Origin of the sequence: Erwinia aeris (assembly GCF_041224955.1) — a bacterium.
GTDB classification, from domain to species: Bacteria; Pseudomonadota; Gammaproteobacteria; order Enterobacterales; family Enterobacteriaceae; genus Erwinia; species Erwinia aeris.
Genome location: NZ_JBGFFX010000001.1, coordinates 223,603 through 337,902, shown reverse-complemented (window position 1 = coordinate 337,902; position 114,300 = coordinate 223,603). Strand labels below are relative to the sequence as shown.

Genomic DNA, 114,300 nt, shown 5'->3' with positions numbered 1-114,300 from the left:
TAATTTATTAAACGCTGAAGCGGTTTTTCCTATTTCATCAGCGTGGCTGTCGTCAGCCTGGCGAGTAAGGTCTAACGTGTTGCTGACTTCCAGCATTGTCTCTTCTATATTCAGAAGGCTTCTTCTGATATTCAGAATGGTTTTTATGGCAAAAAAGCTGAGCAGCACAATCACCAAAAGAACCGCAGTTGACATCATCCAGATTGTTTTTGAATAGATTTCTCTATTGATTTTTTTTAGCTCATTGCCAATCTGGATATTAAGTTCAATCTGCTTATTCAAATCTGATGCTAATTTTCTGCCTGCAGCACCTATACCTGATTCACCCTGAAGCAAGGCCAGCGTTACGCTCTCATTTTGCGCGCGGGAAGCGTTAAGGAACGCCGGTAAGTCAGCCCGTACTGCGTCGATGTCACGGTAGATCTGCTCTGTCATACTACGATCTTCAGCACTGGAGATATCATTAGCCATGTAATAATCAGTCAGCTTTTTCAATTCATCCAGCGTGTCGTCGATATGGCGTTCAGCGGCAGGCAGCTTTGTATCATCGGTAAGCGCCTGGTGCTTGTATAAGGCCAGGCCCAAAGCGCTGGAAGCGCTAATGGATTTGTTAAGATCCTTAATGCTGGGGATAGCATTATTCTGCACATATTCGAAGCGGGATTGAAAACCCGATATAATTGAGAATGATACCGCTGCCAGCGTGCATAAAGCCAGCGCCAACAGGGTAAACGTCAGGAACAAACGCTGCGTAATATTCATACCTACCTCAAACCTGATAATTTAATAAGCCCTAAGAAGACCTTTTGTCCCCAGGGTAGGGTTATCGGTATGCCATTGAAAAAAATTAGCCCTTGTATCAAGTTTAAATTTTTTTTCGTGCAGGGCAATACAACCTATTATTAATATTGATTTTATTACTTAAGTTACATTTGTTCACGTAATACTGACGTGCAAAGGATCCGTATTGTGCTATCGGCTTTTTATCGTTTTGGTCACCCGGCCCTTTTAATCTTCAGCCTGTAAGCCAAAACTCACTGTATGTGTTAATTAATTTAGCAAGTTATGTTTCATGTTTTAAGGATAAATCATCTGGACGCCCCTGTTTCTGGCGCCGTAACAGCCATTCCTGGCGCGGTCAGTATTAAACACGCCGATAAAAACCGCCCGGAGGCGGCTTAGCTTTTCAGCACTATTTAACCGTGAATAACAAAAAGGGATTTGCAATGTGGGCAGAGCAATGCCTGCTCTCGAGAAATTTTTGCAACTGAATGCTTAGAGCTTTTTCCGCATATAGGGCATTTGGCGTCAGCGTTTATTCTGGCGATACGGTCCATCATCTGAGCGAAAAAGGACATGGTATTTGGCCTTGTGAGAAGTGAGCCTGATTATACCATCCCTGCGCAAATTTTACTCAACTAACCTGCATTTTCGATCTGGATTAGGCTGCCGCACTTTAACGCCTGGCTTTCTCTGTGGGGAAACCTTGATCATTTGACTGTCTCAATAGTTGAACCGTGCGAATTCATCACGTAGACCTTGTCTCCCGGATAGATGTATTGATACAGCGTTCCATCCGCTTCTTTAAGGCCAGGCATTTTCACGCTATCCACCTCGCTGATAAGCACAGCTACAGCGTCCCCGACCAGTACGCCATCCCTTTCACTGATCATAATGGCCTCTTGCTGTAAGACTTTGCTTTTCTCTTCATTTTCATAGATAGCAGGCATTACCTCAGCAAAATCGGGATTGGGATGCTCTTTGGTCAGCGTCAGAACATAGCCGAAGGTTTCCGAACCGCGTCTTGCAATAGTGATATTGTTCACCTCACAGATATGCGTCACACCCCCGATGATACTTTTAACGGTCAGCATAGTGTTCTCCTTCTTCCGGACGTAAAAAAGCCCCGCGTTGGCGAGGCTCAGGTTGTTTGCGCACCTTATTCCAATAACGGACAGACAACGCTCAAAACGTTATCTCTTACGCTGATCCCCCTATAATACCCTTTATATAAAAAGGTTAATAAAGCGCAGGCGTAAAAAAAGGCCACCCAGGGTGACCTTCAGAACAAGTACTGGACCGCCGTCAGGGATTCGAACCCCAAACCTTCAGCTCCGTGGCTGATGCTCTCTCCAGGTGAGCTAACGGCGGTTTAATCCTGATGCCGGTTACGTTCCGGTAACCTGATGCCAGTTGCGTTCCGGTAACCTGATTCCGGTTACGTTCCGGTAAAATCGTTAGCGCAGCTTGTTCACCCGTCTCCCTGAGGAGAAGCAGGGTTGATACGTCCCTCGCGCAGGAGCATGTTCTGGTAGTGTAGTACACCGCAGACAGAAAAAAGGCCCTGCCTGAGCAGAGCCTGAAATTTGGTGCGCCTGTTTATCATCACTGATTAAGGGTCAGTCCGTCGGTCGGGCGGCGCATTGGCGACTACCTGATTAAGCATAGTTATGGTTCAGCAAATAGCAAATTAAGAGCCGATGGCCAGGCGCTGTGGTTCAGGCGAGATGACCAACCGCCGTGCCGGTAACAGCTGTTTAAAGTGGCCTGATGGCGGCACTTATGCTGCTAAACCTCTCTCCATACTTTGGCTCGCACGGCGGTATTGGCAGCATTTCAGGGTAAACATCCCTTAATAAGATTCGTCTCAGAACAAAATTTAACCACCGGGATGTGATTCGGATCACTTTATGGTCTGCGTATTACTTTAGGGTGGTGAGGCAAAACAGAGTTAACTTCGTTTTTTTGCCCGCGGCTCCCTGCGGGCTTTTTTTATATAAATAATCCTGAATAACGCCTTACCTGTCCGTGTCAGCACAGAGATGAGCATGATATAGCTGCTATTTTTACCAAAAGCGCGCACGGTTCAGGTTTAATAGGTGCTGATAAAAGCGCTAATATTTTCTATAGAGAGGTTACACTGAAAGCGAGCCAGAAAGCAGATAGTTAATTTAAAGCGAGGACAGATATTATAATAACCGTATTCAGTGGCACGAGGCCTTAACTATCCGTGTGCGATAAGATGGTTTCAGAATACAAGGTTTTTAGTGCCACTGTAAAATATAGAAAAGCTCATTAATTTCACCGCCTTTGTCTTTATTCCTTCACGGCGGCTAAGCCTTTAAAATTGATACCGGCACTGATATCCAGCTGCCTATTGAAGCGTGAACCACGGCGCGGTACACCGCCTCCGGTAAGGTTTTGCCCACGGAGGGCGCTCTTTCGTCCAGATAAGCGATAAACATCTGTTTATGGCCGCCGCTGCTCAGGAATATATTCAGATTGCTTATCAGATATCCAGCCTTGTCCCACGTCGTAGCCGCGCCTTTCGGCCAGGCGCCGCCTATAGCTTTAAGCACGGCCCATTCCAGGGCTTTGCCTTCCAGTTCGTCGGTTTGAACGGTTTCAGTCTGCATTATATTCCCCGTAAGCCTGCCTTGCCTGGCAGAAAAGCGTTAGCTGCTAAATTGTTGCCAGTTATTCCATACTTCGGTAACAAATGCACCCTGATAATGCTTCTGTCGCTTATATTCAGAATCAGGCCATGCCTGGCCGCCGCTCTTTATTATTAATACCCTAAGGACAAAGCAGACTATTCTTATTTATTGACATCCCGGCTTATATTCAGAATTGGCCCCGGTGTTAATTACCGCTGTAATAAATATCAAGCCAGCATCGTCTTTTAGTGACGCCGTCACCTGCCTGCCGGTCCCGGTCACGACCGGCAGGCAGAATTGCTCAGCCGTAATGCCGCTTTTTGCGTTGCCTTCAGCCTTTTAGCAATGAATCCCGCCGCCTGTGCGCTGGCTCTTGCGACCTGCTCTGCTGAAGCCACGCGAGGGGAGCCGCAGTCAAACGGCGGCGCAGGATCGTATTCCATCTGCAGCTGGATAGCCTGAGCGATTTCGTCGCCGTAGAGCGCGGCCACCACGCTAAGCGCAAAATCGATGCCGGAAGTCACGCCAGCGCCGGTAATAAGATTACCATCCCGCACTACGCGCTCGCCTACCGGCTCGGCACCCAGTAACGCCAGCTGCGACAGCGATCCCCAGTGGCAGGTCGCTTTGCGTCCCTGTAAAAGCCCGGCGGCGCCCAACACCAGCGAGCCGGTACAAACGGAGGTAAGCAAATTAACCTCTGCGCTTTTGCGGCGGATAAATGCCAACGTATCGTTGTCTTCCATCAGCGCGATCTGCCCTGGGCCGCCGGGCACGCAAAGGACATCCAGTTTTGGGCAAGCCTCAAAGGTTGTGGAAGGCAGGATCGCCATGCCGCGATCGGACACTACCGGTTCCCGCGTTTTCCAGATGAGATGCACCTGCGCGCCAGGCGCACGGGCAAAAACTTCAAAAGGGCCGGTAAGATCGAGCTGGGTTAAATCGGGGTAAAGCAAAAGGCCAATGGCAAGGGTTTGGGCAGACATGCTTTTCTCCTGAAAAAATGAAGTCCGTTTTTCGCATATTCACAGACAGGCGGCAAGCGTAAAAAAGCCGTCTTATACGGCGCACGCCCTTTCTCGCGATCTGAATTTTCTCCACCTGTTCCAAAAGAAGGATATAAACGAAGCGGCAAATCTGGAACCATGCAGATATAAAATTATCGGCAAAAGCGAAAATGAAGCTCCCACTTCTGAATAAGTTGTAGAAATTAATAATAATGCATAAAAAAACCCGCCACCCCTGAAACAGAGGGATGCGGGTTTTAGCCGGTTACGGGACAACCTTAAATTACTTTCTTCGGCCAACTTAATCAATCGGCTAATAGTTGAGCCAATTTAAACGGCCCGATACTACCTGTGGTCATCCCATACTACTTAGCTGCGGTGGCTGTTCTGCCCACCTTTTTTACCGGCTTCGGAGGCCTTATCACGGTCGTTTTTGAAAGAACCGCTGCTGCTCTGGCCGCCTTTCTTACCTGCTTCTGATGCTTTTTCACGATCCTCGGCGAAGTTGCCGGAATTTCCACGATGCTGAGTCATAATAGCTTCCTCTTCGTGTATTCAATTTCTCACCGGATAATATAGCTCGGCTACTGCTGTTTTTACCGAACGCCGGTGAACGTCGTGCATGAATAACTATAGCAACCTCTCATCAGCCTGCAAGAAAAAACCTTTATTTAATGGCGGATCGCCTGTTTCATTTTATATTCAACAGGCTTTCTCATACGCACCCTGAAAAAGCCAGCCAAATCAGTAAAATATATAGACGCGAAAAATATGACATAATTTTTCAGGATTATTAATAATGTTTTAAAATAACAGTTAATAAACCACAGCAGGCTTAAGCCTTTATCTCTGTAATGAAATATACCCATTGCAATAGCAAGACGGCAGAAGGGCCGTCTGTCCCTGTCTGATTACGGCTCATCGCTGAACAGAGCGGTAAACAAGGCTCGCAGCCAGCGGTGCCCGGCGTCACGATGCGTGCGGTCGTGCCACGCCAGGATTTTGGTAAAGCCGGGAATGACCAGCGGCGGCGCCTGTATCGCCATTTTCTCGACGCCCACGGTCAGTCGATAAGGCGTTACCGCAATCAGATCGCTGAGCTGCAAAATTTCCGGCAGCATCAGAAAGCTGTTGATCGCCATGACCACCCTTCTTTCGCGTCCCAACGCCGCTAAAGCGCGATCGGTCACGCCGGAAAATCTGTCCCCGGTAAAAGAAACCAGAACCTGGTCAAGCTGGCAGAAACGGTCCAACGTCAGCGGCCGGGGGCCGGCATCAGGATGATCTTTGCGCATCATGCAGACATAGCGTTCATCAAAAAGGTGGCGGGTGTGCAGCTCCTGCGGCGTGGTTTCAGGCGTGACCAGGGCGAAATCGATTTCGCCCCGCGCCAGCTGATCTGCTAGCTGGCCGGCCTCAACCGGCACCACAGCCACGCGAATGCCCGGTGCCTGTCGACGCAGCGCGGTCACAAACGGCACGATAACCGCTTTTAAAGCATAATCCGTGGCGGCGACGGTGATCGTCATCTCTGCGCTGGCCGGGTTAAACACTTTTCTTTGTAATAACGCTTCCGTTTCGCTGAGGATCCTTTTCACCGGCGCAGCCAGCTCCAGCGCGCGTGGCGTGGGCACTATCCCTCTTTGCGTTCGGCTGAACAGCGGATCGTCAAAACAGTCGCGCAGCCGCGTCAGCATTCCGCTGACGGCTGGCTGAGTAAGCGACAGCCTGGCTGCCGCACGCGTAACGCTGCGTTCATCCAACAATGCATCCAGGGTTTTCAACAGATTCAAATCCATTGTGCGGATATCCGTTTTCATCTCGCTTCGCTTCCCCTTTAGATATCATTCTTCATGATATCAGTAATAACAAACCCTGATTAGCCTTATATCAGCACTCTCCGCATACTCGCTTTACCAACAGCGACTGGCGCTGTGCTCTGTTTTTATGGGTGACTAATGAACGCTATTATCTGGCCTGAAGGCTATATTCCGGGTTTTTGTGATAACTTCGCCTCGAACGAGGTTATTGTGGCAGGTCTGTCCACGGCGGAAGTCTGGCCGCTGTTGAATACCCCAGCGCTGTGGCCAACCTATTATGAAAATGTTGCTGATATTCGTTTCTGTCACGGTAAAGGTCCGCAGCTGGCGCAGGAGGTGCGTTTCTACTTCACGACTTTTGGTTTTCCTGTCGAGGCGCAGGTAACTGAATGCGTAGCGCCATCCACCGGCGAACCGGCGCGCGTGGCGTGGCATGGCTGGTCCGGCGAAGGCGAAACGCGGCTGGATGTGCATCATGCCTGGCTGCTGGAAGATTTGGCCGGCGGACGCGTACGTATCCTGACCCAGGAAACCCAGAACGGCCATCCGGCTAAAGCACTGGCGAAAACCACGCCAAACCCGATGATTAACGGCCATCAGGCATGGCTGGATGGCCTGGTCGCCGCCGCCCTCGCCCGGAAAGCCTGACACGGCGAACGTTCTGTAAATGCGGCCTGCCAGGGACGGCAGCAGTCAGGCCACGCCCAGGGCAGCTTTCACCTCGCTGGCGATTTTTTCAACCTGCGGCCCGTAAATGACCTGGATATCGTGGTCGCTGACGCGGTTGATGCCGTTGGCGCCCGTGGTCATCAGCGTTTGATCGACGACCTCTTTCATCTCTTTTACCCGCACCCGCAGTCGGGTAAAGCAGCAATCGACGTCCTCTATATTGCCTTCGCCGCCCAGTCCGCTAATGATCACCCGAATACGCTGATCGGCCGCGACCGTTTTGCTTTCCGGCTCCGTCTCTTCCGCTTCCCTGCCCGGCGTTTCTACCCGCATACGCAGGATAACAAAGCGAAAACCGTAGTAGTAAACCGGCACGTAGATGGCGCCAAGCACCAGCGTCCACCACCATTGAGTTTTGCTGCCGCCAAGAATACCAAACACCACGAGATCGATAGCGCCGCCCTGAATATTGCCGATCATCAGGTGCAGCATCGACATCAGCATAAAAGACAGGCCGCTAAGGAGCGCGTGCAGCAGATAAAGAATGGGCGAAACAAAGATAAAGCAGAATTCCAGCGGCTCGGTGATGCCGGTCGTAAACGAAGTGAGCGCGCCCGCCAGCATCAGCGCTTTGACCCGCTGCTTGTGCTCCGGCCTCGCACAGTGATAGATCGCCAGCGCGGCCGCCGGCAGGCCAAACATCATCACCGGGATTTTTCCCTGCGCCAGGAACTGCGTGGCGTTTCTGATAATGTCATCCGGTACGGAGCCGGGATGGGTCAGCGCGGTATTAAAGATATTCAGCGCGCCCACGATGGTCTGATTATCCACGGTAGCGACGCCACCAATAGGCGTGAAGCGCACCGTTTCGTTAAGGATATGATGCAGGCCGGTAGGGATAAGCAGGCGTTCGCTGGTGCCATATAAGAAAGCCCCATACTGCCCGCTTTTGCCGATTAGCTCGCCAACCCAGGCGATACCGGCGCCGATAGTGGGCCAGATCGCCGCCAGCAGCACGCCCACCAGCGGCAGCACCAGCACGGTCACGATCGGCACAAAACGTCGCCCGCCGAAGAAGCTGATAGCGGTAGGCAGCTGCGTGGTATAGAAGCGGTTATGAATGGTCGCGGTCAGCAAACCGGCAATAACGCCGCCCAGCACGCTCATGTTATAGGTAAAGATACCCAGCATCGGGATATATTCCGCCGAGGTCATCATGGCGGCCGTTTGCTCCATGCCTTTCGCCTGCAGCGCTTCCGGCGTGGTCGTAGCCGCCGTCAATCCCTGCGCCGCAAGCGTGGCGCTGACGCCGACATGCATGGCGATAAAGCCGATAACAGCAGCAAAGGCGGCGGTCGGCTTTTCCGCTTTCGCCAGGCCAATCGCGCTGGCAACGGCAAAAAAGAGCGGCAGATTGGCAAACAGCGCGCCCGCCACCTTGCGGATAAAGCCAATAATCAGCTGTGGAACGTGCAGGCTGGCAAACGCATCGCCGGTTATCGCCGGGTTTTGCAGCGCGGCCGCCACGCCCAGAAAGATACCGGCGGCGGCGATAACGGAGATCGGCATCATCAGCGCTTTGCCGAAAGCATGAATTTTACTGGCAAATTCTTTCACAGGCCCCTCGTCTTTCCGGCTGAAAGCCTGAGTATGATCCAGCGCAAGACGGGACGCGGAGAAATGCATATGCTTCCGTATGATTCTTTGATATGTCTCACGCTTTAGCGATAAACCCCAACTATCGCATGATTAAAGCAATCAATTAGACAATTTTGTTAAGAAGTCACAGACTGTGCCGATAAAAGAAGTAATAACTTCTTAACAAGACAAAAACATTGTAACCACCTGCGAAGCACTATGAAATTTAAAACTGCAATAAAACCCTACCAGGCGGCGGCGGGCGGCTGGGGATCACTGGAAGCGACAACCCGTTTCGTTTTTGACAGCAAACAAGTTCTGAAAAATATGCGCAACCTGATGCGCATGAACAAAGCCAAAGGCTTTGACTGTCCCGGCTGCGCCTGGGGCGACGATAACAAAAGCACCTTCAGCTTTTGTGAAAACGGCGCCAAGGCCGTGACCTGGGAAGCGACGCGCCGCTTTATCGACGCCAGCTTCTTTGCTCAACACAGCGTTTCCGCCCTCTATAAGCAGAGCGACTACTTCCTGGAATATCAGGGTCGCCTGACCGAGCCGCTACGCTACAATCGTGAAACCGACCATTACGAGCCCATCAGCTGGGACGACGCGTTTGCCCTGATCGCCCGCCATATCAAGGCGATGGACAATCCTGACCAGATGGAGCTTTACACCTCTGGCCGCGCCAGCAACGAAGCCTCCTGGCTTTATCAGCTGTTTGGCCGTATGAACGGCAGCAATAACTTCCCGGACTGCTCAAATATGTGCCACGAGGCCAGCGGCACCGGCCTGAAGCGCAGCATCGGCGTGGGCAAAGGCACTATTCGCCTGGATGATTTCGATCACGCGGACGCTATTTTTGTTTTCGGCCAGAACCCCGGCACCAACCACCCGCGTATGCTGCACAGCCTGCGTCACGCCGCCGATCACGGTGCAAAAATCGTGACCTTCAACACGCTGCGCGAACGTGGCCTGGAGCGCTTTGCGGATCCGCAGAAGCCGCTGGAAGTGGTAACCAGTAAAGCGGGCACCATCAGCTCTACCTATTATCAGCCGAACCTCGGCGGTGATATGGCAGCGGTGCGCGGCATGGTGAAAGCGCTGGCGGAAACGCATTATGCCCGTCTGGCTGCTGGCGAACCTGGCCTGTTTGATGAAGTCTTTATCAATGCCAAAACCGAAGGCATGGAAGCTTACCTGGCTGCCGTCGAGGCGACGGAATGGTCGCATATCGTTCAGCAGTCCGGCCTGACCGAACAGCAGATCCGTGAAGCGGCCGCTATCTACCAGAGCGCCGAGCGCGTGATCTGTACCTGGGCGATGGGCATCACGCAGCACAAGCATTCTGTGGATACGGTGCGCGAGATCGTTAACCTGCAGCTGCTGTTTGGCCAGCTGGGCAAAAAAGGCGCAGGCCTTTGCCCGGTTCGCGGCCACAGCAACGTGCAGGGCAACCGCACCATGGGCATTGACGAGAAGCCTTCTCAGGCCTTCCTCGACAGCCTGGGCAAACACTTTGGCTTTGAGCCACCGCGCGAAATCGGTCACAACACGGTTGAAGCGCTGGAAGCGATGCTGCGTGACGAGATCAAAGTGCTGATCGCGCTGGGCGGCAACCTGGCCGCCGCCGCGCCGGACAGCCCGCGCACCGAAGAGGCGCTGCGTCGCTGCGGCCTGACCGTGCAGATCAGCACCAAGCTGAACCGCAGCCACCTGTGTCCTGGTGCCGTTGACGCGCTGATCCTGCCGACGCTGGGGCGTACCGAGCAGGATATCCAGGCGACCGGCCCGCAGTTTATCACCGTGGAAGACTCCTTCAGCATGGTTCACGCCTCTGAAGGCGTGGGCAAGCCTATCGCCGAGACGCAGCGTTCCGAAACGGCGATCGTTGCCGGTATCGCGCACGCCGTGCTGGGTTCGGAAAAAGTGGACTGGCTGGGCCTGGCAGCGGATTACAATCTGATCCGCGACCATATCGCCGCTACCATTCCGGGCTTTACGGATTTCAACGCTAAGTGCGATATCAAGGGCGGTTTCTATCTGGGCAACGCCGCGGCAGAGTTCCGTTTCAATACGCTGAACAATAAAGCGCAGTTCAGCGCCGCCAGCCTGCCGGACTCGCTGTTCCCGCAGCTGGATGTGGAAGTGCCGTTTACGCTGCAAACGCTGCGCTCGCACGACCAGTACAACACCACGATTTACGGCCTTGATGACCGCTACCGTGGCGTGTATGGCCAGCGCGAAGTGCTGTTTATCCATCCGGAAGATATGGCGCGTCTGGGCTTTGCGGCGGGCGACAAGGTGGATATCGAAACGCTGTGGAACGACGGGATCACCCGTAAAGTCAGCGAGTTCAAGCTGGTGCCTTACAACATTCCAAAAGGCAACCTGGCGGCCTACTATCCGGAAACCAACCCGCTGGTGCCGCTTTCCAGCTTTGGCGACGGCAGCGGCACGCCAACGTCTAAATCGGTGCCGGTGAAAATCACCCTGTCCGAAGTGAAGCCAGGCTTGCGTATCGCCTGAGTCACAATGCGCTAACACCAGGCCGGGATTTTCCCGGCTTTTTTATTTCTTACGGCTGGCGACAGGCATTCGCGGCTGGAAAATTCTTCCGCCCTTTTGCCGCCGCCAGCCCGTGCCAAAAAAAGCGCGGCAATTCAGCGCACAGCCTCGCAAAGCCCGCGATTTTCCGGGCTTTTTACTTGCCGCGGGGCGGTTAATCGCGTAAAACTGTCTGCCGCTCTTAGGCCACGAAAACGTTGAGATTATGTTCCAGGATAACCCGCTGCTCGCGCAGCTCAAAGAGAAACTCCACTCCCAGACGCCGCGTGTTGAAGGGGTGGTAAAAGGCACCGAAAAAGGCTTCGGCTTTCTGGAAGTTGATGCCCAGAAAAGCTATTTCATTCCGCCGCCGTTCATGAAAAAAGTGATGCACGGTGACCGCATTGTTGCCGTGCTGCAAACCGATAAGGATCGTGAAGTCGCCGATCCGGAAAAACTTGTTGAGCCTTTCCTGACGCGTTTTGTCGGCCGCGTGCAGAAGAAAGACGATCGCCTTTCTATCGTGCCCGATCATCCACTGCTCAAAGACGCTATTCAGTGCCGTCCCGACCGCAACCTGAATCATGAATTCCAGGCCGGCGACTGGGCCGTGGCCGAGATGAAGCGCCATCCGCTGAAAGGCGATCGCACTTTCTACGCCGAGCTGACCGCTTTTATCACCACCGCTGACGACCATCTGGCGCCGTGGTGGGTAACGCTTTCCCGCCACAATCTGGAGCGCGAAGCGCCGGAAGCCGTGGCTGGCGAGATGCTTGACGAGCAGCTTGAGCGCGAAGATCTGACCGCGCTGGATTTTGTTACCATCGACAGCGCCAGCACGGAAGATATGGACGATGCGCTGTACGTAGAAGCATTACCGGAAGGCCAGCTGCGCCTGACCATCGCTATCGCCGATCCGACCGCTTACGTGGCGGCGAACAGCGAGCTGGATGCTATTGCCGCCGAGCGCGCGTTCACCAACTACCTGCCGGGCTTTAACATTCCGATGCTGCCGCGCCAGCTTTCCGATGACGTCTGCTCGCTGCGTCCCAACGAGCGCCGTCCGGTGCTTGCCTGCCGCGTAACGGTAGCGGCCGACGGCACGCTGGGCGAAGATATCCACTTCTTCGCGGCCTGGATTGAATCCAAAGCCAAGCTGGTTTACGACCAGGTTTCCGACTGGCTGGAAAACAGCGGCGACTGGCAGCCGGAAAACGACGCGATCGCTACCCAGATCCGTCTGCTGCACAAGCTGTGCCTGGCGCGCGGCGAGTGGCGTAAAACCCACGCGCTGGTGTTTAAAGATCGCCCTGACTTCCGTTTCCTGCTGGGCGAAAAAGGCGAAGTGCTGGATATCGTTGCTGAACATCGCCGCATCGCTAACCGCATCGTGGAAGAAGCGATGATCACCGCCAACATCTGCGCTGCCACCGTGCTGCGCGAGAAGCTGGGCTTCGGGATCTACAACATTCACCTCGGTTTTGACCTGGTGAACGCCGAGCAGGCCGCCAGCGTGCTGGAAAACCACGGCGTGAAGGTCGATCCGCAGGCTATCGCCACGCTGGAAGGTTTCCGCGTGCTGCGTCGCGAACTGGACGCGCAGCCGACCCAGTTCCTGGACAGCCGCATCCGTCGTTTCCAGTCGTTCGCCGAAATCGGCATCGAGCCTGGTCCGCACTTCGGGCTGGGACTGGAAGCCTATGCGACCTGGACGTCGCCTATTCGTAAGTACGGCGATATGATCAACCATCGCCTGCTGAAAGCGATGATCAAAGGCGAAGCGGCTTCCCGTCCGCAGGATGAGATTACCGTGAAGATGAGCGAGCGCCGCCGCCTGAACCGTATGGCAGAGCGTGACGTGGGCGACTGGCTCTATTCCCGTTTCCTGCAGAAAGCGGCGGGCACCGACGAGCGCTTTGCGGCGGAGATTATCGATGTGTCTCGCGGCGGCATGCGCGTGCGCCTGACCGCTAACGGCGCCGTTGCCTTTATCCCTGCGCCGTTTATTCACGCGGTACGTGATGAGATGGTATGCAGCCAGGAAAGCGGCACGGTGCAGATCAAAGGCGAAGTGGTTTATCGCGTGACCGATCTGATCGAAGTGACCATCGCAGAAGTGCGGATGGAAACCCGTAGCATCGTGGCTCGTCCGGCAGCCTGATGCTCTGTCAGGCGGGACGCCCTGTCCCGCCTGCTTCTGTCGCCCTTGCTCTCTGAGGTCGCGCGGAGAAAAAAACCTCTTGCCTCACACTTCTTATTCCCCCTGCTTTCACTAACAAAATATCAACATTACTTTAGCGTTATCTCGCTGGGAGATAACAAGGAGTATTGTGATGATCAAGGTAAAATCGGCCATTGTCTGGGCCGGCGTGGCGATAGTCGGCGCGATCGCCTTCGCCATGCTGGCGCTCAGCCGCGGTGAACAGGTTAACGCGCTCTGGCTGGTGGTGGCCGCCGTGGCCTGCTACAGCATCGCATGGCGGTTCTACAGCCGCTTTATCGCCAAAAACGTGTTCGAACTGGACGACCGTCGGCTCACTCCCGCCGAAAGGCTCAACGACGGGCTGGACTACGTGCCCACCAATAAATGGGTACTGTTCGGCCACCATTTTGCCGCTATCGCCGGCGCCGGCCCGCTGGTCGGCCCGATTCTGGCGGCGCAAATGGGCTTTTTGCCCGGCACGCTGTGGATCCTGATCGGCGTAATGCTTGCGGGTGCGGTACAGGATTTCCTGATCCTGTTTATCTCCACCCGCCGCGACGGCCGCTCGCTGGGCGAAATGGCGAAACAGGAGCTGGGCGCGTTCGCGGGCGTTGTGACCATGCTGGGCGCGCTGGGCGTGATGATCATTATTCTTTCCGCGCTGGCGCTGGTGGTGGTCAAAGCGCTGGCCAACAGCCCCTGGGGATTGTTTACTATCGCGGCCACCATCCCTATTGCCCTGTTTATGGGGATTTATATGCGCTTTCTGCGTCCGGGAAAAATCGCAGAAGTATCGCTGATTGGTTTTGTGCTGATGATGGCGGCAATTATCTACGGCGGCAACATCGCGCAACACGAGTTTTGGGGACCGTTTTTTACCCTCAAAGGCACTACGCTGACCTGGGTGTTAGTTATTTACGGTTTTGTCGCTTCCGTGCTGCCGGTGTGGCTGCTGCTGGCGCCGCGCGATTACCTTTCCACCTTCCTGAAAATCGGCGTGATTGTTGGTCTGGCTATCGGCATTTTGTTTGCCATGCCGGAGATGAAAATGCCCGCCGTGACGCGTTTTATTGACGGCAGCGGCCCGGTGTTCGCCGGCAGCCTGTTTCCTTTCCTGTTTATCACTATCGCCTGCGGCGCTATCTCCGGCTTTCACGCGCTGGTCTCCAGCGGCACCACGCCCAAGCTGATTGAACGTGAGAGCCATATCCGCATGATTGGCTACGGCGCGATGCTGATGGAATCGTTTGTCGCGATTATGGCGCTGATCTGCGCTTCGGTCATTGAGCCTGGCGTCTATTTCGCCATGAACTCGCCTGCCGCACTAATCGGCACTACGGTAGAATCCGCCTCGCAGGCTATTAACGGCTGGGGCTTTGTGGTGACGCCGGAAATGCTGAGCGGCATCGCCAGAGATGTTGGCGAAGGCACTATCCTTTCTCGTGCCGGCGGCGCGCCTACTTTTGCCGTAGGCATGGCGCATATCATTACCGAAGTGTTTAACAGCCGCGCCATGATGGCGTTCTGGTATCACTTTGCCATTCTGTTTGAGGCGCTGTTTATTCTGACCGCCGTGGATGCGGGCACCCGCGCCTGCCGGTTTATGGTGCAGGATCTGGTGGGCACCGTGGTGCCGTCGCTGGCGAACAACCGTTCCTGGCTGGGCAATATGGCGGGCACCACCGTGGCGGTAGCGGGCTGGGGGTTCTTTGTCTATCAGGGCGTGGTCGATCCGCTTGGCGGCATCAACACGCTGTGGCCGCTGTTCGGCATCGGTAATCAGATGCTGGCCTCAATGGCGCTGATCCTCGGCACCGTTGTCCTGTTTAAGATGAAAAAACAGCGTTACGCCTGGGTGACCATCCTGCCGACGGCGTGGCTTTTTATCACCTCAATGTATGCAGGCTGGCAGAAGATTTTCCACGAAAAACCGGCCATTGGCTTTCTTGCTCAGGCCAGAAAGTTTTCTAAAGGCATTGAGGACGGCATGATTATCGCGCCAGCCAAAACTGTAGCGGATATGCAGACTATCGTGTTCAGCAATCAGATCAACGCCGCGCTCTGCGCCTTTTTTATGCTGGTTGCCGTTACCATGCTTATCGCGGCTTTTTTCGTCATTCGTCGCGCATTAAACAGTCAAAGCCCGACGGTGCACGAAGCCGATATTTCCCTGCGAAGCGAGGCGCGTCATGGCTAGAGCGATTTTTTCCCGACCTGCAAGAAACCGGCTTCAGGTGATCCGCTGTCGACCTTTAGCCACAACGGTATTAAAAGAATCACTAACGTTACGTTTGTTAATGTCGCGGCTGGCGCAGTGTTTTCGCCTGATGGTTGGCGTTCAGGACTATCAAACCTACCTGCGACATATGCAGCAGCATCATCCCGCTAATAAGGCCATGACGGAGAAAGAGTTTCACCGCTACTGCCTGGAAGCCCGCTTTCCTTCCGTGGCGGGAAAAGTCGGAAAATGTCCCTGCTGATCTCCGCCCCGATCGCGCGGTCGGGGCTTTTTTCGCCATAGTTAATTTCCGACATAAAAAATATCTTAAACATTGCGCTTGTGATTATCCTGTTTGCCGAATACTGTTGCTAAAATAAGAAGATACAGCCTGTATTGCATCCTCCAGGGAGAAATCTGATGACCGATGAGCAAGGGCAATCACTACTTTATACCTGGTTTGGTACTAACAGCCCTCATTGGCGTTTAAAGTCCGACAGCGATGCGCTTTTATTTGCAGAGGATGAATCGGCCGATACGCACGTCGTTATCCCCTTAACGCCTACGCAGGCGAGCCTGCTGCGCGCGATGACCGTGATCACCTCCAGCGTGAACCTGACGGTGTCGCTGTATGGCGAGCCGCTTTCCATGCATCTGGTTGGCCGCCGCGTTAACCAGACCGAATGGGCGGGCAGCGCCTCCGCCTGGGGCGATACCGCAAGCGTGGCGCGCGATCTGGCGCTGGGCCTTTCGTTCGCCGAACAGGTGGTGTCAGAAGCCAACTCGGTGATCGTCATCCTGGACCAGCGCGGCAATATTCAGCGCTTTAACCGCAAAAGCGAGGAGTATACCGGGCTGAAAGAACAGGAAGTTATCGGCCGCAACGTCTTCCAGCTATTTATGACCCGCCAGGAGGCGGCTTCGTCACGTCGCAACATCAGCGGTTTTTTCCGCGACGGCAACTCTTACGAAGTGGAAAGATGGGTGAAAACCCGTCAGGGACAGCGTTTGTTTCTTTTCCGAAACAAGTTTGTCCACAGCGGCAGCGGGAAAAATGAAATCTTCCTGATCTGCTCCGGCACCGATATTACCGAAGAGCGACGGGCGCAGGAGCGTCTGCGGGTACTGGCGAACACCGACGGCATTACCGGCCTGCCCAATCGTAATGCGATCAATAACGCTATCGCAGAAGCGCTGGCGGAAGAGGTGCAGCAGCAGATCGGTATCGTCTATCTCGACCTGGATAATTTCAAGAAGGTTAACGACGCCTATGGCCATATGTTCGGCGACCAGCTGTTAAAAGCGGTGTCGCTGGCTATCTTAAGCTGCCTGGCAAAGAACCAGACGCTGGCGCGCCTGGGCGGCGACGAATTCCTGGTGCTGGCGGTCGGCGCGACGCAGCAAGAGCTGGAAGCGATGGCTACGCGCATTCTCGACAGGCTCAGACAGCCCTTCCGCATCGGGCTGATTGAAGTCTATTCCGGCTGCTCTATCGGCATCGCGCTGAGTCCGCAGCATGGCGAAGATCGCGAGAGCCTGATCCGCAATGCGGATACGGCCATGTATACGGCAAAAGAGAACGGGCGCGGCAAGTACTGCATTTTTGCGGCTGAAATGAATCAGCGGGTATTTGAATATCTCTGGCTGGATACCAATCTTCGCAAGGCGCTGGAGCAGGATCAGCTGATTATCCACTATCAGCCCAAGCTGGATCGGGCCGGTGAAGTGCACAGCGTAGAGGCGCTGGTACGCTGGGTGTCGCCGGAACGCGGGCTGGTTTCACCGGCGGACTTTATCTCCTATGCCGAAGAGTCGGGGCTGATCGTGCCGCTGGGCCGCTGGGTCATGCTGACCGCGCTTGAACAGATCCTGGCCTGGCGCAAAAAAGGCATCAACCTGCGCGTGGCCGTTAACGTCTCGCCGCGCCAGCTGCTTGATGAAAGCATCTATATCGATCTGAAGCGCGCGCTGGGCAAAGCGAACCTGGCGAGCTGCCCGCTGGATATTGAGCTGACCGAAAGCTGCCTGATTGAAAACGAGCAGCAGGCGTTGACGCTGATGAATCAGTTCCAGGCGCTGGGAGCGGAAGTGCATCTGGACGATTTCGGCACCGGTTACTCCTCCCTTTCGCAGCTGGCGCGCGTGCCGATTAACGCCATCAAGCTGGATCAAAGCTTTATTCGCGGTGTTAACAGTCAGCCGGTTTCACAATCGCTGGTGCGGGCGATTGTCGCGGTCGCGAAGGCGTTGAATTTGCAGGTTATCGCGGAAGGTATCGAAACGACAGAGGAAGAGACATTTATAATGGCGAGCGGTGTGGACGCTCGCCAGGGATTTTTATATGCCAGGCCTATGCCCGCAGACGCGCTGGAGCAATGGCTGGCAAAACGTTACGCCGGTGCTTAACCCGCTTTACGCATAACCTGCGCGCTGTGGCGGTTCTGCAGCTGTACCAGCCTTTCCATATAGGCTATATCCTTGGGTTCGATAGAAAAGGCGAATTCCACCCAATCTTCGGTGATATCCATCAGCTCTGCCCGCGTCAGCTGCAATACTCGCTGACGCGCCTTTAACATCGCTCTGACGCCGTTGAGTTTCGGTTTCATCGTGTCGATAAAGGTGCGGGTAGTCTGGTAGCCCTCGCCCGGCTGGAACAGCCGATCGACCAACCCTCGCGTTTCGAACCATTCCGCCGAATGCGACTCTCCTTCGCAGATCAGCTCTTCCGCCAGCTTCATGCCCGAACGCCGGGCCACCAGCGAATAGCCGCCCATGCCCGGAAACAGGTTGAACGCAATTTCCGGGAAGCCCATGCGCGCCGTGTCCTGCGCCAGGATAAAGTGGTGCGCCAGCGCGGCCTCAAAGCCGCCGCCCAGCGCGCTGCCCTCGATCATGGCGATGGTCACCGCGCCGGTATCAAACCCGCGCGCCGCCGCATGAATGCAGTCCACGCAGGCGCGCGCGTAGGCCCGCAGCGCTTCACGACGCCCGTTTTTAATGCATTCCACAAAAAATCCGAGGTCGCCGCCCGCATTAAACATCGTCGGCACCAGCGAGCCGGTTACCCAAAAGTCGATGGGCAAGCCGGAACGCTGCGCGGCATAGCTAAGGTTCATTATCTCTTCGATAAGCTCATGGTTAAAGCTGGGGCGCGGCTGCGCGCGTAGCATCATCCATAACGTGCGTCGTCCTTCTTCGTAGTAGGCGGAAAGCTGAGTGGTTTGTCCAGCTTCGCTAAACAGCCGGCAGGTGGTCTGATTAATTACGGTCATATTCTCATCCTCTGTTTATGGGTGCGCTTAAGCGCGCTCCAAGCGTAATGCAGAGTGCGAGACGGCTGTACTTTCGTTTGATTTTAAAGGTAAATTATTTTCACCCCGCCGGCCTGAAAGCCAGCGAGGCGCTAATAACTGACGGTTTTTACCGCAAAGACCGGTGGAGGGAAATAACGTTATGATTTCTGATTAAATTATTTTATCTGACCATACCAGGCATTGCTGCCGTGCTTGCGTAAATAATGGCAGTCCAGCAGCGGCTGCTGAATGGCGGGCAGCGACGGCGTTAACAGCTGGCTGTAAATGCCCATATAGGCGACTTCTTCCAGCACGACCGCCGAATGCACGGCTTTTTCCGGCGTTTTTCCCCAGCAAAACGGGCCGTGGGAATTGACCAGAACGGCCGGCACAGCCAGCGGATCCAGATCTTTTTCACGGAAAGTTTCGATAATCACCTGCCCCGTTTCCCACTCATAGCGGGAGCCGATTTCTTCCGGCGTCATCTGGCGACTACAGGGAATGGCGCCGTAAAAATCATCGGCGTGGGTGGTGCCCCAGGCGGGGATCTCTCTGCCCGCCTGCGCCCAAATGGTGGCATGGCGGGAATGCGTATGGACAATGCTGCCTACCTCAGGCCAGGCCAGATAGAGCGCGCGGTGCGTGTCGGTATCGGAAGAAGGCCGCATATTGCCTTCCCGCACCTCGCCGCTGTGCAGATCGACCACGACCATATCTTCGCGTTTCATCGCCTCATAGCTGACCCCGGAAGGTTTAATCACTATCAGGCCCTGCTCACGATCGACCGCGCTTACGTTACCCCAGGTGAACACCACCAGACCGTGGCGAGGCAGCGCCAGATTGGCTTCCAACACCTGTTGTTTCAGTTCTTCCAGCATTTGGTTTCTCCCACTTTTTTCTACATTGTCCCCGCTGGCCAGCCATCAGGGTATGGAGGCAATCGCTGGATGCGTGGCAGAAATTAGCTGGGTGACGGTAAAAAGCGTGGGAAATTAAGATTTTTTACCTGTGAAGACGATCGTCTATGCTTAGAATACGTGCCAGCAATACCTTTACAGAAATAAGTCTGAAACTTAACAAATGTGTAAGTGTTGCTTCACGAGTACGGTAAGAACGACGTGATATATGATGGCAATGTTTTATTTACGTGAGATAAATCGCTAAGAAACGGGCGTATCCGGGCCAAAAGGCAAGGTAAACCTCTATACTTATAGCGTTATTCCTGCAGCAGCAATGATGGAGAAGTGACTATGTCAGTAACAATTAAACGTATTACCGCTGGCCTGCTGGCCGCCACTCTGGTGCTTTCCTTAAGCGGATGCTCAAACTGGTCGAAACGCGATCGCAATACCGCTATCGGCGCGGGCGCGGGTGCTATCGGCGGGTCTATTCTTTCTAACGGCAGCGGTCTGGGCACCGTCGGCGGTGCCGCTGTGGGCGGGATCATCGGTCATCAGATCAGCCGTTAACGGCTGACCGTTAAGCAAAGAAAGCACAAGGCCGCGACAAAACGCGGCCTTTTTGCTTCAGCCGCCCGCCAGCTTCACTTTCAGTCCTTTAGCTTCCAGCAGCGTTTTCAGCAGATCGCGCTTGTCGCCTTGAATTTCAATCACGCCCTCTTTAACCGATCCGCCGCAGCCGCATTTTTTCTTCAGCTCGGCCGCCAGCTTTTCCAGCCCGGCATCCGGCAGATCGACGCCCGTGACCAGGCATACGCCCTTGCCTTTACGGCCGCTGGTTTGCCGCTGTATGCGCACGATGCCGTCACCTTTTGGCCGCTGTACCGCCGCTTTGGGTTCATCGATGCGTCCGGTTTCGGTGGAATAGACCAGACGGCTGTTGTTATCGGCCATTATGCCTCCTGAAGTGATGCGATGATGTTATTCAACGCGGCTGCCGGGTCAGCGGCCTGGGTGACGGGACGACCAATCACCATATAATCCACCCCGGCCTGTAGCGCCTGCTGCGGAGTCATAATGCGCCGCTGATCGCCCGCCTCGCTGCCCGCAGGACGAATGCCCGGCGTGACCAATTTAAAGTCGCTGCCCAGCGTCTGTTTGAAGCGCGCCGCTTCCTGCGCTGAGCATACCACCCCGTCCAGGCCGCACTGCTGCGTGAGCCGCGCCAGCCTTTCAGCATGCTCCGCTGGCGAAAGCTCGATGCCAATCCCGCGCAGATCCTCCGCTTCCATACTGGTCAGTACGGTCACGGCGATCAGCAACGGCGCGTCTTTACCAAAGGGCTTTAGCGCCTCACGAGCGGCCGTCATCATTCGCGCGCCGCCGCTGGCGTGGACGTTAACCATCCAGACGCCCAAATCGGCCGCCGCCGCAACGGCATGTGCGGTAGTATTGGGGATGTCATGGAATTTCAGGTCCAGAAACACCTCAAAGTCGCGCTGCTGTAGATCCCGCACCAGCTGGGGGCCAAACAGCGTAAACATCTCTTTGCCGATTTTCAGGCGGCAGCTGCGCGGATCGATACGGTCAACAAAGGCCATGGCGCTGGTATGATTAGCGTAGTCCAGCGCCACCAGGATCCGGGAGCCGTGAGATGATTGCATGTTGAAACCCTCTGAAATAGCGCACCGCAGGGTGCAGGAGATAAACGGCAAGCATTCTACCTGCGACGTCGTTAAATTCACAGTTTAGCGGCAAGTTTTCCCTTTTCGCCTGCCAGACCATGCGGCTCTCATTGCTGCTGAAACCCTGATATGAAGTTTACTCATTAGTATGTTGTAACTATTTTTCACCTGTTAAAAAAGCCAGCGCTCCACAACAGGAGCCGCTGGCCGGTTTATTGCCCGTCCAGGCCGCGGATAGGTTTAACCGAGGACCAGGCGCGACAGGAAGGACAGTGCCAGTAAAGCGCATGGGCGGTAAAGCCGCACTTGTGGCAGCGGTAGCGCGGCTTGGTGCGGATCTGTTCGCCGACCATATCCCGCAGCACCATCAGGCTCTCTTTTGCCCTACCGTCTTCCGCTTCATGCAGGTGGTAATCCATCAGACGATGGAAAACGCGCATGGTAGGATGGCGCTGCAGCTGGCGATTAATATAGATCTGCGCCACTTCGCCGCCCTCGTCTTTTTCAATGACGTCAGAGAGGTAAAGCTCGGCCGCCGCGCCGGTATTTTCCTCAACGCAGCGCTTCAGATACTCGGCCCAGGCGTTGGGCTGTTGCAGCTGTTGATAGCAGGTTTCCAGCATCGCCAGCGTTTCACTGACCAGCTCTTTATCCTGTTCTATCACGCGCTGTAAAAACCCAACCGCTTTTGCATAGTCGCCTTTCGCCATGTGGATACGCCCCATCATGATCGAGACGCGGGCGCTCTGCCTGTCGGCAGATTCGCCTTTTTTCAGCAGGCCCATAGCGCGATCCAGATCGTCGCTGCCCATCGCCTGGAGCGCCAGCTCGCAGTAGAAATGCGCAATTTCCATACGCTGCTTTTCTTTGCCCAGCTTTACCAGCCGTTCGGCCACCTCGATGGCTTTTGGCCAGTCGCTGGTCGCCTGATGAATAAGCAGCAGCTGCTGCAGCGCGCCGACGCGGAAGTCCGTCTCATCGGTCAGCTGGCTGAACATTTCTTCCGCCCGATCGTAAAAACCCGCGGCCATATAGTCGCGGCCCAGCTGCTGCACGGCCAGCAGGCGCTGATCGTAGGTCAGCGAAGCGCTTTCCATCAGGGCCTGATGAATGCGGATAGCCCGGTCAACCTCGCCTCGCGAGCGAAACAGGTTACCCAACGTCAGATGCGCCTCTACCGTGCCGCTGTCTTCCTTCAGCATATCCAGAAAGAGATCGACCGCTTTATCCTGCTGATTGGACAGCAGGAAATTGACGCCGGCGACGTAATCGCGCGACAGGCGGCTCGCTTCCTGTTGCTTATCCTGCTGCGCGCTCCTGCGCCCCATATACCAACCATAGGCAGCGGCAACAGGCAGCAACAGAAACAGCAGTTCCAACATAGGGGATTATTCCTTAACGGCAGGCACGGCTGGCTGAGCCGCCGCTTCTTCTGCCTGCCCCAGCTTCTGCTGGAGACGTTTCAGTTTACGCTGGGAATTAGCCAGCGCCACGCGCAGACGGAGCCAGAACAGACCGCAAATCGCCCAGCCGATTAAAAAACCCGCAGCGAACAGCGTAGCCAGCAGCGTCGAAACGCGATATTCGCCCTGCGCCAGCAGATAGTTAAAGGTAACCACCTGATCGTTATGCGCGCCAAGCGTAATAGAGATAATGAAAATCACTAAAACCAGTAAAAAAATCAGCAAGTATTTCACAGTCCGTCCCATAGTCTGGTGATAACCAGATGAATTATGCCAAAAAATTAGCCCTGTTGCTTGCCTGATGCGCGCAGGGCGCATGAAATGCCTGCCCAATCCTCAGGTTATGGGGGCAAACGGCGCGAACACAATCACGCCTCGTCGCGTTCGCTTATTTCCTGCTCTTCCGCCGGCGGAACAGTGAGCGGCCCGCTGTAGCGCTGCACCAGCCAGGTCGCCAGCGTAACCAGCACCCAGCTGATAAGCGTTGAGGTGATCAGGTCGCGCGGCCAGTGCATTCCCAGCACCAGACGGCTTGCCATCACGCCAATCGCCCAGGCCACCAGCACGCACAGCGTGACGATACGGCGGCGAGGCCATAACAGCCCTACCGCCAGCAGCGCCCAGCTGGCTGCAAACATGGTATGACCAGAAGGGAAAGCATAGCCGGTTTCAAATTCCCAGTGCGCCTTCAGCCAGTCAGGCAGGCGAGGATCTTCCGCAATCGCTTCCCGCACCATTACGCTGCGCTGCTTGCGGGTCTGCTCGTAAAAGTATTTTTCATCAAGCCCGTGGTTTTGCTCCAGCCACAGCACATAAGGGCGCGGCTCGCGTACCTGATCTTTAATAAACGTTTTGGTGTACTGCCCGAGCAGGATTGCCGACACCACGATCAGCAACAGAATAATTGCCGACTTAAGGCGATAGCGCAGGCACCACAGGAACCACGCGCAGAGGATCACGCTGGTTAAGGTTCCCCATGGACTGGTCACGGTTTCGGTCAGCCAGAACAGCAGCTGATGGCCCCACCCTGTTTCCACCGGCTGCCAGCGCCAGCCGGACAGCAGCACGCCGAACGGCATAATCAACAGCAACAGAGCACCCAGCGTGGTGCGTTTGGCGATCTCAAACATGGCTTTCCCCGGCGATTCAGTAAGGCATTGATTTATTTCTGATGACAACGTGATAAAAAATAATAACATATTGATTGAGATGGCGATAATTGTGCGGTATTAAAACAATCGCTCGAAGAGGTTAACCGCCCGACGCCCGATTGTGGCAAAATAGCTATTATGAATGGTCGGCGCAAAGGTTAGCGCAGCCCCTGATGTATCTGGAGAGTCACATGCAGCTTAAACGGGTAGCAGAAGCCAAACTGCCCACGCCGTGGGGAGATTTCCTCATGGTTGGTTTTGAAGAACTGGCAACCGGTCACGACCATGTGGCGCTGGTTTATGGCGATATAACGAACAGCGAGGCGGTGCTGGCGCGCGTGCATTCCGAGTGCCTGACGGGCGATGCTCTGTTCAGCCTGCGCTGCGACTGCGGTTTCCAGCTGGAGGCGGCGCTGAACCATATCGCGGAAGAAGGCCGCGGCGTTCTGCTTTATCACCGTCAGGAAGGCCGCAATATCGGTCTGCTGAATAAAATCCGCGCCTATGCCCTGCAGGATAAAGGCTACGATACCGTTGAGGCTAACCACCAGCTTGGCTTTGCGGCCGACGAGCGCGATTTTACCCTTTGCGCGGACATGTTTAAGCTGCTGGGCGTTAATGAAGTGCGTTTGCTGACCAACAATCCGCGTAAGGTCGAGATCCTTAGCGAGGCGGGGATTAATATCATCGAGCGCGTGCCGCTGATTGTCGGGCGCAATCCTGAAAACGCGCACTACCTTGATACCAAAGCCGAGAAGATGGGTCATCTCTTGCCAAAAGAGTAACGGATACGGGGCCGACAGCGTCCCGTTTTGTTTTTCCGCGCGGCGCTTTCCCCCTTTCGCGCAAAAAAATGCCCCTGAAAAGGGGCATTTGAGGTCGTTGACAAACTCATTCTCCGCCATCAAGTCGCTTTCAGGCCGGTGAAAAGCAGCAGAGGCAGATCGGAACACGGACACGCCGTGAATCCGTCCATGGAGGCTCGTTTCGCGCGTCCATGCGCGAAAACGGTCCGCTTATCCGCTCTGCCTCTGCCGCCGAGAAACAGCTGAGTTGCTGTAAAACGCCAGTATGCCTCGGCTATTTAGGTTCGTCAGCAGTCTGAAGGCCCCTGAAAAGGGGCATTTTTGTTTTAGCTCTCGACCAGCATGTTACGTATAACGTAGTGCAGGATGCCGTCGTTGCGGTAGTAGGTCAGCTCATTGCCGGTATCGATACGGCAGCGCGTTTGCAGCGTTTCCTGACTGCCGTCCGCACGGGTCAGCGTGACTTTCACCGTGCCGCCGGGCTTCAGTTGGCTCAGGTTTTCCACGTCGATCTGCTCGTCACCGGTCAGCCCCAGCGTTTTACGCGTTACGCCTTCCGGGAACTCCAGCGGCAGTATGCCCATCCCAATCAGATTTGAACGGTGGATACGCTCAAAAGATTCGGCGATGACCACGCGCACCCCCAGCAGGCGCGGGCCTTTAGCCGCCCAGTCGCGGCTGGAGCCGGAGCCATATTCTTTCCCGGCGATCACCGCCAGCGGCGTCCCCTGCTGCTGATATTTCATCGCCGCATCGTAGATCGCCAGCTGCTCGTCGCCGGGCACGAAACGCGTCATGCCGCCTTCCACGCCCGGCACCATTTCGTTGCGGATGCGAATGTTGGCAAAGGTACCGCGCATCATCACTTCATGGTTGCCGCGTCGCGAGCCGTAAGAGTTAAAATCGCCCCGCTCGACGCCATGAGCAAGCAGATAGCGCCCGGCCGGGCTTTCCGCTTTGATACTGCCGGCAGGCGAAATATGGTCGGTAGTGACCGAGTCGCCCAGCATCGCGAGGATCCTGGCGCCCTTGATATCAACAACCGGCTTCGGCTCTTTTTCCATATCATCAAAGAACGGTGAAAGGCGAATATAGGTAGAGCCTTCGTCCCAGTCGTAGGTGGCCGCTTCGCTAACGCTGATGGCCTGCCAGTCCGGCGTGCCTTCAAACACTTCCGCGTACTCTTTATGGAACATATCGGTGGAAACCAGCTGTACCGCTTCCGCAATCGCTTCTGGTGACGGCCAGATATCTTTCAGATATACCGGCTTGCCGGTCTTGTCAGTACCAAGCGGATCCGTTTCCAGATTAACATTCATATTGCCGGCCAGCGCATAGGCCACCACCAACGGCGGCGAAGCAAGCCAGTTGGTTTTGACATAAGGATGGATTCGGCCTTCAAAGTTGCGGTTGCCGGAAAGCACCGCGCCAACCGTCAGGTCGCCTTTTTTAATCGCGCTCTCGATAGCGTCAGGCAGCGGGCCGGAGTTACCGATACAGGTAGTACAGCCGTAGCCAACAAGGTTAAAGCCCAGCTTGTCCAGATAAGGCGTCAGTCGCGCCGCCGCCAGATAGTCGGAAACCACTTTGGATCCCGGCGCCAGCGACGCTTTTACCCACGGCTTGCGGTCCAGGCCAAGCATTACCGCGTTTTTCGCCAGCAGGCCCGCCGCCATCAGGATACTGGCATTGGAGGTATTGGTGCAGGAAGTAATGGCTGAAATCACTACTGCGCCATCTTCCAGCTGATGCTCCTTGCCCGTGGCGCTGTCGCGATAGCTGACCGACTGGTGCTGTTTCTGCGCCCGATTGACTTCCAGCTCGTTACTGGCCTGGAAAGCCTGCGGCACTTCGCCCAGCGAAACGCGATCCTGCGGCCGTTTCGGCCCGGCCACGCTCGCTTCAACGGTAGCCATATCCAGCGCCAGTGAACTGGTAAATACCGGCTCATCGCCGGGATTACGCCACAGCCCCTGCGCTTTGGCGTAGGCTTCCACCAGCGCCACCTGTTCGCTGCTGCGGCCGGTAAGTTTCATATAGCCCAGCGTGACGTCGTCCAGGGGGAAAAAGCCGCAGGTTGCGCCATATTCCGGCGCCATATTGGCGATGGTAGCGCGATCCGCCAGCGGCAGGTCAGCCAGGCCATCACCATAGAATTCAACGAATTTCCCTACCACGCCGTGTTTACGCAGCATCTGGGTCACGGTCAGCACTAAATCCGTGGCGGTAATGCCAGGATTGAGTTTACCGTTAAGCTTGAAGCCAACCACGTCAGGGATAAGCATTGACACCGGCTGCCCCAGCATAGCGGCTTCCGCCTCGATACCGCCCACGCCCCAGCCCAAGACGCCCAGCGCGTTAATCATGGTAGTGTGCGAGTCCGTGCCAACAAGCGTGTCGGGATAGGCAACTTCCTCACCGTCCTGCATTTCATGCCATACCGCCTGTCCGAGATATTCCAGGTTGACCTGGTGGCAAATCCCGGTGCCCGGCGGCACCACGCTAAAACGGTTAAAGGCTTTCTGCCCCCAGCGCAAAAAGACGTAGCGCTCATGGTTACGCTCCATCTCCAGACGCACGTTTTCTTCAAAGGCGTCGTCGTCGCCGAAACGGTCAACGGTAACCGAGTGGTCGATAACCAGATCGACTGGCGAAAGCGGATTGACTTTAGCCACGTCCCCGCCCAGTCTTTTCACCGCTTCGCGCATAGCGGCCAGATCGACCACCGCGGGCACGCCGGTAAAGTCCTGCATCAGCACGCGGGCGGGCCGATAGGCGATCTCGCGGTCGGCATGCGCCTGAGCCAGCCAGCCTGCCAGCGCGCGGATGTCCTCATCGGTAACGGAATCTTCATCCTGCCAGCGCAGCAAGTTTTCCAGCAGCACTTTCAGGGATTTGGGCATACGGGAGAGATCGCCAAGCTGCCCGGCGGCTTTAGCCAGGCTGTAATAGTGATAACGTTGACCTTTAACTTCCAGCGCGTCTTTTGTTATTTCACGTAGGGTAGACGACATTACTCCTCCTTCGTTTATCTTCGCATAACCTGAATAAAAGCAGGGTTTGATTTAAAGATAGTACAAAGTTGGCGTAACGTTTTGATAACATCAATGAAGCATAAAAGAAAAACGCCCCGCTGATTGCTCAGCGAGGCGTCGTTAATATCTGTTTAAATATGCTTTATTAATGCATGACCATGCTCAGCCAGAGCAGGCTAGCCCAGAATAAGGCTGAAAACGTCCAGGCACTGAACCATGTCATTTGAGTTAAATTCATTTTTGCCCTCACTCAGGTCTTATAAGACCAAACGTATTACTTCAAAACCTCACGCCTTTGCGAGCAGGTTTTACCGTTTATCAATGGGTTGCCATTGTGGTTTCCCATCGTTGGGCCGACAGCGTGCCCTGACCAGAAATAGCTGGCCCGTTAAATAATGTTAATATTTATATTTGTCATGGTTAAAACAAAGAGTGAATATAAGCGTAAGGCTTAAGCTTTATTCGTTTTATCCGTCATAAAATCAATAAAGTTACGTTGCACTTCGCTCAGCCCCCAGCTTTCCGGGATGATGCTCTCTCTCGCTTTGCTTTTACACTCTACTTTTTTCAACTTAACAGCTTGCTGTGGTTTTTGATCCGAATACTGCAGGTGCATCGCTACCCCCATATCTGCCAAATCACGACTGCAACAGCTCCCCAAAACAGCGCCGATGCGGCGAATACCGCTAACCAGGCCTTACGTCTCAGATTGCTGTTACGCTGAACCTTCAGAGCTTTGTGACCGAAGTCGGTTTCTACAGAAATTCTGCTAGCCATAGTTTTTGATAATCACTCTCATTGAAACGATTGTTTTGAGCAATCAGAAATTAGGAGGAATCCTAAACATTTTATGGCGTGAAATCCAGCTATTTTTATTACGCCGAACGATTAATAGTATTCATTAAAGTTTATGAAATCTATTGATCGTACTTAACCAAACTCGCGTTAACAAATTACCCTTTAAGCCAAATTTACTGACAATAGCTGTTTTTTCGCACCATTGATAAATCAGCATTTATTGAAACCTCCTTGCCGTTCGCGCCCTGTCGCGCCTTGATAACCAGAGTATGAGAATCATCCTGGAGGTGCGCAAAGATGCCCGCTGAAAAATGTGTACTGTTTCTCATTTAATGAATAACTTTGGAAAAACATGTGATGGGGGCGGCATTTACGTAAAAAGAATAAAAAGATTTTATCAATTGCAGTAACAGGCAGGACCAATGATTATCGCAGAGCCGCGTCGCGGCTCTGAATAGGGATGCAGGGACGGAAAATTATTTGGCGGGTAATTTAATATCTTTAAACATTGCTTCAATATCTTCGTTCGAGCGCAGCCCCACGGCCGTATCGACGACGTCACGGGTCAAGTGCGGCGCGAAACGCTGAATAAAATCATACATGTAACTGCGCAAAAAGGTGCTGCGGCGGAAGCCGATTTTGGTGGTGCTGAAGCTGAAGACGTCCGTAGCTTCTATTCTGACCAGATCCGGATCCGAGACCGGATCGACCGCCATGCTGGCGATGACGCCCACGCCCAACCCTAAACGTACGTAGGTTTTAATCACGTCCGCATCCGTCGCGGTGAAAACGATACGCGGCGTCAGGCCAGCCCGATTAAACGCCGTATCCAGCTCTGAACGTCCGGTAAAGCCGAAGGTATAGGTAACCAGCGGATACTCGGCCAGCTCTTCGATAGAGACTTTTTCTTTGCCTGCCAGCGGATGATCCGGCGTCACCACGATGGCGCGATTCCAGTGGTAGCAAGGCAGCATAACCAGATCGTCATAAAGATGCAGCGCTTCGGTAGCGATAGCAAAATCCGCGTTGCCTTTAGACACCGCTTCTGCAATTTGCGTAGGCGAGCCCTGATGCATATGCAGCGAAACGCGAGGATAGCGTTCGATAAAGCCTTTAATCACGTTGGGCAGCGCGTAGCGGGCCTGCGTGTGCGTTGTAGCAACATACAGCGAGCCTTTATCCGGCCAGGTATGTTCCCCGGCGACTGATTTGATGGCTTCGACTTTTGACAGCACTTCGCGGGCGATACGGATAATTTCCTGGCCTGCGGGCGTGACCTGCGTCAGATGCTTGCCGCTGCGGGCAAAGATCTGGATACCCAACTCGTCTTCCAGCATACGTACTTGCTTACTGATCCCGGGTTGCGATGTATAAAGCCCCTCAGCCGTTGAAGAGACGTTCAGATTGTGATTGACCACTTCAACGATGTAACGCAGCTGCTGCAATTTCATGTTTGATCCGTCCAGTTTGGCGCCGCGCGCCGACGGGCTGTGCTGACAGAGCACAACGTATCGGCCTAATGCGATTTTATAATAAGGAAAGGTATATCTATAACAATCATATCAAAGATGGGTGGAATGTATAGCAGGGCTGAAGCCGCAGGAGAAAAACGGGCCAGCTGAAACGCCGGCCCGACAGGTTATTTCTTACTGGCTTTCGCCGCTTTTTCGGTGATGGCCCATTTGCCGTCGACGTAGAACGCCGTCCAGCCTGTAGCCTTACCTTCTTTTTCCGTACTGACGTACTGCTGCTTCGTTTTGCGGCTGAAGCGCACTACCGTCTTGTTGCCTTCATCATCGGCAACCGGCGCGTCGGCCAGATAGCGCAGCTTTTCCGGCAGGCGATCGCGGAAGCGTTGCAGCTCTTCCACCAGCGGCGCGCGCGTTTCCCTGGATTTAGGGAAGGTGTTAGCCGCCAGGAAAACGCCTGCCGCGCCGTCGCGCAGTACAAAGTAAGCATCCGATTTTTCGCACTGCAGCTCCGGCAGCGGAACCGGATCTTCTTTCGGCGGCGCAACGTCGCCGTTACGCAGGATCTTACGGGTATTTTTACAGTCGTCGTTGGTGCAGGCCATATACTTGCCGAAACGCCCCATTTTCAGGTGCATCTCCGAGCCACACTTTTCGCACTCTACGATCGGCCCGTCATAGCCTTTGATACGGAATTCGCCCTGCTCGATTTCGTAACCGTCGCAGCTTGGGTTGTTGCCGCACACGTGCAGTTTGCGCTGGTTGTCGATCAGATAGCTGTCCATCGCCGTGCCGCATTTGCCGCAGCGACGGCGCGCGCGCAGCGCGTTGGTTTCCGCATCTTCGCCTTCGAGAATATTCAGTACTTCATTCTCTGGGATCAGATTGATGGTTTGTTTGCAGCGCTCTTTCGGCGGCAGCGCATAGCCCGAGCAACCGAGGAACACGCCGGTGCTGGCGGTACGGATACCCATCTTACGCCCGCAGGTTGGGCAATCGATGGTGGTCAGCACCATCTGGTTCGGCTGCATGCCGCCCTCTTCCGGATCTTTATCCGCCTTTTCCAGCTGCTGGCTGAAGTCGGCGAAAAATTTATCCAGCACGCCTTTCCACTGCGCTTCGTTGTTGGCAACCTGATCCAGACTGTTTTCCATATGCGCGGTGAAGTCGTAGTTCATCAGCTCGCGGAAGTTTTCTTCCAGCCGGTCGGTAACGATTTCGCCCATCTTTTCCGCATAGAAGCGACGGCTTTCCACGCGCACGTAGCCGCGATCCTGAATGGTCGAGATAATCGAGGCGTAGGTAGAAGGACGACCGATGCCGCGTTTTTCCAGCTCGCGCACCAGCGAGGCTTCGCTGAAGCGTGCCGGCGGTTTGGTAAAGTGCTGGCTTGGCTTCAGCTGCTGCAGCGCCAGCTCTTTACCCACTTCAACCGGCGGCAGCGTGCGATCTTCATCGCCCTTGCGCAGCGCAGGCATCACGCGGGTCCAGCCGTCAAAGCGCAGCGTGCGCCCTTTCGCCTTGAGTTTAAACTCGCCGGCGCTGACGGTCAGCGTCGTGGAGTCATACTGCGCCGGCATCATCTGACAGGCAACGAACTGACGCCAGATTAGCTGATACAGCTTCTGCGCGTCGGCTTCCATATCCTTCAGCTGCTCGGCCAGGACGGCGACGTCCGAAGGACGGATCGCTTCGTGCGCTTCCTGCGAGTTATCTTTGCTGGCATAGGCATTGGCGGCCTTCGGCAAATATTTTTCGCCAAATTCGTTTTCAATATAGCCGCGCACCATGCTGACCGCATCCTGACTCAGATTGGTCGAGTCGGTACGCATATAGGTAATGTGGCCCGCTTCATAGAGGCGCTGTGCCATCATCATGGTTTTTTTCACGCCGTAGCCCAGACGGGTACTGGCCGCCTGTTGCAGCGTTGAGGTAATAAACGGCGCGCCGGGCTTGCTGCTGGTCGGCTTATCTTCACGGTCGGTAACCTGATAGCGCGCTTTTTCCAGCAGGCTGACGGCGGCCTGGGTCTGCTCGCCGTTAACCGGACGGAAAGGCTTGTCGTGCTGATGAGTCACTTCCATCGGCAGCAGCGTGCCTTCCGGCGTATTCAGATCGGCATGCAGTTCCCAATACTCTTCCGGCACGAACGCTTTGATTTCGCGCTCGCGCTCCACCACCAGCCGCACGGCGACCGACTGCACGCGCCCGGCGGACAGTCCGCGAGCGATTTTCTTCCACAGCAGCGGCGAAACCATATAGCCCACCACGCGGTCCATAAAGCGGCGCGCCTGCTGAGCGTTAACCCGATTGATATTCAGTTCGCCCGGCTTGTCGAAAGCCTGACGAATAGCATTTTTGGTGATTTCGTTAAACACCACGCGGCTGAAGCGCGAATCATCACCGCCGATCACTTCCCGCAGGTGCCAGGCAATGGCTTCCCCTTCGCGATCAAGGTCGGTTGCGAGATAGATGTGGTCGGCATTTTGCGCCAGCGCTTTCAGCTCGGAGACCACTTTCTCCTTGCCGGGAAGGATCTGATAGTTCGCTTCCCAGCCGTGATAAGGATCGACGCCCATCCGGCTGACCAGCGCGGCCTTCTCGTCCTTTTTCACCTTTTTGGTGGTCTTACTGGTTGTAGAGTCAGCGCTCTTTTTAACTGTTGATCCACTGGTCGGCAAATCGCGGATATGACCGACGCTGGATTTCACCACGTAGTCGTTTCCGAGATATTTATTGATTGTTTTGGCTTTTGCCGGGGACTCAACTATTACGAGAGCTTTGCCCATATTTACCTTTACCTGATTAAAACATCCGAGAGTAAATTGTGCCGAAAGCCTGCGGGCAATCCAGCGCGTTAAAACCTTCATGGCCGACGGCAGAATCCGGCACTTTCCCTGTTAACGCTTCCCGCTCAGGAAGCCAACTCACTGATTAACGACACCTTTTACAAACTGTTAAGCGCATCACTAACAAAGCGTAAAGCCAGTTTTACGCCCGGAACCCGAAACGCCCACACTCTACCTGATAAAATCTGTTACGCAACTTAATTAGCATCCACAACGGATTTACGCCAGAAAGTCATAAAAAAGCGTGTGGGCAGGCAAGCGCCCATCGGCATTGAGTTTTTGCGGCAGCGCGGCGTAATATACTGCTCATCTGCCGTCTCTATAAAGGAGAGAATTCTGTGAAGCATACCCAGGCTATTGATAAATCCGCACTCCTGCAAAAGGCGAACGAGCTCATCGCGGAGCACAAGGATTTTTTTCCCGGACTGAGCGCCACCGACGTGGAGCAGAAAGGCGACGTGCTGGTTTTTTGCGGCGACTATTTTCTGGACGAGCAAGGCTTGCCCGGCAGTAAAAGCACGGTGGTGTTTAACGTTTTTAAGTTTCTGGCCACGGAGCTGTCGCCGCTTTATCACTTGCAGGAATAGCGCCCGCCAGGCAGGCGCTAACAGGACTACAGCAGCGGCTTCTCGCCACGCTGCCACAGGCGCAGCAGCAGGCGTTCGACGCTGACGCTGGCGCTTTGCGTAAAGCGATCCATCATTTTTTTGCGCTTCACGTAGTGCACCGCAACCACTTCCCGCGCCTGCATCTGGTCGATAATCAGATCGTCGCTGGTGCCGATAGCGTCAACCAGGCCTTTTTCCAGCGCCTGGGTGCCGAACCAGTGTTCGCCCGTCGCCACGCTGTCGATGTCCAGCGTCGGACGCATCTGATGCACAAACTCTTTAAACAGCTGATGCGTCTCGTTGAGATCCTCGCGGAATTTTTCGCGGCCCTGCTCGGTGTTTTCGCCAAACAGCGTCAGCGTGCGCTTGTACTCTCCGGCCGTATGCAGCTCTACGTCAATTTCATTGCGCTTCAGCAGGCGGTTGAAGTTAGGGATCTGGGCAACCACGCCGATCGAGCCAATGATAGAAAACGGTGCAGCCACGATGCGATCGGCCACGCAGGCCATCATATAGCCGCCGCTCGCCGCTACCTTATCCACCGCCACGGTCAAACGGATGTTCTTATCGCGCAGCCGCTGAAGCTGGGAAGAGGCCAGCCCGTAGCCGTGCACCACGCCACCCGGACTTTCCAGACGCAGCAGCACTTCATCCTGCGGTCTGGCGACGGCCATAACCGCCGAGATCTCTTCACGCAGCGAGGCGACCTCGTGCGCGTCCATGCTGCCTTTAAAATCCATCACGTACAGCGTGGGTTTGCTTTCGGCTGGCTTAATACCTTGTTTCGCCTCGGCTTTAGCGGTTTTCGCCTCCAGCTTGTCCTTTTTTTTCTGCTCTTTATACCAGCGTTTTTTGTCATGCGGCTTCATGCTCGCCAGGCGCATTTCATCCTTTATCTCCTGATACGCCTCATTCAGCCGCGTCAGGCGCAGCTGGCCGCCCTGAGCGCGTTTACGCATGGCCAGATGCGTAATCAAAATAGCAATGGCCGCGATCGCCACGACCACCGTGACCGTCTTGGCCAGAAAAAGTCCGTAGTAAGAGAGTAGTTCCACGCATTCCGCCTTATTTAACATCCAATTAGATCAGCAGCTAGTGTAGCCGAGTCGCTGCCCGTCGTCGCCCGGATCCGTTGAGTACGCAAAGATAGCGCTGCGCAGAGACCAGGCATTCGGGCGGTTTACTGTTGCGGTCAATGGATTAGCGGCGTTACCCTGTTTCCCTTCCGCACTAAGCATCACCAGAGGCGCATCAATGAATTATCAACCCGCCAGTCAATTGCTCAACGATCGTATTATTCTTGTCACCGGCGCCAGCGACGGCATTGGCCGCGAGGCTGCTGTCACCTACGCTCGCTACGGCGCGCAGGTTATTTTGCTGGGACGCAACGCGCAGAAGCTGCAAAGCGTGGCGGATGAAATCGCCGCTGTCGGCAAGCCTTCGCCGCTTTTCTTTACGCTGGATTTGGACAGCGCCACGCCCGAAGCGTGCCGTCAGCTGGCCGATGAAATTTCCCGTCATGTCTCCAGGCTGGACGGCGTGCTGCATAACGCGGGCCTGCTGGGCGACGTGGTGCCCATGACCGAGCAGGATCCCGCCGTCTGGCAGCAGGTGATGCGCGTAAACGTTGACGCCACTTTCTTCCTGACTCAGGCGCTGCTGCCGCTGCTGCTGAAGTCACAGGCCGGCTCGCTGGTGTTTACCTCTTCCAGCGTGGGCCGCCAGGGACGCGCGGGCTGGGGCGCCTACTCCGTCTCTAAATTCGCCACCGAAGGCATGATGCAGGTGCTGGCTGAAGAGTATCGCGGCCAGCTGCGCGTCAACTGCATTAACCCCGGCGGCACACGCACCAAAATGCGCGCCAGCGCCTTCCCGCAGGAGAACGCAGGCAAGCTGAAAACCCCGGCGGATATTATGCCCACTTACCTTTACGTGATGGGCGATGACTGCACGGAAAGCGGCGTCAGCTTCGATGCGCAGCCAGGACGCAAACCGGGAGCAGCGGAATAATGGCCGACGATCGCCACCAGCAGCGTCAACAAAAGCTGAAGGAAAAAGTTGACGCGCGCATTGCCGCCGCGACCGAAACGCGCGGCATTCTGATGGTGTTTACCGGTAACGGCAAAGGCAAGACCACGGCCGCTTTCGGCACTGCCGCCCGTGCGGTGGGCCATCAAAAGCGCGTGGGCGTCATTCAGTTTATCAAGGGCGAATGGCCAAACGGCGAACGCAATTTGCTGGAGCCGCACGGCGTGGAGTTTCAGGTGATGGCCACCGGCTTCACCTGGGATACGCAGAACCGCGAAACTGATACCGCCGCCTGCCTTGAAGTCTGGCAGCACGGCAAACGGATGTTGCAGGATGCGTCGCTGGATCTGGTGGTGATGGATGAGCTGACCTATATGGTGAGCTTTGACTATCTGCCGCTGGAAGAGGTCATGGCGGCGCTGCGCGCCCGTCCGCCTCAGCAGAGCGTTATCATTACCGGCCGGGGCTGTCATCGCGATTTGCTGGCGCTGGCGGATACCGTAACCGAAATGCGTCCGGTTAAACACGCTTTTGATGCGGGGATCCAGGCGCAGCAGGGTATCGACTGGTAACAGGCCAAAAAAAAGGGCGAATCGCTTCGCCCTTTTCTGTTAACGCTTGCTGGTCGTACGGCGGTTGCCGCTGACCTGAGTGTGGCGCTTGACGGCGCGACGGATCTGATTGGCCTTGGTACGGCGACGATCTTTTTCCAACGCCACTTTGCTGGTGGTTTCCGGCGGCAGCCCAACCAGCTCGCGCAGATAGTTGGTCGGCGGCAGATCCAGCTCCGTCCAGCCGCCGCGCGGCAGCCCTTTCGGCAGCGTGATGTCGCCGTAGCGGGTACGGATCAGACGGCTGACCTGCACGCCTACCGATTCCCACAGGCGACGCACTTCGCGGTTGCGGCCTTCGGTCAGCGTAACGCTATACCACTGGTTGATGCCTTCGCCGCCGGTAAACTTCAGCGTTTTAAACGACGCCGGGCCATCTTCCAGCTGTACGCCACGGCTCAGCTGCTTCAGCTTATCGTCATCGACCTGCCCAAACACGCGTACGGCGTATTCCCTTTCCACTTCCCGGCTTGGGTGCATCAAACGGTTAGCCAGCTCGCCATCCGTTGTGAACAGCAGCAGGCCGCAGGTGTTAACGTCCAGACGCCCTACGGCGATCCAGCGTGCGCCACGCAGCTTGGGTAAACGGTCGAATACGGTAGGACGGCCTTCGGGATCGTTACGGGTGCAGAGTTCGCCTTCCGGTTTGTAATAGGCCAGCACGCGGCAAACTTCATTAGTGGATTCCGCTACCGAAACCAGATGGCCGTCGATACGGATTTTTAATGCTTTACTCGGCTCTACGCGGTCGCCCAGCGTGGCCATTTTGCCGTCCACGCTAACGCGTCCGGCAGAAATCATGGTTTCAATTTCGCGGCGGGAACCATGCCCGGCGCGCGCTAAGACTTTCTGTAATTTTTCGCTCATGGCGCTGCCTCTTTGTCGCCTTCCCAGGCGTCATAAAATGAATGGGCCGTTACTCAGGAGGCGGGGCTTTTTGCGGCTGAATGCACGCGACGCCCGCCCCATTTTCAGGGGAAGCGCATTCTACACTAAGTTATCGGCTATTGATAACGCTACCGGGCCGTTTGCCAGGGAAAAGATGCGCCATCCTGAAAAGCGGCGGCGTCGCCCGCTATCGACGGACGGTCACTCATTCCCGGCGCTTACCAAAGCGGCCGCCCTAAGCCAATTTAACGCCGGGCCGCGCCGCGTTATTTAAGGCAAATGTTATCGCCTTGTTGATATATATTCACTTATTTTAAGTTAAATTAAAGTTAATGTATTTTCTGCCGATACTGCGCCGCGCCTGAATTTCACCTTAATTAAACCCAAATAGCCACCTCAGCAGAGGGTGAATCCATTAAGCAAAATGTTTCTCCGATGTTAAAACCACTCTTTTACGCCACGCCAGTGATTCAAACTGACTTAACACAAATGACCCACACAAATGCTAAAGCCCTCTCCAAACAAATAGCTTATCGCCATTTTAGATTGAGTTAATTCATCGTAATTGCGGTTTTAATTATTTTCGGCTGTTTATTTATTTGATCCACTAATTAGTTTGTGTAGAATTCACTCAGGCCAAAAAGAGCCTGCACAGTGAACTGTTAAACAGTCACAATAAAAATTTTAGTTAAGTCGTAAATTATTTTTGCAGTAAACGTCAGTTAAAAAACAGAGGGGAGCACGACTCCCTGTATAACGCCGATTTCAATCGGCATCGGCCTTGCACGTCGTCAATCTTCACCAGGGATTTACTGACGTGTCCGACAAAGTGTAACTATTATGAAAAGAATAATGCCCCTCGCGGCGTTGGCTTTGCTGACGCTGACCGGCTGCTCTGTAGGTAAATATGAGTACAGCAGAGAAGCACTGAAACGTGTCGATATGAACTTTACCGGCATTCCTACCGTGCTGGGCGTCGGCTCGCTGGGTACCAGCATTCCGATTACGCCCGAGTACAGCCTGACTGCCGCTCACGTGGCTAAACTCTCCGTACAGCGCGTTAAGGCTTATCATCCTTACTGCGACCTGGCGATTATCTATCATAAAAACGACATGAAAACCCTGCCGAAATTTCGCGAAGGTGAAATTGGCGCGCCGGTGAAAATGTACGGCTACAGCTTTATTACCGCCATGCCGGTGGAATCTTCCGGCGTTAACCTGGCGCGGACCGGTATTCGCAACGAATGGAACAAGCGTCCCTGCGTAGCGATGGCTTCCAATGCGGGCGTGGTGAAAGGCATGTCGGGCGGCGCGGTCTATAACGGCGATGATACAATCGGCGGCGTGATAGTTGGTTTCACCAATCAGATTAAAAGGCATAAGGCCGGTAGCGCACCGTTGAAAGATGTGTCACTTTATATTCCTTATGCGGATTTTAAAGACTGGCTGCAAAAAACAACGTCGTGAGAATAATATGCTCGCGTATTAATATCTGAAAAGTAATTATCTATGTTTATTTATTAAGGCTCGCCTTTTTGACGAGCCTGATATTATTCAGAGAAAAGGTTTAATGTCGCCTGCGCCTTCGCGCACAACCTGCGGCGTACTTTCGGTTAAATCGATAACCGTAGTAGGTTGCTGCCCCAGATAGCCGCCGTGAATAATTAAATCAACCTGCTTGCCGATCGTCTCCTGAATCGCTTCCGGATCGGATTCGGTAAAATCGTTGCCCGGCAGCATCAGCGAAGTGGACATCAAGGGTTCGTTCAGCGCCTCCAGCAGCGCCAGCGCCACCGGATTGGAAGGCACACGCAGACCAATCGTCTTACGCTTATCGCTCATCAGACGGCGCGGCACCTCTTTGGTCGCCTTCAAAATAAACGTGTAGTTGCCTGGCGTATTATTTTTAATCAGGCGAAACGCGGTATTGTCCACGTACGCATAGGTAGACAGCTCTGAAAGATCGCGGCAGACCAGCGTAAAGTTATGGTCGCTGTCCAGCTGCCTGATGCGACAGATGCGCTCCATCGCGTTTTTATCTTCCAGCCTGCAGCCCAGCGCATAGCCCGAGTCCGTAGGATAAACGATGACCGACCCTTTATGCAGCAGCTCTACGGCCTGTTTGATCAGCCGGGGCTGGGGGTTTTCCGGGTGTATATAAAAGAACTGACTCATAATCGACCTCATGCCTGTCGCGCGACGGGCGAACAGGATCAAATTTCAGGAAAGCGCAGCCAGACGGCTTCCACACCGGCCGGAAGCCATAATTTTTTTCCCAGCTCTATCCACGGACAGGGCTGATGGAAATCAGATCCCTGCGACGCGGCCAGCTGGTAGTCCTGCGCGTAACGCGCCAGCTGCGTGCGCTCGTTGGGCGCCTGCTGGCACTGTGCGACCTCCATTGCATCCCCCCCTTCTTCTTTAAAGTGGGCGATTAAACGCTTCAACCATTTTGCGGAAAGGCCGTAGCGGCCCGGATGAGCCAACACGGCACGCCCGCCAGAATGATGAATAGCATCAATGGCTTGTTTAATTGTACACCACTGTGGCGGCACGTAGCCGGTTTTGCCGCGCGCCAGGTAATTTTTAAAGACCTGCGCCATATTATCGGCCTTGCCCTGCGCAATTAAGAAGCGGGCAAAATGGCCTCGGGTGATCGCGCCGCCGTCGGCCAGCGCCAGCGCGCCTTCCAGCGCACCGGGAATGCGCGCTTTCTCCAGCCGTTCAGCTATCAGCTGCGCGCGAACCATTCGACGATCGCTCTGTGCCTGCAGAAACTGCTTCAGCACGGGATGCTCTTCTTCCACGCCCAGTCCGACAATATGAATTTCGTGATTTTCCCATAGCGAAGAAACTTCGACGCCCGCTATCAGCCGCAGCGGCAGCTGGTGTCTGGCGATGGCTTCGCGGGCGGGCTGCACGCCGTCAACCGAATCGTGATCGGTGATAGCAAGGACACCGACGCGTTGCTCCACGGCTCTGAGCACCAGTTCTTCAGGCGTTAACAGGCCGTCAGAGGCGCGGGTGTGGCTGTGTAAATCGTAGATGGGCCAGGGATTAAGCGGGGTTGCAGACAAAACGACTCCGGAAAGCGCTAAAAAGGTCGCTGCATGATACCCGCAATTGCGGGCAAGAGAAAAAGAGTATTGACATTTCCGCCACGAACCAGTTAACTAGTACGCAAGTTCACACACAAGGTAGCGAAAAATGAAAAACACAATGACAACGAACGGCTGGTGGCGTACTTCTTCCTGAACGGGCGGAGAAGTCGTGCACGCAGCTGTCGCTGTAACGCTACCCAGGCCCGCCGCAAGCGGGCCTTTTTTTTAGCCAAATTTGAGAACTGACCTTATGCAAACGCAAACTACAGTGAAGTTGATTACCGGCGCCGCGCCCTACCGTGAGGATCCGGCCGCGCTCTTCCACCAGCTCTGCGGCGCGCGTCCCGCTACGCTGCTGCTGGAGTCGGCGGACATTGACAGCAAACGCAACCTGAAAAGCCTGCTGATTATCGACAGCGCGCTGCGCATTAAGGCGCTGGACGATACCGTTACCGTCCAGGCGCTGTCGGAGAATGGCCGCGCGCTGCTGCCGCTGCTGGATGCCGCGCTGCCGGAGTCGGTTATCAATACCGTACGTCCCGACGGCCGCGAGCTGCGTTTTCCGCAGGATAATGCGGTGCAGGATGAGGATTCCCGTCTGAAGACGCTGTCGGTGTTCGACGCGCTGCGCCTGATCCCGCATTTGCTGAAAAGCCCGGCGGACGAGCGCGAGGCGATGCTGCTTGGCGGCCTGTTCGCTTACGACCTGGTGGCAGGATTTGAAGATCTGCCCGGGCTGGACAACGACCAGCGCTGTCCCGATTACTGCTTTTATCTGGCCGAAACGTTACTGGTGATCGACCATCAGAGCCAGAGCGCACGCTTACAGGCCAGCCTGTTTACGGCAGCGCCCGGCGAATTTTTACGCCTGCAGCGCCGTATCGAACAGCTGCACGGCCAGATGCTGCAGCCCGCGTCCGCTATTCCGGTGCAGCCGCTGGAGACAATGTCGCTTGCCGTCAGCCAGAACGACGAAGAGTATTGCGCCGTGGTGCGCAAGATGCAGGAAGCCATCCGCAGCGGCGAAATCTTCCAGGTGGTGCCGTCGCGCCGTTTCTCGCTGCCCTGCCCGTCGCCGCTGGCCGCCTACGACACGCTGAAGAACAGCAACCCCAGCCCCTATATGTTTTTTATGCAGGATCAGGATTTCAGCCTGTTCGGCGCCTCGCCGGAAAGCTCGCTGAAGTATTCGGCCGACAGCCGCCAGATCGAAATTTATCCGATTGCCGGAACCCGCCCGCGCGGTCGTCATGCCGACGGCTCGCTGGATCGCGATCTCGACAGCCGTATCGAGCTGGAAATGCGTACCGACCATAAAGAACTGGCCGAGCACCTGATGCTGGTCGACCTGGCGCGTAACGATCTGGCGCGCATCTGCGAGCCGGGCAGCCGCTACGTGGCCGATTTAACCAAGGTCGACCGCTACTCTTTTGTGATGCACCTGGTTTCCCGCGTGGTAGGCAAACTGCGTGAGGATCTGGATGTGCTGCATGCCTACCGCGCCTGTATGAATATGGGCACGCTGAGCGGCGCGCCGAAAGTTCGCGCCATGCGCCTGATCGCCGAGGCGGAAGGCACCCGGCGCGGCAGCTACGGCGGCGCGGTCGGCTACTTTACCGCCAGCGGCGATCTGGATACCTGCATCGTGATCCGCTCAGCCTACGTCGAGGACGGCGTCGCTACCGTTCAGGCCGGCGCGGGCGTGGTGCTGGATTCCAACCCGCAGGCGGAAGCCGATGAGAGCCGCAATAAAGCCCGCGCGGTGCTGCGCGCCATCGCCACTGCCCATCATTGCAAGGAGATTTTCTGATGGCTGATATTCTGCTGCTCGACAATATCGACTCTTTTACCTGGAACCTCGTCGACCAGGTGCGCGCTTTCGGTCATAACGTAGTGATCTACCGCAATAACGTGCCTGCCGACACGCTGATCGCCCGTTTGCAGGAGATGGACAATCCGGTGCTGCTGCTGTCGCCAGGCCCTGGCGCGCCGTCCGATGCGGGCTGTATGCCGGAACTGCTGCGGCGCCTGCGCGGACAGCTGCCGATTATCGGGATCTGCCTGGGCCATCAGGCAATTGTGGAAGCCTACGGCGGCCACGTCGGCCAGGCGGGCGAGATCCTGCACGGTAAAGCCTCAGCCATCGCCCATGACGAGTCGGCCATGTTCGCCGGGCTGAGCAATCCGCTGCCCGTGGCACGCTACCACTCGCTGGTCGGCAGCAACGTACCGATTGAGCTAACAATTAACGCGACTTTTAACGGCATGGTGATGGCGGTGCGTCACGACGCCGACCGCGTCTGCGGTTTCCAGTTTCACCCGGAATCGATTCTGACCAGCCAGGGCGCACGCCTGCTGGAGCAGACCCTGGCCTGGGCGCTGGCGAAATAAGGAGAGCATGATGAACGCAATACTGGAAAAACTGTACCAGGCGCAGACCCTGACCCGTGAAGAGAGCCACCAGCTGTTCTCCGCCATTGTCACCGGACAGCTGGAGCCAACCCAGCTGGCCGGCGCGCTGATCGCCATGAAGATCCGCGGCGAACGGCCTGAAGAGATCGCCGGGGCCGCCACGGCGCTGCTGGCGGACGCCAAACCCTTTCCGCGCCCGGAGTACGCCTTTGCCGATATCGTTGGCACCGGCGGCGACGGCAGCAACAGCATCAATATTTCTACCGCCAGCGCCTTTGTGGCGGCGGCCTGCGGGCTGAAGGTGGCAAAACATGGCAACCGCAGCGTCTCCAGCAAATCCGGATCTTCCGATCTGCTGGCAGCATTCGGCATCAATCTGGCTATGCCAGCCGAACAGGCGCGCCAGGCGCTGGACGATCTTAACGTCTGCTTCCTGTTTGCGCCGCAGTACCATACCGGGTTCCGCCACGCGATGCCGGTGCGCCAGCAGCTGAAGACCCGCACGCTGTTCAACGTGCTTGGCCCGCTAATCAACCCGGCGCGGCCGCCGCTGGCGGTGATCGGCGTTTACAGCCCGGAGCTGGTGCTGCCGATTGCCCAGACGCTGAAAGTGCTGGGCTATCAGCGCGCGGCGGTGGTGCACGGCGGCGGCATGGACGAAGTGGCGCTGCACAGCGCGACGCAGGTGGCGGAGCTGCGTGACGGCGAAATCACCAGCTATCAGCTGACGCCAGAAGATTTTGGCCTGAGCTATCATCCCCAGGAGGCGCTGGCGGGCGGCTCGCCGGAAGAAAACCGTGACATTCTGACGCGATTGCTCCAGGGTAAAGGCGAGCAGGCGCACGAAGAGGCCGTGGCCGTTAACGTCGCGCTGCTGCTGAAGATTTTCGGCCAGGAAGACTTACGGGAAAATGCGCAAAAGGCGCTGAAAGCGATCCGCAGCGGCCAGGCCTATGAGCGCGTGGTCGCGCTGGCAGCAAGAGGATAATATGGAAACCGTACTGAACAAAATTGTGCAGGATAAGGCGATTTGGCTGGCCGAGCGCCAGCAGCGCCAGCCGCTGGCCTCGTTTCAGAACGAGATCGAACCGGCGACCCGCAGCTTTTATCATGCGCTGTCAGGCGCCAGAACCGTTTTTATTCTGGAATGCAAAAAGGCCTCGCCCTCAAAAGGCGTGATCCGGGAAGATTTCGATCCGGCCGCCATTGCGGGCGTTTATAAAGATCACGCTTCGGCCGTTTCGGTACTGACCGACGAAAAATATTTCCAGGGCAGCTTCGATTTTCTGCCGGTGGTCAGCGCCGCCATTACCCAGCCCGTGCTGTGCAAAGATTTTATTATCGATCCGTATCAAATTTATCTGGCGCGCTACTACCAGGCAGACGCGATCCTGCTGATGCTTTCCGTAGTGAATGACGAGCAGTATCGCCAGCTGGCCGCCGTGGCGCACAGCCTGAATATGGGCGTACTGACTGAGGTGATCAGCGACGAAGAGCTGGCTCGCGCCACCGCGCTGGGCGCCAAAGTGGTTGGCATCAATAACCGTGACCTGCGCGATCTCTCTATCGATCTCGACCGCACGCGTCGTCTTGCGCCTAAAGTTGCCCATGGCGTAACGGTGATCAGCGAATCAGGCATCAATAACTATGCTCAGGTTCGCGAGCTGAGCCACTTCGCCAACGGCTTTTTAATCGGCTCCGCCCTGATGTCGGAGGCGGATCTTTCCGCCGCCGTGCGTCGGGTCATTATTGGCGATAACAAAGTGTGCGGCCTGACCCGCGCCGGGGATGCGCGGAGCGCGCTGGAAGCCGGGGCGGTCTACGGCGGCCTGATTTTCGCCGAAGGCTCGCCACGCAAAGTGACGCCGGAGCAGGCGAAAACGGTGATGGCGGGCGGCGCGCTGAAATACGTCGGCGTGTTCCGTAACAACTCCCTTAGTGACGTTGTCACTATCAGCCGCGAGCTGGGCCTTTCTGCCGTACAGCTGCATGGTGATGAAGATCGGGATTTTGTCGCCGAGCTACGCCGTCAGCTGCCGGATGAGGTAAAAATCTGGAAGGCGTTCAGCATTCGTTCCGCGCTGCCTGCCCGCGACTGGCCGCACGTCGATCGCTACGTCTTTGACAACGGCAGCGGCGGCACCGGCAACCGTTTCGACTGGGCACTGCTGGAAGGCGAAAAGCTGGATAACGTGCTGCTGGCGGGCGGCCTGGGCGCCGACAACTGCGTCAGCGCCGCCCGACTTGGCTGCGCCGGCCTGGATTTTAACTCCGGCGTCGAAAGTGCACCCGGCCTGAAGGATGCGGACAAAATCGCCTCGGTGTTTCAAACGCTGAGAGCCTACTGACCGTCTGGCGTCGCTACGGCGGCGCAACTGCGAATAAGGAAGCGAAATGACTTTATTAAATCCCTGGTTTGGCGAGTTCGGCGGTATGTACGTGCCGCAGATCCTGATGCCCGCGCTGCAACAGCTGGAAGAGGCCTTTGTCAGCGCCCAGCGCGATCCTGAGTTTCAGGCGGAATTCCTCGGCCTGCTGAAAAATTACGCCGGTCGCCCCACTGCGCTGACGCTGTGTAAGAACCTGACCAAAGGCACCAAAACCCGTCTTTACCTGAAGCGTGAAGATCTGCTGCACGGCGGCGCGCACAAAACCAATCAGGTGCTGGGCCAGGCGCTGCTGGCGAAGCGCATGGGCAAAACCGAAATTATCGCGGAAACCGGTGCGGGCCAGCACGGCGTCGCTTCGGCGCTCGCCAGCGCCCTGCTGGGTCTGAAGTGCCGCATCTATATGGGCGCCAAGGATATTGAGCGCCAGTCGCCCAACGTGTTCCGCATGAAGCTGATGGGCGCAGAGGTGATCCCAGTGCACAGCGGCTCCGCCACGCTGAAAGATGCCTGTAACGAGGCGCTGCGCGACTGGTCGGGCAGCTATGAAAACGCCCACTATATGTTAGGCACGGCGGCGGGCCCGCATCCTTTCCCGACTATAGTGCGCGAATTCCAGCGCATGATCGGTGAAGAAACTAAAGTGCAGATCCAGGAGCAGGAAGGCCGCCTGCCGGATGCGATTATCGCCTGCGTGGGCGGCGGCTCCAACGCTATCGGCATGTTCGCGGACTTTATCGACGAGGCTTCCGTCGGGCTGATTGGCGTGGAGCCTGCCGGTCACGGTATTGAAACCGGCGAGCACGGCGCGCCGCTGAAGCATGGCCGCGTCGGCATCTATTTCGGTATGAAAGCGCCGATGATGCAGACGGAAGAGGGTCAGATTGAGGAGTCCTATTCGATTTCCGCCGGTCTGGATTTCCCTTCCGTGGGGCCGCAGCACGCGCATCTGAACAGCATCGGCCGCGCCGACTACGTTTCCATTACCGATGACGAAGCGCTGGACGCGTTTAAAATCCTTTGCCGCAGCGAAGGCATTATTCCCGCGCTGGAGTCTTCCCACGCGCTGGCTCACGCCCTGAAAATGATGCGTGAAGCGCCGGAAAAAGAGCAGCTGCTGGTGGTGAACCTGTCCGGCCGCGGCGATAAAGATATTTTCACCGTGCACGAGATTCTGACAGCGAAGGGAGAGATCTGATGGAACGTTATGACCAGCTTTTTCAGCGGCTGAACGCGCGTAAGGAAGGCGCCTTTGTGCCTTTCGTCACCCTGGGCGATCCCACGCCCGAGCTGTCGCTGCAAATTATCGATGCGCTGATCGCGGGCGGCGCCGACGCGCTGGAGCTGGGGATCCCCTTCTCCGATCCGCTGGCCGACGGCCCGACCATCCAGAACGCCACGCTGCGCGCCTTTGCCGCCGGCGTGACGCCCAGCCACTGCTTTGAGCTGCTGGCCGCCGTCCGCCAGAAGCATCCGACCATCCCGATCGGGCTGCTGATGTACGCTAACCTGGTCTTCGCCAACGGCATCGACAACTTTTATGCGCGCTGCCAGCAGGCGGGCGTGGATTCCGTGCTGATTGCAGACGTGCCGGTCGAAGAGTCCGCGCCGTTCCGCCAGTCGGCAATGCGGCATAATGTTGCGCCGATCTTTATTTGCCCGCCGAACGCCAGCGACGATCTGCTGCGCGAGATCGCTTCACACGGGCGCGGCTATACCTATCTGCTTTCCCGCGCGGGCGTAACCGGCACGGAAAGCCGTGGCGTCAGCCAGTCGTTGCATCATCTGGTGGACAAGCTGACCGAATACCACGCCGCGCCGCCGCTACAGGGCTTCGGGATTTCTGAACCGTCTCAGGTGAAGGAAGCGCTTGCCGCTGGCGCAGCGGGTGCGATTTCCGGCTCCGCTATCGTCAAAATCATCGAGCGTCATCACAATGAACCGGCCACGATGCTGGCCGAGCTGGAAGCTTTCGTCGCGAAGCTGAAGGCCGCCACGCGCTAACCGTCCGCCCTGTCGCTCTGGCAGGGCTTTGCCCCTCCTGTACTTTTATTATTTTTGCGGCTCAGTCGTGATTGCTGAGCCGTTACGCCCGCCCGATCGAGAGCAGGCCAGCCGCGTAGCCTCAGGCAGCAGCTTTACCGCCCCGTAAACAAGTAACACGCTCTTTTTGCGCTGTTTTGTGGAAAATTCGCCGCCCAGGTCTACGCTTCTTTTACAGAGCGAATCTGTAATCACGGCCCAGGCCATTCGGAAATAACAGGGAGATTTACCATGAAGCTGTTTAAAATGTTGACGGGTATGGTTATCGCAGCCGTTGTGGCTGTTTCAGTTAGCGCCTGCGCGCCAACGGCAAAGCAGGAAGGCACAGGCGGCTATATTGACGACACCGTCATCACCACCAAAGTTAAAACGCAGCTGCTGAACGATGAAGCGCTGAAGTCCCGTGAAATCAACGTGGAAACCTTTAAGGGTCGCGTACAGCTCAGCGGTTTCGTCAGCTCGGCCCAGATGGCCAGCCGTGCCGTGCAGGTGACCCGCAGCGTGAAAGGCGTGAAGTCCGTAGTAAATAATATGCAGATCAAATAACGCTTTTCGGGCGTAACAGGATCGACAAAAGGCGCAGCGTATGCGCCTTTTTGCTGTCTGACGGCGGCGATCAGAAGCGGTAACCCGCGCCAAAGAAGAACACGAACGGGTTGATATGGGTGTCGATACTCTGGCGGCCTGCGCCCGCCGCGTCAAAGCGCACTTTGGTATTAATATCCATGTACCACAGCGAGGCGTTCAGCATCCACTGCGGCGTTAGCTGATAGTCCAGGCCGACCTGGCCCGCCACGCCCCAGCTGTTTTTTACGCTCAGGTTGCTCAGGCCCGCATCGCGGCCGGTCTGGTTAAAATCGGTGTCATAAAACATGGTGTAGTTCACGCCGATACCGGCATAGGGCTGCAGCTTGCTGTTGTTATCCATGAAATACCACTGCGCCATCAGCGTTGGCGGCAGCTGATGCACGGTAGCCAGCGTGCCGGTAGAGGCCAGCCCGACCTTGTGACGGAACGGCGTGGCGCCCAGCAGCTCAACGCCGACGTGATCGGTCAGCATATAGGTAAACGTCAGGCCCAGCTGGGTATTGTTGTTGATGTCGAATTCGCCCAGTCCCAGGACGTTATCCGAGCCGCCGGTTGGACGCACGGTCGCGGAACCCGCACGCATAAAGAAATCGCCAGCCTGATGTGCCGAAGCGGCTACCGGCGCGCAGGCCGCGACCAACAAGGCCAATACTGAAATTTTCATAATCACTCCTGTGTACATAGAAAAAAGCGCAAATTGTCACCCTTATTTTTAATGCGCTGATTTTATCTTTATTTTCAGAAAGATCACCCTCACAGAAACACAATAAACGGCAAATCCACTAAAAATTGATCTGGATCAAAACCACCTTTATTTCATAAAGAAAAATTAAGTTAAAAAGTGATCTGATGCGGGTTTATTGGCCAGATAGTGTTATATGAAGCGTGCAGGCGGTGTACGTCAGACGGCACGAGAAATCGCCAAAGCGAAAGTTGTGTAAGCCAGGGTGCCAGGTTGGCTTAAGACCATGTACAATCGCCGGATCGCTAAATTCGGCTCTCAAGGAGTGTACATGTCATTCACGGCGGCTTCGTTATACCGTGACACGGGAAATTTCTTTCGCCATCAGTTTGTTACCATCGTACTGATCGCGCTGTTAACCTCTTTTATTACGGTACTGATCGGCCATGCGCTGACGCCTGATATTTCCGGGCTGGCGGATGGCAACAGCGGCTCAATGAGCCTGATGGAGTGGATCCGTACCATGACGCCAGAACAGCAGCAGCAGCTGCTGCACGCTTCCGCTGCGGGTACGCTTGCCTCGCTGGTCGGCAATACGCTGCTGCTGGGCGCGATGCTCTGCCTGATCCCTATGGTTACCGCCGGCGAGCGCGTCAGCGCCCTGCGCGCCATGGGCGCTTCCGCGCCGATGCTGCTGCGACTGCTGCCGCTGGTGTTTTTTATGACGCTGATTATTCAGCTCGGCTTTATGGCGTTGATGGTGCCCGGCATTATTTTCGCTATCATCCTGTCGCTGTCGCCGATGATCATGACGGCGGAAAAAGTCGGCATTTTCGCCGCGATGCGCGCCAGCACTCGGCTGGTGTGGGGACATGTTAAGGTGGTGGCGCCCGCTATCCTGGGCTGGCTGCTGGCGAAGGTGCTGGTGCTGCTGATGGCCTCGTCGCTGACCGTGCTGCCGGCCAACGTCACCTCGGTGCTGCTGAACGCGCTAAGCAATCTCGTTTCGGCGCTGCTGATCATTTACCTCAGCCGCCTGTATATGCTGTTACGTTAATCAGTCGCTGCGCGCTTCACCGGCGCGCAGCCGATGTGTTGATCTGATAACCGGAAGCCCTTATGAAGCAGTTACTCGATTTTCTTCCTCTCGTGGTCTTTTTCGTTTTTTATAAGCTCTACGATATTTTCGTCGCCTCGGGCGCGCTGATCGTCGCCACCGCGCTGGCGCTGGTAGCCAGCTGGCTGCTTTATCGCAGGCTGGAGAAGATGACCATCGTCACTTTTGTGCTGGTCGCCGTTTTCGGCACGCTGACGCTTGTTTTTCATAATGACGAATTTATTAAATGGAAAGTCACGGTTATCTACACGCTGTTCTCTGCCGCGCTGCTCTACAGCCAGTTCTGGATGAAACAGACGCTGATCCAGAGCATGTTGGGTAAAGAGCTGACGTTACCGCAGGCCGCGTGGCGCAGGCTGAACGTGGCCTGGGCGATATTCTTTCTGGCCTGTGGCCTGGCCAATATCTACGTCGCCTTTTGGCTACCGCAGGATTTCTGGGTTAACTTTAAAGTGTTTGGCCTGACCGGCCTGACTCTGCTCTTCACCCTGCTCAGCGGCGTCTATATCTATCGCCTGATGCCGCAGGAAGAAAAATAATTCAGCGCCGGATACGGCGTTTTTATGCGGAAGCAAGATAATGAGCGACGAACAACGACAGCCTGAGGGCGAAATGGTGCTGCGCACGCTGGCTATGCCTGCGGATACTAACGCCAACGGCGATATCTTCGGCGGCTGGCTGATGTCACAAATGGATATGGGCGGCGCCATTCTGGCAAAAGAGATCGCGGGCGGCCGCGTGGTGACGGTGCGGGCTGACGGCATGACCTTTCTGAAGCCGGTTGCGGTAGGTGACGTGGTCAGCTGTTATGCGCGCTGCATTCGTACCGGCAGCAGCTCGATTACGATTAACGTAGAAGTCTGGATTAAGAAGGTGTCTTCAGAACCGATTGGCCAGCGCTACTGTACCACCGAAGCGGTATTTATCTACGTTGCCGTTGACAGCGAAGGCAAATCGCGACCGCTGCCACCGGAAAAAAGCCATTTTAGCGAAGCGTAACGGCATAAAAAACGGGAGCAAAATTTGCTCCCGTTTTTTTATGATGGGCAACATCACCCGTTACTCAATGCTGCTGCCGCCGTTGATTTTAAAGACAACGTTCATTTTCAAATCCTTGCCCGGCTTGCCCGCCTCATAGCGCCACTTACGCATGGCGTTTTTCACTTCACGCTCGAACATATTGCGCGGCTCGGCCTCGAGAATGCGGATATTTCCCACCTGCCCCGAGCTGTCCACGTCAAATTGCACGCGAACATGCCCTTCCAGACGCAGCGCAAAGGCGCGTGACGGATAGGCCGGTTTGCCAATGCTCATCGCTTTCGGGCCGGAAGAGACGGCCGTTGAAGGCGCTGCCGATGTTTTCGGCGCGGTAGAAGGTTTGGTCGCGGTAGCCGTACGATCGTTATTCAACGGCGCGGCCTGGCGAGGCTCCTCGCGCGGCTTCACCTCTTTCTTCGGCTTCACCACTTCCTTTTTAGGCTTAGGTTTGGGTTTAGGCCTGGGAACGGGTTTCGGGATCGGCACCGGTTCCGCTTTAGGCGGCTCCGGCTCCGGCACGGGTTCAGGTTCGGGTTCAGGCTCCGCTACCGGCTGCGGCGCAGGCTGGGGCGCTGGCTGTGGCTCCGGCTGCACTTCCGGCGCGACCAGAGAGACGCTGATAGGCTGAGACGCTTTTGGCACTTCCACGGTCTGGTGAAAAGAAGCATAAAGTATTCCGCCAATCACCACGGCGTGCAGACCCACGGAAAGCAGGGTCGGTAGCGAAAGTCGGCGAGGAAATGAAGTTTCTGTCAGCGTCGTCATAATCTTTCTGCTGTAAAAGTTGAGGCGTAAGTTTAAATGCAAATAGCAATCAGTTTCAACAACTCGCCTCTTTTCAGGCGTGAATTTGTCAGAAAATCGGTTAGCCTTACGCGCCGCGCCTGCAAGAGCATCTTTCATTTGCAGAATAGCGAACGATGCCTTAACGTGATCGCCAATCATTAGCGATGGACAGGAGTTAACGTGCTCTACGTAATTTATGCAGAAGATAATGCGGATTCACTGACAAAGCGGCAGGCGGTTCGCCCCGCGCATGTGGCACGTTTGCAGCTGTTACAGGATGAGGGACGCCTGATTATCGCCGGGCCGATGCCGGCGGTGGACAGCAACGAACCTGGCGTGGCGGGCTTTACCGGCTCTACCGTGATCGCCGAGTTCTCGTCGCTGGAAGAGGCGCAATCCTGGGCGCAGGACGATCCTTATATCGCCGCGGGCGTGTATAAGCAGGTTGCCGTTAAACCATTTAAGCGCACGTTTTAACGCCTTCCGCCTGGAACCCTGATGAAAATTGGCTATCTTTTCCCGGCCGCGGTCGGTATAGCAGGCGCGGCGCTGCTGATATGGTTTATCGCCAGCGGCGCCTGGATGCCGGGCGCCTGAGGCGCAGGCAGTAAAAGAAACCCGGCGCAAGGCCGGGTATTTACGCTCAGACCAGCTGGGTAATAAACAGAATAGAACGACGCTGCTGTTGGCTTAGCTGATGGCGAATGGCGTGCATCCGTCCGTAGCGTCTCGACTGCCCTTCCAGCCAGCGCGCCCGTCGGCGCTGAATTTGACGCGACATGCGCCAGCGTGCGACTTCATTTCTACTCCGTCTCATATTACCCTCTTCGCTTGCAAAAACTCGCGCCGCATTATAAAGACTTCTGTCTCTACGCCAAGTCCGATGACTTGAGGAAAAGGTTTCGTCCGCTCCGATCTGCACGTAAACTCCTGTAATCAGAGGTGAACAGGACTTCCGCTTTTATGACGACTTTTTATACTTTAATGAGCTGGCTGCTGCTGTTTGGTTACTGGCTGCTGATTGCCGGGGTCACGCTGCGCATTCTGATGAAGCGCCGCGCGGTGCCTTCGGCGATGGCCTGGCTGCTGATTATTTATATTCTCCCTCTGGTAGGCATCGTCGCCTATCTTTCCTTTGGCGAGCTGCATCTGGGGAAGCGTCGTGCCGAACGCGCCCGCACCATGTGGCCTTCCACCGCCAAATGGCTGAACGATCTGAAATCCTGTCACCATATTTTTGCCCGTGATAACAGCGACGTGGCGCGCTCGCTGTTTCAGCTTTGTGAAAACCGTCAGGGTATCGCCGGGGTAAAAGGTAACCAGCTACAGCTGCTCACCTCTACGGACGATACGATGCAGGCGCTGATCCGCGATATCCAGCTGGCTCGCCATAATATCGAGATGGTGTTTTATATCTGGCAGCCCGGCGGCATGGCGGATGAAGTGGCGGAAGTGCTGATGGCGGCGGCGCGGCGCGGCGTTCACTGTCGGCTGATGCTGGACTCCGCCGGCAGCGTGCAGTTTTTCCGCAGCGACTTGCCCGCGATGATGCGCAACGCGGGCATTGATGTCGTGGAGTCGTTGAAAGTCAGCCTGCTGCGCGTCTTTTTACGCCGCATGGATCTGCGCCAGCATCGCAAAGTGGTGCTGATCGATAACTATATTGCCTATACCGGCAGCATGAACCTGGTCGATCCGCGCTTTTTTAAACAGGATGCGGGCGTGGGCCAGTGGATTGACCTGATGGCGCGCATGGAAGGCCCGGTGGCAACCACCATGGGCATCATTTACTCCTGCGACTGGGAGATTGAAACCGGCAAGCGCATTCTGCCGCCGCCGCCGGACGGCACTATTATGCCTTTCGAGCAGGAAAGCGGCCACACCATTCAGGTTATCGCCTCCGGGCCGGGCTTTCCTGAAGATCTGATTCACCAGGCGCTGCTGACCGCCGTCTATTCGGCGCGCGAGCAGCTGATTATGACCACGCCCTATTTCGTGCCCAGCGACGATTTGCTGCACGCTATCTGTACCGCCGCGCAGCGCGGCGTCGAGGTGAGCATTATCGTGCCAAGACATAATGATTCACTGCTGGTAGGCTGGGCGAGCCGCGCTTTTTTTGCGGAACTGCTGGAAGCGGGCGTCAGAATTTATCAGTTTGAAGAAGGCCTGCTGCATACCAAAAGCGTGCTGGTTGACGGGCAGCTGAGCCTCATCGGCACGGTTAACCTGGATATGCGCAGCCTGTGGCTCAATTTCGAGATTACGCTGGTGATTGATGATGACGGTTTCGGCGGCGATCTGGCGCGCGTACAGGATGATTATATCGCCCGTTCGCGGCTGCTGGATGCAAAACAGTGGACGCGGCGCGCCTGGTGGCAGAGGATTGTCGAACGACTGTTTTATTTCTTCAGCCCGCTGTTGTAAAACGAGCGGCATTGCACAGCCCTGACGGGCATTATGGGAAATTTTATGGATTTAAATAACCGCCTTACCGAAGATGAAACCCTGGAACAGGCCTACGATATTTTTCTGGAGCTGGCGGGCGATAATCTCGATCCGGCTGATATCCTGCTCTTTAATCTTCAGTTTGAAGAGCGCGGCGGTGCAGAGCTGCACGATCCCGCCGAGGACTGGGCCGAGCATGTGGATTTCGATCTGAACCCGGACTTTTTTGCCGAGGTGGTGATTGGCCTGGGAGAAAACGACGGCGACCCGGTGACCGATATCTTCGCTCGCGTCCTGCTGTGCCGCGAAAAAGACCACAAGCTCTGCCATATTCTGTGGCGTGAATAAACCGCAGCCGCATCCCGTCGCCGGGATGCGGTCTGGTTTTTATAACGGATCGACCTTCAGGCAGGAGACCGCATGACGGAAGCTGCCTTCCAGCAGCGGACGCGTTTTGGCACACTCCGGCCCGGCTATCGGACAGCGGGTGCGAAATACGCAGCCCGACGGCGGATCGATCGGCGAAGGCAGCTCCCCTTCCAGCAGCTGGATAACCTTGTTTTTCTCCAGGTCGGGATCGGGGATCGGCACGGCGGACATTAAAGCCCTGGTGTAAGGATGCTGCGGGTTCTGATAAACCTCATCATAGGTGCCCAGCTCTACCGCATGACCCAGATACATCACCAGCACGCGATCGGAGATATGTTTTACCACCGCCAGATCGTGGGCGATAAAGATCAGCGACAGCCCCATCTCGCGCTGTAGCTGCTGGAGCAGGTTGACCACCTGCGCCTGAATAGAAACATCCAGCGCGGAAACCGGCTCGTCGCAGATAATCAGTTTGGGCTCCAGAATTAACGCCCGGGCAATGCCGATGCGCTGGCACTGGCCGCCTGAAAATTCGTGCGGGTAGCGGTTAATCAGGTTCGGCAGCAGCCCCACCTTCATCATCATTGTTTTGACCCGCTCTTTGACTTCCTGACGCGCCATTTTGGGATGATAGGTACGCAGCGGTTCAGCAATAATATCGCCGATGGTCATACGCGGATTCAGCGAGGCCAGCGGATCCTGAAATATCATCTGGATATCGCTACGCGCCCTGCGCCACTCCTCTTCGCTTTGCCCCAGCAGGTCGCGGCCCAGCCAGGCGACGCGCCCTTCCGTGGCCTTGACCAGCCCGATGATGGCGCGGGCCAGCGTTGATTTCCCGCAGCCGGACTCGCCCACCACGCCCAGGGTTTCGCCTTCGTACAGGCGCAGGCTGACGCCGTCCACGGCCTTCAGCGTTTTCGGCGGCTGCCAGAACCACTGCCCGCTGTCTTTGATCGCGAAATGCACTTTCAGATCGGCGATTTCCAGCAGAACGTTCTTTTCTGTCGTGCTCATACCAGCTCCTCCGCAGGTTTAAAGCAGGCGCGCAGCCGCTCCTGTCCAAACGGCTCCAGCGGCGGCATCGTGGCGCAAATTTCCATCGCGTGCGGACAGCGAGGCTGAAACGGACAGCCTTTTGGCAGCCGCAGCAGGTTGGGCGGATTGCCGGGAATGGTGGTCAGGGATTCGCCCTCCGCGTCGAGGCGCGGCACGGCGTTGAGCAAACCAATCGAATAAGGGTGCGTTGGCTGATAGAAGATATCGCGCGCTTTGCCGTACTCCATCGTACGTCCGGCATACATCACCAGCACGCGATCGCAGATGCCCGCCACCACGCCCAAATCATGGGTGATCATAATAATCGCGGTGTTGAACTCTCTTTTCAGATCGTTGAGCAGCGTCATAATTTGCGCCTGCACGGTGACGTCCAGCGCCGTGGTCGGTTCGTCGGCAATCAGCAGCTTAGGCCGACACAGCAGCGCCATCGCGATCATCACGCGCTGCCGCATCCCGCCGGAGAACTCGTGCGGATACATCTTCATGCGCTTGCGCGCCTCGGGCATTTTCACCGCATCCAGCATCCGCACCGATTCTTCAAAAGCCTGCGCGCTGCTCAAGCCTTTATGCAGCTGCAGCACTTCCATCAGCTGCTCGCCCACCCGCATATAGGGATTCAACGAGGTCATGGGATCCTGAAAAATCATCGCGATCTGCTCGGCCCGCAGCCGGTTAAGCTGCTTTTCCGGTAGATTAAGGATCTCATTACCGCGAAAACGCGCCGAGCCGCCGATGCGCCCGTTGCCCGCCAGCAGCCCCATCAGCGCAAAAGCCGTCTGCGACTTGCCGGAGCCGGACTCGCCGACGATGCCCAGCGTTTCGCCCGCCCGCAGGTCAAAATTAAGGTCGTTAACGGCGGTCACATCGCCGTCCGGCGTGGTGAAAGTCACGCGCAAATCTTTTACCGACAGCAGCAGTTCGCTTCCCGCCTGCGTGGCCATCGCTGGCTGTAATTGTGTAACGTTCATCGGGAAACTCCTTAGCGATCTTTCGGGTCGAGGGCATCACGCAGACCATCGCCGATAAAGTTGAAACAGAACAGCGTCACCACCAGAAAACCGGCCGGGAACAGCAGCAGCCACGGCGAGACTTCCATCGAGTTGGCGCCGTCGCTGAGCAGCGCGCCCCAGCTGCTCAACGGCTCCTGCGTGCCCAGGCCTAAGAAGCTGAGGAAGGATTCAAACAGGATCATGCTCGGCACCAGCAGCGAGGCATAAACCACCACCACGCCCAGCACGTTAGGCACGATATGGCGCAGCACGATGCTGGCGGTAGAGACGCCGCCGACATGCGCCGCCTCGATAAACTCTTTGCGCTTCAGGCTCAGCGTCTGGCCGCGCACGATACGCGCCATATCCAGCCAGGAAACCAGCCCAATCGCCACGAAAATCAGCAGGATATTACGGCCAAAAAAGGTCACCAGCAGGATCACGAAGAACATAAACGGAAAGGAGTTAAGGATTTCCAGCAGGCGCATCATCACCGAATCGACTTTGCCGCCCAGGTAACCGGCCAGCGAGCCGTAAAGCGTGCCCACCAGCACCGCCACCAGCGCGGAAGCGATGCCGACCATCAGCGAGATCCGTCCGCCGATCGCCACGCGCACCAGCAGATCGCGTCCCGACGAGTCCGTGCCGAAGTAGTGCTTAGACACCATATCCGGCGCGCTGGACATCATGCCCCAGTCGGTATCATCGTAGGTGAACGAGGAGAGCATGGGCGCGAAGATCACAAAGAGCGCAATCAGCACCAGCACGCTCAGGCTGGCCAGCGCCGCCCGGTTATGAATAAAGCGACGGCGGGCGTCCTGCCACAGGCTGCGGCCTTCGATCTCCAGCTTTTCGCTAAAGGCGTCGAGAGCTTCGCTGTTTTTCTTACTCAGTATCATGGCGAACTCCGCGATTAATAACGAATTTTTGGATCGATAACCGCATAAAGCACGTCAACGATCGCGTTAAAAAGAATGGTCAACACGCCGACCAGAATGGTCAGGCTGAGCACCAGCGAGTAGTCGCGGTTCAGCGCGCCATTCACGAACAGCTGCCCAATACCCGGCAGGCCGTAAATGGTTTCGATAACCATTGAACCGGTAATAATGCCGACAAACGCCGGGCCAAGGTAGGAAAGCACCGGCAGCATCGCAGGCTTCAACGCGTGGCGCAGAATAATGCGGCGCATCGGCAACCCTTTAGCGCGCGCCGTGCGGATAAAGTTGGCGTGAAGCACCTCGATCATCGATCCGCGCGTGATGCGGGCGATACTGGCGATATAGGCCAGCGACAGCGCCACCATCGGCAAAATCATGTACTGGATAGCCCCGCCGTTCCAGCCGCCGCCCGGCAACCATTTCAGCACAATGGCGAACACCAGCACCAGCAGCGGCGCCACCACAAAGCTGGGGATCACCACGCCGGTCATCGCCACGCCCATCACCAGGAAATCCCATTTGCTGTTCTGCTTCAGCGCGGCTATTACGCCCGCCGTCACGCCCAGCACAATCGCCAGGATAAAAGCAGCAAAACCCAGTTTGGCCGATACCGGAAAGGCGTGTCCGACCAGGTAGTTGACCGAATAGTCTTTGTATTTAAACGACGGCCCGAAATCGCCGCGCGCCAGCTGGATCAAATAGTCCAGATACTGTTTCCAGATGGGATCGTTTAAATGATATTTGGCTTCGATGTTCGCCATCACTTCGGGCGACAGCGTACGCTCGCCGGTAAAAGGGCTGCCGGGTGCGAGGCGCATCATAAAGAAAGAGATAGTAATCAGGATCAGTAACGTCGGAATCGCTTCCAGAAAACGACGAAAAATAAATTTTAACATTGCCCGTACCTGCTGGCCTGTGCTTCAGCACTGCTCAAAAGAATTACGTGGGGGAAGCGTCCCTCCCCCGATTTTTTTTAGTGTTTGATGATGTAGAGATTTTTGTCGTAGAGATAGTTCAGCGGATCTTTGCCGGTATAGCCGCCGACGTAAGGCTTAACCAGGCGCGTATTGGCGTAGTAGAACACCGGCGCGATGGTTGAGTCTTTATCCAGCTGCTGCTCCGCCTGGGTATAGGCCTTGCTGCGGGCCGCCTCGTCGCTGGCCGCCGTGGCCGACGCCATAATTTTATCGAAGGCTGGCGATTTATAGTGCGAGGTATTGTTGCTGCTGTCGGAGAGCATGGTGTTCAGGAACGAGGTCGGCTCGTTATAGTCCGCACACCAGGCGGCGCGCGCCACGTCAAAATTGCCCTGATGACGGGTATCCAGGAAGGTTTTCCACTCCTGGTTATTCAGCTTGATATTGACGCCCAGGTTTTTCTTCCAGATCGACGAGACGGCGATAGCCAACTTCTTATGCAGATCGGAAGTGTTATAAAGCAGCTCGAAGGTCAGCGGCTTATCGGCAGTGTAGCCCGCTTCCGCCAGCAGTTTTTTCGCCTCTTCGTTACGCTTCTCTTGCGTCCAGCTCATCCATTCCGGCTTGACTAAATCGGCGCCGTCAATGGCCGGCGGTGTATAGCTCCAGGCGGGCTGCTGACCCTGCGCCAGCACTTTATTGACCATGATATCGCGGTCCAGCCCCAGCTTCAGCGCGGTGCGGACTCGAGGATCGTTAAAAGGCGCTTTCTGATTGTTGAGTTCGTAATAATAGGTGCAGAGATAAGGATCGACGCGCAATTCCTTCGGATTCTCTTTTTGCAACTTTTTAAACAGCTCGATCGGCAGGTTGGTGTAGGTCATATCGCTGCCGTTGCTGCTGAAGTAGCGGTTAACGTCGTTAACTTCAGAAGGGATCGGCAGGAAGGTAACCTTATCGAGCACGGTATGCGCGTTGTCCCAATACTGCGGGTTGCGCACCACGACGATGCGCTCGTTAATAATGTGTTCCTGTAGCTTATAGGCGCCGTTGCCGACCCAGTTTTCCGGCTGCGTCCACTTTTCGCCAGCCTTGTCGATAGCGGGTTTATAAACCGGCGACATGGATGGATGGATCAGCAGCTTATAAAAATAAGGCACCGATTCGGTCAAAGTGACCTGAAGCGTGTGCGCATCAAGCGCCTTTACGCCCAGCTGGTCGGGCTTCTGCTTGCCCGCGATAATATCGTCGATATTGGCCAGATGCCCGTACTGCAGGTAGCTGGCATAAGGCGATGCCGTTTTAGGGTCGGCCAGGCGCTGCCAGCTATAGACGAAATCCTGTGCGGTGACCGGCTCGCCGTTAGACCATTTAGCGTTGTTGCGCAGATGGAAAGTCCAGACTTTGCCGTCCTTGTTTTCCCAGCTTTCCGCCACGCCCGGAATGGGATGGCCGTTGGTGTCGTTGATCAGCAGCCCTTCCAGCAGGTCGTAGCTGACGTTAGATTCCGGCACGCCTTCAATTTTATGGGGATCCAGCGACTGCACTTCGTCGCCGTTGCCTTTAATCAGCTCCTGCTTAGCGGCAAGCTGCACGCCTGCGGGCACCGTGGCGGCCGATGCCATGCCGGTCAGCGCGCTCAGAATACCCAGCGCCAGCAGGCGCTTTTTCGTGATGTTGGTCATTTTGCTACTCCAGTTTTTATTATTACCGGGACGCTTTAGCTATCCCTCTTTGCCGGGCCACGGCTCATGACGGGGAACGAATACGTCACGGCCGTTTTTTATTTGCCCTGGCTGCTGTCATCACTAGCTATTACCTTCCTTACAAATCAATGCTTTATAATATATAAATATTTTATATCCGGCTGATCCTGCGGATCTTTACCGGTAAAACCGCCAACCCAGGGCTTGATCAACCTTGCGCTGACGCGGTAATAGACGGGAACGATAGCGGAATCGCGATCGAGCTGCTGCTCGGCCTGCTGATAAAGCGAGGCGCGCTGTGCGGCATCGTCAGCCGACAGCGTTTTTGCCAACAGCTCGTCGAATTTATCGCTTTTATAGAACGCCGTGTTGTTGGAAGACTGGCTCTGCATGGCGTTAAGAAAGGTGGAGGGTTCGTTGTAGTCGGCGCACCAGGTAGCGCGAGCCACCTCAAAATCGCCCTGATGCCGGGTATCCAGCATGGTTTTCCACTCCTGATTATCCAGCGTGACCTGCGCGCCCAGGTTTTTCTGCCACATTGAAGCCGCAGCGATAGCCTGCTTTTTATTTAAATCGGAAGTGTTATAAAGCAGTCGGAAACGCAGCGGTTTTTCCGCGCTGTAGCCTGCCTCGCTCAGCAAGGCCTTCGCCTGTTCGTTGCGCTGTTGCTGCGTCAGCTTCATCCAGGCCGGTGGAGGTAAATCCGCGCCGTCAATAAAAGGCGGCGTAAACCCGCCCGCCGGGATCTGCCCCTGCCCCATAATCTTGTTGGCGATAATATCGCGATCCAGGGTCAGCTTGACCGCTGTACGCACGCGCGGATCGTTAAACGGCGGTCGCTTATTATTCAGTTCATAATAGAAGGTGCACAGCAGCGGGCTGACGCGCACCTGAGTGCCCAGCGTTTTCTTCAGCATGGGGAAAAGCTCGGGCGGCAGCACGCTGTTGGTCATATCGATTTCGCCGCTGCGATAGCGGTTAACATCGGTCGCTTCAGACGTTATGGGCAGAAAGGTGGCCGTTTCGATAGTGGTCTGCGCATTGTTCCAGTAGTGAGGATTGCGCTTCAGCACGATTTTTTCGTTGATTACCCAGTCGCTGAGGGTATAAGCGCCGTTGCCGACGTAGTGCGCAGGCTGCGTCCACTTCTCGCCCCACTGTTCGACGGCTTTACGGTTTACCGGCTTCAGTGCCGCGTAGGCCGCCAGCGCGATAAAATAAGGTACCGGCTCGCTCAGCACTATCTGTAGATGAGTGTCGTCAACCGCGCGGATGCCAAGACTTGTCGGTGGTTTTTTTCCGGCCAGGATCTCGTCAATGTTTTCAATATGCGCGTATTGCAGATAGCTGGCATAGGGTGAAGCCGTATGCGGATCGGCCAGGCGCTGCCAGCTGTAAACGAAATCCTGTGCGGTTACCGGCTCGCCGTTGCTCCACGTGGCCTTACGCAGCGTAAAATTCCAGACCTTGCCCGCCTCGCTGTGCCAGCTCTCGGCCATACCCGGCACGATATGGCCATTGTTGTCGGTCGCCACCAGCCCTTCCAGCAGGTTGATCACCACGTTGCTTTCCGGCACGCCCTCAATTTTTTGCGGGTCGAGCGTGGAGACTTCGCCGCCGTTATTAATCGTGATGCTTTGCTGCGGGGCCAGTGCAATGCCTGCGGGCGCAGCGCTCAGGGAGGAAGCGGTCAACGCGCTAAAGACAGCGACGGCCAGCTTCAGAGGCTTCAGCAATAATCTCATTAAACGATTTCTACCTCTGTACGAAAATTTCTGACGTAAACGTTGCCTGACAGGCTTTGCACATCTGATGCCAGTTTTGTCCGCTGCAGCAAAACCTATCAGATGCCGACTTTTCGCGCCAAGGTAAAATAACGAAAATGTTAACCAATTCGCTTTTATTACGCAGAAGTTAACGAATACATAACTTATTTTGAACAAAAAACAAAAGGTAACCCTTTGATTTGGAAATAATTTCTTTAAAAATCCGCTATTTCTTGCCGTTATTTGTATGTTGCAGCAGAGATGAGGCTTTAACCCCTATTTCACAGCATAAAATAATAGATGAAACCTTTATCATGACATTTACTGTGTGATGCACGCATCATAACAGCGATAAAATTTGTTATTGAAATAACATTTTCTGATGAGCTTCTGAAAAAAGGTTATTTTTCAGTAATTACATTAATAATCTGCGCAGCTGGTTAAGCCAGAAGAATACTCGCACCAAAAAAGGGCAGCGCGGCACTCTTTTGCACAATTTTGGGGCGCCATTTTATTGCATCGGTGAATTAAGCGCAGATTATGCCTCTACAGGCCCGTTTTATAGTGAGGAGTTTTATCCCACCAGCCCCGGAAACAGCGCCCTGACGCCGGTGACGATAAATTCGATACCCAACGCCATCAGCAACAGCCCCATAATACGGGTGATAACGTTGATTCCTGTCTGCCCCAGCGCCCTGACCATCAGCGGTGCCGCGCGAAACAGCAGCCAGCAGCAGACGGCGAAAAGCGCAATCGCCACGCTAAAGCCAAGCAGGTTTACCCAGCTGTGATAGCGGGTGCTCCAGACAATGGTCGAGCTGATGGCGCCAGGCCCCGCCATTAAAGGCAGCGCCAGCGGCACTACGCCCACGCTTTCGCGCACGGCGGTTTCTGTTTTTTCCTGCTTGTTCTGTTTATCCTCGCCCAGCTTGCCGCTGATCATCGACATCGCGATAGTCACCACCAGTATTCCGCCCGCAATGCGGAAAGAATCAATCGAGATACCGAAGAGATGCAGAATGGCGTCGCCTAAAAACAGCGAGGTCCAGAGAATAATGGCGACGGAAAGGCTGGCCGTCAGGTTGGTTTTGTTACGGGCTGCCGGCAGCTGATAGCTGGTCATACTGATAAAGACGGGAATAATGCCGACCGGGTTTACCAGCGCAAAAAGCCCGACGAAAAATTTTATATAGCCTGAAAGATCGAGGATGGTCGGGTTCACGCTTTACTCCAGTAAGGGGGATGTCGCTTAACGCGTCGGTCAAGCCCGGGCTGCCGTAGATTTGCTCTCTCCGACAGCTGTTTAAGCAGTTAATTACTCTAATAATTCATATATTAGCAAACTATAGCGCTAATAATTTAGCCTGTTCGGCAAATGTAGCCTATTGAAAATTCAGGTAACAGGCCGTAAGGCCGGTGCTGAAAGGTGTCAGCATGAATGCTTCTTGATCTACATCAAAATCATCGGCCAGACCTGTGCGTACTATTGTACTCAGTAAACGGAATTACCCGCAGATTCACCGCCTGTAACGGTAATGATGCGTAGACTCTTTTAGTAAACCTGTAGAACCTGGAAACCAAAAAGCCAGCACGTTTCGGTAACAACCAGGCGCCCTTGTCTATAATTGACAGTTCTGACTTGTTTACTAACAGAGTTTAACTTTCATCAGGAGAGCATTATGACCGTTACTAACGTTGCTGAGCTTAACGCACTGGTCGAACGTGTAAAGAAAGCCCAGCGAGAGTACGCGAATTTCACTCAGGAACAGGTCGACAAGATTTTCCGCGCTGCCGCTCTGGCTGCTGCCGACGCCCGCATTCCTCTGGCTAAAATGGCCGTAGCGGAATCCGGAATGGGGATTGTTGAAGATAAAGTCATCAAAAACCATTTTGCCTCTGAATATATCTATAACGCTTATAAAGATGAGAAAACCTGCGGTATTCTCGACACTGATGACACCTTCGGCACCATCACTATCGCCGAACCTACCGGCCTGATCTGCGGCATTGTACCCACCACTAACCCAACGTCCACCGCTATTTTTAAAGCGCTGATTAGCCTTAAAACCCGCAACGGTATTATCTTTTCTCCGCACCCGCGCGCTAAAGACGCCACCAACAAAGCGGCGGACATCGTGCTGCAGGCAGCTATTGCCGCCGGTGCACCAAAAGATATTATCGGCTGGATTGACGCGCCTTCCGTGGAGCTTTCCAATCAGCTGATGCACCATCCGGATATTAACCTGATCCTTGCGACCGGCGGGCCAGGCATGGTGAAAGCGGCCTATAGCTCCGGTAAACCGGCTATCGGCGTCGGTGCCGGTAATACTCCGGTCGTGATTGACGAGACGGCGGATATCAAACGCGCCGTAGCTTCCATCCTGATGTCTAAAACCTTCGATAACGGCGTAATCTGCGCCTCTGAACAATCTGTTATCGTGGTGGATTCCGCCTACGACGCCGTACGCGAACGCTTCGCCAGCCACGGCGGCTATCTGCTGCAGGGCAAAGAGCTGAAAGCGGTACAGGATATCATCCTGAAAAACGGCGGTCTGAACGCGGCGATTGTGGGCCAGCCAGCGGTGAAAATTGCCGAAATGGCAGGTATCAGCGTACCGCCCAGCACCAAGATCCTGATTGGCGAAGTGAAGCTGGTCGATGAGTCCGAACCTTTCGCGCATGAAAAACTTTCCCCTACGCTTGCCATGTACCGTGCAAAAGATTTTGAAGACGCGGTCAGCAAAGCGGAGAAACTGGTGGCGATGGGCGGTATCGGTCACACCTCCTGCCTGTACACCGATCAGGATAACGAGCGTGAGCGCGTTAACTACTTCGGCGACAGAATGAAAACCGCGCGTATTCTGATTAATACCCCGGCTTCGCAGGGCGGCATCGGCGACCTGTATAACTTTAAACTTGCTCCGTCACTGACGCTCGGCTGCGGCTCCTGGGGCGGCAACTCTATCTCCGAGAACGTAGGACCTAAACATCTGATCAACAAGAAAACCGTGGCCAAGCGAGCAGAAAATATGTTGTGGCATAAACTTCCTAAGTCTATCTACTTCCGCCGCGGTTCTCTGCCTATCGCCATGGAAGAAGTGGCGACCGACGGTGCCAAACGCGCCTTTATCGTTACCGACCGTTACCTGTTTAACAACGGCTATGCGGATCAGGTGGTATCGGTATTGAAATCTCACGGCCTTGAAACCGAAGTGTTCTTTGAAGTCGAAGCGGATCCGACGCTGAGCATCGTGCGTAAGGGCGCGGAGCAGATGAACTCCTTCAAACCGGACGTGATTATTGCTCTCGGCGGCGGTTCGCCAATGGATGCGGCAAAAATTATGTGGGTGATGTACGAGCATCCTGAAACCCATTTCGAAGAGCTGGCGCTGCGCTTTATGGATATCCGTAAACGTATCTATAAGTTCCCGAAAATGGGCGTGAAGGCGAAGATGATTGCCATTACCACTACGTCCGGCACCGGTTCAGAAGTTACGCCTTTTGCGGTGGTGACCGATGACGCGACCGGCCAGAAATATCCGCTGGCTGACTATGCGCTGACGCCGGATATGGCTATCGTTGACGCCAACCTGGTGATGAACATGCCGAAGTCGCTGTGTGCTTTTGGCGGTCTGGATGCCGTGACCCACGCGCTGGAAGCCTATGTTTCCGTGCTTGCTAACGAATATTCCGACGGCCAGGCGCTCCAGGCGCTGAAGCTGCTGCAGGAAAATTTACCGGCGAGCTATCGTGACGGCGCGAAAAACCCTGTTGCTCGTGAGCGCGTCCATAACGCCGCGACCATCGCCGGTATCGCTTTTGCCAACGCCTTCCTGGGCGTCTGCCACTCCATGGCGCACAAGTTAGGCTCTGAGTTCCATATTCCACACGGTCTGGCTAACGCCCTGCTGATCAGCAACGTTATCCGCTACAACGCTAACGATAACCCAACCAAGCAGACGGCGTTCAGCCAGTACGATCGTCCGCAGGCTCGCCGCCGCTATGCTGAAATAGCCGACCATTTGCGTCTTAGCGCGCCTGGCGACCGCACCGCGCAGAAAATTGAAAAACTGCTTGCGTGGCTCGAAGGAATGAAAGCGGAACTGGGTATTCCTAAATCGATTCGCGAGGCTGGCGTACAGGAAGCGGACTTCCTGGCAAAAGTGGATAAGCTGGCGGAAGATGCCTTTGACGATCAGTGTACCGGTGCTAACCCGCGCTATCCGCTGATCGCCGAGCTGAAGCAAATTATGATGGATACCTTCTACGGTCGTGAATACGTAGAGCCTTTCGATTCCGTAGCCGAAGCCCTGGTGGCGCAGCCGGTCGAAATGCGCAAGAAAGTGAAAAAATAATCTAACCTGACTGAAACCCGCCGCAAGGCGGGTTTTTTTTATCCTTAAGCCGGGCTAATCATCCTGCGCACATCAGGCGTTAAGAACCGCTCTGGTTTTGTCGCATCGCCTTTCCCCTTTTCAGGCTGGCTTGCGGCCTTTTTCCCCGTAAACCGCCTCCAGCGAGTGCTGCTCAAGCGCCGCCTTATAATGCTTACGGCAGACCGAGACGTAGCGCTCGTTGCCGCCGATCACTACCTGCTCGCCCTCATCGTAAGGCTCGCCGTTTTCATCGACTCTTAATACCATTCCCGCTTTTCTTCCGCAGTGGCAAACTGTTTTCAGCTCGACAAGCTTGTCGGCCCAGGCAAGAAGATAGTGGCTGCCGCTAAATAACTCCCCGCGAAAATCGGTTCGCAAACCATAACAGAGAACCGGGATATCCAGATTATCCACCACGTCAGATAACGCTTTTACCTGCTCTCTGGTCAGAAATTGCGATTCATCTATCAGCACGCAGTGAACCGGTTCCATTTGCTGTTCTGCTTTTATCTCATCAAAAAGTGCCGTGTCGTTATTATACAATTTTGCTGGAGAAGAAAGGCCAATACGCGAACTCACTTTGCCCAATCCAAAACGATTATCAATTTCTGCTGTATAGACCAGCGTGCGCATCCCGCGCTCATGATAGTTATATGAGGACTGCAATAGCGCAGTCGATTTACCTGCATTCATTACGGAATAATAAAAATAAAGCTGAGCCATCTGGCCTTGCTCCGAATTAAAGTTTAACGGGTTAAGATTATTGTATCACACTCATCAAAGACCAGGATGACCCTGCGGCGCGCCTTTTTCGTGCAGTATTGCGTAGCCGCTGGCGTAAAGACTGTACTAATGGACAGGCGAAATCGCCGGCCCCTTTTCGCAACGGGTTTTACCGCGGCTATTTTTATCGCATTTAACGATTAAAAAAAGGATTGTGATCTTGCTATTATTCACTGCGTTTTCTGTGGGTTAGCTTTGAACACCATTTAGCAAAACAAGCCTGAAACTTTGATTATAATTCCAGGCGTTGGGGTAAGCTGAAGTGGTTATCTGTTGCAACAATCAATCTTTTATTCATCTTAAGCCTATTTATCCAGGGCTTAATAAGGGAGTGTCAGCGTCGAAAGATAAACACATTTCTTTCCCTTACAAAATTAGCTATTGCAGTTCATTATGACGCACTCTATTATTATCAGGCAGAACATTCCCCCATTATAATTTTTGAGATTAGAACAATGAGCGAAGCACTTAAAATTTTGAACAACATCCGTACTCTGCGTGCACAGGCCAGAGAATGCTCGCTGGAAACTTTAGAAGAGATGCTGGAGAAGCTGGAAGTTGTTGTGCACGAACGCCGTGATGAAGAGAGCCACGCTCAGGCTGAAATCGAAGAGCGTACCCGTAAACTGCAGCAATATCGTGAAATGCTGATTGCCGACGGCATCGATCCTAATGAACTGCTTGCTACGCAGAACGCTGCAAAAAGCGTGGGTAAAGCCAAGCGCGCTGCCCGTCCTGCCAAGTATAAATATGTGGATGAAAATGGCGAAACGAAAACCTGGACCGGCCAGGGTCGTACGCCAGCCGTAATCAAAAAAGCTATCGAAGAACAGGGTAAAAAACTCGAAGATTTCATGCTGTAAATTTCTTCAGCGGATGAATTTTCATCCGGGCTACATAAAAAAAGGAAGCCGAAGCTTCCTTTTTTTATTACCGTTATACCTGATAGAAAGTGCGATACCAGTTAACAAATCGACTTACGCCTTCCTCTACACCAGTCTGTGGCTTAAATCCAATCGCCTTATAAAGCGCCGTGGTATCCGCGCTGGTCTCCAGCACGTCGCCTGGCTGCATAGGCAGCATGTTTTTCTCGGCGGTCATGCCTAACGCTTTCTCCAGCGCCTCGATATAAGCCATTAACGTCACCGGGCTGCTGTTGCCGATATTATAGACGCGATACGGCGCCGAACTGGTCGCCGGGCTGCCGCTTTCTACTGTCCAGCTGGCGTCTGGCTGAGGAATAACGTCCTGCAGACGTACGATGGCCTCGGCAATATCGTCGATATAGGTGAAGTCGCGGCGCATCTGGCCATTGTTATATACGTCAATCTTTTCACCCGCAATCATGGCGCGGGTAAACTTAAACAAGGCCATATCAGGGCGTCCCCACGGGCCGTAGACGGTGAAAAACCGCAGGCCAGTAGTTGGGATGCCATAAAGATGAGAATAGGTATGAGACATCAGCTCATTGGCTTTTTTAGTCGCCGCATACAGGGAAACCGGATGGTCTACCGTATCGTCGGTTGAGAACGGCATTTTGCGGTTCAGGCCATATACGGAGCTGGAAGAAGCATAAAGCAGATGACCGACTTTATTATGGCGGCATCCTTCCAGAATATTTAAATGTCCGATGAGATTGGCATCGGCATAGGCCAGCGGGTTTTCCAGCGAATAACGAACGCCTGCCTGCGCGGCCAGGTGAATAACGCGGTCAAAACCTTCGGCGGCAAAAAGCGCGGCCATCCCTTCCCTGTCGGCAAGGTCAAGCTCAATAAAAGTGAAGTTTGAAAAAGGTTTGAGTAAATCCAGGCGGGCGAGTTTGAGTTTTACATCATAATAGTCATTCAGGTTGTCGAGACCGACAACCTGGTGACCGGCGCCTGACAGGCGTTGTGCGACATGAAAACCGATAAAGCCTGCTGCGCCGGTAACCAGATATTTCATACTTCCCTCGTTAATTATGCAATTTGGATAGAAGCTCCGCGGCCGATTGCATAATAAACGAAACCGCGTTTGCTGACTCTTTCTGGATCATACAGGTTACGACCATCAAAAATCACGGGTTCTTTCAGCGCATTTTTAATGACATCAAAATCCGGCGCGCGGAAGTTTTGCCATTCGGTGCAGATAACCAGGCCATCTGCGCCCTGCAATGCCGCTTCTTTGGTGCCCATCAGCTTAAGATCGCTGCGGTGACCATAGATGCGCTGCGCTTCGTCCATCGCTTCCGGATCGAAAGCCTGAACGGAAGCCCCGGCCTGCCACAGTGCTTCCATCAGCACGCGGCTTGACGCTTCACGCATATCGTCGGTGTTTGGCTTAAAGGAGAGTCCCCACAGCGCAAAGGTTTTGCCCTGAAGGTTGTCGCCAAAGTGACGCTTGATAAAGTCCGGCAGCTTGTGCTTCTGCGAGTCGTTAACGTCTTCCACAGCCTGCAGCAGACGCGGCTTATAGCCAATCTGCTCGGCGGTGCGGATCAGCGCCTGCACGTCTTTCGGGAAGCAGGAGCCGCCGTAGCCACAGCCAGGGTAAATAAAGGAGTAACCGATACGGGAATCGGAACCAATACCCTGACGCACTTTCTCGACGTCCGCACCCAGGCGTTCAGCCAGGTTGGAGATCTCGTTCATAAAGCTGATTTTTGTTGCCAGCATGCAGTTAGCCGCATACTTGGTCAGCTCGGCGCTGCGGATATCCATCAGGATCATGCGATCGTGATTGCGGTTGAATGGCTCATACAGCTCGCGCAGCAGGTCTACTACCGCTTCGTTGTCGGTACCTACCACAATACGCTCAGGACGCATACAGTCGTTGACCGCCGCACCTTCCTTCAGGAATTCCGGGTTAGATACCACATCGAAAGCGATCTCTTTGCCACGCGCCTTCAGCGTTTCTTCCATCACGCCGCGCACGCGGTCAGCCGTTCCTACCGGTACGGTTGACTTGTCGATAACCACTTTATGATCGTTCATATGTTGGGCAATCGTACGCGCTACCGCGGTGACATATTTCAGATCCGCAGAGCCATCCTCATCCGGAGGCGTGCCCACAGCGATAAACTGCATAATGCCGTGGTTAACACCCTCTTCCGCATTGGTGGAGAACTTAAGGCGACCGGCCTCATAGTTCTGCATCACCAGCGGCGTCAGGCCTGGTTCAAAAATTGGAATGATCCCTTTCTTCAGATTCTCGACTTTGTTTGCGTCGACATCGATACAAAGAACGTCATGTCCGACTTCGGCCAAAACCGCAGCCTGAACCAGACCCACATAGCCGATACCAAATACGGTGACTTTCATTGAATTGTCCCGGTTAAAAAATTAATCTTATTTCTCGTTGCCAACGGTGCTTTCAAGCCATGCTTTGAAATCTGCACCCAGCGTATTATGACGCACGCCGTATTCGACGAATGCCTGCATGTAGCCCAGTTTGTTACCGCAGTCGTGGCTGATGCCTTTCAGGTGGTAAGCTTCAACGGTTTCTTTGTCCATCAGCATAGCGATAGAGTCAGTCAGCTGGATTTCATCACCTGCGCCCGGAGGCGTTTTCGCCAGCAGAGGCCAGATATCCGCAGACAGCACGTAACGACCCACAACCGCCAGGTTAGATGGCGCTTTATCTGCTTTAGGCTTCTCTACCACACCGACCATCGGCGCGCTTTCGCCCGCTTTCAGCTCTGCGCCCTGGCAGTCAACCACGCCGTATGCGGTCACGTCTTCTACAGGCTCTACCATGATCTGGCTGTGGCCGGTTTCATCGAAGCGACGCATCATGTCGGCCAGGTTGTCCTGAGCCAGGTTAGATTCGTACTCGTCGATGATAACGTCAGGCAGGATAACCGCTACCGGCTCGTTACCGACAACCGGATAAGCGCACATTACCGCGTGGCCCAGGCCTTTCGCCAGACCCTGACGTACCTGCATGATGGTCACGTGAGGCGGGCAGATAGACTGGATTTCTTCCAGCAGCTGACGCTTAACGCGTTTTTCCAGCATCGCTTCCAGCTCAAAGCTGGTATCAAAATGGTTTTCGATAGAGTTTTTAGATGAGTGCGTTACCAGCACGATCTCGGTGATACCAGCAGCGATACACTCGTTAACGACATACTGAATTAACGGCTTATCAACCAGCGGCAGCATCTCTTTAGGAATTGCTTTGGTGGCAGGTAACATACGGGTTCCCAGACCAGCAACAGGGATAACCGCTTTTTTTACTTTGGACTTATAGGCAGACATCTAAGTACCTCTCTTTAGGCCGTTCAAGTTATTACTTGATATGTCGAGTTAAAAAACGAAGTGAGTATATCAGCTGAACCCGGATGGATTTATCCTGGTTCATTCATTTCCACGCAATTTAAGACTATTACCTAAGTGTAAAGCTTATCGCTGGTCCTGTCCCTGGCACGCAGCGATAAAAAGGAAAGGGACGTTTAATCGGTGGACAACATCAGGCGCAGCCTGCCGCCGGCGCCCCACACCTGACACTGCCAGGCATCGCAGCGCTGGCTGATTTGATTAAGATGCGTACTGCCCAGCGTGCCAAGCGGAACGCCATTACTCAGCTGTATTTGATGAGAATGAATATTCAGAGTGGCGTTTAAACCAGCAGAAACCAGGATAAGGTTTTTTAATCCCTGGTGATAATAGCCGACCAGCAATGGAAATTGCCCCTGAAGGTTGGCCTGGCGTAAAAGTAAATTAACCTGTTTCAGCAAACTATTTAGCTCGGGCAGACGTTGCGCCTGACCCGAAAGCTGATCCTGAAGCAGGCCGTTAAATAATGCCCTTAATAATAACGCGGCCAATACGCCGTTATCGCCCGCGCGCGTAACGTCCAGACAATAAAAAGCCAGGTCTTTATCAGAAAGCGCCGCGACGTCGAGCACCAGGCCCGGCTGTTCCGCCATCGTCAGCTGACGATAGTTAATGCGGCAGTTAGCGATTTCCTGCTGTACCGGCGGCTGCAGCTGCTTTAACAACTTTGCCGCCGCCTGGGGATCGCGCACCAGGGCGTCCCAGTCCTGAAAGAGCTGCTCGTCCTCTTCGACTTTGGAAGTAAACATAGAGGGATAGAGGCATTCGTAAACCGCCTCGCGCAGCCTTTCCAGATCTTTTAACGGCTTCAGCAGCACATCCTGCACGCCAAGGCGCAGTACGTGTGCGATATCAGACATGTTTTCAGTGGCGGAAATCACCAGGATCGGCACGGGGTTGCCCCGGGTCCGCAGATGTTCAACCAGCTTGATACCGTTCATGCGCGGCATAGCCAGGTCGCATATCATCAGGTCAAAGACCTGGTGCTGCATACTTTCCAGAGCCTGAACGCCATCATCGGCAAGCGAGGTAGTGGCGCCCAGCGCGCTCAGAAAATTATCCAGCAGAGAACGGAAAACCACTTCGTCTTCAACTATCAGGATCTGTTTTCCGCTTAATGGCTTCTCCATTGTCCCCCCTTGTGCGCCAGATAAGTCAATAGTGGCTCAAAAACCACAATTGCGCCTCTCAGATTTGCCCGAAGTCTGTTCATTTCTCTTCCGGCATTGCGTACTGACGGACCAGCGGAAGCAATTCATCCATCTTTTTCTCTACGGCAAGCCTGCCCGCCTCAATGGCCTCTTCCGCCCGATGAAAATCCAGGGTGGAAATCTGCGGGCAGAAAGGCTGTATCAGCACATCCGGCGGATCGCCGGCCATCCGGTTGCGCTTGACTCTGTTTTCGAGCACCTGAATCGAGGTAGTCATAATTTCCATCGCTCCCGGCGTTTGATTAACTTTTTTCTGGGCTAGCTCGCTCAGTTTTTGTCGCAGCTTGCCGCGCCAGCCATCGGCAGCAGCGGGCAGCTTCACGGTTTGTGGCGTAACGGAGAGTAAGTTTTGCTGCATCAGATGCGCGTCGTGCTGTAAATCGACGGCGATAACGATATCGGCGCCCAGCGCACGGGTTAAAGAAATGGGCACGGGATTGACGACGGCACCGTCCACCAGCCAGTAGCCGTTCCAGGCGACCGGCGAAAGCAGACCCGGCATACTGCATGAGGCGCGAATGGCCTGATGAAGATCCCCTTCCGTCAGCCAGAGTTCGCGTCCGGTACTGAGATTGGTGGTGACGGCGCCAAACGGCAGGCTGCAAGCCTCAATATGCGTATGCGGCAGCAGGCGACGTACATGGCTGAACACGCGCTCGCCGCGCAGCAGGCCGCCTCGCCGCCAGGAGAAGTCCATCAGGCGAAGCACTTCCCAATAGCTGAAACCCTGCACCCAACCGGCGAGAAGAGGAAGACGTTGACTGGCATAAGCGGCGCCGACAAGCGCTCCCACGGAGCAACCTGCCACCACATCAATCCTGATGCCGGCTCGTTCCAGCGCCTCAATCACGCCGATATGAGCCCACCCTTTGGCTGCACCCGATCCCAGTGCCAGCCCAATCTTAACCTGTCTCATTCCACCTCTGGTGTTTGCTTAACGAACCAATGGCGCCACTCACACAGCTCGGTTACCATGACGCCCAAAACTCACTCTGCTTTTTATTATCCTCTGGAGACAACGTGTCTGAATCCTGCCCATGCTGTAGCGGATTGGAGTATAGCTTATGTTGCCAGCCCTGGCTCAATGGTGACGGCATTCCCCCTACGCCGCAAGCATTGATGCGCTCGCGCTATACCGCTTACGCCAAAGGCGATGCCGATTACCTGATTGCCACCTGGCATCCTGACTGCGATGCCGCGCGCTTCCGCGAGAGCCTGGAAGAGAGCTTTGCCGTGACCAGATGGCTTAGTTTACATATAGTTGAGGCACAAGCACCAGGGGATAATGCAGAAGGCTACGTCACCTTCTTCGCCCGTTTCTCTGAAAATCAGCGCAACAGCTTTATTCATGAGCGTTCGCGCTTTCTTCGTCTGGCGCAACGCTGGTATTATGTTGACGGAACCTTCCCCGAAACAGGGCGAAACGACCGATGCCCGTGCGGCTCCGGAAAAAAATTTAAAAAATGTTGTGGCCAGTAATGGTCCCCCGCATTCCCTCAGAATTGCTTTGACAGGATTACCATCGCAATGCAAGCGCAAACACTACAACGAAAAGTTTTACGAACCATTTGCCCTGATGCCAAAGGCCTGATCGCCAAAATTACCAGCATTTGTTACCAGCACGAGCTGAACATCGTGCAGAACAATGAGTTTGTTGATCATCGCACCGGCCGCTTTTTTATGCGCACCGAGCTGGAAGGCGTTTTTAACGATGCCACACTGCTGGCCGAGCTGGACAACGCCCTGCCTGCCGGATCGTTCAGAGAGCTGAACGCTGCGGGCCGTCGCCGCGTGGTGATCCTGGTGACGAAAGAAGCGCATTGCCTGGGCGATCTGTTAATGAAGAGCACCTATGGCGGTCTGGATGTTGAAATCGCGGCGGTTATCGGCAACCACGAAACGCTGCGGACGCTGGTCGAACGCTTTGATATTCCGTTTATTCTGGTGAGCCATGAAGGCCTGACGCGGGAAGATCACGACAATAACATGGCGGCGGAGATTGACCGTTTCCAGCCTGATTATGTGGTGCTGGCCAAGTATATGCGCGTGCTGACGCCTGCTTTTGTGCAGCGCTATCCTAATCAGATCATCAATATCCACCACTCGTTCCTGCCTGCCTTTATCGGCGCGCGGCCTTATCATCAGGCCTACGAGCGTGGTGTGAAGATTATCGGGGCTACCGCGCACTACGTTAATGACAATCTGGACGAAGGCCCGATTATCATGCAGGACGTCATCCATGTGGATCACACCTACACGGCGGAAGATATGATGCGTGCGGGACGTGACGTAGAGAAAAATGTGCTGAGCCGCGCGCTTTATCAAGTGCTGGCGCAGCGCGTATTTGTCTACGGCAATCGCACTATCATTCTGTAAAGGTTAAAGACTGCTGTTTTGTCGGACAAAGCAGCAGTCAGAATAAAAAAGCGGCAAACGCGTTATAATCGCTGAATCCGGGCTTTACAGCGGGCCAGCATTTGATATGATGCGCCCCGCTTCAGCAAGCAGGAAGCAAGGCCAGTGGTGGGGTTCCCGAGCGGCCAAAGGGAGCAGACTGTAAATCTGCCGTCATCGACTTCGAAGGTTCGAATCCTTCCCCCACCACCATTTCCAACTTATGTTGGTTCGGCGTTTAAGCACGCTCTGTCATATTCCCCATGGGGAAGGATGAGAAGCTTCGACCTCGAAGGTTTGACCCGAAGGGCACGGAACGCAGTGACGTGAATTCTTCCTGCACAGCAGCACAAGTTAGTTTGCACCATTTCCAACTTATGTTGGTTCGGCGTTTAAAGCCAACAAGTAGTACGCTTCCCCTGGTGGGGTTCCCGAGCGGCCAAAGGGAGCAGACTGTAAATCTGCCGTCATCGACTTCGAAGGTTCGAATCCTTCCCCCACCACCATTTCAAACCTCTTTGAATCCCAATGTTTAAGCACATTCTTCCAGATCCCCCACGGGGAAGGATGAGAAGCTTCGACCTCGAAGGTTTGACCCGCAGGACACGGAATGCAGTGACGTGAATCCTTCCCGCACGATGCTATCCTCAGCACCACCATTTCAGACCTCTTTGAATCCCAATGTTTAAACACACTCTTCCAGATCCCCCACAGGGAAGGATGAGAAGCTTCGGCCTAATCCTGTAAAGATGTATCAATAAAGTCACGGCGCGCGTTTTTTAAATGCCTTTGGCAAGCGGGATTGATGAAGAATGCCGACCACGGTCACCCCTTCAGGATTCGGCACGAAAAAGATATAGTGCCCCTCATAAGGCCAGCTACGCACTCCGGGCCAGGTATTATCACTGGCGTCTTCGCCAATGCCGGGATTATCCGCAAGCCTTTGTATAGCAAGACGCATCCCTGTCAAATACGCCTTTGCAGTTTCACGGTTCCAGGTCTCCATTGAATAAGCTTTAATCTCTTCCACGTCCTGCTTTGCATCATCCGTAAGCGTATACTTTCCCATTACAAATCCTTCATGAGCTCATCAAATACGGCTTCGCCATCCTGAACCTGGCCGGCTTCCATCTGCGCAATCGAATGGGCCAACCTTGTGCGTAAGGCTTCCAGTTTCAGCTGTTCGATGACCTCATAATCTGCGGCAGAAACAACAACAACGGCAGGACGACCGTTACGGGTTATGCTGACTGGCTCGCGCTGTGCTTTGGTCATCAAATCACCAAACTGCGTTTTAGCCTGATTGGCGGTAAAACTTAACATAGACGTTCCTCATGGGATAAATGGTGCGGATCGAACGATTCGAGTGAAGATAGAATAACCGAAAACACGACGCCACTCTTTTTTTTGACAAACTCGCCTCTGCTCTGAAGATAAGCCTGTCTGTCGATAGAGTAAAAGCGCGTTAATGACAGCCCGCGCCCGATTCTGCTACCATCCGCACATCTTTTTTCCCGCCACCGGGTGCAGTTATGAAATTCGTCTCTTTTAATATCAACGGGCTGCGCGCCCGCCCTCATCAGCTTGCCGCGCTCGTCGAGCAGCATCAGCCGGACGTCATCGGGCTACAGGAAACCAAAGTCCACGATGACATGTTTCCGCTCGAAGAAGTCGCCAGCCTGGGCTACAACGTGTTTTACCACGGACAGAAAGGCCACTACGGCGTCGCGCTGCTGACTAAAAGCGAGCCGGTAGCGGTACGTCGCGGTTTTCCCGGTGACGATGAGGATGCGCAGCGCCGCCTGATTATGGCGGATATCGCCAGCCCAATCGGCAATATTACCGTGATCAACGGCTACTTCCCTCAGGGCGAGAGCCGCGATCATGCGACAAAATTCCCGGCAAAAGAGAAGTTTTACCGCGATCTGCAAAGCTATCTGGAGCAGGAGCACCAGCCCGGTAATCCTGTACTGATTATGGGCGATATGAATATCAGCACGACCGATCTGGATATTGGTATCGGCGAAGAGAGCCGCAAGCGCTGGCTGCGCACCGGCAAATGTTCCTTCCTGCCGGAAGAGCGGGAATGGATGGATCGCCTGCTGAACTGGGGCCTGGTCGATACCTGGCGCGCGCAGAATTCTGACATCAACGATCGCTTCTCGTGGTTCGATTACCGTTCTAAGGGCTTCGATGACAACCGGGGCCTGCGTATCGATCTGCTGCTGGCAAGCCAGCCGCTGGCCGAGCGCTGCGTAGCAACCGGCATTGATTACGATATCCGCAGCATGGAAAAGCCTTCCGACCACGCGCCCGTCTGGGCCGAATTCCGCTTCTGATGGCGGCTGAACGGCTTGACGTAGTGGCCGCGCTGATTGTACGTCAGGGGAAAATTTTGCTGGCGCAGCGCGGCCCGCATGGCGATCAGGCCGGCCTGTGGGAGTTTCCGGGCGGCAAAGTGGAGGCAGGCGAAAGCCAGCCTCAGGCGCTGCAAAGGGAACTGAAAGAGGAGCTGGGCATTGAGGCCGCTATCGGTGGCTATATCGCCAGCGAAAGCCGGGAAGTCAGCGGGCGGCAGATCCATCTGCACGCCTGGCTGGTAGAAGCCTTTACCGGTGAACCCGGGCTTAACTGTCATCAGGCGCTCGCCTGGTGTTTGCCGCAGGAAGCAATGCGTTACGAGCTGGCGCCAGCGGATATTCCCTTGCTGGCCGCCTGGCTCGCACAGATTACTTAATGGTCTGCCAAATCAGATTATTGGTGCCGTAAGATTTTTCATCGCGGCTGCACTGCAACAGCACGCCTTCCATCTTCACTACCGAGCCTTCCGTATAGCTGCGATTTTGATAGGTACAGCAGCGCAGGCACGGCGGCTGATTGTTCTGCCCCTGCGTCCACGCTTCCGGCGGCATATCCACCATCACATCGGCATTGACGCCGCCGCCCTGCGGCGGTTCCTGCTCATAATCGCCGTGGCCGGTGCTGAGATGCATGCCGCCTGCCGCATACAGCGGAGCACAAAACAGCAGCGCGACCGTGACTAAAATGCTTTTCATCGCTTAATTCCCCTTCGCTTTCGCCGCCTTACGCTGCGGCTTTTTACGGTTACCCGCCGGTGATGGAAGGCCACGGAACGCGTGCGCAGCGGGCTGCTGTCGCGCCTGATCGATCAGAGTATAGAGCGTCCCCACCAGCGGCTGCATAAAGTCCTGGTAGCGACACTGCTTCTCACTGATTTTGGTCAGCGTGGATTCCCACTGGGCGGTCATATCCGGACGCGCCGCCATTTCCGGCAGCGAGTGGATCAGCGCGCGCCCGGCGGGAGTCGCATTGATGTAACGCCCTTTCTTAATCAGGAAAGCGCGTTTAAACAGCAGTTCGATAATCCCGGCGCGCGTCGCCTCTGTTCCTAAACCATCGGTCGCACGCAGCACTTTCTTTAGATCTTTATCCTGAACAAATCGCGCAATGCCGGTCATGGCCGATAACAGCGTGGCATCGGTAAAGGCACGAGGCGGCTGAGTCTGCTTGCTGACCACCTCTCCGCTTTCGCACAATAGCTCATCGCCTTTCGCCACTACGGGCAGCGGCGTGCCGTCGTTTTCCTCGTCCCGCTCTTTGCTGCCCAGCAGCGCGCGCCAGCCCGCTTCGGCAAGAAAGCGCGCTTTAGCGATAAATTTCCCGCCCGCGATGTCCAGCTCGATCACGCATTTACGGTAAATGGCATCGGGACAGAACTGCATCAGATACTGCGTGGCGATCAGGCGATAAATATTCGCTTCGTTTTCCGTCAGCCTCACCTGCCCGCTGCGCGCCGTAGGAATAATAGCGTGGTGCGCATCCACCTTCTTATCATCCCAGCAGCGGTTGCGGCGATCGCTGTCAAAATCGGCTGGCGGCGTGAGTTCTGGCTGATGCGCATTGATGGCGTTGAGCACAGCATGCCTGCCGGCAAAATGCTCATCGGGCAGATAGCGGCTGTCCGAACGCGGATAGGTGATGAGCTTATGCGTTTCATAAAGTTTCTGACAGGTATCCAGCACCGTTTGCGCGCTCAGGCCAAAGCGCCTGGCCGCTTCTATCTGTAAAGAAGAAAGCGAGAAAGGCAGCGGCGCGGTGTCGTTCTCGCGCTTGTCGTTATAGCTGGTCACGTGCGCTGGCTGGCCGCCGATACGCGCGACTACGTGCTCGGCGAGCTGGCGATTAAGCAACCGTCCTTCTTCATCCTGATGCGGCTCGCAGGCTTCGCTCGGCTGCCAGGTAGCGACAAAGCGCTCATCCTTCGGCGTGACGATATGCGCCTTTACCTCAAAGAAATCTTTCGGCACGAAATTCTCGATCTCTTCATCGCGCCGTACCACCAGCCCAAGCACCGGCGTCTGCACGCGCCCGACCGACAGCACGCCATCGTAACCGGCATTACGGCCCAGCAGCGTATAGGCGCGGGTCATATTGATGCCGTAAAGCCAGTCCGCCCGCGCCCGCGCCAGCGCCGATACGCACAGAGGGATAAATTCGCGGTTCTCCCGCAGACGATCTATCGCCCTTGAAACAGCCTGTGGGTTCAGATCGTTGATCAGGCAGCGCTGTACCCGCTCGCGCTTCTGCGGCGGCAGCGCCAGATAGTCCAGTACTTCGTCCACCAGCAGCTGCCCTTCTCTGTCCGGGTCGCCCGCGTGTACCACGTCGCTGGCTTTCTCCAACAGCGTTTTAATGACGTTAAGCTGCTTTGCTACGGAAGGACGCGGCTGGAGGCGCCATTTTTCCGGCACGATAGGCAGGTCGGCCAGCGACCAGCGCGCATAGCGGCTATCGTAGCTGTCGGGCTGCGCCTGCTCCAGCAGGTGACCGACGCACCAGGTCACTACATCATCGCTGCCGCAGGCGATATAGCCGTCGCCCCGACGATGCGGCTTGGGTAGAACGTCCGCAATCGCGCGAGCGAGGCTGGGTTTTTCGGCAATAAACAAACGCATCCGGCGATGGCTTCCTTCAGGGGATAACAGTGGGTAGATGGTAGCGTTTTCAACAGACGGTGATAAGCGTTTCACCGTCCGTTCGCTTATTATCCCGGCAAAATGACGGTCAGGCGACTATTCTGCCTTTTTTGAAGGTGACAATCTGTCAGAAATAGCTGACAAAAGGCGTTGTATCGGGCGGAACAAGCGTGGTGGAGGATTTCAACTGCGGCGTGCCTAAATAAAGAAAGCCGACGATGGCGTCCTGCTCGCGGCAGTTAAACGCCTCGCGCACGGCCTGATGCTCGGTCCAGGCGCCGCTGCGCCAGATGCCGTTAAAACCTTGCGCCACGGCCGCCATCTGCATCGCCATCACCGCGCAGCCGGCGGACACCACCTGTTCCCAACGCGGCACCTTATGGTGCTCTTCACAATGGGCCACCACGGTGATAATCATCGGCGCGCGAAACGGCGACTGCTTAGCCTTCTCAATCGCTTTCGGCTCCATATTGTCGTCACGCGCGGCTTTTTCCAGCAGCTGGCTGAAGCGGTCGCGTCCTTCGTTCTCTACAACAATAAAACGCCACGGTTGCAGCGTGCCGTGATCGGGCGCGCGCATCCCGGCGCGGATGATATTTTCCAGCGCTTCTCCGGCGGGCGCAGGTTCGCTTAAACGTGAGGCGGAACGACGGTTGACTACCAGATCCAGTGCGTCCATAACTTACTCCTGATAAGAATGCTGAGCAGCTGAAGCTAGCACAGGATGATGATTTGTTACAGCATTCCGCTTTTTCCTGCTGACAAGTTTGCCCCTGCTCTTTAGGATGTCACCATCCCGACCCGGCACGGGCTGGTTTCCGTCGATTTTCCGGGTTTATTATCGCGATTATGGAGAGACTATGCGCACTTTGTGGCGAGCGATCGCTGGCGTTTTTAAATGGGCCTGGCGCCTGCTGAATTTTATTCGGGAATTTATTCTTAATCTTTTCCTGGTGCTGCTGATTTTGATCTGCGCCGTGGTCTATTTTCAGTTCACCAAATCTTCCGCGCCTGTGGAAACGCAGAAAGGCGCGCTGGTGGTCGACCTTGCCGGTGTGATTGTCGACAAGCCTTCGGTCAGCAATAAGCTCAGCAAGATTGGCCGCCAGCTGCTTGGCACCAGCAGCGATCGGCTGAAAGAGAATTCGCTGTTTGACGTCGTGGACGCGATTCGCCAGGCGAAAAGCGATGCCAATATTACCGGCATGGTGCTCGATCTGCGCGATTTCGCCGGGGCCGATCAGCCCTCGCTGAGCTATATGGGCAAAGCGCTGCGCGAATTCCGCGACAGCGGCAAACAGATTTACGCCACGGGCGACAGCTACAGCCAGGCGCAATACTACCTCGCCAGCTTCGCCAATAAGATCTATCTGTCGCCGCAGGGCACGGTCGATTTACACGGTTTCGCCACCAACGGGCTTTACTACAAAACGCTGCTGGACAAGCTGAAGGTCAGCTCGCATGTTTTCCGCGTCGGCACCTATAAGTCGGCGGTAGAGCCTTTCCTACGCGATGATATGTCGCCTGCCGCGCGTGATGCGGACAGCCGCTGGATTGGCGAGCTGTGGCAAAACTATCTTAATACTGTCGCTGCCAATCGCCAGGTAACGCCGCAGCAGCTGTTCCCGGGCGCACAGGGCGTGCTTGATGGCCTGCAGAAAGTAGGCGGCGATACCGCGCGCTATGCAAAAGATAACAAACTGGTGGATGAACTGGCTTCTCGTTCAGTCGTGGATGCGCAGCTGGGCAAAGTTTTCGGCTGGGACAAGCAGGCGCAGGACTTTAACGGCACCAGCATCTACGATTACCCGCTGAAGGACAAACCGGTGGCCAACGGCAATATTGCCGTCATCATGGCTAACGGCGCGATCATGGACGGCGAGGAAACGCCGGGCAACGTCGGCGGCGATACCACCGCGCTGGCTATTCGCAAGGCGCGCCTGGATGACAAGGTCAAGGCGATTATTCTGCGCGTCAACAGCCCTGGCGGCAGCGTCAGCGCGTCTGAAACCATTCGTGAGGAGCTGGCGGCGGCCAAAGCGGCAGGCAAGCCGGTCGTGGTGTCGATGGGCGGTATGGCGGCTTCCGGCGGCTACTGGATCTCTACGCCGGCGAATTACATTATTGCCAGCCCGAGCACGCTGACCGGCTCTATCGGTATCTTCGGGGTGATCAATACGGTTGAAAACTCGCTGGATGCGATTGGCGTCCATACCGACGGCGTGGCGACTTCGCCGCTGGCGGACGTGACGACGACCAAAGCGCTGCCGCCGGAAGTGCAGCAGCTGATGCAGCTGAGCATTGAAAACGGCTATAAAAACTTCCTGGGTCTGGTAGCCAGTTCGCGGGGCAAAACGCCGGAGCAGATCGATCAAATCGCTCAGGGCCACGTCTGGACAGGCAGCGACGCCAAAAGCAATGGCCTGGTCGACGCGCTGGGCGACTTCGACGACGCGGTGGCGAAGGCGGCGGAGCTGGCGCATCTCAAGCAATACCAGCTGAACTGGTATCAGGATGAGCCTGGCTTTATGGATCTGCTGTTCAGCCAGATGGACGCTTCCGCACGTGCGGCGCTGCCCGAGGCGCTGCAAGCGTATCTGCCTGCGCCAATGTATGACGTAATGGCCGCGATGAAAAATCAGCCGGGCCTGCTCGACAACCTGAACGACCCGCAGAATCGCTATGCGTTCTGCCTGACCTGTAGCCAGGTCAAATAAGCCGAAAGCAGCCCGCTGGTCGGGCTGCTTTTCCCGGTTTTTCCCCTTATACTGCCCTCTTTTTCAAGCCTGAGTAATCACATGCAAAAAAAATCCATCTATGTAGCCTATACCGGCGGCACCATCGGGATGCAGCGTTCCGAGCATGGCTATGTGCCCGTTTCTGGTCATCTGCAAAATCAGCTGGCGAAGATGCCGGAATTCCATCGTGCCGAAATGCCGGATTTTACTATTCACGAGTACCAGCCGCTGATCGACTCTTCCGATATGACGCCGCAGGACTGGCAAACGATTGCGGATGATATTCAGGCTAATTATGACAACTACGACGGTTTCGTGATCCTGCACGGCACCGATACCATGGCATTTACCGCCTCCGCGCTCTCTTTTATGCTGGAAAACCTGGCCAAGCCGGTAATTGTGACAGGGTCACAGATCCCACTGGCGGAGCTGCGTTCCGACGGTCAGCAAAACCTGCTTAATTCGCTGTTTGTCGCGGCTAACTATCCCATTAATGAAGTCGCCCTTTTCTTCAATAATCAGCTTTATCGCGGTAACCGCACCACTAAAGCCCATGCCGACGGCTTTAACGCTTTCGCCTCGCCTAACCTGGCGCCGCTACTGGAAGCGGGTATCCATATTCGTCGTCTGAACACGCCTCCGGCTCCTGGCGGCCAGGGACCGCTCATTGTGCGCTCAATTACGCCTCAGCCTGTCGGCGTCGTCACGATCTATCCGGGAATTTCTGCCGACGTGGTGAGCAACTTCCTGCGCCAGCCGGTAAAAGCGCTGATCCTGCGCTCCTACGGGGTTGGCAACGCGCCGCAGAATCCGGCTTTCCTGAAAGAGCTGCAAGAAGCTTCCGATCGCGGCATTGTCGTGGTGAACCTGACGCAATGTATGTCCGGCAAGGTAAACATGGGCGGCTATGCGACGGGGAACGCGCTGGCGCTGGCGGGCGTGGTAAGCGGCTACGATATGACCGTGGAGGCAACGCTGACCAAGCTGCACTTCCTGCTCAGCCAGAACCTTTCCAGCGATGAAGTTCGCCAGCAAATGCAGGTGAATTTGCGCGGTGAGCTGACTCCTGACGAAAAGTGAGATAAGCATGAACCAGGCCCTGATCCTGATCGATCTGCAAAATGATTTTTGCCCCGGCGGCGCGCTGGCCGTGAAGGACGGCGACAGCACCCTTGCCGTCGCTAACCAATATGCGGCAGAATTTCATCGGCTTCAGCGGCCGGTGGTGGCAACGCTGGACTGGCATCCGGCTAACCACGGCAGCTTTGCGTCAGTGTCGGGGCAGTCGGTGGGCACGCTGGGCGAACTGGACGGCCTGCCGCAAATAGGGTGGCCGGATCATTGCGTGCAGCATAGCGCAGGCGCAGAGCTGCACCCTGAGCTGGATCGGCGCTATCTGACCACACAGATTTATAAAGGCGAGCAGCCGCTTATCGACAGCTATAGCGCATTTTTCGATAACGGCCACCGCAACAAAACAAGGCTGGATAGCTGGCTGAAAAGTCGGGGCGTCACCAGCCTGACGATGATGGGCCTGGCGACGGACTACTGTGTAAAATACAGCGTGCTGGACGCGCTGGCGCTCGGTTATCAGGTTCAGGTCGTCGCCGCAGGCTGTCGGGGCGTAAACCTGTCACCGCAGGACAGTGAAATCGCGCTGGCAGAAATGGCGGCTAAAGGCGCAGTCATTATTTAAACCGCGCCGCAGACGCTGCCTCGTTCGGCGTCGCATCCATGCAGCTTTTAGTCACCATGCTAAGAGGGCCTGCTCGCCCGGTTCTCAATACGTAGCCGGGCTTTATCACGATATCAAACGATGTTAGTGCAGCCTGATAGGCGTGATGTCGTCGTCGATGCCAAATTCCTCTTTCAGCTGTTTCTTGCTTTTGGTCACCATTTCGCCGCCCTTGCCCACGCTCATATGCTGCGGCTCGTCGTTGTGACGCGCCTGCCATAGCATCACTAGCTGCAGGCTATTCTCTTTCTGCTCCGGAGTCAGGGCCACGCCGTCGGCCCATTTACCGGTTTCTACCGCCGTAGCCAGACGCTGATAAACCTCGGGCGTCATGGCAGCAATGATCTCATCCAGCTCCATAACGTCTATCCTTTAATCTGAGTGCCATCTTCATCGGTGAAACTTAATGAAGCGGAGTTGACGCAGTAGCGCTCGCCTGTCGGCTGAGGGCCGTCGGGAAAAACGTGCCCCAGATGGGCATCGCAGGTACCGCAACGGATCTCGATTCGCTGCATCCCGTGCGAGTCATCTTCCAGATAGCGGATGGCGTCATCGCTGTAGGGCTGATAAAAACTCGGCCAGCCGCAGCCGGAATCATACTTGGTGCCGGACAGAAACAGCGGCGAGTTGCAAACGAGGCAGTGATAAATCCCTTCGTGCTTGTTATGCAGCAGCTTGCCGGAGTACGGCGGCTCTGTCCCGCGCTGCTGAGTGACGTAGCGCTGCATTTCGTTTAGATCGGTTTCAGGTTTCAGTGGGCGTTCGGCCATATCAGGTATCTCTGGCAAAGTGGTCTGAAGATTTCTACATTCTAACAAATGCATAACAACGTCAGGGGATTTTTCATGCTCAGGCGGAGTCTGAAAGTAAGCAGGCAATGAAATTGTGACCTGGATCACCCTTTAAAATCCCGACCCCTTTATATTCGGGCCGAATGCCCCAAACTAAAGGTAAGACGCTCGTCGCGGAAGGCGTTTTCAGGCGATTATTCCTGCTCCAGGGTTTGATTTGTCGCAACTATTGAAGCGATTCCGCTTGACGCCTGATAAGGTTTTTGTAATTTTACAGCCAACCTTTTATTCACTAACAACAGCTGGTGGAATATATGACTATCAAAGTAGGTATCAACGGTTTTGGCCGCATCGGTCGCATCGTTTTCCGTGCTGCTCAGCAGCGTTCTGACGTAGAAATCGTTGCAATCAACGATCTGCTGGACGCCGAGTACATGGCTTACATGCTGAAGTATGACTCTACTCACGGTCGTTTCGACGGCACCGTAGAAGTTAAAGATGGCCATCTGGTTGTTAACGGCAAAACCATCCGTGTTACCGCTGAAAGAGATCCAGCTAACCTGAAGTGGGACGAAGTCGGTGTTGACGTGGTTGCCGAAGCAACAGGTATCTTCCTGACCGACGAAACCGCTCGTAAACACATCCAGGCTGGCGCGAAGAAAGTTGTTCTGACCGGTCCTTCCAAAGATGACACCCCAATGTTCGTTATGGGTGTTAACCACAAGGCGTATGCTGGCCAGGAAATCGTGTCTAACGCATCCTGCACCACCAACTGCCTGGCACCGCTGGCAAAAGTTATCAACGACAAGTTCGGCATCGTTGAAGCGCTGATGACCACCGTTCACGCTACCACCGCTACCCAGAAAACCGTTGACGGCCCGTCTCACAAAGACTGGCGCGGCGGCCGTGGCGCATCTCAGAACATCATCCCATCTTCTACCGGCGCAGCTAAAGCGGTAGGTAAAGTGATCCCTGAGCTGAACGGCAAACTGACCGGTATGGCTTTCCGCGTACCTACTCCTAACGTTTCCGTGGTTGACCTGACCGCGCGTCTGGCTAAGCCTGCTTCTTACAAAGAAATTTGTGAAGCTATCAAGGCAGCGGCTGAAGGCGAGCTGAAAGGCATCCTGGGCTATACCGAAGACGAAGTGGTTTCTACCGATTTCAACGGCGAAACCCTGACTTCCGTATTCGATGCTAAAGCCGGTATCGCACTGAGCGACACCTTTGTTAAGCTGGTTTCCTGGTACGATAACGAAACCGGTTACTCTAACAAGGTTTTGGATCTGATCGCACATATCGCAAAATAATCGCGATTAGCTGATTCTGAGGGCGACTGCGGTCGCCCTTTTTTTTCGCTGAATAACAGGAGCTCCGATGAACGAAAAACTTTTTTCGCTGCCCGTAGCCGACCAAATCACGCCCTATATTTCACTGCGCTTAATGGGCGAGCTGCCCGTAGTCGTTATCGCGCATCCGAAGGTGCGCGCGGCGGTGACGCTGCAGGGCGCGCAGCTGGTTGCCTGGCAGCCCAGCGGCGAGAAACCGGTTATCTGGCTGAGTGAGAAAACGGCGTGGACGTCCGGCAAAGCCATTCGCGGCGGCGTGCCCGTCTGCTGGCCATGGTTTGGCCCGGCCGGCGAACCGGCGCACGGCTTTGCCCGCTCGCTGCCCTGGACGCTGTCGGCACACGACGAGAACGAAGAAAGCGTGATGCTGACGCTGACGCTGGAAAGCAGCGAGCAGACGAAAAAATTCTGGCCGCACGATTTTACGCTGTTTGCCCGTTTCCGCTTCAGCGATCGCTGTGAAATTGAGCTGGAAGCGCACGGCGACTTTGAGGCCACCGGTGCCCTGCACACTTACTTTGCCGTTGAGGATATCGCGGGCGTAGAGGTGAGCGGCCTGGGTCAGCCTTATATCGATAAGGTAAAAGAGAATGCTGAAGGCCGTGCCGAAAACGGCAGGCAAACCTATCCTGACCGCGTCGATCGCATATTTACCCAGCCGGAAGATTGCAGCACTATCCACGATACGGCGGGTAACAGGCTCATAGAGGTTTATCATCACTATCATAGTGACGTTGTCACCTGGAATCCCGGCCCGGCGCTTTCGTGCAGCATGAGCGATATGGCAAACGAAGGCTATAAAAGCATGGTATGCGTGGAAACGGCTCACGTGACGCAGCCCATGGTCAGCGCGGGCGAGTCTCCGGCCCGGCTGGCAACCACGATTAAAGTGCGTAAACGCGCTTAGTGAAGACGGCGGGCCCAATGCCCGCCTGCGGTTCTACACCACGTCCAGCGGCATTTTGCGATTGGGCGGCGGGAAAGCTACGTTGATTAACGCCAGCTCCTCATTGCTTAACACAACTTCCAGCGCGGCGGCGTTTTCAGCCACGTGCTGCAGCGAACTGGCTTTAGGGATCGCCATCACGCCTTCTTTGCGAATAACCCAGGCCAGCAGCAGCTGCGCCGTCGTAATGCCCTTTTGTTGTGCAATATTGTTCAGAACAGGATGGGTCAGCAAATCGTGCCGCAGTCGGCCAGCCTGCGCCAAAGGGCAATAGGCCATTACCGGGATCGCATGCTGCTGGCAGTCCGGCAATAAATCATACTCAATGCCGCGCGAAGCCAGATGGTAAAGCACCTGATTAGCCGCGCAGGCGTTGCCCCCCTCTTCGGCCAGCAGTTCTTTTAAGTCGCTACTGTCAAAATTTGATACGCCCCAGCGTCGAATTTTGCCTGCCTGCTGTAGCTTTTCCATCGCCGTGATGGTTTCTTCCAGCGGAACAGTGCCGCGCCAGTGGAGAAGATAAAGATCGAGATAGTCAGTTTGCAGACGACGTAAGCTGCGTTCGCAGGCTTCTACGGCATCCACTACGCCCGCGTTCCACGGATAAACTTTTGAAACCAGCCAGGTGCTGTCGCGACGGCCGCGCAGCGCTTCGCCTACCACCTCTTCCGCGCCGCCGTCCGCATACATTTCAGCGGTATCAATCAGCTTCAGCCCGTGCTCAAGGCCGGCCTGCAATGCCGCGACTTCCTGGCCTCGCTTGCTGCTTTCCTCGCCCATATACCAGGTTCCCTGGCCGATAGCCGGTACGCTCTGGTCGGAGAAAGTTACGGTTTTGGTCATCATGCCCTCCTGCACTGTTTCAGATCGCCATCATGATGCAAAAGGGCGCTGAGCGCCCTTTTATGATGCAGCCTTAATTAAAAGGTGTAGCTGATGCCGGTCCAGACGCTGACCTGAGAATCTTTGTCCACCATCGGGCTGTCTTTGACCTCGTCGCTCAGGCGCGTATAGCGACCGGCAACCGTGGCGTTCCAGCTCTGATTAATCGCCCAGGCAGCCGTCAGCTCCAGGTAAGGGTTCCAGCTGTCGTCGGCCTCGTAGCTGCGCAATCCGCTACGGCGCGATTCATTCTTAGAAACGCCATAATAGTAATCGTTCTGGTTTTCGCTGCTGTAGAGCGCGCCGATGCCCGGCGTCAGGCTGAAATCGCCGAAGTGGAAGCTGTAGAGATAAGTCAGATCCCAGATATAGCCGTCGCTGTTATCCAGCATATCGCCAGCCAGCACCGTCCTGATCGTACCCCAGTCAGCCGTATGGCGATAAGCCAGGCCGCCCATCAGCGTCATATGACGCTTATCCAGCGCTTTCAGCTGTTTATTGTCGGTATCATCGGGATCGAAGTTCTGCGGCGAGCCCAACACCGTCAGCGACAGCTGATCCTGTGAATCTTTCCAGAGGTAGTAGCCCGCCGTCAGGCTGCGCACATAAAAGCTGTCGCCTTCATAGTTAATGACCGGTACCGGGTAATAACGATCGTCTCCGCCTTTATAAGGGCTTTGGCTGTAAATCACCGAGGCGCCAAGCGTTAACGGGTTGGCATGAGCTACGCCAGCGGTAAAACAAACGGGTAAAAGCGCGGCAAGCGCGCTAACTTTGAAATAGTTCACAATTAATTCATTCCATAAATATAACAATCAGCAGAGTGAGTTTATCAGTGTTACATCATTTGTTTAAAATTTTAAAGATTCTGCCGCACGCAGAATCAACTTTAACGCTGCCAGCGCCTGAAGATACCAGGCGTGCTTATTTACAAAATCCCGCCAGCCCGCATCAGGCAAGGGGCAGCGCTAAGATCAATTCTGACTTTGTTATTGAAATTGCATCAGAAATGCGAGGAGGTTCAGGAAATTTCCTGAATGCCAACTAAGCTTTAATCAAAGACGCTAAGTTTGAAGAGCAGAGTAACCATCTTTGTTGTGTATCCCGATTAGAAGTCAGGTTGGCATAAGGGTTGCTGTACTCATTATAAGTTCCTTCAGGGGCTTTCCCTCATTAGGCTCCTGGTACCTGTGCTAAAAACGAAAGGACGGGCATCGCTATGAATATATTCGATCACTATCGTCAGCGTTATGAAGCTGCCAAGGACGAAGAGTTCACACTGCAGGAATTTCTTACCGTTTGCCGGCAAGATCGTAGTGCATACGCCAACGCGGCAGAAAGGCTATTAATGGCTATTGGTGAGCCAATAATGGTCGATACTGCTCAGGAGCCACGCCTTTCCCGACTGTTTTCCAATCGCGTCATTGCACGCTATCCCGCCTTTGAGGAGTTTTACGGCATGGAGGAAGCGATTGAGCAAATCGTTTCTTATCTGAAGCATGCCGCGCAGGGGCTGGAAGAGAAGAAACAGATCCTCTATCTGCTGGGCCCGGTGGGCGGCGGTAAATCTTCGCTTGCCGAGCGTCTGAAATCTTTGATGCAGCGCGTACCCATTTACGTGCTCAGCGCCGACGGCGAACGTAGCCCGGTCAACGATCATCCGCTGTGCCTGTTTAACCCGCAGGAAGACGCCAATATCCTTGAAAAAGAGTACGGCGTGCCGCGGCGTTACCTCGGCACCATTATGTCGCCCTGGGCGGCCAAACGGCTGCATGAGTTTGGCGGCGATATCTCCCGCTTTAAAGTTGTAAAAGTCTGGCCGTCGATTCTGGAACAGCTCGCCATTGCCAAAACCGAACCGGGCGATGAAAACAATCAGGATATTTCCGCGCTGGTAGGTAAAGTAGATATCCGTAAACTGGAGAACCACGCACAGAACGATCCGGACGCCTATGGCTATTCTGGCGCGCTGTGCCGGGCTAACCAAGGGATTATGGAATTCGTAGAGATGTTTAAAGCGCCAATCAAGGTGCTGCATCCTTTACTGACCGCGACCCAGGAAGGTAACTATAACGGTACCGAAGGGATTTCCGCCCTGCCTTTCAACGGCATTATTCTGGCGCACTCCAACGAATCAGAATGGGTGACCTTCCGTAATAACAAAAACAACGAGGCGTTTCTTGACCGTGTTTATATCGTCAAGGTGCCTTACTGCCTGCGCGTGTCGGAAGAGATCAAGATCTACGACAAGCTGCTTGACCACAGTGAGCTGACGCACGCGCCATGCGCGCCAGGCACGCTGGAAACGCTGGCGCGCTTCTCCATTCTTTCTCGCCTGAAAGAGCCGGAAAACTCCAGCACCTACTCGAAAATGCGCGTCTATGACGGCGAAAGCCTGAAAGATACCGATCCAAAAGCTAAATCCTACCAGGAATACCGTGATTACGCCGGGGTCGATGAAGGGATGAACGGTTTATCCACCCGCTTCGCCTTTAAAATCCTGTCCCGCGTGTTTAACTTCGATCATACCGAAGTTGCCGCCAACCCGGTGCATTTGTTCTACGTGCTGGAGCAGCAGATCGAACGCGAACAGTTCCCGCAGGATTTAGCCGAAAAATACCTTGAGCACCTGAAAGGCTATCTGATCCCGAAATATGCCGAGTTTATTGGCAAAGAGATCCAGACCGCCTACCTGGAATCTTATTCAGAGTACGGTCAGAATATCTTTGACCGCTACGTAACCTATGCCGATTTCTGGATCCAGGATCAGGAATACCGCGACCCGGATACCGGCCAGCTGTTCGACCGCGAATCGCTGAATGCGGAGCTGGAAAAAATCGAGAAGCCTGCCGGGATCAGCAATCCGAAAGACTTCCGTAACGAAATCGTCAACTTTGTGCTGCGTGCCCGTGCCCACAACAGCGGGCGTAATCCAAACTGGACCAGCTATGAAAAACTGCGCACGGTAATCGAGAAGAAAATGTTCTCGAATACCGAGGAACTGCTGCCGGTTATTTCGTTCAATGCCAAAACGTCCACGGATGAACAGAAAAAACATGATGATTTCGTCGACCGTATGATGGAAAAAGGCTATACCCGCAAGCAGGTTCGTCTGCTGTGCGAATGGTATCTGCGCGTGAGAAAATCATCCTAAACCCGACTTCATAAATGCATTCCCGTGGGTCAGCAAACCTGGCCCAACGGCAACGTTGTTTGGGGGAATTATGGCCTATTTTATCGATCGGCGTCTTAACGGTAAAAACAAAAGCGCGGTGAACCGTCAGCGCTTTTTACGCCGCTATAAGTCGCAAATCAAACAGTCGATCTCCGAGGCCATTAATAAGCGTTCGGTAACCGACATTGAGAGCGGCGAGTCAGTTTCTATCCCCGTTGATGATATCAACGAACCGGTATTTCATCAGGGCCGTGGCGGCCAGCGCCATCGCGTGCATCCCGGCAATGACCATTTTGTGCAAAACGATCGTGTTGAACGCCCTCAGGGAGGCGGCGGCGGTGGCGGTAGCGGACAGGGCAATGCCAGTCAGGATGGCGAGGGCAAAGATGAATTCGTCTTTAATATCTCTAAGGATGAGTATCTGGATCTGTTATTTGAAGATCTGGCCCTGCCGAACCTGAAAAAGAATCAGCATCGTCAGCTGAACGAGTACAAGGTGCATCGCGCCGGCTTCACCTCTAACGGCGTGCCGGCAAATATCAGCGTGGTGCGTTCGCTCCAGAACTCGCTGGCGCGGCGTACGGCCATGACAGCCGGGAAGCGGCGAATGCTGGGCGAGCTGGAGGCCGCGCTGGAAGCCGTGCAGAAAGCCGAACCGGCCCAGCTGCTGGAAGAAGAACGCCTGCGCCAGGAGATTGCCGACCTGCGCGCCCGTATTAAACGCGTGCCCTTTATTGATACCTTTGACCTGCGCTATAAAAACTTTGAGAAGCGTCCCGAACCGTCCAGCCAGGCCGTGATGTTCTGCCTGATGGACGTTTCCGGCTCCATGGATCAGGCCACCAAAGATATGGCTAAACGCTTCTATATTCTGCTCTATCTGTTCCTGAGCAGAACCTATAAAAATGTTGAGGTGGTCTATATTCGCCACCATACGCAGGCGAAAGAAGTGGACGAGCAGGAGTTCTTCTACTCGCAGGAAACGGGGGGCACTATTGTTTCCAGCGCCCTGAAGCTGATGGATGAAGTGGTGAAAGAGCGTTACGATCCGGCGCAGTGGAATATTTATGCTGCTCAGGCTTCCGATGGCGATAACTGGGCGGACGATTCACCGCTCTGTCATGAAATCCTGGCTAAGCATATTTTGCCGGTAGTGCGTTATTACAGCTACATCGAAATTACCCGCCGCGCCCATCAGACGCTGTGGCGCGAGTACGAGCATTTACAGGCGATGTTCGACAACTTTGCTATCCAACATATTCGTGAGCCGGAAGATATTTATCCGGTATTCCGTGAGCTTTTCCACAAGCAGGCGGAAAACGCCTGAAAGTAGTGATAAATCAGTCAGCATTTCGGGCTGACTGATTTTCTTACCCGCTTAGCAACATTCAGCGCTGCCTGAAGCCGCCTTTCAACCCCGGGCTATTTACAGCTTTGGCAAAATGACGTGCCGGGCCGGGCAACGTACTTATGCCTGGGTCAGGCAGCAGCCTTCTGAAAAAACCTTGCTCCTGAAGAGTGCATTGCGTTTCGCTTTCGATGCTTAAGCGTTTATACCCTTCCCTTAGCCTTCGCCGCCGTCAGGCCAGGCTTACGCTAAAAACGACGTCCGATGCAACGCTTACCGCTGCTGATTATGCAGTAAATACCTCTTCTTTCTCCCGTTTCGCTCCCATCCTTCCCGCCAGTCCCTCTCAAGCTAACGACATTAATCGTATTCTGATGTCAAAAGCACAGGCTATTTGTTACTATTATTCCCGCGATCGTTCCAGAATTTCTAAATTATCATACACTTGTTAGCTGCAGCAGCAGAAAACACGCCAAAACAGCCGTGGCGAAACAAAATTGCCCCTATTCCTATATTCAGGGTATGCTTACGCCTCGCCATCGACGCAGTTTTTTTATCAGATACAGGAGATTGCCCCATTGGAAGCCAGTGCTATCTATAGTCTGTTTATCATCGGTTCAGTGCTGGTGGCGGCAAGCATCTTGCTCAGTTCCTTCTCTTCAAAGCTCGGCATCCCTATTCTGGTTATTTTCCTCGCGCTGGGCATGTTGGCCGGCGTGGACGGCATTGGCGGCATCGCTTTTGATAATTATCCTGCCGCTTACCTTATCAGTAACCTGGCGCTGGCGGTGATCCTGCTGGATGGCGGAATGCGCACCCAGGCCAGCTCGTTCAAAGTCGCGCTGGGCCCGGCGCTCTCGCTGTCGACCATCGGCGTGCTGATTACGGCCGGGCTGACCGGCATGGCGGCCGCCTGGCTGTTTAACCTGAGCATGATTGAGGGCTTCCTGGTCGGGGCGATTATCGGTTCGACCGACGCGGCGGCCGTATTTTCGCTGCTCGGCGGTAAAGGGCTGAATGAACGCGTCAGCGCCACGCTGGAAATGGAATCCGGCAGCAACGATCCTATGGCGGTATTCCTGACCATCACGCTGATCGAAATGTTGGAACAGGGTCAGACCGGCCTGAGCTGGATGTTTATCGTGCATCTTATTCAGCAGTTTGGTTTGGGTATCGTGCTGGGCCTGGGCGGCGGCTGGGGGCTGTTGCAGCTGATTAATCGTGTCTCGCTGCCCAGCGGGCTTTATCCGCTGCTGGCCGTCAGCGGCGGCATTCTGGTGTTTGCGCTGACCACCGTGCTGGAAGGCAGCGGCATTCTGGCGGTCTATCTTTGCGGCTTCTGGCTGGGCAATAACCCAATCCGCAACCGGCACGGCATTCTGCAAACCTTTGACGGCATGGCCTGGCTGAGCCAGATCGGTATGTTCCTGGTGCTGGGGCTGCTGGTGAATCCTACCGATCTCTGGAATATCGCCTTACCGGCCATGCTGCTGTCGCTGTGGCTGATCCTGTTTGCCCGTCCGCTCTCCGTTTTTGTCGGCCTGCTGCCGTTTCGTGGGTTTACCACGCGTGAACGCTTCTTTATCAGCTGGGTTGGTCTGCGCGGTGCGGTGCCTATTATCCTGGCGGTTTTCCCGATGATGGCCGGACTGCCGCATGCCTCGCTGTTCTTTAACATCGCATTCTTTGTGGTGCTGGTTTCGCTGATGGTACAGGGAACCTCTCTCGGCTATGCTGCCCGCAAAGCCAGGGTGATCGTGCCGCCTACCGCCTCGCCTGTTTCCCGCGTGGGCCTGGATATCCACCCTGAGAATCCCTGGGAGCAGTTTGTCTACCAGCTGGGCGCTGATAAATGGTGTATCGGCGCCGCGCTACGCGAGCTGAAAATGCCGCGCGAGACGCGTATCGCCGCGCTTTTCCGCGATAATCTGCTGCTGCATCCAACCGGCAATACCCGTCTGCGCGAAGGCGACGTGCTGTGCGTGATTGGCCGCGAAAAGGATCTGCCGGAACTGGGTAAACTGTTCAGCCAGTCGCCGCCCGTTTCGCTCGATCAGCGCTTCTTTGGCGACTTTATTCTTCAGGCCGATGCTCGCCTGCACGACGTTTCAGAAATTTACGGTATCGAGCTGGATGAAGAGATGAATATGCAGCAGACGCTCGGGCATCTGGTCGCCAGCATGATCGGCGGCGCGCCGGTGGTCGGCGATCAGGTGGAATGGAAAAACATGATTTGGACCGTGGCGGAAAAGCAGGATAACGAAATAGTGAAAATCGGCGTGCGGATGGCGGAAGAGCGAGAATAATCCTGGGGCCGACTGGCAAATAACGACTACGCTTAAAGTTCGTGTCTAATCCGGAAGGGAGAAAATCATGGGTCATGTCGTAAAGATTGGTCGCTATGAAATTATCGACGCAGAGCTGGATGCGCAAAATGTCGATACGGTCATTATTCCCTGCAAGACCAACCCGGCGCTGAGCTATCAGCTCGACGGGTGGGATAATGAGACCAGCGTGCCCGCCTGGATTGATGGCGAACCTGTCGATCTGGCTATCGGTCACTACGATACCGAGCAGGATCAGTGGGTACTGAAAAAGCCAGCCTGAATCTGAACCAAAGCCGCTTATCTTGCCGCCGCGTTATTTCGCGGCGGTGAGCTATAATAATGTCTTATATTTGTTATACGCCTGTCATAAATTATCTTTTGCAATTTAATTTCCCGCTTCGTTTACTTTCCATTTCCTTTCAAAAAGCATTTTTCCCATTTTAGGAATTACCCGTATTAACTAACTCTCTGCTCTCCTGCATACTCTGTCACTGCTTCATGATGAAACAACGCCGACGTGTTTCATTTATTTAATCTCCTGAAACATACGGCCGTTAACTATTTAATACGCTGAAATTAAAACACTTAATTTCAGTATGATAACCCCTGAACGCGTGCTTGATCCTCGTCAGGTCAGCAATCCCTTATGAAAAGAGAGCAGGCATTATGGCAAGTACTCTGGTACTGAATGACCGTCGCCGCGCATTTAGCGGCACCCGGAAAAACATTATCGCCAAGCTGGCATTAAGTCTTAGCGACTTAATCTCCATTAACCTGGCGCTGTTTTTATCCACGGCAACCGTACGAGGTATTTGGGGGAACCTGGATATATTTCTTCCCCCGCAGGAAGTGCAAATACGCTTTACCGCCCAGTTTGTGATGTCCGTGGTCTGTACGGCCTGGTTCTGGATGCGGCTTCGTCACTATACCTACCGCAAGCCTTTCTGGTTTGAGCTGAAAGAGATCATTAAAACCCTGGTGATTTTCTCCCTGCTCGACCTGGCGCTGATTGCGTTTTCAAAATGGGATTTCTCCCGTCTGCTGTGGAGCTTCACCTGGATCTATGCGCTGGTCCTGGTGCCGCTGCTGCGCTCCAGCGTCAAGCACGCCATTCTGAAAGCGGGACAGTGGCAGAAGCAAACTATCATCATCGGCTCCGGTAAAAACGCCCGCGAAGCCTATGCGGCGCTGCAAAGCGAAGAGATCCTGGGCTATGAGGTAAAAGCTTTTGTCGCCTCTAACGGCCATACCGGCGCGGAAAGCCTGAACGGCGTGCCGGTTATTACCGCGAAGGACATCGTCTGGGACACGGTCGATCTGGAAAACACCCAGTTTATCGTTGCCATGGAGTACGAGCAGCAGGCGATGCGCGATAAGTGGCTCAAGCTGCTGTCGAAAAAGAAATGCCGCAGCGTTTCGGTCGTCCCGACGCTGCGCGGCGTGCCGCTCTACGGCACCGATATGTCTTTTATCTTCAGTCATGAAGTGATGATCCTGCGCGTCAGCAATAACCTGGCCAAACGCTCTTCACGCTTCCTGAAGCGCGTGTTCGACGTGGTGGTCGCCTCGCTGCTGCTGCTGTTCCTGGCCCCGGCTTTCGGCCTGATCTGCTGGCTGGTGGGCCGGGACGGCGGTAACAAAATTTACGGTCACGAACGCGTCGGTCAGGACGGCAAGAAGTTTAAATGCCTGAAGTTCCGCTCAATGGTCACCAACTCGAAAGAGGTGCTGGAAGAGCTATTGGCAACCAGCGCCGAAGCGCGCGCCGAATGGGATAAAGACTTCAAGCTGAAAAACGATCCACGCGTAACCAAAATCGGTGCTTTCCTGCGTAAAACCAGCCTGGACGAGCTGCCGCAGCTGTGGAACGTGATCCGTGGCGAGATGAGCCTGGTCGGGCCGCGTCCGGTGATTGAAGCGGAGCTGGAGCGCTACGCGGGTGACGTTGACTATTATCTGATGGCGAAACCGGGGATGACCGGCCTGTGGCAGGTTAGCGGCCGTAACGATATCGACTACGATACCCGCGTCTATTTCGACTCCTGGTATGTGAAAAACTGGGCGCTGTGGACGGATATCGCCATCCTGTTTAAAACGGCTGGCGTGGTACTGCGTCGCGACGGCGCTTACTGAGTTCCGGGGCGGCGGCTGCGGCACCGCCCCATAAGTTTTCCTTTTCTTTTCTCCCCGTTATCACTACTCTGTGCGGCTTGCTTTTTTTACTGGACGCCGCCGCCTCGATGCAAAAATTCACTTTACTTCTTCTCAGCCTGGTTCTGTTAGCACCGCTTGGCATCGATCTTTATTTGCCTACGCTGCCCGATATCGCGCTTGGGCTGAATACGCCGGTCAGCACCGTGCAAACGACTATTCCTCTGTTTCTGCTGGTGATGGGCCTGGGGCAGATTGTCGCCGGCCCGCTGGTGGATAACCTGGGCAGAAAGCCCGTGGCGCTGGCCGGGCTGCTGCTGTATATCGTTGGCAGCGTGCTGGCCGCCACCGCTTCCGGCTGGCCGCAGTTCCTCTGCGCGCGCGTGGTGCAGGGCTGCGCCGTTTGCTGTACTGCCGTGGTCGCCTTCAGCGGCGTGCGCGACAGGCTTGACGGCGACGATGCCGCCCGCGCCTATGGCTTTCTGAACGGCGCACTGAATATCGTGCCCGCGCTGGCGCCAATGCTGGGCGGCTTTCTTGCCGAGGCCTTTGGCTGGCGCGCGCCCTTCTGGTTTTTAACCGCCTATGCGGTCGTCATCGGTCTGCTGGTGATTTTCTTTTTACCGGAGACCCGCCCGGCAGGCACGCTGGCCGTAAAAGGCATTCCGCTGCGTCAGTACTGGCAGATCCTGCGTCAGCCTCGCTTCCTGGCTTTCGCCTTTGCCAACGCGGGCGCGCTGGGGATGGTATTAACTTACGTCTCGCTGGCGCCGCAGGTGCTGATGACCGAGGGCCAGCTCTCTGCGCTGCAGTTCTCCATCGCCTTTGGCGCCAACGGCTTCTGGATCATGCTGGTCAGCGTGCTGGTGAATAAGATGATCCGCAAGCTGGGTCGCCCGATTTGTCTGGCGACGGGCAGCGTGGCGATGACGCTGGGCGCGGTGATGCTGTTGGGCGGCGTGCTGCTGTTACCGCTGGCATGGCAGCATCACTGGGCGCTCTATATGCTGCCGGTGGCGGTATCCGTCGCCGGGCTGGCTTTTACCGTCGGCCCGGCCACCAGCTACGCGCTGGAGCCCTATCAGAAACAGGCGGGCGTCGCTTCCGCGCTGGCGGGCTTTATCCAGATGGCCGGCGGCGCGTCGGGTGGGCTGTTGGCGATGGCGCTGCCGCTGGCGGAAAAATCCGCGCTGGCGCTGATGATGGTGGTGGGCGCGATACTGACGGGAACGGCCTGGTACTACAGTAAAAAAGTGCGCGGCACGCTGACCGCGCTTTAACCTTAAACGACGTTTACCGGTACGCGAGGCGCGAGCGCACACATCAGCTCATAGCCTACCGTACCGGCCGCTTTTGCCACCTCGTCGATTTTGATGTTGTTACCCCACAGCTCCACCTGAGTACCGATGCCCGCCTGCTGGCAGGGCGTCAAATCCACCGTGATCATATCCATGGAAACCGCGCCGACAATCTGCGTTCTGACGCCATCAACCCAAACCGGCGTGCCGGTTGGCGCATGGCGCGGATAGCCGTCGGCATAGCCGCAGGCAACGATGCCGATACGCTGCTCGTCGCTGGCGCGGTAGCGTGCGCCATACCCTACGCCATCGCCGCGCCTGAGCGACTGGACGCCGATGATTTCACCGTTCAGCGTCATGGCCGGCCGTAGCCCGCTGCTGGCGACATCCTGCCAGTCGCCGCTTGGCGAAGCGCCATAGAGGATAATGCCCGGACGCACCCAGTCGTAATGGGTGTGGCTGTGCCACAGCGTCGCCGCCGAATTCGCCAGCGAGCGCGGGCAGTTCAGCCCTTCCGCCGCCTGATTGATGCGCGCCATCGGCGCCGTCACGCCTTCATTGCTTTCCGCTTCGGCAAAATGCGCCATCAGCGTGATCTCGCCAACGTTCGGCAGCGTTTTAAGCTTGTGCCACACCTGCTGTACCAGCGCGGGCTGAAAGCCAAGACGGTTCATGCCGCTGTTCATTTTCAGGTAAATATCCAGCGGCGCGGAAAGCTTCGCCTTCGCCAGCGCCTGGATCTGCCAGTTGCTGTGCACGCTGGTGGTCAGCCGGTAGCGATCCAGAATCGGCAGCTCGTCCGCATGGAAAAAACCTTCCAGCAGCAGGATGGGCTTATTCCAGCCGCTTTCGCGCAGCAGAATAGCCTCTTCAAGATTCAGCAGCGCAAAACCGTCGGTCTCTGACAGGCTTTGCCAGACGCGAGCGATACTGTGTCCGTAGGCGTTGGCTTTTACCACCGACCAGACGTGGGAGCGAGGAGCAGCCTGGCGGGCGACGGCCAGGTTATGCCGCAACGCGCTGGTGTCGATAGTTGCGACAATAGGACGAGACATAACTTCTCCTGTTATAAGCGGAAACTAGCGCGCGCCGTGCAGTATTGGGCCTGTAGTGGGCAGAAATCCCGGCAGATAGCGCATAACCGATAAATCGTCAGCGGCAATCGCCGGAGCGCGTCCTGAGATAATATCAGAAAGCAGCTGTCCGGAGCCGCAGGCCATGGTCCAACCGAGCGTTCCGTGACCGGTATTCAGATAAAGATTTTTAAACGGCGTGCGGCCGACAATCGGCGTGCCGTCCGGGGTCATCGGACGCAGCCCGGTCCAGAACGTCGCCTGGGCGAGATCGCCGCCCTGCGGATAGAGATCCCGCACCACCATCTCCAGCGTTTCGCGTCTGGCGGGCAGCAGTTTGGTATTGAAGCCGACGATCTCCGCCATGCCGCCCACGCGGATCCGGTTATCAAAACGCGTAATCGCCACTTTATAGGTTTCGTCCAGCACCGTGGAAACGGGCGCTGCCTCCGGATTGGTAATCGGGATAGTCAGCGAATAGCCTTTCAGCGGATAAACAGGGATAGCGATAATGTCGCGGAGCAGCGAAGTGGAATAAGAGCCGAACGCCACTACGTACGCGTCCGCCGTCACGATCTCAGCGCCGCATTTCACGCCAACAATCTGGTTATGCTCCTGCAGCAGCGCGTCGACGGGCGTATTAAAGCGAAAAGTCACGCCTGCCGCCTTCGCCATCTCTGCCAGCCGACGAGTAAACAGCTGACAGTCGCCGGTTTCGTCGTTAGGCAGGCGCAGACCGCCGGTCAGCAGATGCCTGGTCGTCGCCAGCGCGGGTTCCGCTTCGGCCAGCTGGCTGGCTTCCAGCAGTTCATAGGGCACGCCCGCCTCTTTTAATACCGCAATATCCTTGGTGGCGCTTTCAAACTGCTGCGCGGTGCGGAAAAGCTGCAGCGTTCCACCCTGGCGTCCCTCATAGGCAATACCCGTCTCATGGCGCAGCGCCTTCATGCAGTCGCGGCTGTATTCAGCGATGCGCACCATGCGGCTTTTATTTTCCTGATAGTGGCGCATATCGCAGTTACGCAGCATTTGCCACATCCAGGCCAGCTGGAAACGGCTGCCGTCCGGGCGGATAGCCAGCGGTGCATGACGCTGAAACATCCATTTTATCGCCTTCAGCGGCACGCCGGGCGCAGCCCACGGTGCCGCATAGCCGGGCGAAATTTGTCCCGCGTTGCCCGCGCTGGTTTCCAGCGCCACGTCGGGCTGACGGTCGATAACCGTCACCTCATGCCCGCTTTGGGCCAGATACCAGGCGCTGGCCACGCCCACCACGCCACTTCCCAGAATGACAACTCGCATCGCTACTCCACCGCCGGTTTCTTAAAGATGAATACACTGGATACAGGCGGCCGCTGCGGTGAAAAAAGCTGCGGGATGACAGCGGACGCCCTGTAAAAATATTGCCCTTCTTTTTTACCCTGGGCGGGAATAAAAACAAGATGCCGATGATAAATCGGAGTTTAATATTGCAATAGTTGCGACGGCAGCAGCAAATAATCATGAAGGCGCTATTTATTCCTTTCCGCAGCAGAATATGATTACGCCATATTTTCCGCTTATATACAGGATATTATCCTGTCCGGATTATTATTTTTTGCGCTTTGCCTGACGTTAAAATGATTTTCCGGCTTCCGCTCTATTTTCTGCCGAAGATTTCCATTGTATTCCCCTGAGCGATCGGAGAGAGTGAACTATCATTGAGTTACTGGCTTCAATTCCAGGCCTGTTCCGATGGCGGCAGCGTCATGGCAGGTCGTAATGAAAACGGATGTTTGTCGCTACTGATGTAACGTCGAAAACCGGTTTTAAAAAAGGGGTGCGCTATGACGACTATCTTTGATGAGTCCATTACGAACAGCCAACGACTCAGCGACGGTCCCGACTGGACGTTCGATCTACTGGACGTCTACCTTGCAGAAATTGACCACGTCGCCAAACTCTATCGCCTTGATACCTATCCGCATCAAATCGAAGTCATCACTTCTGAACAGATGATGGACGCTTATTCCAGCGTCGGGATGCCCATCAACTACGCGCACTGGTCATTCGGTAAAAAATTTATCGAAACCGAACAGCGCTATAAGCACGGTCAGCAGGGCCTGGCTTATGAAATCGTCATTAACTCCAATCCGTGTATCGCCTATCTGATGGAGGAAAATACCATCACTATGCAGGCGCTGGTGATGGCGCACGCCTGCTATGGCCATAACTCCTTTTTTAAAAATAACTACCTGTTCCGCAGCTGGACGGATGCCAGCTCTATCGTTGACTACCTGATTTTCGCCCGTAACTATATCAGCGAGTGTGAAGAGCGCTACGGCGTGGAGGAAGTCGAACGGCTGCTGGATTCCTGCCATGCGCTGATGAACTATGGCGTCGATCGCTACAAGCGCCCGCAAAAGATCTCCTTGCAGGAGGAGAAGGCCCGTCAGCGCAGCCGCGAAGAGTATCTGCAAAGCCAGGTGAACATGCTGTGGCGCACGCTGCCGCGTCGCGAAGCGGAGGCGACCCATACCGAAGCAGCACGCTATCCCAACGAGCCGCAGGAAAACCTGCTCTATTTTATGGAAAAAAACGCGCCTCTGCTGGAGTCGTGGCAGCGAGAAATCCTGCGTATCGTGCGTAAAGTCAGCCAGTATTTTTATCCGCAGAAGCAGACGCAGGTGATGAACGAGGGCTGGGCGACCTTCTGGCACTACACCATCCTTAATCATCTGTATGACGAGGGCAAAGTCAGCGAGCGCTTTATGCTGGAGTTTCTGCACAGCCATACCAACGTGGTTTATCAGCCGCCCTATAACAGCCAGTGGTATAACGGTATTAACCCTTACGCGCTGGGCTTCGCCATGTTTCAGGATATCAAGCGCATCTGTCAGGAGCCGACGGAAGAAGATCGTTACTGGTTCCCGGATATTGCCGGTTCAGACTGGCTGGAAACGCTGCACTTCGCGATGCGCGAGTTCAAGGACGAGAGCTTTATCAGCCAGTTCCTGTCGCCCAAAATCATGCGGGATTTCCGCCTGTTTACGGTGATGGATGACGATCGCAATAACTTCCTGGAAATTGCCGCTATCCATGACGAGGCGGGCTATCGGGCGATCCGTCAGCAGCTTTCCGCGCAGTATAATTTAAGCAACCTGGAGCCTAATATTCAGGTTTATGATGTCGATCTGCGCGGCGATCGCTCATTAACGCTGCGCTACGTGCCGCATAGCCGCGCGCCGCTGGATAAGAGCCGCCGCGAAGTGTTGAAGCACGTGCATCGCCTGTGGGGCTTTGATGTCCATCTGGAGCAGCAAAATGACGACGGCAGCACGGAAATCCTCGACCGCTGTCCGCCCCGCCCCACTTCCCTGTAATAACCTGAAAAGCCGGTGCTGAAGACCGGCTTTTTTACGGCTTATCCAGAGATTTTACAGGAATACTAACGACGTATGCCGGATTCAGCGGGCATGGTGTTTTGCATGCCGTGCCAGATTTCACCGCTGCGATGGCCGTAATCGCGCACCGTTTCCACAATCTTGTCCAGCTGCTGGGCCTGACAAATCGTCAGCAGCTGCTGATAGAATTCACGCGCCACGCGACGCGCTTCCGGATTTGAAAAATAGTGACGGCCTACGCGGGTGTACAGCCCTTTCAGCCCGTTAAGGATCAGGCCGTAGATAGGATTACCGGAGGCAAAAGCCAGCCCGCGAAAGATATTGTAATCCAGCTCGGTATAGGCTTCCGCCTTGTCTTCTACCTGCTGCGCGGTGACCAGAACCGCCTCAGCTTTATCCGGATGAATACGGATAGCGCGGCGAATAAATACGGAGGAAATATCGGTGCGAACCGAAAGCAGGCTGTCGATAAGCTGCGGCACGCTGTCATGATCGAGACGCGCCAGCGTTTCAAGGATGCTTAAGCCCGAGGTTTCCCAGAAATTATTTACCCGGGTCGGCTTGCCGTGTTGAATGGTCAGCCAGCCGTCGCGCGCCAGGCGCTGCAGCACCTCACGCAGCGTGGTGCGGGTCACGCCGATCAGCTCTGACAGCTCGCGCTCAGCAGGCAGAATTGACCCCGGCGGGAAGCGGCTGTTCCAGATACTTTCGATAATATATTCTTCAGCGAAGCCCGCAGGGCTCTGGGCCTTAATAACCATAGCGTATTGTTTCCGTTGCGTTCAGGGCTGCAAAAATTCGGCTCATCATACCAGATGGCTTAGCCGTCACCTAGACTGACGAAAGCGTAAAACGCTGCCGAAATCGCATTTCTCCTGAAATTAAGCCCTTGATTTACGTTATTAAGCCGTGGCCGCTTTCAGCGCGCCGTCGAAGCGATACATTTTTTTACACAGCGGCTAAGCCGCGCCGTATTCAGCAGCGTAAATTTACCGCATAGTGGCTGGCACGGCAGCCCTTTTGGTTTACACTGCCGGTTCAACGCTTATTACAGGGATTGATTATGTTGCACTATTTTAATAGCCGTTCTCGTGGTCGCGGCGCCTGGTTGCTGATGGCGCTGACGGCTTTTGCTCTGGAGATGGTTGCGCTCTATTTCCAGCACGTGATGCTGCTAAAGCCCTGCGTGATGTGTATTTACGAACGCTGCGCCCTGTTCGGTATTCTTGGCGCTGCGCTGGTGGGCGCTATTGCCCCCAAAACGCCGTTGCGCTGGGTGGCGATCCTGATTTGGATCTATAGCGCCGTGGAAGGCGTGCGTCTGGCATGGGAGCATACGATGATCCAGCTGCATCCGAATCCTTTTACCACCTGTGATTTCGCCGCCCGCTTCCCGCAGTGGCTGCCTCTTGATAAGTGGCTGCCGTCGGTATTCGTTGCGACGGGCGACTGTGCGGAAAATCAGTGGTCGCTGTTTTCGCTGGGTATGCCGCAGTGGATGACGATTATCTTTGCCGCCTACCTCGTTGTCGCCCTGCTGGTGCTGCTTGCGCAGTTTTTCACGCCGAAAAAACGCGATCTTTTTTCCCGCTAAACGCACTCCTCCTCCCGGTCGTGCCCGTTGTCTGCGGGCGGCCGGGCTTTGCCTTTTCCCGCAGGCCGCGTTGTCAGCCCTTAACAAGGCGGCTACGCTTTAGGCATACTTCGATGCGAAAAGGGAAACTATGAAAAACATTGCGTTAGCCCTCTCCTTTGCTTTTTCCGTTACGCTACTCTCCGGCTGCGCCCACTGGGGCGCCAATGATACGCACAGCCCGCCGCCGGCGCCGCCGAGTGGACAGCAGCCTCCGGGCGCACCGGGCGGCAGCGGCCCTGTCGGTCAGCCTCAGTCCTGAACCCGCCTCCCCTGAAGTCACGCGCTCAGGGGATTTTTTTGTCTTTCTCCCTCCGGCACCTTAAAGCCAGGCCGGGTTCAGAACGTCATTTCACCGTTTACCTCCCCTTTTTTAACCTGCTTAAAACATAAGAAATATTGTTAAGTTAATATCACGCCGCTTATTAAATCGTAACGAGTTAATCGCGTAAATATATGAAATAAATAATAAAAAACACTATTGCCAATTCTTCACCAAAGGAATACAGTGCAGTTACTGTATAAACATACAGTTAAAAACTCACTAACAAAGGATGGAAACATTATGGCTGATACACTGATTTTTAATGAAGTTGCTTCATTCGCCGCGCTGCGTGCCCGCAAACCTGCCGCTGAAGGCGAACGCGTTTTCCTGAGCTCCTGGAATGCCCGCGCTGCCGGCGACCGCTCTGTCACCTTCGGCGAAGGTTGGTTTACCGGTTATCTGGTCGCGGCGGCGGACGACGGCGGCTTTATCGCCAGCAACGGCGGCGCGTACCACTGGCGTCGCGACAGCGATATTGAAGCGTTAACCGTTCATGACTTCGGCGCCGTACCGGGCGGCAAGGTTGACTGCGCGCCTGCCGTTAAGGCGATGTATGAATTTATGACCGGCAGCTTCGCCCGCGGCTTTACCGACGGCCTTTCCAGCAAAGTCGGTATCCGTTTCGGCACGGGCACCTACCTGGTTAAGCCGCTCGACCTGCGCACCTATGGCGACAAAATCCCGGCCAACCATTCGGAACTGCCTTATAACCCAAGCGGCTACTTCGCCGCCGGCGATTTCGTGATGCGCGGCGTGACCACCAGCTTCGGCAAGCAGATCGGCACGCGTATTATCTCTGACAAATCCGCTTCGGCCGTGCTGGCGCTGAACCACCGCTACTTTTCCATCTACGGCATTGAGTGGGAAGGCCAGCAAACGGTGAAGCAGGACGAAAAAACCAATATGCTGATTGGCGCAACGGTGGGCGTGTTTAACGATACCGCCTCCAATAAACAGCCGTTTATCACTAACGAATGCGTGGGCGGCACCTTTGCCAACGTCTCCTACTTTAAAGCCAGCAATACCGGTGAAGCGGCGATTTACTACCTCGACAGTCTTGACAGTAAATTCACCCAGATTTACTGCAGCCGCGTGGCGGGCCCGGTGATTAAGGTAGGCTGGAGCAACCGTCCGTCCGGCGCCTGGGATCACTCCACGGCGATTGAGCTTACGGAATTTAACTTCCAGTACTGCTACGCGCCAGCTATCTGGATCCCTCGTCATGGTCAGGGCCTGATCCGTAACGGCTGGATCGAACACAGCGCCGTTCCGATGGATATCAACAACGGCCAGTGGCTGATTGAAGCGCTGAGCATTGAGTCCTCTACCTACGATGCCGTGTTCTTTAATTCACGCGTTATTATGTCGCAATGGTCAAATCCGACCGGCGTGGAGTACGACCGCACTTCTGCGCCAGGCAGCGCAACCTGGTTCAGCTATCCGAAAAACCCGGACGGCAGCGATATTGTCGCCAGACTCTCCGGGTATGAAATGGGCATGTCGCTGTTTCAAAACAGCGGCACCTATCTGGACCATCCGCTGCGCGCGCAGTGGCTGAGCGGCGTGCTGCGCGGCACCATTGACAGCAGCCAGCGCTGGTTGAATATCGGTACGTTTCGGATGCCGAAAACCGGCAGCCACTGGAAAATTGAGGTGGACTGCCGCAGTACCTACGGCGGCATCGGTGGCGACACCGCCATGCCGATCCAGAACGACCGTGCAGCCGGTACGCTGCATATCCACGTAGCGCGTGGCGCGGGCTCGGTTCCGGCAGTAAGCTACTGGATGGAAGGCACGCCGGGTATTAGCGAAGTGCAGTATATCCCTCAGGATTTTAACGATATCCTGCCGGGCCTGTGGGTCAAGCTGCCTGATACCATTGCCGAATATGGCGTGCACGTTCGCGGCACTGGTGAAATGCGCGAAGATAACGGCAGCTGGGCAAGGTTTACGCCAAGCGGCGTGACGCAGAGCGCAGCGCCGGAAGGCGGCGTGGCGGCGCAGGCGCGGATGTCGATGAACAACGGCCTGGCCGGTTTTGGCGCACAGGATGATGTTGCCGGGATCAGTACTCGCTCCCAGGCCTCGACTACCGTGCCGGTTGAGCAATCTAAACCGCGGCAGTGGATGCGCATTAACATCAACGGAATTGAATACGCGATGCCTTATTACGCCTTTACGCCGCAGATTGACACCCAGCCGGCAGCCACGGTTTCCGTCACGGCGGGCGGCACGTTAAATCTGACCGTTGCGGCTAAGGATGCCGCAACCTGGCAGTGGCAGAAGTCGACCAACGGCACTACCTGGACGAATATCGCCAATGCGAAAAGCGCCACCTGGAGCAAAGCAGCCGTGACTACCGCCGATGCCGGCCAGTATCGCTGCGTGATCAAGGGACAGGTCGGTGCCGTGGACGCCACCGTGACCACCAACCAGGTAACCACGAACGTCTCAGTGGTCACCGTCACCGCTTAATGCAGTACGGGGTGGCGACGCTTTGCGTCCCGCCCCCAGGCTACAGGCCGCATCGGAAACGATCTGCTCAGAACGTCAGGATGTGCCTGTAGCTGCCTTATGAACGCATTCCTTTATGTACCACCTCCAGCACCTTTCCCAGATCCTGTACGTCAACCTGCCCCGACGCCGAAGCGTCGCCAAACATAGCGAAAGTCAGCGCCGAACCGGACAGTTCTCCGCTCATGCGTGACAGTACGCCCGTTTCACCCATCGACATCGTTAACAGCGGGCGCTGCGCATAATGCTGATGCATATCCAGCGTAGCGTTAAGCAGGGTCAGCACGTCTTCCGGGCCTTTCGGCATCGCCGCCAGCTTCAACACATCCGCGCCGCGCCGCTGCTGCTCGCTCAGGCGGGCGATAATTTCCTGAGCGGAAGGCGTAGCGTGCAGCTCATGGCTGGAGAGAATGATATGTTTACCCTGTTGATGCGCCAGCCCGATCAGCGGATCGGTCAGCGTGCTGTCGCGGTACATTTCAATATCCAGCAGATCGAACTGGCCAGCCGTCAGTAAGGCGTGATACAGCGCGGCATACTTCCGATCGCTGATGGCTTTCTTGCCGCCTTCGGCTTTGGTGCGAAACGTCAGCAGCAATAGCTTGTCGCCAAGACGCGAGAACACCTGCCGCGTTAAAGCCGCCATCGCGTCGGTATCGTCAACGTTGTCCAGCGGATCGAGCCTTAGCTCCAGCATATGAAAATCGCTTCTGTCCGCAATCTTATCAACGAAGGCTAAAACCGCCTTTTCGCTGCTGTCAGTGGTTGGGATAATTACTTTGGGCTGACCTTCGCCAATAGCGATCCCTTTCAGTTTCAGAACGGGTTTATCAAGCTGAGGCGGTGTCGAAGCTTCGGAGGCCGCTGCGGCGGCAGGTGTGGAAGACATAAGCGAAAGGGCGACCAGTGCGCCTCCGCAACCGATAAACTCTCTGCGATGCATAACGCTTTACCTCCCGGTTAAGGGTAAAGATTTTAAGCATAGCAAAGGAAATCAAGCCGGTAGCGCACTGCCCTTGACGGATGCCAGACGCTAATCGATCTTACGACAGTCGTACGAACCGGAAATTTTTATCTGGCTGCGGCTGCTGCGCAATACCTCAACGTCAAGCGTGGCGCTACCCGCCTTATTCAGGTATGTCATCCCGTAATCGCCCTGAAATTTGGTAGCAGCCACGGTCCAGTGCATTTTCACATTGTCGACATCGCCTTTCTGCTGCAGCCAGCTGACCTGCTGCCTGCGGGTTTTTACGCCGTCCACGGTCGCCCAACTGCCGTTCGCCGTCTGCCCGGCCAGACGAAAAGGCCCGCATTTAATATCCGCCAAAGCAAGCTGTGGCAAAGCAAGTGCCACGGCAAGCATGGAAAGAAGGATCGGTTTCATTTTTACCTTGCGAATATAACTATCCATTGTAGAAGTGAGCATCTGGTGTTCCTTATTGAGTAAACTGCGGGCAATACCTGGAGCGGCATCAACATCTACTGAATAATAGCTTACTTAACGTTTAGCGCGGCGCACCCTGAGTTTAATTAGCCGACTTTTCTGCCCTACCTCAGAAATAATGCAAACCTGTCATTACTCCGGAAACAGCGCATTATTCTGGCATCTCTGTTTTGTATGGCTATGCTTTATGCATTCTTACACCGATGAGCCGTCGCCATGCAAAATTTTGATCCGCAGATGATGGTGCTGCTTTATTTTGTGCTGCCCGTCTGGCTTATTGCCGGTTTCGCCGACTATTTATGCCACAGAGCCACAAACATAGAGACTACCGCCGGGCTGAAAGAAACCTTTATTCATCTTCTGATGTTTCTGGAGATGGGCGCCCCGCTTCTCGCTGCGCTTTTCCTGGATATCAATGCGCTGGTGATTGGCTTTATGATCGTGATGTTCTTTTGCCACGAAGCGACAGCATTGTGGGACGTCAGCTATGCCGTAACCACCCGGCGCGTATCGCCCGTAGAGCAGCATATCCACAGTTTTCTGGAGATGGTGCCGTTAATGGCGCTGTTGCTGGTGATTTCGCGTCACTGGTCGCAGTTTCTGGCGCTGTTTGGCCTGGGCGCAGAGCCTGCCCGCTTCGATCTTCATCAGCGAGCCGATCCTTTACCTGACGCATATATTTCCTGTGTTCTGGCCGGGATCCTGTTTTTTGAACTTATACCTTATCTGGAAGAATACTGGCGGGGTAAGAAGGCTCAAAAGAAAGTCTATAAAAAGACTAATAACTTCATTTTTTATAAAGTTCAGATAGAGAATTTACCTGTATAAATAAATTTAACCCCGGCATTAAATGCCGGGGCTGGCATATTAAGCGATAAATTTCCGTTCGCTTTTATTCAGACTTGCGTCCGCCGCCGTGGCTATGCTCACCCCCTTTCTTGCCTGCTTCTGATGCTTTTTCACGGTCGTTAGCAAAATTACCTGCGCTATTTTGACCGCCTTTTTTACCTGCCTCAGAGGCTTTTTCACGGTCTTCTGCAAAGTTTCCAGAACCGCCACGATGTTCAGCCATAATCTCCTCCTGAATACAAACTTCATTAGTTAATTGGCAACCGGCTTTTACGCCGGGAATTTCGTGTTGCGTAATTAAGAGTAGATAAAAGCTTTGTATTTGCAAAAGTGTTAACCGCTTCGCTTAATAAAAAATTATACAAGCACACCGACGTGTACAAATTTAAATATAGGGCGCGTGATTTTTTCCGTTCAGGGATAATAATTTATCTAATGGAATAAGAATAACCCCAAAGGTGCAAGAAACAAAAAATTACATTTTGATATTTAAGAAAACACCAATGAAACAGACGAATTACCCTACCTGGCTGGTTACCTTGTCGTTCTTTGCGAATATCTGTGGACAGACTGCTCACTAACAAGCTGTTTTCGTTTAACTTTCTTGGGTGAAACTATGCGAACGGCTGATTTGCACTGCAACAACGTATTGCCGTCGTCTGGCTGTATTGGGCACAAATGTGCAGTCAGGCCAGACGGCGAGCTGATTTTGGCAGCTAACAACGTATTGCCGTCTACCATAAACCCCAATCAGTCCATGGAAAGGTCAGAAATGGCCTGAAGACAGACCCTGAAGCAGTGAAAAGGCCAAATGACGAAGCGCAACGCTAATGCGTCGTGAGCTTGTTTTAAGCGTGCTAAAAAGCAAGCCGGCTCATCTTACGGAATGGGAATAACAGCCGCGCTTAGAAACAGAGCGGGACAACTGTCCCGCAGTCAGTCTACGCTCTTATCATTAAAGTGCGCAGCAGGACAGCTATTGCTGCATGTCAGCAAGCGTTTTTTCCTCGCTCGTCTCCTCGACGACCATGACCAAAGGGCATTTTTTAACCTTACAGGCCTGAGAGTAGGCGAGTTCACAAACCTCACACAGATCGCGTACCTCTGATTCGTATTCATATTCCATAAAATAACGAAACGTAGCGCTGCGCGATGCTGTTCTCCAGAACCTCTGCTGTTCCAATATTTCATCAAGCTGCCTGAAAGTCAGGGCTGAAGGGTTATGGAAACCCACTCTCACACGGTATGTAGTCATACCCTGATTATTTGCAGAGTGACGCAACTTATCCAGGCGGTGCTGATTCTCATTGAGATAGGCAAAACCTAAACTGCGTAGTCAGGTAGCAGCAGTTTAACCCTGGTAGCTGGAGGATGTGGCCTTCTCTGCCAAACCAGAGGCCGGTCTCGCTATCAGCGGGCGCAGAGGATGCTCTTACGCCTAGCCTGCGCTGAATATATGGTTTCAAAATCAAGGCGAATACAATCAGCAGTAGAGATCGAAGACATTTGCTTGTTCTCAACTAATCCTGACAAATCACCCTGCCAGTAAAAGTGGCAGCTCACCATCCCGTCCTTTCATAATCTGTGACACTACCACATTAACAATTAGCGTTTATCGAGAATGGAAACCTTAAGCGCATCGCTACCGGATTTGAATTATGAGCCGATAAAAGGGGCACGTTTGAAGGTTAGAAGGTTAGAAGGTTAGAAGGTTAGAAGGTTGGAAGGTTAGAAGGCACAAGAGTATGGGATTTTTCGTCATTATTCCGCCGTCAAAAATTGACATGTCGGGCCAAAAAAAATAATCACCCCTTCCTTTTCTGGGGAAATAATGATACTCCTGAAGCCTTTTGTTAATTGAGGTATTCTGGCTTACATTACTCAAGAAAAACCCGCCGAAACGGGCTTTTACTTTAAATCATCATGCCATAGAAGGTTCATTAATCGAAATTAATTCTTCACTCATTTCTAAAGAGCGATAATATTGAAGCGCAGCGGGGTTAACTATATAATCAACTTTTCCATGATTCTTCTCCACGCACTCAATGATTTTCCCTATATCGGCTTTAAAAAACTCCTTGCGAAGATTTACTTTATTTATGCGTTCCCCGCTGAGCATTTTATGTAACTTAGCTTCCAATGCTGGTGCATCATCACAACTAATCATTGCATGGACATCAAATTCAAATGGTACACTAGCTCCGCTTAACTCAGAAACACGGTCAAAAGGTTCCAGACGTCGAGTCATGCCGATTTTAAATACATTCTCACCAAATGATCCTATGTTAGATATTATGTAGACATGCCCTTGCTTAGTCATCTGAGCTAATGATTTAGCCCTCTCGTATCGCTTGTGTACTTCTTCAATTTCTTGCTCAAGCTTGCGCCGGGTTTCTTCCAGCTCTAGTCTATGCTCTTCATCAGCTGCTAATAATGCTTCGTCAATAGCTTTTCGACGAGCTTCCAGCTCCTGTTCTTTTAGTTCAGTCTCTAATTGTTCTTTTTCAAGCTCTTCAGCACGCTGCCTTTCTTCCCGCATCTGACGTTTTACCTCATTTTGGGCTTCTCGCTCATCCTGCAACTGCTGAAGCGCTGATACTTTATCCCGGAATTCTTTTTCTACGACATCCCAGTCAGCATTGTCTTTAAGCTCGAAGTAGTCGTATTTAGCAATTAACGACTGATAAATAGAGGTTTCTTTTCTTATATCTTCTAGCTTTTTCTCAAAGTTCCTCAATGTTATTGAGTTAAGCAAGGTTTTCCTTTTAAATCGATAGGTGTCGTCCAAAACCCGCTGGATTTCTTCCTGTGCATTTTGATGTTGATCTTTAAATATCTTTTCAAAATCAAAGGCAAAATCTACAGCCTTATTGAAAATGGCCTTACTTCTATTTTGATGGAATGCAATTGATTTATGGAGCTCATCCAGAAGCTTTCCATGCTCAGCCTCACGATAAATGTCACGATTTTTATATTTTCCAATGGTTTCGTTTTTTTCTTTTATGGCCGCATCTATTGCTTCTTCTTTTTCAGTGACCTCCTCATTAATTCGGTTATAAAATACGGCCTCAAGCTTAGCGTTTTTTTCATCATATCTTTTTTTTAGAATTTTATAAGTAATAAACCAGGCACATAAAGCCCCAACACCAAAAATAATCAGCAACAGGTAAAGCGCGTCCATTTCAAAACCTCATGTTATAATCAAGTGTGATGAAAATATAACATGCCCTTCTCTGTAAACGCCATTGAATGTTAAGATTTCATGAAGTAAATCAATAATTATGGAGATGTAAACAAACCATTCCACTGCTCTTCAGGCAATTATTCGTCTCATAAACTTGCGACCGATCCACTATGCAGCAGACCGCCTCAATGTTGAAAATGGTTTTGCCATGGTGCTTTTCTTTACAACGCAGGGGATAGCGCTGATAAGACAAGGAGTTTTAATCAAAATGAGCTCCTGCAAACGATAGTGGAAAATCTACGGAAAAGAATAAAAGGAGGGAGGTAACTAATCGCGGAAGCCCACAACTTCATCGCTCAGCAGGCGGACCACGCTCCGTTACAGATGATGTTCGCCATGTGCGGCCAATCAAACAGATAAGCAAAAACAGCGTGGATCAGACTGGCCTTTTAAAGGCCAAATTCACTCGCGATGCCCCACCCATGCTCCAGAGCAGCGCCAGTTAGTTAAAAACACCTTTCAAATCAATCTACTTGCCGTACCAGCGCGGCTTATTGATGATGTGATCTTCCCAGTCCTGCACTTCGCTTTCGCGCACGGCAATATGGCGAACAGAAATACGTGCCGCGTGCATCGCCGCCTTGCTGCCGCTGCGCAACGGATGCCAGACGGGCAGATTCTTACCTTCGGCCAGCACCCGGTAAGCACAGCTCGGCGGCAGCCAGGAAAACGTCGGCAGGTTATCGCGCGTCAGCTTGATACAGTCTTCTTCCAGCTCAAAGCGGCGTTCGTAGTTACGGCACTGGCAGGTTTTAATATTCAGCTGATTGCAGGCGACGTTAGTGAAGTAGATTTCATCCGTATCGGCATCCTGCAGCTTGTTCAGACAGCACTGGCCACAGCCGTCGCACAGGGATTCCCATTCCTCATCGCTCATTTGCTCCAGCGTCTTTTGCTGCCAGAAAGGGGTATCACTCATTTTGCTGTCCTGTTTAGTTAAAAGCCCGCACCTTATAAACAGTTCGGGCCTGAGTTGCAAGTCTTACAGCACGCGCGTCGCCACGCCGCGTCCGCCCAGCGACACTTCCAGCGTATCGCCAGAGGACATCGGGCCAACGCCTTCAGGCGTGCCGGTCAGGATAATATCGCCCGCGCGCAGCGTGAAGAACTTACTCATATAGGCAATCAGCGGCAGGATTTTATGGATCATATCCGCAGTGGAACCCTGCTGACGCACTTCGCCATTGACGATCAGCTTTAGCTCGATATCCTGCGGATCGGCGCCCAGCTCGCTGGCGGCAATAAAACCGGAAACCGGGCAGGAATTGTCGAAGCCTTTCGCTTTTTCCCACGGCTGTCCCGCTTTTTTACAGCCGGCCTGCACGTCACGCAGCGTTAAATCCAGCGCCACGCCGTAGCCTGCAATAGCTTTCGCCACGTGCTCTTCCGTTGCCTGTTTCAGCGTGGCGCCAATCAACACTGCCAGCTCAACTTCATGATGCACCGCGCCCAGATCTTTCGGGATCGACAGCGGCTGACGAAGATCGCACAGCGCGGTTTCCGGCTTGATAAACAGGACAGGCTCAGCAGGCGTCGCGCTGCCCATCTCTTTAATATGT

106 protein-coding genes, 3 tRNA genes and 1 pseudogene (2 of these 110 cut by a window edge) are annotated in these 114,300 nt (G+C 54.8%); 50 read left to right on the top strand and 60 right to left on the bottom strand.

From position 1 onward, the window contains the following. The 8 genes from AB6T85_RS01735 to AB6T85_RS01700 form a co-directional block, all read right to left on the bottom strand. Positions 1–762, bottom strand: the beginning of a protein-coding gene (locus AB6T85_RS01735; RefSeq protein WP_369894664.1) for a methyl-accepting chemotaxis protein. 885 nt of this gene lie to the left of the window's left edge; 762 of the gene's 1,647 nt are visible here — the first part of the coding sequence; the start codon lies at positions 760–762; its stop codon lies off the left edge, out of view. Positions 763–1,196: 434 nt separating this feature from the next. Next, positions 1,197–1,358, bottom strand: a complete 162-nt coding sequence (locus AB6T85_RS01730; protein WP_301251653.1) for a YnfU family zinc-binding protein — start codon at positions 1,356–1,358, stop codon at positions 1,197–1,199. A gap of 132 nt (positions 1,359–1,490) precedes the next feature. Next, positions 1,491–1,874: a hypothetical protein gene (locus tag AB6T85_RS01725; protein WP_253453872.1), complete on the bottom strand. Its 384-nt coding sequence runs from the start codon at positions 1,872–1,874 to the stop codon at positions 1,491–1,493. A 201-nt stretch (positions 1,875–2,075) separates the two neighbouring features. Then, positions 2,076–2,151: transfer RNA gene (locus AB6T85_RS01720), tRNA-OTHER, on the bottom strand. 962 nt (positions 2,152–3,113) lie between these two features. After that, positions 3,114–3,416, bottom strand: coding sequence for a hypothetical protein (locus tag AB6T85_RS01715; RefSeq protein ID WP_253453870.1), 303 nt, complete (start codon positions 3,414–3,416; stop codon positions 3,114–3,116). A 299-nt stretch (positions 3,417–3,715) separates the two neighbouring features. Further along, a complete protein-coding gene (locus AB6T85_RS01710; RefSeq protein ID WP_253453868.1) occupies positions 3,716–4,423 on the bottom strand; it encodes a DJ-1/PfpI family protein in 708 nt (235 codons plus the stop codon). 390 nt (positions 4,424–4,813) lie between these two features. Continuing rightward, complete coding sequence (locus AB6T85_RS01705; protein WP_301251651.1) at positions 4,814–4,978, bottom strand: con-10 family general stress protein; 165 nt, start codon at positions 4,976–4,978, stop codon at positions 4,814–4,816. 377 nt (positions 4,979–5,355) lie between these two features. After that, complete coding sequence (locus tag AB6T85_RS01700; protein ID WP_301251717.1) at positions 5,356–6,264, bottom strand: LysR family transcriptional regulator; 909 nt, start codon at positions 6,262–6,264, stop codon at positions 5,356–5,358. Positions 6,265–6,402: 138 nt separating this feature from the next. Between AB6T85_RS01700 and AB6T85_RS01695 the strand changes: the two genes are divergently transcribed. Then, positions 6,403–6,912 carry an SRPBCC family protein gene (locus AB6T85_RS01695; protein WP_253453863.1) on the top strand — a complete coding sequence of 170 codons (510 nt, stop codon included), beginning with the start codon at positions 6,403–6,405 and terminating at the stop codon, positions 6,910–6,912. A gap of 45 nt (positions 6,913–6,957) precedes the next feature. Here the strand turns inward: AB6T85_RS01695 and AB6T85_RS01690 are convergent, their stop codons facing one another. Beyond that, complete coding sequence (locus tag AB6T85_RS01690) at positions 6,958–8,505, bottom strand: PTS transporter subunit EIIC (RefSeq protein WP_369894825.1); 1,548 nt, start codon at positions 8,503–8,505, stop codon at positions 6,958–6,960. Positions 8,506–8,790: 285 nt separating this feature from the next. Between AB6T85_RS01690 and AB6T85_RS01685 the strand changes: the two genes are divergently transcribed. The 5 genes from AB6T85_RS01685 (at position 8,791) to pdeR (ending at position 17,942) form a co-directional block, all read left to right on the top strand. Further along, complete coding sequence (locus tag AB6T85_RS01685; protein WP_253453861.1) at positions 8,791–11,097, top strand: FdhF/YdeP family oxidoreductase; 2,307 nt, start codon at positions 8,791–8,793, stop codon at positions 11,095–11,097. 244 nt (positions 11,098–11,341) lie between these two features. Beyond that, positions 11,342–13,276, top strand: a complete 1,935-nt coding sequence (locus AB6T85_RS01680; RefSeq protein WP_301251650.1) for an exoribonuclease II — start codon at positions 11,342–11,344, stop codon at positions 13,274–13,276. Between the two features lie 172 nt (positions 13,277–13,448). Continuing rightward, on the top strand, positions 13,449–15,515 hold the full coding sequence (locus tag AB6T85_RS01675) for a carbon starvation CstA family protein (protein ID WP_253453857.1): 2,067 nt from the start codon (positions 13,449–13,451) through the stop codon (positions 15,513–15,515). Next, on the top strand, positions 15,508–15,798 hold the full coding sequence (locus AB6T85_RS01670) for a YbdD/YjiX family protein (protein WP_253453855.1): 291 nt from the start codon (positions 15,508–15,510) through the stop codon (positions 15,796–15,798). Before AB6T85_RS01675 ends, AB6T85_RS01670 begins: the two co-directional genes overlap by 8 nt. Before the next feature lie 158 nt (positions 15,799–15,956). After that, complete coding sequence (pdeR, locus tag AB6T85_RS01665; RefSeq protein ID WP_253453853.1) at positions 15,957–17,942, top strand: cyclic di-GMP phosphodiesterase; 1,986 nt, start codon at positions 15,957–15,959, stop codon at positions 17,940–17,942. Here the strand turns inward: pdeR and AB6T85_RS01660 are convergent. Together AB6T85_RS01660 and AB6T85_RS01655 are read right to left on the bottom strand one after the other, a co-directional pair. Further along, positions 17,939–18,808 carry a crotonase/enoyl-CoA hydratase family protein gene (locus tag AB6T85_RS01660; RefSeq protein ID WP_253453851.1) on the bottom strand — a complete coding sequence of 290 codons (870 nt, stop codon included), beginning with the start codon at positions 18,806–18,808 and terminating at the stop codon, positions 17,939–17,941. The two genes, pdeR and AB6T85_RS01660, sit on opposite strands and share 4 nt — an antisense overlap. A 197-nt stretch (positions 18,809–19,005) precedes the next feature. Further along, complete coding sequence (locus AB6T85_RS01655) at positions 19,006–19,707, bottom strand: L-ribulose-5-phosphate 4-epimerase (RefSeq protein WP_253453849.1); 702 nt, start codon at positions 19,705–19,707, stop codon at positions 19,006–19,008. Between the two features lie 372 nt (positions 19,708–20,079). On the opposite strand from AB6T85_RS01655, the gene osmB reads away from it, so the two are divergent. Further along, positions 20,080–20,298, top strand: a complete 219-nt coding sequence (gene osmB, locus AB6T85_RS01650) for an osmotically-inducible lipoprotein OsmB (RefSeq protein ID WP_125287704.1) — start codon at positions 20,080–20,082, stop codon at positions 20,296–20,298. A gap of 57 nt (positions 20,299–20,355) precedes the next feature. Here the strand turns inward: osmB and yciH are convergent, their stop codons facing one another. From yciH to pgpB, 5 genes are all read right to left on the bottom strand, one after another. Further along, the gene (yciH, locus tag AB6T85_RS01645) at positions 20,356–20,682 is read right to left on the bottom strand and encodes a stress response translation initiation inhibitor YciH (protein ID WP_301251646.1); all 327 of its coding nucleotides are present in this window, start codon (positions 20,680–20,682) and stop codon (positions 20,356–20,358) included. Beyond that, positions 20,682–21,443, bottom strand: coding sequence for an orotidine-5'-phosphate decarboxylase (gene pyrF, locus AB6T85_RS01640; RefSeq protein ID WP_369894663.1), 762 nt, complete (start codon positions 21,441–21,443; stop codon positions 20,682–20,684). The genes yciH and pyrF overlap by 1 nt, the downstream gene beginning before the upstream one ends. Before the next feature lie 182 nt (positions 21,444–21,625). Further along, positions 21,626–22,795, bottom strand: a complete 1,170-nt coding sequence (lapB, locus tag AB6T85_RS01635; RefSeq protein ID WP_253453843.1) for a lipopolysaccharide assembly protein LapB — start codon at positions 22,793–22,795, stop codon at positions 21,626–21,628. A gap of 6 nt (positions 22,796–22,801) precedes the next feature. Next, positions 22,802–23,110: a LapA family protein gene (locus AB6T85_RS01630; RefSeq protein ID WP_253453841.1), complete on the bottom strand. Its 309-nt coding sequence runs from the start codon at positions 23,108–23,110 to the stop codon at positions 22,802–22,804. 134 nt (positions 23,111–23,244) lie between these two features. After that, positions 23,245–24,006: a phosphatidylglycerophosphatase B gene (pgpB, locus tag AB6T85_RS01625; protein WP_253453839.1), complete on the bottom strand. Its 762-nt coding sequence runs from the start codon at positions 24,004–24,006 to the stop codon at positions 23,245–23,247. Positions 24,007–24,218: 212 nt separating this feature from the next. On the opposite strand from pgpB, the gene ribA reads away from it, so the two are divergent. Beyond that, positions 24,219–24,812: a GTP cyclohydrolase II gene (gene ribA / locus AB6T85_RS01620; RefSeq protein ID WP_125287710.1), complete on the top strand. Its 594-nt coding sequence runs from the start codon at positions 24,219–24,221 to the stop codon at positions 24,810–24,812. Between the two features lie 347 nt (positions 24,813–25,159). On the opposite strand, the gene acnA is transcribed toward ribA, so the two are convergent. The 5 genes from acnA to topA all read right to left on the bottom strand — a co-directional run bounded on the left by acnA (position 25,160) and on the right by topA (position 32,924). Next, the gene (gene acnA, locus AB6T85_RS01615; protein ID WP_253453837.1) at positions 25,160–27,847 is read right to left on the bottom strand and encodes an aconitate hydratase AcnA; all 2,688 of its coding nucleotides are present in this window, start codon (positions 27,845–27,847) and stop codon (positions 25,160–25,162) included. Between the two features lie 472 nt (positions 27,848–28,319). Continuing rightward, complete coding sequence (locus AB6T85_RS01610; protein ID WP_253453836.1) at positions 28,320–28,484, bottom strand: YciX family protein; 165 nt, start codon at positions 28,482–28,484, stop codon at positions 28,320–28,322. A gap of 2 nt (positions 28,485–28,486) precedes the next feature. After that, positions 28,487–28,645, bottom strand: coding sequence for a YmiA family putative membrane protein (locus AB6T85_RS01605; RefSeq protein WP_125287712.1), 159 nt, complete (start codon positions 28,643–28,645; stop codon positions 28,487–28,489). A 497-nt stretch (positions 28,646–29,142) separates the two neighbouring features. Then, positions 29,143–30,117 carry an HTH-type transcriptional regulator CysB gene (cysB, locus tag AB6T85_RS01600; protein WP_253453834.1) on the bottom strand — a complete coding sequence of 325 codons (975 nt, stop codon included), beginning with the start codon at positions 30,115–30,117 and terminating at the stop codon, positions 29,143–29,145. Positions 30,118–30,305: 188 nt separating this feature from the next. Beyond that, positions 30,306–32,924, bottom strand: coding sequence for a type I DNA topoisomerase (gene topA, locus AB6T85_RS01595; RefSeq protein WP_369894662.1), 2,619 nt, complete (start codon positions 32,922–32,924; stop codon positions 30,306–30,308). A 398-nt stretch (positions 32,925–33,322) separates the two neighbouring features. On the opposite strand from topA, the gene AB6T85_RS01590 reads away from it, so the two are divergent. Then, entirely contained in the window at positions 33,323–33,571 is a 249-nt protein-coding gene (locus tag AB6T85_RS01590; protein WP_253453830.1) for a DUF2498 family protein, read from the top strand. A 26-nt stretch (positions 33,572–33,597) separates the two neighbouring features. On the opposite strand, the gene sohB is transcribed toward AB6T85_RS01590, so the two are convergent. Continuing rightward, entirely contained in the window at positions 33,598–34,647 is a 1,050-nt protein-coding gene (sohB, locus tag AB6T85_RS01585) for a protease SohB (protein ID WP_125287716.1), read from the bottom strand. A gap of 199 nt (positions 34,648–34,846) precedes the next feature. Between sohB and AB6T85_RS01580 the strand changes: the two genes are divergently transcribed. Both AB6T85_RS01580 and cobO read left to right on the top strand, forming a co-directional pair. Next, positions 34,847–35,602, top strand: a complete 756-nt coding sequence (locus AB6T85_RS01580; protein WP_301251640.1) for a YciK family oxidoreductase — start codon at positions 34,847–34,849, stop codon at positions 35,600–35,602. After that, positions 35,602–36,192: a cob(I)yrinic acid a,c-diamide adenosyltransferase gene (cobO, locus tag AB6T85_RS01575; RefSeq protein ID WP_253453826.1), complete on the top strand. Its 591-nt coding sequence runs from the start codon at positions 35,602–35,604 to the stop codon at positions 36,190–36,192. Before AB6T85_RS01580 ends, cobO begins: the two co-directional genes overlap by 1 nt. Before the next feature lie 39 nt (positions 36,193–36,231). On the opposite strand, the gene rluB is transcribed toward cobO, so the two are convergent. Then, complete coding sequence (gene rluB, locus AB6T85_RS01570) at positions 36,232–37,098, bottom strand: 23S rRNA pseudouridine(2605) synthase RluB (RefSeq protein WP_253453824.1); 867 nt, start codon at positions 37,096–37,098, stop codon at positions 36,232–36,234. A gap of 861 nt (positions 37,099–37,959) precedes the next feature. Here rluB and AB6T85_RS01565 point away from each other — a divergent pair. Further along, complete coding sequence (locus tag AB6T85_RS01565) at positions 37,960–38,586, top strand: serine protease (RefSeq protein WP_369894661.1); 627 nt, start codon at positions 37,960–37,962, stop codon at positions 38,584–38,586. Positions 38,587–38,673: 87 nt separating this feature from the next. Here AB6T85_RS01565 and AB6T85_RS01560 read toward each other — a convergent pair whose 3' ends face one another. Together AB6T85_RS01560 and rnm are read right to left on the bottom strand one after the other, a co-directional pair. Then, positions 38,674–39,294: an L-threonylcarbamoyladenylate synthase gene (locus AB6T85_RS01560; protein ID WP_369894660.1), complete on the bottom strand. Its 621-nt coding sequence runs from the start codon at positions 39,292–39,294 to the stop codon at positions 38,674–38,676. A 38-nt stretch (positions 39,295–39,332) separates the two neighbouring features. Next, complete coding sequence (gene rnm, locus AB6T85_RS01555; protein ID WP_301251638.1) at positions 39,333–40,196, bottom strand: RNase RNM; 864 nt, start codon at positions 40,194–40,196, stop codon at positions 39,333–39,335. A 274-nt stretch (positions 40,197–40,470) separates the two neighbouring features. Here rnm and AB6T85_RS01550 point away from each other — a divergent pair, with 274 nt between their 5' ends. The 6 genes and pseudogenes from AB6T85_RS01550 (at position 40,471) to AB6T85_RS01525 (ending at position 47,608) form a co-directional block, all read left to right on the top strand. Further along, the gene (locus AB6T85_RS01550) at positions 40,471–42,030 is read left to right on the top strand and encodes an anthranilate synthase component 1 (protein ID WP_253453816.1); all 1,560 of its coding nucleotides are present in this window, start codon (positions 40,471–40,473) and stop codon (positions 42,028–42,030) included. Next, positions 42,030–43,620 (top strand): annotated as a pseudogene (gene trpD / locus AB6T85_RS01545) (bifunctional anthranilate synthase glutamate amidotransferase component TrpG/anthranilate phosphoribosyltransferase TrpD). Before AB6T85_RS01550 ends, trpD begins: the two are co-directional and overlap by 1 nt. 1 nt (position 43,621) lies before the next feature. Next, positions 43,622–44,980 (top strand): bifunctional indole-3-glycerol-phosphate synthase TrpC/phosphoribosylanthranilate isomerase TrpF, encoded by a 1,359-nt coding sequence (gene trpCF, locus AB6T85_RS01540; protein WP_253453814.1) that lies wholly within the window; start codon positions 43,622–43,624, stop codon positions 44,978–44,980. 46 nt (positions 44,981–45,026) lie between these two features. Further along, positions 45,027–46,217, top strand: coding sequence for a tryptophan synthase subunit beta (gene trpB, locus AB6T85_RS01535; protein WP_301729477.1), 1,191 nt, complete (start codon positions 45,027–45,029; stop codon positions 46,215–46,217). Beyond that, positions 46,217–47,023 carry a tryptophan synthase subunit alpha gene (gene trpA / locus AB6T85_RS01530; protein WP_253453811.1) on the top strand — a complete coding sequence of 269 codons (807 nt, stop codon included), beginning with the start codon at positions 46,217–46,219 and terminating at the stop codon, positions 47,021–47,023. The genes trpB and trpA overlap by 1 nt, the downstream gene beginning before the upstream one ends. Before the next feature lie 270 nt (positions 47,024–47,293). After that, complete coding sequence (locus AB6T85_RS01525) at positions 47,294–47,608, top strand: BON domain-containing protein (protein ID WP_125287728.1); 315 nt, start codon at positions 47,294–47,296, stop codon at positions 47,606–47,608. Between the two features lie 70 nt (positions 47,609–47,678). Here the strand turns inward: AB6T85_RS01525 and ompW are convergent, their stop codons facing one another. Next, positions 47,679–48,314 (bottom strand): outer membrane protein OmpW, encoded by a 636-nt coding sequence (gene ompW, locus AB6T85_RS01520; protein WP_253453809.1) that lies wholly within the window; start codon positions 48,312–48,314, stop codon positions 47,679–47,681. A 349-nt stretch (positions 48,315–48,663) separates the two neighbouring features. On the opposite strand from ompW, the gene AB6T85_RS01515 reads away from it, so the two are divergent. The 3 genes from AB6T85_RS01515 to yciA all read left to right on the top strand — a co-directional run bounded on the left by AB6T85_RS01515 (position 48,664) and on the right by yciA (position 50,448). Next, positions 48,664–49,389, top strand: a complete 726-nt coding sequence (locus AB6T85_RS01515) for a YciC family protein (protein ID WP_369894659.1) — start codon at positions 48,664–48,666, stop codon at positions 49,387–49,389. A gap of 62 nt (positions 49,390–49,451) precedes the next feature. Then, entirely contained in the window at positions 49,452–49,988 is a 537-nt protein-coding gene (locus AB6T85_RS01510) for a septation protein A (RefSeq protein WP_253453805.1), read from the top strand. 40 nt (positions 49,989–50,028) lie between these two features. Further along, a complete protein-coding gene (gene yciA / locus AB6T85_RS01505) occupies positions 50,029–50,448 on the top strand; it encodes an acyl-CoA thioester hydrolase YciA (protein ID WP_253453803.1) in 420 nt (139 codons plus the stop codon). A gap of 60 nt (positions 50,449–50,508) precedes the next feature. On the opposite strand, the gene tonB is transcribed toward yciA, so the two are convergent. After that, positions 50,509–51,252 (bottom strand): TonB system transport protein TonB, encoded by a 744-nt coding sequence (gene tonB / locus AB6T85_RS01500; protein ID WP_301251630.1) that lies wholly within the window; start codon positions 51,250–51,252, stop codon positions 50,509–50,511. 201 nt (positions 51,253–51,453) lie between these two features. Between tonB and AB6T85_RS01495 the strand changes: the two genes are divergently transcribed. Continuing rightward, complete coding sequence (locus tag AB6T85_RS01495) at positions 51,454–51,750, top strand: YciI family protein (protein WP_253453799.1); 297 nt, start codon at positions 51,454–51,456, stop codon at positions 51,748–51,750. 21 nt (positions 51,751–51,771) lie between these two features. Continuing rightward, on the top strand, positions 51,772–51,870 hold the full coding sequence (locus AB6T85_RS01490) for a YoaK family small membrane protein (protein WP_148101246.1): 99 nt from the start codon (positions 51,772–51,774) through the stop codon (positions 51,868–51,870). A 46-nt stretch (positions 51,871–51,916) separates the two neighbouring features. On the opposite strand, the gene AB6T85_RS01485 is transcribed toward AB6T85_RS01490, so the two are convergent. Beyond that, complete coding sequence (locus AB6T85_RS01485; protein ID WP_125287735.1) at positions 51,917–52,090, bottom strand: YciY family protein; 174 nt, start codon at positions 52,088–52,090, stop codon at positions 51,917–51,919. A gap of 146 nt (positions 52,091–52,236) precedes the next feature. Here AB6T85_RS01485 and cls point away from each other — a divergent pair, with 146 nt between their 5' ends. Then, positions 52,237–53,697 (top strand): cardiolipin synthase, encoded by a 1,461-nt coding sequence (cls, locus tag AB6T85_RS01480; RefSeq protein WP_369894658.1) that lies wholly within the window; start codon positions 52,237–52,239, stop codon positions 53,695–53,697. A 45-nt stretch (positions 53,698–53,742) separates the two neighbouring features. Further along, positions 53,743–54,066, top strand: coding sequence for an HI1450 family dsDNA-mimic protein (locus AB6T85_RS01475; RefSeq protein ID WP_125287737.1), 324 nt, complete (start codon positions 53,743–53,745; stop codon positions 54,064–54,066). Positions 54,067–54,105: 39 nt separating this feature from the next. On the opposite strand, the gene oppF is transcribed toward AB6T85_RS01475, so the two are convergent. The 7 genes from oppF to AB6T85_RS01440 form a co-directional block, all read right to left on the bottom strand. Further along, positions 54,106–55,104 carry a murein tripeptide/oligopeptide ABC transporter ATP binding protein OppF gene (oppF, locus tag AB6T85_RS01470; protein WP_253453794.1) on the bottom strand — a complete coding sequence of 333 codons (999 nt, stop codon included), beginning with the start codon at positions 55,102–55,104 and terminating at the stop codon, positions 54,106–54,108. Next, positions 55,101–56,114, bottom strand: a complete 1,014-nt coding sequence (locus AB6T85_RS01465) for an ABC transporter ATP-binding protein (protein ID WP_253453792.1) — start codon at positions 56,112–56,114, stop codon at positions 55,101–55,103. The genes oppF and AB6T85_RS01465 overlap by 4 nt, the downstream gene beginning before the upstream one ends. Positions 56,115–56,125: 11 nt before the next feature. After that, positions 56,126–57,034 (bottom strand): oligopeptide ABC transporter permease OppC, encoded by a 909-nt coding sequence (gene oppC, locus AB6T85_RS01460; protein ID WP_125287740.1) that lies wholly within the window; start codon positions 57,032–57,034, stop codon positions 56,126–56,128. Between the two features lie 14 nt (positions 57,035–57,048). Further along, positions 57,049–57,969 carry an oligopeptide ABC transporter permease OppB gene (oppB, locus tag AB6T85_RS01455; RefSeq protein ID WP_253453790.1) on the bottom strand — a complete coding sequence of 307 codons (921 nt, stop codon included), beginning with the start codon at positions 57,967–57,969 and terminating at the stop codon, positions 57,049–57,051. A 77-nt stretch (positions 57,970–58,046) separates the two neighbouring features. Further along, positions 58,047–59,675: an oligopeptide ABC transporter substrate-binding protein OppA gene (oppA, locus tag AB6T85_RS01450; RefSeq protein ID WP_369894657.1), complete on the bottom strand. Its 1,629-nt coding sequence runs from the start codon at positions 59,673–59,675 to the stop codon at positions 58,047–58,049. Between the two features lie 146 nt (positions 59,676–59,821). Further along, complete coding sequence (locus tag AB6T85_RS01445; protein ID WP_369894656.1) at positions 59,822–61,441, bottom strand: ABC transporter substrate-binding protein; 1,620 nt, start codon at positions 61,439–61,441, stop codon at positions 59,822–59,824. Between the two features lie 595 nt (positions 61,442–62,036). Next, positions 62,037–62,684 carry a YchE family NAAT transporter gene (locus AB6T85_RS01440; RefSeq protein ID WP_125287744.1) on the bottom strand — a complete coding sequence of 216 codons (648 nt, stop codon included), beginning with the start codon at positions 62,682–62,684 and terminating at the stop codon, positions 62,037–62,039. 457 nt (positions 62,685–63,141) lie between these two features. On the opposite strand from AB6T85_RS01440, the gene adhE reads away from it, so the two are divergent. Beyond that, complete coding sequence (adhE, locus tag AB6T85_RS01435; RefSeq protein ID WP_253453784.1) at positions 63,142–65,817, top strand: bifunctional acetaldehyde-CoA/alcohol dehydrogenase; 2,676 nt, start codon at positions 63,142–63,144, stop codon at positions 65,815–65,817. 120 nt (positions 65,818–65,937) lie between these two features. Here the strand turns inward: adhE and tdk are convergent, their stop codons facing one another. Next, complete coding sequence (tdk, locus tag AB6T85_RS01430) at positions 65,938–66,561, bottom strand: thymidine kinase (RefSeq protein WP_253453782.1); 624 nt, start codon at positions 66,559–66,561, stop codon at positions 65,938–65,940. 515 nt (positions 66,562–67,076) lie between these two features. On the opposite strand from tdk, the gene hns reads away from it, so the two are divergent. Further along, positions 67,077–67,484: a histone-like nucleoid-structuring protein H-NS gene (gene hns / locus AB6T85_RS01425; protein WP_253453780.1), complete on the top strand. Its 408-nt coding sequence runs from the start codon at positions 67,077–67,079 to the stop codon at positions 67,482–67,484. A 73-nt stretch (positions 67,485–67,557) separates the two neighbouring features. On the opposite strand, the gene AB6T85_RS01420 is transcribed toward hns, so the two are convergent. The 5 genes from AB6T85_RS01420 to rssA all read right to left on the bottom strand — a co-directional run bounded on the left by AB6T85_RS01420 (position 67,558) and on the right by rssA (position 73,061). Continuing rightward, on the bottom strand, positions 67,558–68,565 hold the full coding sequence (locus AB6T85_RS01420; protein ID WP_253453778.1) for an NAD-dependent epimerase: 1,008 nt from the start codon (positions 68,563–68,565) through the stop codon (positions 67,558–67,560). Between the two features lie 14 nt (positions 68,566–68,579). Then, on the bottom strand, positions 68,580–69,920 hold the full coding sequence (locus AB6T85_RS01415) for a UDP-glucose dehydrogenase family protein (protein WP_253453776.1): 1,341 nt from the start codon (positions 69,918–69,920) through the stop codon (positions 68,580–68,582). A 27-nt stretch (positions 69,921–69,947) separates the two neighbouring features. After that, complete coding sequence (gene galU, locus AB6T85_RS01410; RefSeq protein ID WP_125287750.1) at positions 69,948–70,856, bottom strand: UTP--glucose-1-phosphate uridylyltransferase GalU; 909 nt, start codon at positions 70,854–70,856, stop codon at positions 69,948–69,950. A 194-nt stretch (positions 70,857–71,050) separates the two neighbouring features. Further along, positions 71,051–72,064 carry a two-component system response regulator RssB gene (gene rssB / locus AB6T85_RS01405; RefSeq protein WP_301251621.1) on the bottom strand — a complete coding sequence of 338 codons (1,014 nt, stop codon included), beginning with the start codon at positions 72,062–72,064 and terminating at the stop codon, positions 71,051–71,053. 79 nt (positions 72,065–72,143) lie between these two features. Beyond that, entirely contained in the window at positions 72,144–73,061 is a 918-nt protein-coding gene (rssA, locus tag AB6T85_RS01400; RefSeq protein WP_369894655.1) for a patatin-like phospholipase RssA, read from the bottom strand. A gap of 104 nt (positions 73,062–73,165) precedes the next feature. On the opposite strand from rssA, the gene AB6T85_RS01395 reads away from it, so the two are divergent. From AB6T85_RS01395 to AB6T85_RS01380, 4 genes are all read left to right on the top strand, one after another. After that, positions 73,166–73,624: a YchJ family protein gene (locus AB6T85_RS01395; protein ID WP_253453771.1), complete on the top strand. Its 459-nt coding sequence runs from the start codon at positions 73,166–73,168 to the stop codon at positions 73,622–73,624. 48 nt (positions 73,625–73,672) lie between these two features. Then, complete coding sequence (purU, locus tag AB6T85_RS01390; protein WP_125287754.1) at positions 73,673–74,521, top strand: formyltetrahydrofolate deformylase; 849 nt, start codon at positions 73,673–73,675, stop codon at positions 74,519–74,521. Positions 74,522–74,667: 146 nt separating this feature from the next. Beyond that, positions 74,668–74,752: transfer RNA gene (locus AB6T85_RS01385), tRNA-Tyr, on the top strand. Between the two features lie 208 nt (positions 74,753–74,960). Next, a tRNA-Tyr gene (locus AB6T85_RS01380) sits at positions 74,961–75,045 on the top strand. A gap of 257 nt (positions 75,046–75,302) precedes the next feature. On the opposite strand, the gene AB6T85_RS01375 is transcribed toward AB6T85_RS01380, so the two are convergent. Next, a complete protein-coding gene (locus AB6T85_RS01375; RefSeq protein WP_369894654.1) occupies positions 75,303–75,608 on the bottom strand; it encodes a type II toxin-antitoxin system RelE/ParE family toxin in 306 nt (101 codons plus the stop codon). Then, positions 75,608–75,862, bottom strand: a complete 255-nt coding sequence (locus AB6T85_RS01370; RefSeq protein WP_253453767.1) for a type II toxin-antitoxin system Phd/YefM family antitoxin — start codon at positions 75,860–75,862, stop codon at positions 75,608–75,610. The genes AB6T85_RS01375 and AB6T85_RS01370 overlap by 1 nt, the downstream gene beginning before the upstream one ends. Before the next feature lie 209 nt (positions 75,863–76,071). Here AB6T85_RS01370 and xthA point away from each other — a divergent pair, with 209 nt between their 5' ends. Continuing rightward, complete coding sequence (gene xthA, locus AB6T85_RS01365) at positions 76,072–76,878, top strand: exodeoxyribonuclease III (protein WP_253453765.1); 807 nt, start codon at positions 76,072–76,074, stop codon at positions 76,876–76,878. Further along, positions 76,878–77,276, top strand: a complete 399-nt coding sequence (locus AB6T85_RS01360) for a pyrimidine (deoxy)nucleoside triphosphate diphosphatase (protein ID WP_253453763.1) — start codon at positions 76,878–76,880, stop codon at positions 77,274–77,276. Before xthA ends, AB6T85_RS01360 begins: the two co-directional genes overlap by 1 nt. Here AB6T85_RS01360 and AB6T85_RS01355 read toward each other — a convergent pair. The 3 genes from AB6T85_RS01355 to AB6T85_RS01345 form a co-directional block, all read right to left on the bottom strand. Continuing rightward, positions 77,269–77,532, bottom strand: a complete 264-nt coding sequence (locus tag AB6T85_RS01355) for a YnjH family protein (RefSeq protein ID WP_369894824.1) — start codon at positions 77,530–77,532, stop codon at positions 77,269–77,271. The genes AB6T85_RS01360 and AB6T85_RS01355 overlap by 8 nt on opposite strands. 66 nt (positions 77,533–77,598) lie before the next feature. Further along, positions 77,599–79,515: a DNA topoisomerase III gene (locus AB6T85_RS01350; RefSeq protein WP_253453760.1), complete on the bottom strand. Its 1,917-nt coding sequence runs from the start codon at positions 79,513–79,515 to the stop codon at positions 77,599–77,601. Between the two features lie 148 nt (positions 79,516–79,663). After that, positions 79,664–80,215 carry an NAD(P)H nitroreductase gene (locus AB6T85_RS01345; protein WP_301252746.1) on the bottom strand — a complete coding sequence of 184 codons (552 nt, stop codon included), beginning with the start codon at positions 80,213–80,215 and terminating at the stop codon, positions 79,664–79,666. A gap of 181 nt (positions 80,216–80,396) precedes the next feature. Here AB6T85_RS01345 and sppA point away from each other — a divergent pair, with 181 nt between their 5' ends. The 3 genes from sppA (at position 80,397) to pncA (ending at position 83,970) form a co-directional block, all read left to right on the top strand. Continuing rightward, a complete protein-coding gene (gene sppA, locus AB6T85_RS01340; RefSeq protein WP_253453755.1) occupies positions 80,397–82,253 on the top strand; it encodes a signal peptide peptidase SppA in 1,857 nt (618 codons plus the stop codon). 81 nt (positions 82,254–82,334) lie between these two features. Further along, complete coding sequence (gene ansA, locus AB6T85_RS01335; protein ID WP_253453753.1) at positions 82,335–83,354, top strand: asparaginase; 1,020 nt, start codon at positions 82,335–82,337, stop codon at positions 83,352–83,354. A 7-nt stretch (positions 83,355–83,361) separates the two neighbouring features. After that, positions 83,362–83,970, top strand: a complete 609-nt coding sequence (gene pncA / locus AB6T85_RS01330) for a bifunctional nicotinamidase/pyrazinamidase (protein WP_253453750.1) — start codon at positions 83,362–83,364, stop codon at positions 83,968–83,970. Between the two features lie 123 nt (positions 83,971–84,093). Here pncA and AB6T85_RS01325 read toward each other — a convergent pair whose 3' ends face one another. Together AB6T85_RS01325 and msrB are read right to left on the bottom strand one after the other, a co-directional pair. After that, entirely contained in the window at positions 84,094–84,369 is a 276-nt protein-coding gene (locus tag AB6T85_RS01325) for a YeaC family protein (RefSeq protein WP_253453748.1), read from the bottom strand. Between the two features lie 5 nt (positions 84,370–84,374). Beyond that, the gene (gene msrB / locus AB6T85_RS01320; protein ID WP_125287764.1) at positions 84,375–84,779 is read right to left on the bottom strand and encodes a peptide-methionine (R)-S-oxide reductase MsrB; all 405 of its coding nucleotides are present in this window, start codon (positions 84,777–84,779) and stop codon (positions 84,375–84,377) included. A gap of 335 nt (positions 84,780–85,114) precedes the next feature. Here msrB and gapA point away from each other — a divergent pair, with 335 nt between their 5' ends. Both gapA and AB6T85_RS01310 read left to right on the top strand, forming a co-directional pair. Further along, positions 85,115–86,110 carry a glyceraldehyde-3-phosphate dehydrogenase gene (gene gapA, locus AB6T85_RS01315; protein ID WP_199746355.1) on the top strand — a complete coding sequence of 332 codons (996 nt, stop codon included), beginning with the start codon at positions 85,115–85,117 and terminating at the stop codon, positions 86,108–86,110. A gap of 67 nt (positions 86,111–86,177) precedes the next feature. Then, positions 86,178–87,056: a D-hexose-6-phosphate mutarotase gene (locus AB6T85_RS01310; protein ID WP_301252750.1), complete on the top strand. Its 879-nt coding sequence runs from the start codon at positions 86,178–86,180 to the stop codon at positions 87,054–87,056. A 33-nt stretch (positions 87,057–87,089) separates the two neighbouring features. Here the strand turns inward: AB6T85_RS01310 and AB6T85_RS01305 are convergent, their stop codons facing one another. Then, a complete protein-coding gene (locus tag AB6T85_RS01305) occupies positions 87,090–87,938 on the bottom strand; it encodes an aldo/keto reductase (RefSeq protein ID WP_369894823.1) in 849 nt (282 codons plus the stop codon). A 77-nt stretch (positions 87,939–88,015) separates the two neighbouring features. Further along, a complete protein-coding gene (locus AB6T85_RS01300; RefSeq protein ID WP_369894653.1) occupies positions 88,016–88,765 on the bottom strand; it encodes a MipA/OmpV family protein in 750 nt (249 codons plus the stop codon). A gap of 47 nt (positions 88,766–88,812) precedes the next feature. Between AB6T85_RS01300 and AB6T85_RS01295 the strand changes: the two genes are divergently transcribed. From AB6T85_RS01295 to AB6T85_RS01265, 7 genes are all read left to right on the top strand, one after another. After that, a complete protein-coding gene (locus AB6T85_RS01295) occupies positions 88,813–89,025 on the top strand; it encodes a hypothetical protein (RefSeq protein WP_253453740.1) in 213 nt (70 codons plus the stop codon). A gap of 171 nt (positions 89,026–89,196) precedes the next feature. Then, positions 89,197–91,131 (top strand): protein kinase YeaG, encoded by a 1,935-nt coding sequence (gene yeaG, locus AB6T85_RS01290; protein WP_125287770.1) that lies wholly within the window; start codon positions 89,197–89,199, stop codon positions 91,129–91,131. 70 nt (positions 91,132–91,201) lie between these two features. Continuing rightward, complete coding sequence (locus tag AB6T85_RS01285) at positions 91,202–92,479, top strand: YeaH/YhbH family protein (RefSeq protein WP_253453738.1); 1,278 nt, start codon at positions 91,202–91,204, stop codon at positions 92,477–92,479. Positions 92,480–93,078: 599 nt separating this feature from the next. Further along, positions 93,079–94,806, top strand: a complete 1,728-nt coding sequence (locus tag AB6T85_RS01280; protein ID WP_253453737.1) for a potassium/proton antiporter — start codon at positions 93,079–93,081, stop codon at positions 94,804–94,806. 67 nt (positions 94,807–94,873) lie between these two features. Continuing rightward, positions 94,874–95,107 carry a DUF1480 family protein gene (locus AB6T85_RS01275; protein ID WP_253453735.1) on the top strand — a complete coding sequence of 78 codons (234 nt, stop codon included), beginning with the start codon at positions 94,874–94,876 and terminating at the stop codon, positions 95,105–95,107. A 386-nt stretch (positions 95,108–95,493) separates the two neighbouring features. After that, complete coding sequence (gene wbaP, locus AB6T85_RS01270) at positions 95,494–96,960, top strand: undecaprenyl-phosphate galactose phosphotransferase WbaP (RefSeq protein ID WP_253453732.1); 1,467 nt, start codon at positions 95,494–95,496, stop codon at positions 96,958–96,960. 107 nt (positions 96,961–97,067) lie between these two features. Further along, positions 97,068–98,258 (top strand): multidrug effflux MFS transporter, encoded by a 1,191-nt coding sequence (locus AB6T85_RS01265; protein WP_253453730.1) that lies wholly within the window; start codon positions 97,068–97,070, stop codon positions 98,256–98,258. A gap of 2 nt (positions 98,259–98,260) precedes the next feature. Here the strand turns inward: AB6T85_RS01265 and dadX are convergent, their stop codons facing one another. Then, positions 98,261–99,331, bottom strand: coding sequence for a catabolic alanine racemase DadX (dadX, locus tag AB6T85_RS01260; protein ID WP_253453727.1), 1,071 nt, complete (start codon positions 99,329–99,331; stop codon positions 98,261–98,263). 24 nt (positions 99,332–99,355) lie between these two features. Beyond that, positions 99,356–100,651, bottom strand: coding sequence for a D-amino acid dehydrogenase (locus AB6T85_RS01255; RefSeq protein WP_253453724.1), 1,296 nt, complete (start codon positions 100,649–100,651; stop codon positions 99,356–99,358). A gap of 524 nt (positions 100,652–101,175) precedes the next feature. Here AB6T85_RS01255 and AB6T85_RS01250 point away from each other — a divergent pair. After that, a complete protein-coding gene (locus AB6T85_RS01250; protein ID WP_369894652.1) occupies positions 101,176–102,711 on the top strand; it encodes a SpoVR family protein in 1,536 nt (511 codons plus the stop codon). A 65-nt stretch (positions 102,712–102,776) separates the two neighbouring features. Here the strand turns inward: AB6T85_RS01250 and fadR are convergent, their stop codons facing one another. Then, positions 102,777–103,493, bottom strand: coding sequence for a fatty acid metabolism transcriptional regulator FadR (gene fadR / locus AB6T85_RS01245; protein ID WP_253453719.1), 717 nt, complete (start codon positions 103,491–103,493; stop codon positions 102,777–102,779). Between the two features lie 302 nt (positions 103,494–103,795). On the opposite strand from fadR, the gene dsbB reads away from it, so the two are divergent. The 3 genes from dsbB to AB6T85_RS01230 all read left to right on the top strand — a co-directional run bounded on the left by dsbB (position 103,796) and on the right by AB6T85_RS01230 (position 107,165). Next, positions 103,796–104,326, top strand: coding sequence for a disulfide bond formation protein DsbB (gene dsbB, locus AB6T85_RS01240; RefSeq protein WP_253453716.1), 531 nt, complete (start codon positions 103,796–103,798; stop codon positions 104,324–104,326). A gap of 130 nt (positions 104,327–104,456) precedes the next feature. Next, the gene (locus tag AB6T85_RS01235; RefSeq protein WP_253453713.1) at positions 104,457–104,627 is read left to right on the top strand and encodes a hypothetical protein; all 171 of its coding nucleotides are present in this window, start codon (positions 104,457–104,459) and stop codon (positions 104,625–104,627) included. A 303-nt stretch (positions 104,628–104,930) separates the two neighbouring features. Further along, entirely contained in the window at positions 104,931–107,165 is a 2,235-nt protein-coding gene (locus AB6T85_RS01230) for a putative phage tail protein (RefSeq protein ID WP_369894651.1), read from the top strand. 97 nt (positions 107,166–107,262) lie between these two features. Here AB6T85_RS01230 and aroD read toward each other — a convergent pair whose 3' ends face one another. Then, positions 107,263–108,147 (bottom strand): type I 3-dehydroquinate dehydratase, encoded by an 885-nt coding sequence (gene aroD / locus AB6T85_RS01225; RefSeq protein WP_301252780.1) that lies wholly within the window; start codon positions 108,145–108,147, stop codon positions 107,263–107,265. A gap of 90 nt (positions 108,148–108,237) precedes the next feature. Further along, entirely contained in the window at positions 108,238–108,630 is a 393-nt protein-coding gene (locus AB6T85_RS01220; RefSeq protein ID WP_253453704.1) for an STY1065/STY2022 family phage-derived protein, read from the bottom strand. A gap of 234 nt (positions 108,631–108,864) precedes the next feature. On the opposite strand from AB6T85_RS01220, the gene AB6T85_RS01215 reads away from it, so the two are divergent. Continuing rightward, entirely contained in the window at positions 108,865–109,476 is a 612-nt protein-coding gene (locus tag AB6T85_RS01215) for a diguanylate cyclase (RefSeq protein WP_369894650.1), read from the top strand. A 64-nt stretch (positions 109,477–109,540) separates the two neighbouring features. Here AB6T85_RS01215 and AB6T85_RS01210 read toward each other — a convergent pair whose 3' ends face one another. From AB6T85_RS01210 to AB6T85_RS01190, 5 genes are all read right to left on the bottom strand, one after another. Continuing rightward, positions 109,541–109,720, bottom strand: a complete 180-nt coding sequence (locus tag AB6T85_RS01210; RefSeq protein ID WP_253453698.1) for a con-10 family general stress protein — start codon at positions 109,718–109,720, stop codon at positions 109,541–109,543. Between the two features lie 753 nt (positions 109,721–110,473). After that, positions 110,474–110,752, bottom strand: a complete 279-nt coding sequence (locus AB6T85_RS01205) for a hypothetical protein (RefSeq protein ID WP_253460951.1) — start codon at positions 110,750–110,752, stop codon at positions 110,474–110,476. 666 nt (positions 110,753–111,418) lie between these two features. Further along, positions 111,419–112,678, bottom strand: coding sequence for a GIY-YIG nuclease family protein (locus AB6T85_RS01200; protein ID WP_369894649.1), 1,260 nt, complete (start codon positions 112,676–112,678; stop codon positions 111,419–111,421). Positions 112,679–113,210: 532 nt separating this feature from the next. Beyond that, positions 113,211–113,660, bottom strand: coding sequence for a cysteine cluster protein YcgN (gene ycgN, locus AB6T85_RS01195; protein WP_253453697.1), 450 nt, complete (start codon positions 113,658–113,660; stop codon positions 113,211–113,213). Between the two features lie 63 nt (positions 113,661–113,723). Beyond that, positions 113,724–114,300: the 3' portion of a fumarylacetoacetate hydrolase family protein gene (locus tag AB6T85_RS01190; protein ID WP_301252788.1), read on the bottom strand. 83 nt of this gene lie beyond the right edge of the window; 577 of the gene's 660 nt are visible here — the last part of the coding sequence; the start codon falls outside the window, past its right edge; the stop codon is at positions 113,724–113,726.

What these genes read in the sequence shown, in the direction of transcription:
- galU (WP_125287750.1), bottom strand. Translation starts at nt 70,856, where the DNA reads ATGTCTGCCTATAAGTCCAAAGTAAAAAAAGCGGTTATCCCTGTTGCT.
- purU (WP_125287754.1), top strand. Translation starts at nt 73,673, where the DNA reads ATGCAAGCGCAAACACTACAACGAAAAGTTTTACGAACCATTTGCCCT.
- AB6T85_RS01445 (WP_369894656.1), bottom strand. Translation starts at nt 61,441, where the DNA reads ATGAGATTATTGCTGAAGCCTCTGAAGCTGGCCGTCGCTGTCTTTAGC.
- AB6T85_RS01355 (WP_369894824.1), bottom strand. Translation starts at nt 77,532, where the DNA reads ATGCATCTCAGCACCGGCCACGGCGATTATGAGCAGGAACCGCCGCAG.
- hns (WP_253453780.1), top strand. Translation starts at nt 67,077, where the DNA reads ATGAGCGAAGCACTTAAAATTTTGAACAACATCCGTACTCTGCGTGCA.
- AB6T85_RS01205 (WP_253460951.1), bottom strand. Translation starts at nt 110,752, where the DNA reads ATGACTACATACCGTGTGAGAGTGGGTTTCCATAACCCTTCAGCCCTG.
- AB6T85_RS01670 (WP_253453855.1), top strand. Translation starts at nt 15,508, where the DNA reads ATGGCTAGAGCGATTTTTTCCCGACCTGCAAGAAACCGGCTTCAGGTG.
- rssA (WP_369894655.1), bottom strand. Translation starts at nt 73,061, where the DNA reads ATGAGACAGGTTAAGATTGGGCTGGCACTGGGATCGGGTGCAGCCAAA.
- AB6T85_RS01715 (WP_253453870.1), bottom strand. Translation starts at nt 3,416, where the DNA reads ATGCAGACTGAAACCGTTCAAACCGACGAACTGGAAGGCAAAGCCCTG.
- AB6T85_RS01325 (WP_253453748.1), bottom strand. Translation starts at nt 84,369, where the DNA reads ATGGAGCTGGATGAGATCATTGCTGCCATGACGCCCGAGGTTTATCAG.
- AB6T85_RS01465 (WP_253453792.1), bottom strand. Translation starts at nt 56,114, where the DNA reads ATGAACGTTACACAATTACAGCCAGCGATGGCCACGCAGGCGGGAAGC.
- pncA (WP_253453750.1), top strand. Translation starts at nt 83,362, where the DNA reads ATGAACCAGGCCCTGATCCTGATCGATCTGCAAAATGATTTTTGCCCC.
- AB6T85_RS01685 (WP_253453861.1), top strand. Translation starts at nt 8,791, where the DNA reads ATGAAATTTAAAACTGCAATAAAACCCTACCAGGCGGCGGCGGGCGGC.
- dadX (WP_253453727.1), bottom strand. Translation starts at nt 99,331, where the DNA reads ATGTCTCGTCCTATTGTCGCAACTATCGACACCAGCGCGTTGCGGCAT.
- sppA (WP_253453755.1), top strand. Translation starts at nt 80,397, where the DNA reads ATGCGCACTTTGTGGCGAGCGATCGCTGGCGTTTTTAAATGGGCCTGG.
- AB6T85_RS01200 (WP_369894649.1), bottom strand. Translation starts at nt 112,678, where the DNA reads ATGGACGCGCTTTACCTGTTGCTGATTATTTTTGGTGTTGGGGCTTTA.
- AB6T85_RS01565 (WP_369894661.1), top strand. Translation starts at nt 37,960, where the DNA reads ATGAAAAGAATAATGCCCCTCGCGGCGTTGGCTTTGCTGACGCTGACC.
- trpA (WP_253453811.1), top strand. Translation starts at nt 46,217, where the DNA reads ATGGAACGTTATGACCAGCTTTTTCAGCGGCTGAACGCGCGTAAGGAA.
- AB6T85_RS01350 (WP_253453760.1), bottom strand. Translation starts at nt 79,515, where the DNA reads ATGCGTTTGTTTATTGCCGAAAAACCCAGCCTCGCTCGCGCGATTGCG.
- trpB (WP_301729477.1), top strand. Translation starts at nt 45,027, where the DNA reads ATGACTTTATTAAATCCCTGGTTTGGCGAGTTCGGCGGTATGTACGTG.
- AB6T85_RS01510 (WP_253453805.1), top strand. Translation starts at nt 49,452, where the DNA reads ATGAAGCAGTTACTCGATTTTCTTCCTCTCGTGGTCTTTTTCGTTTTT.
- AB6T85_RS01525 (WP_125287728.1), top strand. Translation starts at nt 47,294, where the DNA reads ATGAAGCTGTTTAAAATGTTGACGGGTATGGTTATCGCAGCCGTTGTG.
- wbaP (WP_253453732.1), top strand. Translation starts at nt 95,494, where the DNA reads ATGGCAAGTACTCTGGTACTGAATGACCGTCGCCGCGCATTTAGCGGC.
- AB6T85_RS01725 (WP_253453872.1), bottom strand. Translation starts at nt 1,874, where the DNA reads ATGCTGACCGTTAAAAGTATCATCGGGGGTGTGACGCATATCTGTGAG.
- ribA (WP_125287710.1), top strand. Translation starts at nt 24,219, where the DNA reads ATGCAGCTTAAACGGGTAGCAGAAGCCAAACTGCCCACGCCGTGGGGA.
- AB6T85_RS01345 (WP_301252746.1), bottom strand. Translation starts at nt 80,215, where the DNA reads ATGGACGCACTGGATCTGGTAGTCAACCGTCGTTCCGCCTCACGTTTA.
- pdeR (WP_253453853.1), top strand. Translation starts at nt 15,957, where the DNA reads ATGACCGATGAGCAAGGGCAATCACTACTTTATACCTGGTTTGGTACT.
- AB6T85_RS01550 (WP_253453816.1), top strand. Translation starts at nt 40,471, where the DNA reads ATGCAAACGCAAACTACAGTGAAGTTGATTACCGGCGCCGCGCCCTAC.
- AB6T85_RS01700 (WP_301251717.1), bottom strand. Translation starts at nt 6,264, where the DNA reads ATGAAAACGGATATCCGCACAATGGATTTGAATCTGTTGAAAACCCTG.
- AB6T85_RS01515 (WP_369894659.1), top strand. Translation starts at nt 48,664, where the DNA reads ATGTCATTCACGGCGGCTTCGTTATACCGTGACACGGGAAATTTCTTT.
- AB6T85_RS01420 (WP_253453778.1), bottom strand. Translation starts at nt 68,565, where the DNA reads ATGAAATATCTGGTTACCGGCGCAGCAGGCTTTATCGGTTTTCATGTC.
- AB6T85_RS01255 (WP_253453724.1), bottom strand. Translation starts at nt 100,651, where the DNA reads ATGCGAGTTGTCATTCTGGGAAGTGGCGTGGTGGGCGTGGCCAGCGCC.
- yciA (WP_253453803.1), top strand. Translation starts at nt 50,029, where the DNA reads ATGAGCGACGAACAACGACAGCCTGAGGGCGAAATGGTGCTGCGCACG.
- AB6T85_RS01275 (WP_253453735.1), top strand. Translation starts at nt 94,874, where the DNA reads ATGGGTCATGTCGTAAAGATTGGTCGCTATGAAATTATCGACGCAGAG.
- AB6T85_RS01705 (WP_301251651.1), bottom strand. Translation starts at nt 4,978, where the DNA reads ATGACTCAGCATCGTGGAAATTCCGGCAACTTCGCCGAGGATCGTGAA.
- AB6T85_RS01215 (WP_369894650.1), top strand. Translation starts at nt 108,865, where the DNA reads ATGCAAAATTTTGATCCGCAGATGATGGTGCTGCTTTATTTTGTGCTG.
- osmB (WP_125287704.1), top strand. Translation starts at nt 20,080, where the DNA reads ATGTCAGTAACAATTAAACGTATTACCGCTGGCCTGCTGGCCGCCACT.
- tonB (WP_301251630.1), bottom strand. Translation starts at nt 51,252, where the DNA reads ATGACGACGCTGACAGAAACTTCATTTCCTCGCCGACTTTCGCTACCG.
- AB6T85_RS01220 (WP_253453704.1), bottom strand. Translation starts at nt 108,630, where the DNA reads ATGCTCACTTCTACAATGGATAGTTATATTCGCAAGGTAAAAATGAAA.
- fadR (WP_253453719.1), bottom strand. Translation starts at nt 103,493, where the DNA reads ATGGTTATTAAGGCCCAGAGCCCTGCGGGCTTCGCTGAAGAATATATT.
- msrB (WP_125287764.1), bottom strand. Translation starts at nt 84,779, where the DNA reads ATGGCCGAACGCCCACTGAAACCTGAAACCGATCTAAACGAAATGCAG.
- AB6T85_RS01265 (WP_253453730.1), top strand. Translation starts at nt 97,068, where the DNA reads ATGCAAAAATTCACTTTACTTCTTCTCAGCCTGGTTCTGTTAGCACCG.
- AB6T85_RS01655 (WP_253453849.1), bottom strand. Translation starts at nt 19,707, where the DNA reads ATGCTGGAAGAACTGAAACAACAGGTGTTGGAAGCCAATCTGGCGCTG.
- AB6T85_RS01580 (WP_301251640.1), top strand. Translation starts at nt 34,847, where the DNA reads ATGAATTATCAACCCGCCAGTCAATTGCTCAACGATCGTATTATTCTT.
- yciH (WP_301251646.1), bottom strand. Translation starts at nt 20,682, where the DNA reads ATGGCCGATAACAACAGCCGTCTGGTCTATTCCACCGAAACCGGACGC.
- adhE (WP_253453784.1), top strand. Translation starts at nt 63,142, where the DNA reads ATGACCGTTACTAACGTTGCTGAGCTTAACGCACTGGTCGAACGTGTA.
- oppA (WP_369894657.1), bottom strand. Translation starts at nt 59,675, where the DNA reads ATGACCAACATCACGAAAAAGCGCCTGCTGGCGCTGGGTATTCTGAGC.
- AB6T85_RS01680 (WP_301251650.1), top strand. Translation starts at nt 11,342, where the DNA reads ATGTTCCAGGATAACCCGCTGCTCGCGCAGCTCAAAGAGAAACTCCAC.
- AB6T85_RS01230 (WP_369894651.1), top strand. Translation starts at nt 104,931, where the DNA reads ATGGCTGATACACTGATTTTTAATGAAGTTGCTTCATTCGCCGCGCTG.
- gapA (WP_199746355.1), top strand. Translation starts at nt 85,115, where the DNA reads ATGACTATCAAAGTAGGTATCAACGGTTTTGGCCGCATCGGTCGCATC.
- tdk (WP_253453782.1), bottom strand. Translation starts at nt 66,561, where the DNA reads ATGGCTCAGCTTTATTTTTATTATTCCGTAATGAATGCAGGTAAATCG.
- dsbB (WP_253453716.1), top strand. Translation starts at nt 103,796, where the DNA reads ATGTTGCACTATTTTAATAGCCGTTCTCGTGGTCGCGGCGCCTGGTTG.
- oppF (WP_253453794.1), bottom strand. Translation starts at nt 55,104, where the DNA reads ATGAGCACGACAGAAAAGAACGTTCTGCTGGAAATCGCCGATCTGAAA.
- AB6T85_RS01310 (WP_301252750.1), top strand. Translation starts at nt 86,178, where the DNA reads ATGAACGAAAAACTTTTTTCGCTGCCCGTAGCCGACCAAATCACGCCC.
- xthA (WP_253453765.1), top strand. Translation starts at nt 76,072, where the DNA reads ATGAAATTCGTCTCTTTTAATATCAACGGGCTGCGCGCCCGCCCTCAT.
- AB6T85_RS01235 (WP_253453713.1), top strand. Translation starts at nt 104,457, where the DNA reads ATGAAAAACATTGCGTTAGCCCTCTCCTTTGCTTTTTCCGTTACGCTA.
- AB6T85_RS01660 (WP_253453851.1), bottom strand. Translation starts at nt 18,808, where the DNA reads ATGACCGTAATTAATCAGACCACCTGCCGGCTGTTTAGCGAAGCTGGA.
- AB6T85_RS01690 (WP_369894825.1), bottom strand. Translation starts at nt 8,505, where the DNA reads ATGATGCCGATCTCCGTTATCGCCGCCGCCGGTATCTTTCTGGGCGTG.
- AB6T85_RS01485 (WP_125287735.1), bottom strand. Translation starts at nt 52,090, where the DNA reads ATGAGACGGAGTAGAAATGAAGTCGCACGCTGGCGCATGTCGCGTCAA.
- acnA (WP_253453837.1), bottom strand. Translation starts at nt 27,847, where the DNA reads ATGTCGTCTACCCTACGTGAAATAACAAAAGACGCGCTGGAAGTTAAA.
- AB6T85_RS01475 (WP_125287737.1), top strand. Translation starts at nt 53,743, where the DNA reads ATGGATTTAAATAACCGCCTTACCGAAGATGAAACCCTGGAACAGGCC.
- AB6T85_RS01360 (WP_253453763.1), top strand. Translation starts at nt 76,878, where the DNA reads ATGGCGGCTGAACGGCTTGACGTAGTGGCCGCGCTGATTGTACGTCAG.
- oppB (WP_253453790.1), bottom strand. Translation starts at nt 57,969, where the DNA reads ATGTTAAAATTTATTTTTCGTCGTTTTCTGGAAGCGATTCCGACGTTA.
- ycgN (WP_253453697.1), bottom strand. Translation starts at nt 113,660, where the DNA reads ATGAGTGATACCCCTTTCTGGCAGCAAAAGACGCTGGAGCAAATGAGC.
- AB6T85_RS01605 (WP_125287712.1), bottom strand. Translation starts at nt 28,645, where the DNA reads ATGGCTAGCAGAATTTCTGTAGAAACCGACTTCGGTCACAAAGCTCTG.
- AB6T85_RS01370 (WP_253453767.1), bottom strand. Translation starts at nt 75,862, where the DNA reads ATGTTAAGTTTTACCGCCAATCAGGCTAAAACGCAGTTTGGTGATTTG.
- trpCF (WP_253453814.1), top strand. Translation starts at nt 43,622, where the DNA reads ATGGAAACCGTACTGAACAAAATTGTGCAGGATAAGGCGATTTGGCTG.
- cysB (WP_253453834.1), bottom strand. Translation starts at nt 30,117, where the DNA reads ATGAAATTGCAGCAGCTGCGTTACATCGTTGAAGTGGTCAATCACAAT.
- AB6T85_RS01560 (WP_369894660.1), bottom strand. Translation starts at nt 39,294, where the DNA reads ATGAGTCAGTTCTTTTATATACACCCGGAAAACCCCCAGCCCCGGCTG.
- AB6T85_RS01490 (WP_148101246.1), top strand. Translation starts at nt 51,772, where the DNA reads ATGAAAATTGGCTATCTTTTCCCGGCCGCGGTCGGTATAGCAGGCGCG.
- AB6T85_RS01375 (WP_369894654.1), bottom strand. Translation starts at nt 75,608, where the DNA reads ATGGGAAAGTATACGCTTACGGATGATGCAAAGCAGGACGTGGAAGAG.
- cobO (WP_253453826.1), top strand. Translation starts at nt 35,602, where the DNA reads ATGGCCGACGATCGCCACCAGCAGCGTCAACAAAAGCTGAAGGAAAAA.
- pgpB (WP_253453839.1), bottom strand. Translation starts at nt 24,006, where the DNA reads ATGTTTGAGATCGCCAAACGCACCACGCTGGGTGCTCTGTTGCTGTTG.
- AB6T85_RS01675 (WP_253453857.1), top strand. Translation starts at nt 13,449, where the DNA reads ATGATCAAGGTAAAATCGGCCATTGTCTGGGCCGGCGTGGCGATAGTC.
- rssB (WP_301251621.1), bottom strand. Translation starts at nt 72,064, where the DNA reads ATGGAGAAGCCATTAAGCGGAAAACAGATCCTGATAGTTGAAGACGAA.
- AB6T85_RS01415 (WP_253453776.1), bottom strand. Translation starts at nt 69,920, where the DNA reads ATGAAAGTCACCGTATTTGGTATCGGCTATGTGGGTCTGGTTCAGGCT.
- rluB (WP_253453824.1), bottom strand. Translation starts at nt 37,098, where the DNA reads ATGAGCGAAAAATTACAGAAAGTCTTAGCGCGCGCCGGGCATGGTTCC.
- lapB (WP_253453843.1), bottom strand. Translation starts at nt 22,795, where the DNA reads ATGTTGGAACTGCTGTTTCTGTTGCTGCCTGTTGCCGCTGCCTATGGT.
- AB6T85_RS01710 (WP_253453868.1), bottom strand. Translation starts at nt 4,423, where the DNA reads ATGTCTGCCCAAACCCTTGCCATTGGCCTTTTGCTTTACCCCGATTTA.
- AB6T85_RS01305 (WP_369894823.1), bottom strand. Translation starts at nt 87,938, where the DNA reads ATGACCAAAACCGTAACTTTCTCCGACCAGAGCGTACCGGCTATCGGC.
- AB6T85_RS01285 (WP_253453738.1), top strand. Translation starts at nt 91,202, where the DNA reads ATGGCCTATTTTATCGATCGGCGTCTTAACGGTAAAAACAAAAGCGCG.
- ansA (WP_253453753.1), top strand. Translation starts at nt 82,335, where the DNA reads ATGCAAAAAAAATCCATCTATGTAGCCTATACCGGCGGCACCATCGGG.
- ompW (WP_253453809.1), bottom strand. Translation starts at nt 48,314, where the DNA reads ATGAAAATTTCAGTATTGGCCTTGTTGGTCGCGGCCTGCGCGCCGGTA.
- oppC (WP_125287740.1), bottom strand. Translation starts at nt 57,034, where the DNA reads ATGATACTGAGTAAGAAAAACAGCGAAGCTCTCGACGCCTTTAGCGAA.
- topA (WP_369894662.1), bottom strand. Translation starts at nt 32,924, where the DNA reads ATGGGCAAAGCTCTCGTAATAGTTGAGTCCCCGGCAAAAGCCAAAACA.
- aroD (WP_301252780.1), bottom strand. Translation starts at nt 108,147, where the DNA reads ATGCATCGCAGAGAGTTTATCGGTTGCGGAGGCGCACTGGTCGCCCTT.
- cls (WP_369894658.1), top strand. Translation starts at nt 52,237, where the DNA reads ATGACGACTTTTTATACTTTAATGAGCTGGCTGCTGCTGTTTGGTTAC.
- AB6T85_RS01695 (WP_253453863.1), top strand. Translation starts at nt 6,403, where the DNA reads ATGAACGCTATTATCTGGCCTGAAGGCTATATTCCGGGTTTTTGTGAT.
- AB6T85_RS01250 (WP_369894652.1), top strand. Translation starts at nt 101,176, where the DNA reads ATGACGACTATCTTTGATGAGTCCATTACGAACAGCCAACGACTCAGC.
- AB6T85_RS01210 (WP_253453698.1), bottom strand. Translation starts at nt 109,720, where the DNA reads ATGGCTGAACATCGTGGCGGTTCTGGAAACTTTGCAGAAGACCGTGAA.
- yeaG (WP_125287770.1), top strand. Translation starts at nt 89,197, where the DNA reads ATGAATATATTCGATCACTATCGTCAGCGTTATGAAGCTGCCAAGGAC.
- AB6T85_RS01730 (WP_301251653.1), bottom strand. Translation starts at nt 1,358, where the DNA reads ATGTCCTTTTTCGCTCAGATGATGGACCGTATCGCCAGAATAAACGCT.
- AB6T85_RS01610 (WP_253453836.1), bottom strand. Translation starts at nt 28,484, where the DNA reads ATGCACCTGCAGTATTCGGATCAAAAACCACAGCAAGCTGTTAAGTTG.